Source organism: Bradyrhizobium sp. USDA 4516 (assembly GCF_054055915.1).
This window is the reverse complement of record NZ_JBSRXT010000001.1, coordinates 6,044,521-6,156,184: the sequence shown is the minus strand read 5'-3', so window position 1 is coordinate 6,156,184 and position 111,664 is coordinate 6,044,521. Positions and strand designations below refer to the sequence as shown.

The following is a 111,664-nucleotide window of genomic DNA, read 5'->3' as shown; positions in this document are numbered from 1 at the left end:
CCCGACGCGCCGAAGGCGACGAAGGTCTGCGGCTCGCGGTAGACATAAATGGTGTCGCCGGGATGGGCGTAGATATTGCTCTTGGGCTCGTAGACCAGCTGGCCGAACGGCACCGTAGTACGTTTGCCGTCGCGCTCGAGCATGACCCATGTGTCAAAACCCTGCCCTTTCGGGCCGCCGGCGCGCGTGATGGCGTCAAGCACGTGCTCACCCGCGGCATTGGCGGGGAAGCGGTTCGGCGAATTGACCTCGCCGAGCACGGAGATCAGCGAGGTGCGCTGCTCGATCAGGGCGACCACGGCCTGCGGCTCGATCGCGCGATTCTTCAACGCATCGACGATCGAGCGCTGCACTTCGGTCGGTGTGCGGTTCTTGGCGCGGATCGCGCCGGCATAGGGCACCGAGATATTGCCGTCGGTATCGACGTTCTGGTTCGGCAGCGTGATGTAGTTGCCGGGACGCACGCCGGCCTCGACCGGAATGAACAGACCGCCGGCCGCGGCCTCGAAGATCGTGACGCTGACGACGTCGCCGATGCCGAAGCGGATGTCCTTCGGCGGCGGGCCCTGAATGCCGCCGGCGAGTTGCGGCGCGAATGACGCCAGCACGTTCTCGATCTGCGGTGTGATCTTGACCATCGCATAGGGCAGGCTTTCAGGATCGCGCTGCCCGGCCACGACATCGGAGCTCGTCGGACCGTTGGTCGGCATGTAATGGCAACCGCTGACCCAACAGGCGGCCGCAAGCAATAACATTACCCGAATGAAATTCGCACGCGACATTCAAATACTCCGGCCGTGCCGTAACACGCCGACTATCACAATCACAAGTTTCCGCGATATATTGCGATGCAATTGATAAATAATGTTAGCGAAGTGAGGCAATTCGGCGACACCGGCGCACCGCCGTGAGACAAAGCCCCGCGCGCCGTCACTCCGGCTTTGCTTTCGTCCGATGTTCCCGTTATCTGTGAATGAGATGGTTTGAGTTAACCGATTGAGGGTTCGATGGCCCGCAGGAAGCTACCTGCGATCGCGTTGGGAATGGTCGCCTTGCCGCTGCTAGGCGCCCTCGGCGGCTCCGCCGTTTCTGCCGCAGAACTAAGCGTTTCCCCGGCCCCGCGCGCCGTGCAACGGGTCGGCGGCAACTGTCAGCGGCTGCAATATTGTCGTGGCGACGTCTGTCAGTGGAAACGGGTTTGCTGGCACGGCTGTCCCGATCGCTACTCCTGCGCGCCGCTTTACGGCGCCTATGGACCGTATGGCGGCCGCGATTATTGGGCTGCCTATAGTTACGGCGATCTGCGCCCGTTCTGAATGTTAATCGACTAACAAAACCACAGGCCATCGAGCTCGGCCGGCACCGCGCCGGCCCGCTGGCGACGCGCGGGTTAACCCCGGCTTAGGCCCGGCCCGATACCATGCGGGCGCAGGGTTTGGTTATGTTATTTGTTTTCCTTGGCAATTTGATCGGCGGCGCCGTTCTCGGGCTGCGCCAGCACTATCTGGTGCTGGCACCGGTGGCGCTCGCGGAACTCGCGCTGTTGGCCGCCATCGGAGTCGGGCGCCTGTCGTGGTCGGAAACCGCGCTGCTCATGATCGCTGCGATCGTAGCGCTGCAAATCGGATATCTGGCAGGCGCCTTCGCGCCGCTGTTCTGGTCTCGCACCTCGACGCCACGTCTCGCCCTGCGCCGTTCGCAATAGCAGGGCATGACACTGCCCGCTTTGGCGTGGCCGATTTCCGTTGACCTCGCGGCAAGCCCGGGGCATCCCGCTGCCTTGCGTCTCATCCTCTGCAGGACCTCCCCCTCTCGTGTGGAACGTCACGGCCTTCATCTGCATCTTGATCGGGGCGTCGATTCCGCTCGGTCTCATCGACGCATCGCTCGCGACGGGTCTCGTCGGCGCGGCGACGTCGCTCGGGCTGCTCGCAAGCCTCGCGGCGATCCGTCCAGGTGAGCTGTCGTTCCTGAAGTCGGTCGCCGGTGCCGCTGTGGCGGTGGCGCTTCTGCCGGTGCTCTGGATCGTCCTGCAGATGCTTCCCCTGGCGGTCCTGGCGCATCCGGTGTGGAAGTTCGCCGGCGAAACGCTGGGAGCACAGCTCAGCGGCAGCATCACGATCGACACCGGCGCAAGCTTCGGCGCGCTGCTGATCTGGCTGTCACTCATGTCAGCCATGATCACCGCCGCCGCTGTCGCGATCGACGCCCGCCGCGCCGATATGGTGGCCCGCACCGTTGCAGCAACCGCGGCCGTCGCGGCCCTGATCCTGCTGCTATCAAGCGATCCGGTCAAAGTCTGGTCTGGCGCTGCACGCGATGAGACGGCAAACGGATTCCTGGTCGTCGTTCTCGTTGGCGTTCCGCTCGGCCTTGCGCGCGCGCTCGACGTCGGCGGACACGCCGATGGCCGCACCGCCGCCCAATTGAGACGGCTGCGCTGGCTGCTCGCTGCCGGCGCGCTGCTCTGCGCCGCCAGCGCCTGCTGGGTTGGGCGGCGCGGCGCCGCGATCGCGATCGCCGCGGGCATCGCCCTCGTCCTGATGACCTTCGCCGCGCGGAAACTTCATCTGCACCGCAGGAGCAGCGCTGCTGCGGCGACAGCGATCGCGCTGATCGCCCTGGCGACGGCGATCGGCAATCGTCATCCCGACGTGCCGCTTGCGGTCGCCTTTGTTCATGCACCGTCCGAGTTCGTGCAATCGACCCACAATCTGCTCGCCGACCTGCCCGCGCTCGGCAGCGGCGCCGGCACCACGGCAACGCTGGCGTCGACCTATATGGACTGGCAGGGCGCCACCACGCGGCCCGTGGTTGCGACCAGCGCCGCGGCCTTGATCGCGCAATTCGGTTCCGCCATGTTCTGGACTTTAGTCGCGGCTATCATCGTCTGCATCGCAGCGTTCACGGCCGGTGCGCGCAATCGCGGCCGCGACTGGTCCTACCCTGCATCGGCCGCAGCCGTCCTGCTGACGCTGCTGCTGGCTAGCTTCACCTTGCCGGAATTGCCGGCGCTGCCCGGAGTGATCGTGTTGGGAGCCGTGATCGGAACAGGACTGGCACAGCGGATCAGCCGTTCACGGTCGCAGGCGGGCTAGACGCCAGATGCGCAGCTTCCTCCAGCGTCTTGTCGGCCAGACCGGCGATCTCGAACATGAGGGCGACGAGACCTGCATCTACGCCGTCGGCGATATCCACGGTCATGCCGACCTGCTGCACGAGATCTGCGCCCGCATCGATGCCGACATCCGTCGGTTCCGGCCGGCGCGACCGATCCAGGTGTTCCTCGGCGACTATATCGATCGCGGACCGGATTCGCGCGATGTCATCGCCATGCTCGAACAACGCCGCCGCACCCGCAGCATGGTCTGCCTGCTCGGCAATCACGAGGCCTGCCTGCTGGAATTTCTCGTCAATCCCGACATGCTCGCGCAATGGCGGCAGTTTGGCGGCTTGCAAACGCTGATGTCCTACGGCCTGACGCCCTCGCCCAATCCCGACGCTTCCGAACGCAGGGCGCTCGCCCGGCAATTGATCCGCCAGATGCCGCCGGCCCATCTCGCCTTCCTGCGCTCGCTGCCGCTCTGTTATGTGCACAAACGCTATTTCTTCGTCCATGCCGGCGTCAGGCCCGGCGTCGCGCTCAACCAGCAGCGCAAGGAGGATCTGCTCTGGATCCGCGACGACTTCCTGATCTCGGAAGATGACTTCGGCAAGGTCGTGGTCCACGGCCATACGCCGGTGCATGAGGCCGAGCTGCTGCGCAACCGCATCAATGTCGACACCGGTGCCTATGCGACCGGCCGCCTGACCTGCGTCAAGCTCGAGGGAGCCCGGCGAACCCTGCTGATGACCGGCAACCGGGCCGCGCGCCATGGCTAATGCGATGGCTGACGCGATCGGCCGGAATGCGAGGCGTCTCTCGCCGGCCTTCGTGCCGGCCGCCGCTGCGATCGGCGCGGCGACGCTGGCCTTGTCGGCCTGGTGGCTTGCCGCCGATGCATTGCGCGCCAAACCGGCGATCGCCGCAGAGGTCGGCATGGTCAGAGGCGAGCTGTGGCTGCGCGACGGCTGGAGCCAATTGCAGACGTCACCGGAGGCGGCCGAAGCCGCGTTCACGCGGGCGCTTCGCCTCTCGCCGATGGACGCCGGCGCCTGGTTCGGCCTCGCCTCGGCAACCGGACGGTTCGACTGGCTGAACCCGACCGCGTCGAAGGCGCTCAAGATGTCCTACTATACCGGCTTCAACCGCAGCGATCTGATCGCGCCGCGCCTGATCCTCCTGGCGCAAGTCGACACCACGCGCGATGTCGAATTGGTCGACCTGCTGCAGCGGCAGATCCGCCTGATCCTCACGCGGGCGCCGGAACTGAAGGGCGCGATCGGGCAGGCCTATCGCGTGGCTGGCGACGCCAACCGGCGCATCATCGAGGCGGAGTTCAAGGACGCCAACCAGAGCATTCCGCAGTAACGCGCGCCTGGCGCCCAGATGCCCAGCCGTCAGATACCCTTGTGACGCAACACCGCGCCGACCGTGCGCAGCAGGATGCGCAGGTCGAGCACGAAGCTCCAGCTCTTGATGTAGATGAGGTCATGCGCCACCCGCAGCTGCATGTCCTCGATCGCCGGCGTCGCGCCGCGCAGCCCTTGCACCTGCGCGAGACCGGTGATGCCGGGCTTGACGTGCTGGCGCTCTGCATAGCTCGCGATCAGCTTCGAATATTTGTCGTCATGCGCCAGCGCGTGCGGCCGCGGCCCGACCAGCGACATGTCGCCGCGCAATACGTTCACCAGCTGCGGCAGTTCGTCGATGCTGCGGCGGCGCAGGGTCGCGCCGATCCCGGTCAGCCGCGGATCGTTCGGGCGGGCCTGCGTGATGATATCGCCATCCTCGAGCACGTGCATCGAGCGGAATTTGAGAATGGTGAATTGCTTGCCGTCGAAGCCGTTGCGGCGCTGCCGGAACAGGACCGGCCCCCTGGAGTCGAGCTTGATCGCAATCGCCGTTCCGATCAGCAGCGGCGCGAACAGCACCAGGAGGCCGCTGGACGCCACGATGTCGAACAGTCGCTTGCCGGCGCGCTCGAGCGAAGTAAGCGGCGAGCGCTGCATTTCCAGCGTCGGGATCGGGCCGGTCGCCACCATCCGCAGCGCCAGGAACCGCTCCGCGGTCCGGTCCGGCAGCAGCCGCACCGGCAGCGGCGATGCCCGCAGCTGATCGCACACGAACTGGATGCGCGGCTCCTGCTGCCAGGGCATGGCCAGGATGATCTCGTCGGCGCCGCACTCGCGGGCTGCAAGAATGGCCGACGCGACGGCGGCCCGGTCGCCGGCGTCGTCGGACGATCCGAAGAGCTGGACCCGTCGCACCTCGCTGAGGCCGAAATCGCGCAGCAGGCTCGCTTGCCGCACCCGGGACAATTCGTCCGCCATCCCGACCACGACCGCGCGGCGCGTTGCCAGCATGCCGCGGTCGATCGCGCGTTGCAGCGGCGCCTGCAGCAGCATCCGTCCGCCGACCAGCCCGAGGCCGCCGATCAGGCCAAATGACAGCACCGACCCGCGCGAGACGCCGGAACCCACCTTCAAAAGGAAGATGATCAGGGTCATCAGCAGAACGACCAGCAGCCATCCGCCGAGCAGGCTGCTCCAGCGCCGGTCGAGACCGGCCAGCACCTGCGCATTGTAAAGGCCCTGCGACTTCGCCACGAACATGTGAAGGATGGCGGCGAGGACCCCGATCCCTAGAAAACCCTCGAAGCTGTTGCTATAAACCGTGTGGTAGTAAAAGAGGTGATAGGCCGCGCCGCCGACGATGCTGGACAGCACGACGATTATCATCTCGAACGCGACGGCAAACGCCTCGAGGGAGGCGAAAGCGAACGAGAAGGCGCCGAAGTTAACCGGTACCTTCGCCAATCGAGCGTCCGAAAGGTCGGTCATCGGGAATTAACATTCGTGTTAACAATTCATGTGTGTATTATCAGGCGGGTCGTGAGCTCGCAAGAGCTGCTGCGGATATCGGATAGAGAGCGCGCATGAGTTCATCGGCTGGCGAAACCGAGGCCGCGCTGGTGGCCCTCCTCCATCTCATCCGCCTGATGGGCGCCGAGCTCGTCGCGGGCCAGCACCGCGACGACGTCGAGGTGCTGGTCAAGGCGATCGAGACAAAGCTGCGCGCGGCCCGCTTCCCGGCCGACATGCCGAATCAGGACATCGTCAGGGGCCTGGACCTTGCGCAGGCCAGACTGCGTCCGATCTTCGAAGAGCTGCGCGCAAGGTCGGAGAAGGCACATCTGAGCGACCAGCTGCTGCTGGCTCCCAGGCCTTCACGCATCCACTAACGGATAGCTTACGTCAGCTTTGGGCTTCACCACGGCGGGGCAAGCCGCTCCCGCCGCCGGACCTGAGCGCAAGCTTTTCCTCGATCTTCATTTTCTCGAGCAGCAAGTCGGTCACGATCCGGCGCAGCCGTTCATTTTCCAGCCGTAATTCATCAATACGGTTATGGACAGGGGGGATCCCATCTCTATCATCGGTGCGAGCGGCGAATTCGGTAACAGTACCATTCGCCTGGTGGCCGCGTGCGGCCTCCTGCTTGCGCCAGCGATGAAACGTCATCACGCTAACGCCCAGCACCTTGCACGCTTGGGCCTGGGACTGCCCCCGCGCCATGAGTTCCTCGGCCTGTTTGACCTTGGAACTGATCTCCTCAGTAGAATGACGCCTCATTGGTCATCTCATTGCCCCCTAGATTAGCAATCATCGCATGGCCTATAAGCTATGTAAATGCAACAGGAAATTCAAATTGAGGGTTTCCCGGGGGCCTTTCGGGAGCCTCGAACTTGCCGGTCGGCAGCAACACATAGTGCGAAGAAACGCCGAAGCTGCAAGGTATTGAGCGGAATATACGGGGAATATTCCTCCGCTGAAAGGGCCCGATAAAAAAAGTTATACGACTTTCTGTGTATGAGAGTTTGATCGGGATAACTGGCGCACTGTTTGCATTCTCAAACGGGAAGCAAATGAGAATATTCAATCGGTCTCTCGACAGATTGTGAGTGCGCCATGCCTCGCCGCGATAATCGCCCCACCGGTCAAGCGCAACTTTCACAAATTTCTAACAAATTAATCCCGCGAGTTTCGCGTCCGGCCGCTTGCGGGCATACACGCCCAGCAGTAGTTACTAGGATGTTAGGTGTCACGAGGGTTTCAACATATTTGAGGATTATTTTCACGAAACCTAACGCTCATATCTCGATCCACGAATTATCAATTAAGCGCTTTCCCACCCGAGGCCATCAGGCGGAACCACGTCCGCCCGATAATCCGCGAACCATTCTGTGCTGACGCTTGTCAGAGCCAGCCTCTGATCAACATTTTTGCGAGGATCGACACCATGGCGCGTCTCAAGGTCTTCGAGGGGAACCAACCCGCGTCAAGCGAGGCGGCCGACATCCTGGAACGCCTCGTCGCGGAGAATTGCGAGCTCCGGCATACCGCGGTCGAACTGGTCTTGCAGAATTGGATCCTGCGCGAGCGTCTGTCCGATGTCGGGGCACGCAAGTCCGTGCCGCTGGAGCACTGACCGCCCCCACCCTCACGACCGCGATTATCCGCAGCAACGTCCGCCAGCTCGCCTAAACGAGCATCGGGCCAGCGCATCATTCAATTTAGAATTGAAATGTCCGCAACTGCAGGCGCGCGAGCATGCTCGCCGGATTGGCGAGGATGTGGCCGCATATTCTGCCGATGAGAAAGAGGCTGACGGACTTCAGCTGTGAACCCGGCGCAGCGCGACGCGCGGGGTGTTCTGCTCTCGAGACATGCCGAACGAACGCGACGAGCCCGGGCGTTCCTGGATTTCACGTAACTCAGCGATATCAAGCATCAACGCAACGACTTCGTTGCGCAGCGATTGATTGGTCGCGAGCAACGCCTCTTCGATCGGCTGATGCAAATGTTGAACTTTGTGCTGCTTCATGGCGCGCCCTCGCTCTGCGGTTAAGGGTATGAGCGATGTGATTGAAGTTTCGATGACAGGGTTATTCCGCGCACATGGAAGGCGGTTAATGGGGCAGGTTTGCGACCAACATGGCTCCGAGTTAAATTTTCTCAATCAGGTTCCACAACCTGATCGCGAAGCGCCCGATCGGCGGCCTTTGATGTGTCGTACAGATGAGTTGGCAGCGGCAGCTATGAGGCGCGCGGCTGGACAACGCGGCTCAATGTGGGTCGGAAGCTCTACCAAGCGCATGATATTGCTTAGTGATCATTGATGGCTGCCAAGTCGTTCAACCGAACGTGCATTGTCCGGCTATCACAATGTCGCCGTGTTACAGCGATCGCGCTTCAAGGGACGCGCTCAGCTGCACACAAGATATTCCACCAAAGCTGCTCCGTAGACGCAAAATCTGCTGCTGCCACGTCCATCAAGGATCGCAGAGTGTTTCGACCGGTTGCTAATATTGAAGCGGCTGACGGTGTCCTGAAGCGCTCGAGCAATCCAGCGAAATGAATTCAACGCTGAACATCGGACCAAACGCGATTTCGCCTCCGCCGGACCCAACCGCGCTAACGCTATTCTAATTAAAATGAGCGGGACCGAAGCGTCCGGCTTGAACAGTGGGAGTGAACGCCTTTCGCGCGCCTGTCGCTGCATTCGCACGCTTGCACAGTCCCCACGAACAGCAGCGACAGCGAAGATTCGCCATAAGCATCGCTAATTCGCCCCGCGTCGCGATCGCGCGCTATTTCGATTTAGGAGGCGTATCTTCGTCCATCTTGCCACCATTGGCGACGCACTTGTTGAAATAGTCCCGCTGGGCTTTGGCGCCTCCCCGCGCGCTCCCGGAAGCGGGATTGCCGGGCTGTAGCGGCGGAAATGCCTTCGCGACCAAGGCGTCGCAGGCGCGCGCCACCTGCACGTCGATCGCATGCGCGGGAACCATTGCGCTGGAGATCATGATCACGGCTGAGGCGATCGCAGAACCCGAGATAACTCGCATTGCCACACTCCGTTCCAAACTGAATCAGTTTTTTTCTCGAGCCCGGACTCGCAATGAGCGCACTAAAGCATGATCCGGAGAAGTGCGAAGCGGTCTTCCGTCGCAACAAAACGCGGATCGCGTTTGCGCGAAGATCAAGCTCTGACCGCGAGCTGGAACACGACGACGCTTCTCGCGGCGCCTAGGTCCGATCGACGTCGTGATAGGCCCGATACCAGGCGACAAACCTGGCAATGCCATCCTCGATCCGCGTCTGCGGGCGGAAGCCGATTTCACGCTCCAGGTCGGAGACGTCGGCGGACGTCTCCAGTACATCTCCCGGTTGCATCGGTATCAACTGCTTTTCGGCCTGCCGCCCCAAGCCCTGCTCGAGCAGCGCCACCACATGCATCAGTTCTTCCGGCCTGCTGTTGCCGATATTGTAGACCCGCCACGGCGCCCGGCTCGAGCCCGGATCGGGATGCGCTCCCGACCAGTTGACGTCGCCTTCCGGCGCGAGGCTGATCAACCGCACCATCGCCTCAACCACGTCGTCGACATAGGTGAAGTCGCGCCGCATGTTGCCGTTGTTGAACAGCTGGATCGGCTTGCCCTTGGTGATCGCGTCGGCGAACGCATAGAGCGCCATGTCCGGCCGATACCACGTCCCATACACGGTGAAAAACCGCAGCCCGGTTGCCGGTACGCGATACAGATGGCTATAGGAATGGGCGATCAGCTCGTTGGCCTTCTTGGTCGCGGCGTACAGGCTGACCGGATGGTCGACATTGTCGTGGACCGAAAACGGCAATTTGGTGTTGGCGCCATAGACCGACGATGAGGACGCAAACAACAGGTGCTTGCACGCGGTGTGTCGGCAGCCCTCGAGGACGTTGAGGAAGCCCTCCAGATTGGAATCCGCATAGGCGTGCGGGTTCTGCAGGGAATAGCGCACGCCGGCCTGCGCGGCGAGATGCACCACGACCTCGAAGCGATAACGCTCGAACAGCGCCTTCATGCCGGCTCGGTCGGCGAGGTCGAGCTCCACGAAGGTGAAGCCACGGTGCTGCTTGAGCAGATCGAGGCGCGCGCGCTTGAGCGCCGGGTCGTAATAGTCGTTCAGATTGTCGAGGCCGATGACCGGCTGCCCTGCCCGCAGCAGATGCTCCGCCAGATGGAAGCCGATGAAGCCGGCGCAGCCCGTGACGAGTAGATTGCCTGCGATCACCACGTCTTGCCCGTGCCTTTCGCCTTGCGCCGGACCATTCGAATAAGCCGTTACACGCGGCAGCCGCAGCTGTCTTCGCGTTGCGCGCCGCCAGGCGTCAGTTGCTGGCGGCCGGAGGCTTGTAGTCTGGAAAGCGGCTCAGGACCGCGGCCTTCATGAACTTGAAGTGCGCAATCTCGGTCGCCAATTCCTTCAGCCGGCGCTGGCCGTTGGAGATCTCGGCGTCAAACAGGTCTTGATGATAGTTGTCAAGCGCCTCGCGTTCCAGATATTCGTCAGTGCCGTTGCCGAGAGTCACCGCGGCACGGGCCAGAACATCATCGACGCGGCGGCCAAGACCGGATTGCTCGCTTTCGGCCGCCTGCAACGCGGCCTCGATCGCGGCCATGATCGATCCGATCCGGGCGCGATCGGTCTCGGCATCGCGCTCGGCCGAGCGTGCCTTGAAACCTTCCTCGCCGCGCCGCGATTTGATCAGGTCCTGCGCGCGAGACCGCAAAAACAGCTGAAACATCTGTCAGTATCCGGTTCGGGCCCATTGAGGCAGCACAGGTCAAAATCGCCCGGTCTTAGTTAAAAAAGGGTGAATTGCCCTCGTGCCCGGCCCTCAGGTCGGCTTTCCACTTGATCCAGGCCTTGTCGTGCTTGTCATAGAGCTCGAGCCACCGTCCCTCACCGGCTGACGGCACCAGGCCCGTCCCGTTATCGTGCCCGTCCGCCAGTCCCGGCAGCGAGGAGTCCAGATCCTCGAACTCCGACGTCTCCTCAAGCGTCAGCCCGACCAGCACACGCTTGCCACTGACATCGACGACATACCGCCTTGGCGAATGCCCCCTGAGATCACTCATGACGTGAAAGTTCCCTTGCGATCCGCGGGGCTGGCGACGAGATCAGGGGCACGCTGGCATGCAACCAACCCGCCTGCCGCGACGGACGCCGACATGATGACCGATTGCATGTTGCCAGCCAACCCCAACTCACCGCACACCGTCGCGCTACCTCGATCGAACTACTCCGCTAGAACGCGCGACGCATGTGGCCGAACGCACTGACCGGCTGTTCCCGCCTCGACGATTTCGCGGCTGATGGCGCCACATACGGTGCATAGATCCGATATTGCGCGCGGCGCTTGTGCGACCGCCACGAGCGCGCGGCGAAACCGGAGAAGAAGCCTGCGACGAACACCGCCGCGAGAATCAGAGCAGGAGAAACCATCACAACCGTCCACGTTCGCCCCGATGTTATTAACATTCGAAGTTGTGACGACATCATGATTGGACGCGCCGAAAGATTGTTCAGCCGCTGGAATTTTTGTGCAATCGAACGACGCATCAATGATCAGGCGTCGACAATAATTGTTCTCGCGAGAGAACGTCTCAGGAGAACCACCAGAGCATGAATTTCAGGAACATCGAGCTGAGAAGATAAATCCACCCCGCCATCGCCAGCACCGTCAGTCCGACGAAGACACCTGAAACGCTTTTCTCCTTGAAGCGCGCCAGCAACGAGTTTTTTTCTTCTTGCGAATAGAACATCTCAGGCTCAAGGCGTAACTGATTCAAATCAGCTAGCAGTCAATTTCGATGATCTCGTGACGCCTCGCAGCAGCCATTCGCATCGCGCATCACAGATCACCGCTGCAAAACGCCGCCAGGCCGCACGCCATCGCGCAGTGGAAATTCCGTTCGACACGATCAGGAATTTTACGTCGGCGATCGCGGCGGCCCGCGCGCCGGAATTTCCCTTCGGATCCTCGCCCGACGTCACATACGTCGATCAAGACGGTCGTGCAGCTTGACCAGGCGATGTGGCCGGCATGCAGGATAGCCGCGCGCCGGAGGCCGGCGCGACCGAACGGATTCTTCCCGGGAGCAATCTGCCCGCTTCGCCCTGCCTCTCAGTTTAACAATCAAGTCCTCGCACGCGGTCAACCAATGATAATCGCCTCACACGCGGAAAAAGGCGAACCAGACAATGCCGAGGATCAGGACGGCCAGCCCTGTCGAGGCCGTGAGCAGCGCGAGAACCGAAGGTCCAGGCTCGGCCTGCCGTGCCTCGGTCGGGGTTTCGACGATTTGACCGTGTCGTTCCGTTGCCATGGCAACCTCTTTGCTTAAGTGCCTGCAATTCCGGCGTTTGCCGCGCCCCTTCGACAGCCAACGCGTGATCGGGAGCGATGTTCCGAGAGCGTTGACGGCTGGGCCGACGGCAGTCCCGCCCGCCGCGTCAAACGGGCGCAGCGCGAGGACACGGTTAACGCCGTTGCGAGATTCACCGGGCCGTGTTGTTTCAAACTGGGGTTCCCGGTGTTATCCTTGACCGTTCCGTCGGTTGCGTAATCGGAGTTTCCCTGGAGTTTCCCCATGGCCCCTCGCGCCAATTGGAAGGGCTTTTTGCGCCTTTCGCTCGTGACTTGCCCGGTTGCCCTGTACCCGGCGACATCGGATACCGAAAAGGTCTCCTTCAACCAGATCAACCGCAAGACCGGCCACCGGATCAAATACGCCAAGGTCGACGCGGAGACCGGCGAGGAAGTCTCCACCGAAGACATCATGAAGGGCTACAAGGTCGACACCGACACCTATATCGAGGTCACCAAGGAAGAGCTCGACGACATCGCGCTGGATTCGACCCGCACCATCGAGATCGACGAATTCGTGCCGCGCAGCGAGATCGACAGCCGCTATCTGATCCGTCCCTACTACCTCGTTCCCGACGGCAAGGTCGGCCACGACGCCTTTGCGGTGATCCGCGAGACCATCCGCAGCCTGAACAAGGTCGCGATCGGCCGCGTGGTGTTGACCAATCGCGAGCACATCATCGCGCTCGAGCCGCTCGACAACGGGCTGATGGGCACACTGTTGCGCTACCCGTATGAAGTGCGCAGCGAGAAGGAGTATTTCGACGACATCCAGGATGTGAAGATCACCAAGGACATGCTCGATCTCGCCAGGCACATCGTCGAGCAGAAGTCCGCCGACTTCGATCCGGAGGAGTTCGAGGACCGCTACGAGCAGGCGCTGATCGACCTGATCAACCAGAAGCGCAACGGCATCAAGGTCGCCAAGCCCGCGGCGAAGACCAGCGGCAACGTCATCAACCTGATGGACGCGCTGAAGAAGAGCCTTGCCAACGAGAAGCAGGCCGCGCCCGCCAAGGCCGAGGCAAAGGCCGCGAAGGGCAAGAAGCCGAAGAAGCGCATCGAGGGCCAGCGCGAAATGCTGCTGCCGATCTCGGGCAGCGGCAAGCGCGAGCCCAAGGAGGCCGCCAAACCCGAGCCGAAGAAGGCCGAGAAGACAACGCGCGCCCAGGGCACCGCGGCGCGCAAGAAGGCAGGCTAGCGCAGCGACCGCAAGATGAGCCCGGTCCACAGCGCCTGAGATGTTCCGGTCGAGATGCCCTGGTCGACGCCGTTTGACGAACCGATCGCGCTGCATCGCGGCGGCACACTGGTGACGCTGCAGCACGCCGCCGACTACATCATGAAGCTATCGGAAGACACCCAGCAGGAAACGCGCTGGCAGATCGCGGTCGAGCATCTGATCAATGCGGCGGAACAAGGCGCCGGCTGGTTGATGTTCGCGCGCATCGCGATGCTGCGCGCGTTGAACGGGGACGACTGAATCCGGAAAATGCCGAGCTGCCGGCAGGGCTTACTTGAATGCCGAGCTGACGGCATTGAATTGGCCGCTCACGCTGGTGCCGATGCCCCTGACGCCGGCGACGATCACGATGCTGATGCCTCCGGCGATGATGGCGTATTCAATGGCCGTCGCCCCGACCTCATCACGCAGAAACCTTGCCATCAACGCGCGCATGAAAAGCTCCTGTCCGACGCTCGCGGCTTTTTCTCCCGCGCCGTAGTAATATGCCGGCCAAACTAGGCCACATTGGTTGACGGCCCATTGAGGGAAAGGATGAACGGTCGCTTAAAAGTTGCAGCGAATTTCCGTGCTAGTTCTGCCTGCATCGGGTTGCCGCCGGGCGAGGCACTTGGCCGCGGCCGGAGCGCTTTCCAGCGAAGTGGACACCGGCTCGCGCAAAGAAAACGCGTCAAAACAAGTATCTAGAGCTCCGTTCTGATCCTGTCTGACCGGAAACAGCTCCAGTCGTAAACGCATATCAGAACTACCTGATCCGGCCCCGGCCGCGCTTTACCGGTGCCGCGGAATCCTGTTCCTTTATCGGACAGGCGACAACGAGGCCGGAACGAACCGGCCGCATGCAAAGGGAGTGACCGTCATGAAGCTCGGCACCGCGATCGCGGAAATCATGAAGCGCGAGGGGATCGAGATCCTCACGGGCTACCCGGTCAACCACCTGATCGAATACGCCGCCAATGCCGACATCCGCCCGGTGATGGTGCGCCAGGAGCGCATCGGCGTGCACATGGCAGACGCGATCTCCCGCGTCACATCGGGCGAGAAGATCGGCGCCTTCTGCATGCAGCACGGCCCCGGCGCGGAGAACGCGATGGGCGGCGTCGCGCAATGCTACGGCGAATCCGTGCCCGTCCTTGTGCTGCCGATGGGCTATGCGCGTCGACTGGCGAATATCGACCCGAACTTCAATTCCAGCCAGGCGATGAAGGCGTTTTCAAAATCGTCGGAGCCGATCAACATCGCAGCCGAGGTCTGCAACATCTTTCGGCGGGCATTTACAAAATTGAAGAACGGCCGCGGCGGGCCGGTCATCGTCGAAATCCCCGCCGACATGTGGAACGAGGAGGTGCCGGAGCCCTTGAACTACACCCCGGTGCTGCGCACCCGCTACGGCGCCGACCCCGTCCATGTGAAGGAAGCGGCCGCCCTGCTCGTTGGCGCCAAGCGTCCGGTGATCTATGCCGGCCAGGGCGTGCACTATGCAAAGGCCTGGCCGCAGCTGAAGCGCCTCGCCGAACGGCTCGCGATCCCGGTCACCACCAGCCTCGGCGGCAAGTCGTCCTTCCCCGAGACGCACCCGCTCTCGCTCGGCTCCGGCGGCCTCGCGGTGCCGCGCGCGGTGCCGAAATTTCTTTCCGAAGCCGACGTGATCTTCGGCATCGGCTGCTCCTTCACCGAGACGTCATTCGGCATCGCGATGCCGAAGGGCAAGACCATCATCCATTCGACGCTCGATCCGAACCACATCAACAAGGATGTCGAGGCCAAGGTCGGCCTCGTCGGCGACGCCGGCCTGGTGCTCGACGCGCTGCTGGAGGAGATCGGCAAGACCGTGACCTCGGACCGCAACGCAAGCGCGGTCGCCGAGGAGATCGCCGCCTCCCACAAGGAGTGGCTCGCCAAGTGGATGCCGAAGCTGACGCACAACGACGCGCCGCTCAATCCCTACCGCGTGCTGTGGGACCTGCAGCACACCGTCGACATCCACAACACCGTCATCACCCACGACGCCGGCAGCCCGCGCGACCAGCTTTCGCCGTTCTGGAAGTCCGTCGAGCCGCTGTCCTATATCGGCTGGGGCAAGACCACGCAGCTCGGCTACGGCCTTGGTCTCGCGATGGGCGCCAAGCTCGCCAAGCCGGACAAGCTCTGCATCAATGTCTGGGGCGACGCCGCGATCGGCTTTACGGGGATGGACTTCGAGACCGCGGTGCGCGAGCGGATTCCGATCATGTCGATCCTGCTCAACAATTTCTCGATGGCGATCGAATTGAAGGTGATGCCGATCTCGACCGAGAAATACCGCTCGACCGACATCTCCGGCGATTACGCCGCGATGGCCCGCGCCTTCGGCGGCTACGGCGAACGGGTGACCAAGCCCGAGGACATCATCCCCGCGATCAAGCGCGGCATCCAGAAGACCAAGGAAGGCGTGCCGGTGCTGCTGGAATTCATCACCAGCAAGGAGACCGAGGTGTCGCGGCCGGGGACGTGACGGCACCTCACACGCCGCTCTGCCACTTGATTTGACCGCGCCAGCGCAGGCAAGCTCCCTCCGGTGCAACTTCGGAGGGAGAGATGGCGCGCATCCTGGTGCTGGGGGCCGGCTTTGCCGGGCTATGGGCCGCGCTCGGCGCAGCCCGCAAGCGCGACGAGATCGGTGCGCGGGCAGCAGACACCGAAATTCTCGTCGTCGATCGCAACGCCTATCACAACATCCGGGTGCGCAATTACGAGGTCGATCTCGGCGACGTCGCGCTGCCGCTCAAGGACCTGCTCGATCCGGTTGGCGTCGGCCACATGGTGGCCGAGGTCGCGGCGATCGATCCGGCGACGCGCGCCGTCACGGTGAGGACGGGCGCGGGCGCGGAGGTTGTGAGCTACGACCGGCTGGTGCTGACCACCGGCAGCGAGTTGGTCCGCCCCGCCATCCCGGGCCTTGCCGCCCACGGCTTCGATGTCGACACGTATGAAGCAGCGATGCGGCTCGACACGCATCTGGCGGCGCTCGGTAAAGAGCCGCCGTCAGAGGCACGCGCGAGCATCGCGGTCGTCGGCGCAGGGTTCACCGGGATCGAGGTCGCGACCGAGATGCCGGCCAAGCTGGCGCACGCCGGCATCGCCGGCGATCATCGGGTCATCCTGATCGATCCCAATCCCGTCGTCGGCGCGACCTTCGGCGCGCATGGCCGCCCGGTCATCAACGAGGCGCTGGCCGCGCTCGGCGTCGAGACGCGGCTGAATGTCCGGGTCAGTGCCGTCGGCGCCGACAGCATCACGCTCGATAGCGGCGAGATCATTCCGACCAAAACCGTGGTGTGGTGCGCCGGCATGCGCGCCAGCCCCCTCGCCGCCTCGCTGCCGGCCAGGCGCGACGCGCTCGGCCGCATCAAGGTCGACCATACCATGCGCGTCGAAGGCCTTGCGGACGTCTTCGCCGCCGGCGACGTCGCCGCCTGCCTGATCGACGGCGAGCACCCGACCGTGATGTCGTGCCAGTTCGCGCGGCCGATGGGCCGCTTCGCCGGCCACAATGTGGTGGCGGACCTGTTTGGCGAGAAGCTGCTGCAGCTCAATATCGACTGGTATGTGACGGTGCTCGATCTCGGCGCCTGGGGTGCGCTCTACACCACCGGCTGGGACCGCGAGGTGCACACCACAGGCGCCGCCGCCAAGCTCACCAAGCAGACCATCAACCAGCAGCGCATCTATCCGCCACGCAACGGCGACCGCGCCGCGCTGCTCGCCGCGGCCGCGCCGACGATCCAGACGGCGCCGCCGACGCGCAAGTAGTTTGGGACTCACATTCGCCGATCGTCATTGCGAGCCACCCGGTCGGCGCGAAGCGCCGCCGGATGACAGGCTCCGCGAAGCAATCCAGATGGATTGCTTCGTCGCTACAGCGCAAAATGGCTTCGCAATTTTGTCGCGAGCTCCTCGCAACGACGGCGAGTACGTCTGCTACTGCGACAGCTTCACGAAGTTCGGAAACTTCATCTGGCCCTCGGCGATCGCCTTCGGCCAGACCGTGATCTGCTTGCCGCCCTGCCACTGGAACACGAGGCCGGTCACCGCGCCCGGACCGGACTTGATGCCGTGGGTGAACTCGTCGTTCTTGCCGTAGAACTGGATCTTGCCGATCGTGCCCTCGAAGTCGGTCTTCTCGAGCTCGGTCACCATCTTGTCCGGATCGGTCGAGCCGGCGCGCTGGATCGCCTCGGCGATGATGTAGACCTCGTCATAGGCGGTGTAGCCGGTATAGGCCGGCGGCGTGCCGAACTTGGCCTTGAACGCCGCCGCAAACGGCTTGGTCTTCGGCGTTACCGCAACATCGGGCGTTGCCACCGCGAGCGAGGGCACGCCCTCGGCCGCGCCGTTGGTATCGCCCCAGAAGGTCGGGCTCAGCGCCTGCGCGCTGATGCCGAACATCGGGATCGGCACCTGCTGGTTCTTCCACTGCACGGTCGGCTGCACGCCGACATGGGAGATGCCGGTGACGATCACGTCGGGCTTGGCGGCTTCCATCTTGTTGAAGATCGGCGTGAAGTCGGTGGTGTCGGGCGAGAAGCGAATGTGCTCGACCACCTTCAGGCCCGCTTTCGGCAGGCAGGCCTCGTAGCCGACGTCGAGCGGCTTGGTCCAGGCCGCGTCCTCGCTCATGATCGCGACCGACTTGAACTTGAGCTGGTCGACCAACAGCTCCTTGGCCGCGTCGCAGACCAGCTGCGCCTGCGCGGCCGAGGTCAGGTAGCCGTGGAAGGTGTACTTGTTCTTCTCATAGTCGTTGTGCACCGCCTTGGTGATCTCGTTCGAGGCGGCGCCGGGCGTGATCAGCGGCATCTTCAGCCGCGCAGCCCACGGCTCGAGCGCCAGCACGACCTCGCTGATGTAACTCGCGATCACGGCCGAAACCTTGTCCTCGCTCACCGCGCGCTGGAAGGCGCGCACCGAGTCCGCCGACGAGCTCTTGTTGTCGTAGGTGACGATCTCGATCTTGCGGCCCATCACGCCGCCCTTGGCGTTGATCTCGTCGGCTGCGATCTGCGCGCCGCCCGGCGTCGCCGCGCCCGCGATCGACTGCACTTCGGCAATGATACCGATCTTGATCGGGTCCTTGGACTGCGCATAGGCCGGTGCCGCGAGGCAGAGCGCGAGCGCCGAGGCCAACAGGCTCACGCGGGTCGCGGTTGAATATGCTGTCATCATGATCTCCCTTGCTTTGCTTTCTTCTTTTCAAACTGCGAACGTCAGAGAAAGTCCTTGCCGGCCTCCGCGGCGAACCGGCCCGGATCGCCCTCCCAGACGATCCGCGCGTGCTCCAGCACATAGACGCGGTCGGCATGCGGAAGCGCAAACGTCACGTTCTGCTCGCCCAGCAGCACCGTGATCTTGGTGGTCTGGCGCAGCTTCTCCAGCGCCTTCGACAGCAGCTCGAGGATGACAGGCGCAAGCCCCAGCGTCGGCTCGTCCAGGATCAGGATCTGCGGCTGCATCATCAGCGCGCGGCCGATCGCCAGCATCTGCTGCTCGCCGCCGGACAGCGTCTGCGCCATCTGGCCCTGGCGTTCCTTCAGGATCGGGAACAGCTCGAACAGCCAGGCGAGTTGCTTGGCCCGCGCCGCGTCGTCGAGATGTTGGCCGCCGAGGTCGAGATTTTCCCGCACCGTCATCTCGCCGAACAATTCGCGCGATTCCGGACATTGCACGAGGCCGGAGCGAGCGATCTTCGCAGGTCCCGTGCCGCGCAGTGGCTGCCCGCCGCGCAGGATCTCGCCGGTATACGGCAGGAAACCCGAGATGGTGTTGAACAGCGTGGTCTTGCCGGCGCCGTTGAGGCCGACGACGGAGACGAACTCGCCCTCATGGACGTGGATCGAGACGTTTTCCAGCGCCTGCGCCTTGCCGTAATGCACGCTGATATTCTCGACCTGCAGCAGCGGCACCTTGTCCTTGAACGAGGTCTCGGGCCGCGCGTGCGTCTGGATCGCGCCGCCGAGATAGACCCGCCGCACGGTCTCGTTCTTCATCACGTCCTCGGCGCGGCCGGTCGTGATCTCCTCGCCGAGATACATCGCGAGCACGCGGTCGACCAGCGCCGCGACGCTCTTGACGTTGTGGTCGACCAGCATCACCGCGCGGCCCTCGTCGCGGAAGCTGCGGATCAATGCCGAGAAGGTGCCAACCTCGGCGCTGGTGAGACCAGCGAAGGGCTCGTCGACCAGCACGACCTTGGGGTCGCGCGCGATCGCTTTGGCCAATTCCAGCCGGCGCAGGTCGGCGAACGGCAGCGTCGGCGGGCGGCGGTCCATCACTGCCCCTAGCCCGACGCGCTCGGCGATCCACTTGGCGCGCTCGGTCAGCGCCTTGTCGGGAAACAGCATGAACAGGCTGTCGGGCAACAGCGCGACCATGATGTTCTCCAGCACGGTCTGCCGGTTCAGCGGCCGCGAGTGCTGGAACACCATGCCGAAGCCCTTGCGCGCGATCTTGTGCGCAGGCAGCCCGGCGACGTTCTCGCCTTCGAACAGCACCTCGCCCGCGGTCGGGCGCTCGATGCCCATCACGCTCTTCATCGCGGTCGACTTGCCCGAGCCGTTCGGTCCGATCAGGCCGAGGATCTCGCCGGGATGCAGATCGAACGAGAGGTTCTTCACGGCGGTCAGGCCGCCGAATCTTTTGGTCAATCCGCGGACGGTGAGCGTTGCGGTGGTCACAGTCTGATCCATTAAGAGCGGGCCTCGCGTGACAGGGCCGCTCCGAGGAAACCGCCGGGGAAGAACAGGACGACGAGCAGCGCCACCGCCGAGACGATGAAGGTCGCTAGCTCGCCGGTCGGACGCAGGAACTCGCCGGCCACGATCAGAAAGATCGCGCCCAGCGCGGCTCCCAGCACGGTGCGCCGGCCGCCGAGCACGGCGGAAACGATCACGTTCACGCCGACCGCAACGTCAACCACGGTGCCGACCGAGGCGGTGCCGAAGTAGAACACGAGCAGCGCGCCCGACAGTCCCGAGAAGAAGGCGCTGACGATGAAGGCCGCGAGCTTGTGCTTGACGATGTTGAAGCCGAGCGCACCGGCCTGCACCGGATCCTGCCCGCTCGCCTGCAGCACGAGACCGACCGGCGATTGCGACAGGCCGTAGAGGATGGCCGCGCTCACGGTCATGAAGCCGAGCGCGATCCAGTAATTGGCGCCGGCATTGATGGTGATGACGTCGGGGATGGTGAGCCCGATCTCGCCGCCGGTGAGATCGGCGAACACCACGACGAAGTTCTGCAGCATCAAGACCGCCACCAGCGTGGTCAGGCCGAAATACGGCCCCCTCACCCGCAGCGCCGGCAGCGCCAGCACGAAGCCCGCGACGACCGACGCCAGCGCGCCGAGCAGGATGCAGAGATAGACCGACCAGCCGAACTGGTTGTTGAGGATCCCGGCGGTGTAGGCGCCGGTGCCGATCAGGAAGGTCGGCCCGAAATTGACCTCGCCGGCGAAGCCGAACAGGAGGTCCCAGGCCATCGCGAACACGCCGAAATAGAACGCGACGGTCAGCAGCCCGAGGATGTAGCCCGAGACGTAGAACGGCAGCGTCGCGGCGACCACCACGCAGACCAGCGAAATGAAGAACAAGCGCGAGGAAAAGAAGCTGGCCATCTCAGCGCCTCCCGAGCAGGCCCTGAGGCCGGATATACATCACGAACACCAGAAGCAGCAGCGCCGGAATGGTGCGATAGGCCGGCGAGATCATGTAGGCCGTGATGGTCTCGAGATAGCCGACGACGAAGGCTGCGATCAGCGAGCCCGACACGCTGCCGAGGCCGCCGAGCACGACGATCGAGAACGCGCTCGCGGTCAGCGGCCCGACGCTGTAGGAGCTGACGCCGAGGAACATGCCGAGCAGCACGCCGGCGATGCCGGCGAGAATGCCGTAGATGCCCCACACCACGATGTAGATCTGGGTGAGCTCGAGCCCGAGCAGCGTGACGCCGCGCGGGTTCATCGAAGCCGCCAGTACCGCCTTGCCGGTCCTGGTGCGGTTCACCAGTAGCCACAGCAGGCCGATCACGAGGCAGCAGACCAGCGCGGTGAAGATATTGTTGCGCGGTGTGCGGTTGCCGAAGATATCGACGACACCCTCGACGATCGGCAGCACCGTCTTGGCGTTGTTGGTGAAGAAATAGGCGATCAGCTCCTGGATCATGATGCCCCACAGCAGGGTGCCGGTGAGGACGAAGATTTCCTTCTCCTCGTTGGGGATCCGCGTTGAATTCTGGATCGGCTTGACGACCGCAAAATAGGTCGCGAACGACACGATCAGCGCGACGCCGACACCGAACAGCGCGCCGGTGTAGATGTCGAGGTGCAGCACGCTGGCCGCGGCCCAGGCCGCGACCGCGGCGGCCACCATGATGGCACCGTGGGAGAGGTTGAGGACGCCGGAGACACCGAAGATCAGGGTGAAACCGGTGGCGCCGAGCGCATAGAGCGCGCTGATGGCAAAGCCATCGATCAGGATTTGTAAGGCAAGCATCTCAGATTGGCCGCGGCAGCAGGGCTGCCTGTTGTGGAGGACACAGAACCGAACAGGGATGCTCCCGGGTGGGGCCCGGGAGCATGATCATCAGTCAGTTCGTGGTGACCTTGATGAAGCTCGGGAACTTGAGATCGCTTTTGGCGACCTCCTTCGGCCAGACCGCGACCTGCTTGCCGCCCTGCCACTGCAGCATCAGTCCGGTGATCAGGCCCTTGCCGTATTTGATCGAATGGGTGAACGGATCGTCCTTGCCGTAGAACTGGACGCGTCCGATGGTGCCTTCCCAGTCGGTCTTCTCCAGCGCATCGACCATCTTGTCGGCCTCGACCGAGCCGGCGCGCTTCACCGCATCGGCGATGTAGTAGACCTCGTCATAGGCGGTGTAGCCCGCGTAGGACGGATAGTTGCCGTAGCGCTTCTTGAAGCCTTCCGCGAACGGCACCGACTTCGGCGTCACCGCGACGTTCGGGCCGGACACGCCCTGATACAGCACGCCTTCCGCCGCGTCGTTGGTGTCCTTGCCGAAGGTCTCATTGGTCGCCTGCGAGGAAATGCCGAACATCGGAATCGGCACCTGCTGGTTCTTCCACTGCACCGTCGGCTGCACGCCGACATGCGAGATGCCGGTGATGATCACGTCGGGCTTGGAGCCTTCGACCTTGTTGAAGATCGGCGTGAAGTCGGTGGTGTCGGGCGAGAAACGGATATGGTCGACGACCTTGAGCCCGATCTTCGGCAGGCACTCCTCGTAGCCGACATCGAGCGGCTTGGTCCACGCGGCATCCTCGCTCATGATGACCGCGGTCTTCATGTGCTTCTGATCGACCAGCAGCTCCTTGGCGGCGTCGCAGACCGACAGCGCCAGCGCGGCCGAGGTCAGGTAGCCGTGGAAGGTGTACTTGTTCTTCTCGTAATCGGCGTGGACGCTCTTGCTGATCTCGTTGGAGGCGGCGCCGGGCGTGACGAACGGCGTCTTCAGGCGCGAAGCCCAGGGCTCGAGCGCCAGCACCACTTCGCTGATGTAGCTCGAAATGACGACGTTGACCTTGTCTTCGTTGACCGCGCGCTGGAACGCGCGCACCGAATCCGCCGAGGACGAGTGGTTGTCGTAGCTGACGATCTCGATCTTGCGGCCGTCGATGCCGCCCTTGGCATTGATCTCGTCGGCGGCCAGCTGCGCCGCCTGCGGGATCGATGCACCGGCAATCGCCTGCGCTTCGGCGATCACGCCGATCTTGAGGGTGTCGGCAGCCAGCGCTCCGCTCGGCGCCGCAGCCAACAGGCCCAACACGGCCGCTCCTGCAAGTTTCTGCATCGCGTGCACGGGGAGTCGCAATGTTCTTGTCACCCTGTTTCTCTCCTCTTTTTCTTCGGCTGCTTCGAGCTCTTGGGGCGCGACTATAGCCGCGACAAAATGCGCAGCAAGTGAAACTGCGCGCAGATCGCCATGCAAGGACGGCGACTAAAGTAGTGGGTCGGCGCTCACCAAATGAACAAACATGAGGCAGCGGGGGAATAAACTGGTGGTGCACCGATCGCTCAGATCGTCATTCCCCGCTGCGCAAATTACGCGGGGCGAGCGAAGCGGAGAGAGCGGAACGAAAAGCACGGCTCGGGCAATTCATGTCGCGAGAACGCGGATTGTTGCCCGCTGGCCGTGCGACAAGCTCAGTGCCGTCCCTGCGAAAGCGGGGACCCACAACCACGGATGCTCATTGTTACGCGATTTGGAACGACGAGTCCGATTCACAACATCCGCCTCGGCGACGACAGCGGTGTATGAGGCGACTGCCTCTACTCCGCCATCTCCGCCGGCGGGCGGGCGGCGGGACCAGCGAGCGGGCGCTCTTCCATCGTGATCATGCAGATCGAGGCGGTGGTCAGCAGCACGGCGGCGGCGCCGAACACGTAGCGGAACGCATGGATCATGTCGGCCATCGGGATCGCGCTGACGGTGCCGGCGGAGGCGGCATGATGCTCGCCGGCGAGCGAGATGTCGGTCCCCAGCGTCATCAGCAGGATGGTAGTGAAGGCGGCGACCGTGAAGGAGGCCATCATCGCGCGGAAGAAGTTCATCGCGCCGGTCACGGTACCGACCTGCGGCCGCGCCACCGCGTTCTGCAACGACACCACGCTGATCGGGAATGTGGTGCCGAGGCCGAGCGCGAACACGCTCATCAACAGCAATAATCCCCACAGCGGCAGCGTCGTCACCGCCATGCCGACGGCACAGATCGCGGCCACCGAGGTGCCGACGATGGCGACGCGCTTGTAGTGCTTGGCCTTCGCCATGGTCCGGCCGGCGATCGCCGCACCGAAGGTCGAGATCGCCGCGAGCGGGATCAGCGCGAGGCCGGCCTCGCTGGCGGTGAGATGATAGACCACCTCGTAATAGAGCGGCAGATGCACGGTGAGGCCGACCATGGCGCCGAGCGCACAGCCGCCCGCCCCCATCGCGAACGGCACCACCGAGCCGCCGAGCAGCGACAGCGGCAGGAACGGCTCGTCGGCGCGGCGCGCGTGCCAGACGAAGGCGCCGGCGAGCGCGATCGAGGCGCCCACCATCGCGGTGATGGTCGGCGACAGCCAGGACAGACGGGTGCCGCCCCAGGTCAGCACCAGCATCAACACGACGGCCGAGGCCATCAGCAGGATGCCGCCGAGCCAGTCGACCTTGCGCTTGCGGTGGAACACCGGGATCTTGCCCATCTTCGGCAGCAGCAGCGCCAGCGCCGCCGCCGCGAGCGGCAGGTTGATCCAGAAGATCATCGACCAGTGCAGATGCTCGGCGAATACGCCGCCGACCACCGGGCCGAGGATGCCGCCGGCCATCCAGACGCTGGAGAAATAGGCCTGATAGCGGCCGCGCTCGCGCGGGCTCACCACGTCGGAGATCACGGTCTGGACCACCGGCATGATGCCGCCGCCGCCGAGCCCCTGCAGGCCGCGGGCGACGATCAGCATCGTCATGCTGGGCGCGATTGCGCACAGCACCGAGCCGACCACGAACAGGCTGAGCGAGGTGATGATCATGACGCGGCGGCCATAGATGTCGCTCAGCGTGCCGAACACCGGCGCCACCGCCGTCGAGGCCAAGAGATAGGCCGTGATCACCCAGGACAGATTGGTGACGTCGTGAAACTGGCGCCCGATCGTCGGCAGCGCGGTCGCGACGATGGTCTGGTCGAGCGCGGCCAGGAACATCGTCAGCATCAGGCTGATGACGATGGTGCGGACCTCGTCCGGATTGAGTGGTGCCGGCGGCGCCAGCGGCGGCGCTTCGCTGAGTTCGATCACCTCGCTCGGAAGGCGGGACAGCTCTTCGGCAATGTCGTCGGGCAATGTCTCTTGGTCGGCAGGAATCCGGCTCTGCCGTTCATACTTGTTCATTTGAGGCGTAATGCTGCTGCGCGGGCGCGTCCCGCGATGGAATCATTCTCTGCTTCGCAATTTATGCAGCGATTGAATGCTGAGGCAGGCACCCCAGCGCATGGGTGCATCCCGCCGCGATGTTCTCGCGGTGACGTGATCGCGGACGCGGCGACGACGTCACGCTTTGGTCGTCTTGCCCAGCGTTTTCGGCCGCTTCTTCAATTGTGCCCGTTTCGGCAGCAGAGCCGGCCATCGCACGATATGATCCTCGAGATCGGCGTCGTTGACATCGAGCTCGGTGCCCTCCACCCGCCCGCGCACCGAGACGCCGGCTTCATGGACGGTGTTGGGATCGCCCGAGATCAGGGGATGCCACCAATAGAGGTCCCGCCCCTCGGCCACCAGCCGGTAGCCGCAGCTCGGCGGCAGCCAGTTCAGCGTCCGGACGTTTTCGGGTGTCAGACGGACGCAATCCGGAACCTGGTCGGAACGGTTCGGGTAGTCCTTGCAGGTGCAGAGGCCGGAATCGAGCAGCTTGCAGGAGATATGGGTGAAATAGATCTTGCCGGTGTCCTCGTCCTCGAGCTTCTCCAGGCAGCACCGTGCGCAGCCGTCACACAGGCTCTCCCATTCGGCGTTGGACATCTCTTCCAACGTCTTGGTTTTCCAGAAGAATCCCTCCTGGTCCGACGGGCGCTTGGGCGATGCGGTCATGATATCCCTGAAATGGCGGTGCAACTCTTCTTGGGATGCCGGCAACGCTTGCGCAAGGGGGTGGTATTGCGGGGTCGAAAAAGCCGGTGGGCAGCGTTAGGGCTCCCATTAAATTCACAAGCCGCGCCATTGGTTTATGGCAGCCGCTCGGATAGAACAACGAACGAGTCCCCATCGACGCAAAAGCGCCTTGGGATTGCCGCAACATCGAAGCAAGACGCTGCCCTGTGCCCGGTTTGGGCGCCCACAGCGCAGTCGAACTGATCAAGGGTCCGGTCCTTTCAGATCATGCCGTCCCATTGGAAACAGAGGGTCCGGAACTTCTTCCTGGACCTCGATGCGCGTATCGACTCGACGCTGTTCTCGTCGGGCAAGGGCCTGCGCGAGCTCTACGAGCGCTATTCCACCTTCATGGACCGCTTCTATGTCGGCCGCTGGAAGCGCTGGGTGTTCATCGAGCCGCTGTCGGAGGCCGCAACCCTTGGGCTCGGCGGCATGATCCTGATGCTGACGCTCGCGATCCCCGCCTTCCGCGAGACCGCCGACGAGGACTGGCTGAAGAAGTCCGACCTCGCGGTGACGTTCCTCGACCGCTACGGCAACCCGATCGGCAGCCGCGGCATCAAGCACAATGACTCGATCCCGCTGGAAGATTTTCCGGACAATCTGATCAAGGCGACGCTCGCGACCGAGGACCGCCGCTTCTACGACCATTTCGGCATCGACGTGCCGGGCCTTGCCCGCGCGCTGGTCACCAACGCGCAGGCCGGCGGCGTCCGCCAGGGCGGTTCGTCGATCACCCAGCAGCTCGCCAAGAACCTGTTCCTGAACAACGAGCGCACCATCGAGCGCAAGGTGAAGGAAGCCTTCCTCGCGATCTGGCTGGAGACGCGGCTCACCAAGAACGAGATCCTGAAGCTCTATCTCGACCGCGCCTATATGGGCGGCGGCACCTTCGGCGTCGACGGCGCGGCGCATTTCTATTTCAACAAGTCGGTGCGCGACGTGAATCTCGCGGAGGCCGCGATGCTCGCCGGCCTGTTCAAGGCGCCGACCAAATACGCCCCGCACATCAACCTGCCCGCGGCCCGCGCCCGCGCCAATGTCGTGCTCGACAACCTCGTCGATGCCGGCTTCATGACCGAGGGCCAGGTGTTCGGCGCCCGCCGCAATCCGGCGGTCGCGGTCGACCGGCGCGACGAGAACTCGCCGAACTACTATCTCGACTACGCCTTCGACGAGATGCGCAAGCTGGTCGACACCTTCCCGAAATCCTACACCGAGCGCGTCTTCGTGGTCCGCACCGCGATCGACATGAACGTGCAGAAGGCGGCCGAGGAAGCGATCGAGAACCAGCTGCGACAGTTCGGGCGCGACTATCACGCGACGCAGGCCGCGACCGTGGTGTCCGATCTCGACGGCGGCATCCGCGCCATGGTCGGCGGACGCGACTACGGTGCGAGCCAGTTCAACCGCGCCACCGACGCCTATCGCCAGCCGGGCTCGTCGTTCAAACCCTATGTCTACACCACGGCGCTGCTGAACGGCTTCACGCCGAACTCGAAGATCGTCGACGGCCCGGTCTGCATCGGCAACTGGTGCCCGCAGAACTATGGCCATTCCTATTCGGGTCAGGTCACGCTGACGCAGGCGATCACCCGCTCGATCAACGTGGTGCCGGTCAAGCTCTCGATCATGATGGGCGGCAAGGAAGGGCCGAAGGCGGGCCGCGCCAAGATCGTCGAGGTCGCGCGCCGCTTCGGCCTCAAGGCGCCGCTGCCCGATACGCCGTCGTTGCCCATCGGCTCCGACGAAGTCACGGTGCTGGAGCACGCGGTCGCCTATGCGACCTTCCCGAATCGCGGCAAGGCGGTGACGCCGCATTCGGTGCTCGAGGTGCGCACCGGCGCCGGCGACCTGGTATGGCGCTGGGACCGCGACGGTCCGAAACCGCGGCAGGCGATTCCGCCGAACATCGCCGCCGATATGGCGGGCATGATGAGCCACGTGGTCAGCGAAGGCACCGCGCGCCGCGCCGCGCTCGACGGCATTCCGACCGCCGGCAAGACCGGCACCACCAACGCCTATCGCGACGCCTGGTTCGTCGGCTACACCGGCAACTTCACCTGCGCGGTCTGGTACGGCAATGACGACTATTCGCCGACCAACCGCATGACCGGCGGCTCGCTGCCGGCGCAGACCTGGCACGACATCATGGTCGCGGCGCATCAGGGCGTGGAGGTCAAGGAGCTCGTCGGCGTCGGCATGGGCCAGAAGCTGCCGCCGCAGCCGGCGCAGACCAATGCCCAGGCCAACGCGGCGCCGCGCGTATTGGAAACCAAGCCGGGTCCGCCGCCGGTCTTGACCAAGCGCGGCGCGGATATCCTGGTGCGGGTCGAGAAGATGCTCGACGACGCGGCCAGGACGGCTGAGAAGACCACCGGCAAGACCACGCTGAACGAGTCCTCGAAGACCGGCAAGGCCGAGTCCTCGAGCGCGCTGGCGTTCCCCGAAAACTACGTTGCCGCGGCCGGGCCGGACGGCGCGACACCGGCACCGCCACGCAAGAACTGACGTGCGGCTCCTCCTCACCACTTTGCTGGCACTCGTCATCGCCACCGCCGTCGGCCTCGGCCTGACCTACGCGACGGCGACCCGCGGCACCGATCTCGGCACGCTGAAGATCGGTGCCTGGACCGCGCGGCCGAAGAGCGGCACCTCCGATGTCGATCCCTACTCGCGCGCCACCATCGCGCGCAGCGGCGAGCTGCCGATCGGCACCGGCGACGGCATCGCGTTCTCGGCGACCACAGACGACAAGAACAAGCCGCTCGATGGCCGCTGCGACATCGTGGTCAGCGGCGTGACGCCGGCGGCGCGGTTCTGGACACTGACGCTGTTCGACCGCAAGGGGCACCTTGTCGCCAACACGCTGCAGCGCTACGGCTTCACCAGCCAGGAGATCATGCGCGCCTCCGACGGCACGTTCGAGATCCACATCGCCTCGCGCTCGCGCGCCGGCAACTGGCTGCCGACCGGCGGCATCGAGCGCTACGCCCTGATGCTGCGCCTCTACGACACGCCGGTCGGGGTCGCGACCCGCACCCAGCGCGACGCGCCGATGCCGTCGATCACAACGACGGGCTGCCCATGATCCGCGTGCTGCTCACCATCCTCGCAGGCGTGCTGCTCGGCGGCGTGGTGCATCTCGTCAGCGTGCTGGCGCTGCCGCGCATCGCCTCGCAGGACGCCTATTCGCGGCTGACGCCGATGACCAAGCTCAACGAGGTGACGCAGCTGCCGCTGGCCGACCCGAGCCACTCGCCGATGCCGCTGATGGATCCGGCCTTCGCGGTGGCGATCTGCCGCTACGATCTCTCGACCGGGCCGCTCAAGCTCACCGTGCCGGTCAGCCAGGCCTATACGTCGGTGTCGTTCTACACCCGCAACGAGGTCGCCTATTACGCGATCAACGACCGCTCGGCCGGCAAGAAGGTGATCGAGCTCGACCTGATGACGGAAGCGCAGCACAACGAGCTGCCGGAGGACGAGGAAATCACCGCTGCCGACCGGCTGATCATCGACTCGCCGACCTCAACCGGCCTGATCCTCCTGAAAGCGCTGGCGCCGGAGCCCGGCCTGATGCCGCAGGCGCAGGCCTCGCTCGCCGCCTCCTCCTGCAAGGTGCAGACCGAGCCGGTCGCGGCCAAGCAGGAGGCGCCGCCGCCGCTGCCTGTGCCGGCCCCGCCGCCTGCGGCACGCAAGCGCTAGCTCGCGGCGAGCGCGTGCCCGCCGCAGCGGCAGGTCTCGTAGTCGACGGGATCGTGGCTGTTGACGATCGTCACATCAGCGCCATGCGCCGCCTTCAATTGCCGCAGCCGCTCCTGGTTCTGGATGCGCATCGCGCGATCCATGTCCGCCCGGCGCTGGAACATGCCGAGCACCAGCGGGATCCGCGGCCTGGCATCGAGCTGCGCGTGGTGGAAATAGGCGTCGCCGGCGTGCAGCAGCCACCTGTCCTTGTCGCGCACCGCGATCCCGCAATGGCCGAGCGTGTGGCCCGGCAACGGGATCATCAGAATGTCCGGCTCGCGGTCGCCGAGCGCGCGCACGCTCTTGAAGCCGAACCAGTCCTCGCCGCCGGCACCATAGAACGTCCAGTCCGGCCCGTGCTGCCACTGCGCCGTGATGTAGCGCCCCTGCGGCGGCGTGACCTGATGCGTCACCGCCATGTCGTACTCCTTGCGATGGACGTGCACCCTGGCCTTCGGAAAGTCCGGCACGCCGCCGGCGTGATCGCGATCGAGATGCGTCAGCAGCACATGGCGCACATCGCCCGGCGAGAAGCCGAGCGCCTTGACCTGCCGCACCGCCGTCTCGGCCGGATCGAGCCGCGGCGTCGTCTGCCGCACCCATTTGCGTCCGAGCCGCGGCGGGTCGCCGATGTCGTCGAGCCCGATCCCGGTGTCGACCAGCACGAGGCCGTCATTGCTCTCGACCAGCAGGCAATGACAGACCATCCGCGCCCGCTGGAAGATGCTGCCGCTGCCGTTCACGAGCCGCTTTCCGATCGGGCACATCGTGCCGGTGTTGAGATGGTGGATGCGCATGACAGGTCCTCCGCTGTAACGGGCGCAGACTTGCCACTCGCGTTTCCATAGGTAAAATATTGTCTTTCTATCTCTGTGATAGGATATACCTATGGATATCCGCGAACTCCGCTACTTCGCCGCGGTCTACCGCCAGCGCAACCTGACCGCCGCGGCGAAGCGCTGCTTCATCTCGCAGCCGTCGATCTCGGCGGCGATCACCAATCTCGAAGCCGAGCTCGGCACCACGCTGTTCATCCGGCACAAGAAGGGCATGGCCCCGACCGCCTCAGCCGCGCAGTTTCACGGCATCGCCCGCAGGATCATCGACGAGGCGGACGCGGCGCGAAATCTCTTCCGCAAGCCCGCGACGCAGCAGGCGCTGACGCTCGGCCTGTTGCGGACGCTCGATCAGGCCCGGACCATCGCGTTGCTGAAGCCGTTGACCGGCAATACCGATCTTGCGCTCCGGCTGGTCGGCGCCAGCGAGAAGGCCGACGCGCGGATCGTCGCCAAGACCATGGTCGGCGCCGGCGAGCACTTCATCCCGCTGTGGAGCGAGCGCTATGTCGCGGCTCTGCCGCCCTCGCATCCCCTGACGCTGAAGGAGACGCTGCGGACCACCGACTTCGCCGGCGTTCCGATGATCGATCGCTGCCATTGCGAGCAGCAGGAATTCTTCAAGCGCACGTCACCGCCGCGCAAGCCGGTGGCGATCGCGGAATCCGAGGAATGGGCGATGGCGCTGGTCGCAGCTGGGGTCGGCGTCGCGATCGTCCCCGAGGGCGTGGCGCGCGGCAATCCTGATGTCGCAATGCGCGCGATCGATATCGACGTGACGCGCCAGGTCGGCCTCGCCTACCCCTCGGCCCACCCGCCCTCCGATGCGCTGAAGGCATTCATTGCGAGCTTGCCACGGCAAGCCAACAGTCGCCGGGTCAAATCGACGGCGAAGAAAACGAAGCGCGCCTAGACTAGCCCTTCGTCACCACGGCCTGGCCTGTCACCGGCGCGGATATGAGCGGCGCATTGGCGGTGAGCCGGGCGAGCTCGTTGATCTGGCGTTCGGCGTCGGCGGCCATGCCGTCGGGCGCCTGGATCACCAGTCGCTCCAGCGCCCAGCGATAGGACGAGATCCGCCGCTCCAGGGCCTGCTGGACCCATTGCACGATCAGCGTGTTCTCTTCCATCCGCGCCACCGCATCAGCCCGCTCGCGCGGCGACACGTCGGCGATCATGTGGAGGCTGGCATTGCGCTTGCGATCGAGCTCGATCACCTGGAGCGCGGTGGCGAAGAACGGCTCGAAGCGGGTGATGTCGTCGCGCACCTCGTCGATCAGCAGCGAATAGCGCGAGGCGAATGAGCGATGCGGCTCATCGATCAAATTGCGGCCATAGGCGGTGCGATCGAACACGACCCTCTGCCGCCACGGCGATGGCAGCGGCTGGTAGTCGCCGAATACGCTCTTCCATGCCGGACGCGACAGCGGCGGCTCGATGAACTGATAGGCGAGGTCGCGCAGCTGACGTTCGTGTTCGGTGAGCTGGAATTGCGAAGCGTTCTTGCCGATGCTGCCGGTCGCCTCGGCACCGATCCAGCGATGCATATCGTCGTTGCGGAAATCGGCGCGGGTGCGGCCGAAATCGCCGCCGCTGCAGCCGGCGAGCGCCGAGCCTGCCAGCAGCAGGATCAGCGCCGGGAGTGACCGCCGCGCGACGGTCCGCTGCACAAGCTCCGGCATTGCCCGATGTCCGCGATCAGGAGCGGCGTCGGCGACGGCGGCCCTGCGCAGTGCCCTGCTCCGGTCCGCGACCACCGCCGGTCTCCTCCGTCGTTCGCTCGATCCGGACGACGGGAAGGATCAGTACGGTCCCCATGCCTTCGCCGGCAGCACCGGCCATGCCCGGCCGCCGTGCAGCCGCATCCGCCGGAAACTCAACGATGGTGCCCATGTTCCGTTCTCTCTGGCCCCGCACGGACATGATTTGCCCCGCGCACGCCGAGTTAAGAACGCGCATGGTTAATGACATCTTAAGCCGCCGGTACGGACGGTTACGGATATGGCGCTGTGCCTTAATAGACACGCGCAAATTCGAGCATTCACCTTCACGGCTTGTTTTCCTTAACTGCCTCTTAAAACAGCCTGCGTAGGCTCGCTGCCACAAGGCTTTCAAACCGAAGTTCACTGGCAAGTCGCGTACGCCCGAGATGAGCGCAGCTCCGCTATTTCCTGGTTTCGATGGGCTGATGACGCTCTCCCGTCGCGAGGGCGTCGACATCCGCCCGACGCTGCTGCGCGTCCTGACCGACCTCTATGTGCAGGCGAGCGCCCACTCCGCCGATGAAGAGCGCCAGTTCGTCGAGTTGACGACGCGCCTGATCGACGAGGTCGACGACGCGACGCGTGCCGCGGTCCGCGCGCGGCTTGCGATCTATCCGGCGACGCCCGCGCGGATCGTGGACAAGCTCGGGCTGCGCCGCGTCGGTCCCGACCAGCCGATGCCGGCGGCCACGCCAATTCCCGCGCCCGCCCCGTCAGCGCTGCCGGCCAAGGTCCCGACCGAAGCCGAGCTGCGGATGGCCGCGAGCCTTGCCATGCGGCCAAACGATGCCGCCGAAATCTCCGACATGTTCTTTGCCGCCAGCACGAGGGAGCGCGCGCAGATCCTGCACAATCTGCAGGAGACGCCGCTGAAGGCCGCGGCGCGGATCCCGGCCGCGCGCGCCGCGCGCGCGATCCATATCCTGGAGATGGCAGCGTTTGCCGAGGACCTCGATAACTTCACGCTCGAACTCGGCGAGGCGCTGATCCTGCCGTCGCGGATCGCCGCGGACGTCGTCAACGATCCCGGCGGCGAGCCGCTCGCCTGCGCGATGCGGGCGCTTGACGTGTCGAGCGCCGCGTTCCAGCGGATCCTGATGTTCCTCAATCCGGAAGCCGGCTCCTCGGTCAACTACGTCTATCGGCTGTCGCGGCTCTACGATCGCCTGAGCGAGCGCTCGGCGTTGGTGATGCTGGCGGCGTGGCGCGGCTCGACCATGGCGGTGGCCCGCGCCAGGTATCGCTCGTCGCTCTATGACGATGAGCGTCATCGCGTGCGCGCGACGGCGTCGCAGACGCGCCCCGCGTTGCAGCCCGGCAGCGCGCCCGCCATTCGCAACCAGAAGTCCGGAAGCTAGTTTTTCGCCAGATCAAGAAAGTGCCGCCCGGCACGGTCCTCGGTCTCGACGATCCAGGCATCGGGATCAAAGCGGAGCTCCTTGGTCAAGCGCTCCTCGACAGACGGCTCGGATACCGGCTGTGGTGCCATCGGCACGAACAGCCGCTCGACCGGACGGCTGTCGTCATAGACCGTCTGCGGCGCCGGCGCATACAGCATCGCGTTGCCGTCCATCAACGCCACCTTGACGAACACGGCGCCGGCTTCCTCAGCGCCCTTCTTGCGGACTGCGCCGAACACGCCCTCGGTCTGGCAGCGGCGCAGATACGCCGCGACCCAAATGCTTGTTTTCAATCGCATGCGCCGAGCTATAGGCCAGCGGCGCGGTCACGTCCAATTGTCACAGATGTCGTCACGCCGCGGCGGGTTGACCGAACCAATCGTCACCAATATCCTTGCATCTGCGGTGCAAGCCGCGCCCGGGTCCACGGGAAGGGTTGAACCCACTTGCACCAATTGAGCGGCCAACCAAGCCTTTGTGCAGCCGGTTTTGTGGACCATCGGCGATGATGCACGGAGGTTTCCATGGACCGATCGCCCGGGCGATTGAATCTCGATCATCTGAAGAAGCAGGCCAAGGAGCTCATTCGCCTTTATCGGCGGCAGGCGCCAGAGGCCTACGCGCGTTTCCGGCATGCGCTTCCGGCTGCGGCCGGGCGCAGCGACGCTCAAATCGCCGCGCTCAATCTGCGGCTGCACGATGCGCAGTCCTGCGTGGCGCGCGATCTCGGCTTCGCCTCCTGGCCGGACCTGCGGCGCTATGTCGACGCACAATTGCCGTCCGGTAAAAGCAAGGCCGATCGCGTGCGGCGATGGCTGCAGCTGGTCTATGCCGCGGACGTCGCCGGCACCACCGACCGCGCCAATCCGCGCGTTGCGGCGCGGATGCTCACCGAGGATTCCAGTCTTGTCGCCGACGATCCCTATCTCGCCTGCGCCATCGGTGACGAGGAGACAGTGCAACGCACCGCCAACGACGATCCCACATGGGTCAACCGTGCCGGCGGTCCGTTCAAACTGCCGCCGCTGGTCGCCGTGACGCATTCCAGCCTGCTGCAGATTCCGGAATTTGAAGCGCGGCTGCATCGCTGCGCACGCCTGCTGCTGCAGGCCGGCGCCGATCCCGACCAGCACATCAGCAGCCGCTGGCCGCCCGGAACGCTCGACGCACCCGATGACAGCAATCCGCTGTCAGCGCTGTACGGCGCCGCCGGCCGCAACCACGATCTCGAACTGACCAAACTGTTGCTCGAAGCGGGCGCCAATCCGAACGACAATGAATCGCTCTACCACTCGCTCGAAGGCTCGGTGACGACTGGCCTGCTGCTCGAGCATGGCGCACGGATCGCCGGCACCAACGCGATGTACAAGGTGCTCGATGACGAGAACGTGGCGGCGCTCGACCTGCTGCTGCGGCACGGCGGCAATCCAAACGAACCCGCCGGCAACGCGCCGCTGACCGAATGCGGCTCGCCGTTGCTGTGGGCGATCCGCCGGCGGCGGTCGCGAACCTGCATCGCGATACTGCTCGACGCCGGCGCGGATCCGCGCATCACGACACCAGGCGGGCTCAGCGCCTACAGGTACGCGCTGCAATTCGGACTGACCGAGGTCGCCGAGTTGCTCCGCGAGCGTACCGGCGACGAGACGCTTGCCGATGATGAGCGGTTCGTCGCGGCGTGCAGCAGCGGTGACGAGAGCGAGGCGCGGCGAATCCAGGCCGGTCGGCCCGATCTTCCAGGTTCACTTTCACCGCGGCAATTGCGGTTGCTCCCGGAGCTCGCCGCGGCAGGCGGCGACGATGCGGTGCGGCTGATGGTCGAGCTCGGCTGGCCGATCACGGTGCGCGGCGGCGATTGGGATGCGTCGGCACTCAATCACGCGGTGTTCCGCGGCAATGCCGGCCTGACGCGATTCCTGCTCGAGCACGGCGCGGAGTGGACCGAGCAGCACGGCTTCGGCGACAACGTGTCCGGCTCCTTGTCATGGGCCTCCTGCAACGAGCCGGTCAGGGGCGGCGACTGGGTGGCCTGCGCGCAGGCCCTGCTCGATCACGGCATGCCGCGCGCTATTCCGGATCGCGACGATCCGGAATGGGTGCTGGTGGCCGGCCGCAGGAAGCTGTTCTCCGACGAGGTCAGGGACGTTCTGCTGGGCGATGCGCCTTAACTCGTCATGGCCGGGCTTGTCCCGGCCATCCACGTCTTGGCTGCAACAAGTCTCAAAGACGTCAATGCCCGGGACAAGCCCGGGCATGACGAATACATATTCAATGCCTTCGCAGAGAGACTACTCGATCGAATGGCCGATCATCGCGCCGAGCTCGCGCACCAAGCGATCGGACATCTGTCCGGTCACCGGCAGCTTGCGGGCGCGCTCGAACTTCGCGATCGCGTGCTGGGTGTCGGCGCCGATCGTGCCGGTCGGCTTGAGCTGGCCGTAGCCATACTCGGTCAGTGTACGCTGGACCGCGGCGATGCGTTTTCCGGCCGGGCTCAGATGCTGTGTCGGAATCGACGCCGGCGGACGAATGACGCTGGACGGCGCGGCGGCCGGGGACGGTGCTGCGGCCGGCGGCGCAGTGGTCGATTTCAGCACCAGATTGGCCATCGGATCGACCGGCTTGGCCTCGACCTTGGGTTCTGCCGGCTTGGCTTCGACGGACCTGGTCTCGGCCGGCTTGGTCTCCACCGGCTTCACGTCGACGGGCTCGGCCGATCGGGCAGCCGCCTCGGCCGGACGCGGGCGCGGTATCGGGCTGGTGGCCGCGGCAACCGGGGCCGGCGGCAGCGTCACAACCGAACCGCCGAACATCGGCGACGGATGACGGCCCGCCTGCAGGAACAGCGCATTGATCAGGATCGCAACGATGGCAGACGTCGCCAGCACGCCGGCGACCAGATCCTTCGGACTGTGCAGCAGCAGGCGCAGGACGAGGCCACGTTCCTCCTCGGCCGCGATGGCCACTGCCTTGGCGCCGCGGCGACGGCGCGGCGTTTCATCGTCATCCAAAGTCTGTCTAGGCACTCTTCTTCACCTGATGGGTTTGCTCTTGTAGTCCGGAACGCAGCGCGGGCTTCAGGGTCGAGACATTGCTGGACGGCTCGACGGCGGCGGGCGGGGGTGAACGCCAGCGGCAGCGCGACCGATACAATGGTGCCCTCGCCCACCTTGCTCTCCACATTGATTTCGCCGTGGTGCAGGCCGACCAGCCCCTTCACGATGGAAAGACCAAGACCGGTGCCCTCGTGGCGGCGCTGATAAGTCTTGCCGGCCTGGAAGAACGGATCGCCGATCCGCTTGAGATCATCGGCGGCGATGCCGACGCCAGTGTCCGAGACACGCAGCACCAGCCGCGATCCCTCGACACCGGCCGACACGGTGACCTTGCCGCCGCGCTCGGTGAACTTGATGGCGTTCGAGACCAGATTGAGCACGATCTGCTTGAACGCGCGCGGATCGCCGTTCACGATCGGCAGATCGTCGGGCACGCGGGTGACGAGATCGACGCCGCTCTCGCGCGCCTTCAACGCCACAAGATTGCAGCAATTGAGCAGCGCCGGCCGCGGCGCAAACGGCTCCGGCGAAATCTCGAAATTGCCGGACTCCATCTTCGACATGTCGAGGATGCCGTTGACGACCGACAGCAGATGCTGGCCGGAATCGTTGATCAGCTGCGCGTATTCCTTGCGGCGGGCCACGTCGAGGCCGAGCACGTCTTCCTGCGCGATCATCTCGGAGAAGCCGATGATGGCGTTGAGCGGGGTGCGCAGTTCGTGGCTCATGGTGGCCAGGAAGCGCGTCTTCGACGCATCGGCCTGCTCGGCCACATTGCGCGCCTGTTCGAGCGCCTGCTCCTGCACCTTGCGATCGGTCACGTCGCGGATCACGGCGACGACCTCGGCATCGGCGGCGGCCTGATCGAGCGGGCGGCAGCGCATCTCGGCCCAGATGAATTCGGCGACGGCTTCGCCCCGCGCACCGTCACGGCGCACGCGGAACTCGACGCTGCGGGAGTCACCGCGCGCGGCGTCCGACAGCGCCGTGAGATAGGCCGGGCGATCGGCGACATGAACGCGGTCGAACAGGCCATGGCCCAACAGCCGCGATGCCGGCACGCCGAGCATGTTCTCGGCCGCGGGCGAAATGAAGCGCACCGCGCCGTTGCGGCTGTGCCGCGACAGCACGTCGCTCATGTTATGCGCGAGCAGGCGGTAGCGCTCTTCCTCGACATAGAGCAGCGCCACGCTGGTGCGCGCCAGCGACTCCGCACCGAAGGCGAGCCCGGCGGCGTAGAAGATCGCCGACACGACGCCGAAACCGATCAGCATGCTGTTCGAAGCAACCGTGGGATCGACGACCGGCAGTACATGATAATGGCCGAGCACGCTCAGCAGCGCCGCGCAGATCATCGCCAGCGCGAACGCAAACGCCACCACACGCCGCGAGGCCGACAGCGCCGCCTCGATCGGAATCACGACGAGCCACACGGCGGCGAACGAGGCGATGCCGCCGGTCGTCGCCGCGATCATCATCACGAGACCGGCGAGCGCCAGCGACGACAGCACATGCGCGCCTTCATAGCGGCCGGTGCGCGACAGGAACCACGACAGCAGAATCGGCGCGATCAGCCAGGCGAATGCCGCGACCTCGATCGCCGTCGGCGCACCGCGCATCGCAAGAAAGGCAGGGAACGAGGCAAGCGCCGCCAGGCTGCCGAGCAGCCGCGGCGCCATGAAGGCACGATGGCGCGCACGCGTCAGCGCATCATATTGCGCCGACGGATGCAGCAGCGCATCCAGGCAATCGCGGATCAGACTCAAACTACTCACAGCACTCGCGCTTCGGCTCAATCGTCAACACAGACGCGCCGGAACGCCTCCTTCGTGATTGCAGGTCAACGTGTCAGAGCGAACTTAAGCGAACGCTAAGGCTGGGCGGCGTGCCGCCAAACACCGTGCATTGGAGCGGGTTTGACCCGCTATTCACCGGCCATTTGTCGGGGATGGTGAACGGCTGGTTTCCGGATGCGACATTCTATGGTTTCGAAATGGTGGACGCGGCGAATCCTGCGTATCCGGCGCGCGTCGGCCGCCATCAATCGAAAATTTACGGCGAATCAATTCAGGCGAATTTTCCGCGATTTTTCGGCGGATTTACTTCAATGCAGATACTTCCGATTTATCGACCGATGCTAACCCTCAAGGCCAATAGCGGCATCGACCGCTCAAGAAGCAAGACAAGATAGACGACCGGGATCGCGCCATGTTCTTCCTGCTGCGTTTGGCATTCTGGCTCGGGCTTGTGCTCGTGCTGCTGCCGAGAGACAAAACACCTGAAGCGGACAAGGCGCCGCAGATCAGCGCGTCGGACGCGGTGTCGGCCGCGACCGCGACGATCAACGACATGGGTCAGTTCTGCAAGCGCCAGCCGTCCGCCTGCGAGGTCGGCGGCCAGGCCGCGACCGCAATCGGCCAGCGCGCGACCGACGGGGCGCGCAAGCTCTACCAGATCATCACCGACAAGAAGCCACCCGATCACACCGGCTCGATCGGCCAGGACAATACCGATTCAGCCACCGCGTTCCGCGACACGCTGACCGCAGAGGATCAGTCGATCGAATTCCGCCTGCCGCCGACGCCGTGAGCGGAAACCAAGGCGCTGTCGAGCGAGGCAGGCACCGGTTCGCGTGAAGAAAACGCGTCAAAACAGCCGGGAACCGGTTCCATTTTCATCGCTTTCGCGGCCCGCCTTCCTATATAAGCCGTCAAGGACAGGACGCGAGCCACGATGACGACGATCGACGAAATCAGGGACAATTTTGCGCTGCTGGACGAGTGGGACGACCGTTACCGCTATGTCATCGAGCTCGGCCGCACGCTCGAACCGTTGTCGGAGGCGGAGCACTCGGCCGAGAACAAGGTGCAGGGCTGCGTCAGCCAGGTCTGGCTGTCGAAGCGGATCGAGCGCGATGCCAACGGCGAACCGCGCCTGATCTATATCGGCGACAGCGACGCCCACATCGTGCGCGGCCTGGTCGCGATCGTGCTAACGCTGTTTTCCGGGCAAACGCCCAAGGAAATCCTCGGCACCGACGCGCTCGCGCTGTTCGACGAATTCGGCTTCCGCGACCATCTGACGCCGCAGCGCTCCAACGGCCTGCGCTCGATGGTCGACCGCATCCGCAACGATGCGCGCGAGGCGCTGGCGTCCGCCGCGTAGATCTTTACTTCCGCTTCCGCGCCTGCTGGCCGAGGCCCATCTTCTTGGCGAGCTGCGAGCGCGCCACCGCATAGTTCGGCGCCACCATCGGATAGTCGGCCGGCAGGCCCCATTTGTCGCGATACTGTTCCGGGGTCATGTTGTACTGGGTGCGCAGATGGCGCTTCAGCGACTTGAAGCGCTTGCCGTCCTCGAGGCACACCAGATATTCGGGCGTGATCGACTTCTTCATCGACACCGCAGGCTTGGCCGGCTCGCTCGGCGTGTCGTTGCGTCCGCTCGACACCCGCAGCAAAGCGGAGTGGACCTGGCTGATCAGGTTCGGAATGTCCGAGGCCGGCGTCGGATTGTTGCTGAGATAGGCCGAAACGATGTTGGCGGTCAGCTCGACCGGCGTTTTGCCTGACGTATCGGACATGGCTCAATCTTCCCCGTGCTCTCGGCAGCCCGGCGCCCACCGGACAGTATCCATGCGCAGCAATACATTAATGGAATCGCGTACTACTTTGCGAATATGCACGAATTGCAGCAAATCTGACAACAACGGCCGCGTTTCCGGCTACGGGCCGGCCGCGCGCAAGTATTGGCCCGGATCTTAAGGCCGCTGCTCCAGATGCGACCTGAGCTCGTCGATCGAGGCAAATCGCATCATGCCCTCCGGCATCTGCGCCTCGATTGATCCGTCCGAATAGAGCGAATAGGCCATGCCGTCGACGACGCCGGATTTGAGCACGGTCACCGGCGGCTGCTCCTGCGGCGGCGGCGGATGGCCCGACGACGGCGAGGCGGCGGCGGCCGACTGGGCCTCGCTGAAGGTCGATGGCGTCCGGGGGCCGCGCCGCGGGGCGACGTCGACCGGCCGCGGCCGGTCGGCCTTCGGCCAGGCATCGTCGAAGGTTGCCGACGCCGGTTCGGCCGAACCACCCGGATTCGGACGCAGTTCCGGCGACAACAGATCCGGCGTGAGCGGCTCGGCGGCACGCCCCTGGCTCCGCTCGCGCTCCTTGCGCGAGGAGGAAAACAGCAGATTGCGCCGCTTGGGCGGCGCAGCGCCATCCGCGGGCGCGGCCGCCGGTGCGGGCGGCGGCACCTCGCCTGATGCGCCGCGCGAGGCGATCTCGTCGTGCCAGGGCGGCGCCGCGGGAGCGGATGGCGGGAACGCTGGAGCCAGCGGCGGAGGCGCCGAGACCTTCGGCTCAGGCGGCGGGAACACCGGATCGTCGGGAGTGCCGCGCGGGGAAGTTGCAGACGGCGACCCGGACCGCAGACCCACTGCCACGACGGCATCGAGCCGGTCGCCCATGGCCTGGAGTTCGCGAAGGATGGCGGCAAGGGCCAGAACAATCACGCCGGTACATGCGCCGGTCACGCCTGTTGCGATCAACGTGCCGCCGACGCTGAATTCCTTGTTTGGAATTCCGAGGCCGATCGCCGCCAAGCCCGCCACGACCAGGCCCGCGCCGACGACCAACAGACCAACCTTCATCGAACTAACCCCCGGGAGACCCGACCGAAAATCGGCGCGGGCCACCAACGCCACGATACCGTCATATTGCCCACACCGCCAACCGCCAATTGTAGACAGAGTTCCCTAAAATCCCGCTTAACCAAGCCGCGATGCGTTGCTTCACCGCAGCCGCAGTGGCTGTCGGGCAGCCAGCTCCCGTAGATTTACTGGCTACGAATTGCTGCCAATTTATTGCAACGCATCTGGGAAATTACGCCACAATTACCAATTACTCGGAAACGGAACTGCGCTATGGATGCCGGGGAATGAGGCCCTAAAGCGCCAATCTGGGCCACAGGCACGCCGGTATCACTAGCTATGTCATCGATTACGACGTCTGCCCTCGAGGCGCCTGCGCGGCGCTCGGTGGAGAAGACCTGCGACGATCTCGCTTGCCTCGTCCTCGGCGTGGTCGCCGTGGTCGCCGGCTTGACGTTCCGCGATTACGGTCTGGGCTGGGACGATTACACCCACGCTGAATATGCCGACCTCCTGCTGCGCATGTACGAGTCCGGGTTCAAGGATACCGGCGCGCTGTCGTTTGCCAATCTGTATATGTACGGCGGCGGCTTCGACATGGCCGCGGCCCTGCTGCACAAGATCATTCCGCTCGAACTGTTCGAGACGCGCCGCCTGCTCGGCGCGATCGTCGGCGTCATCGGCCTTGCCGTAACCTGGCGCCTGGCACGCCGCGTCGGCGGCCCGCTGGCGGGATTGGCGGCGCTGCTGCTGCTGGCGCTGTGCCCGACCTTCTACGGCCACATGTTCATGAATCCGAAGGATGCGCCGTTCGCCGTGGCGATGGTGGTCCTGATCATGGGCCTGGTCCGCCTGATCGAGGAATATCCGGCGCCCTCGCCGCGCACCATCCTGATCGTCGGCCTGGGCGCCGGCCTGTCGATCGGCTGCCGCGTGCTTGGCGGGCTCGCATTGATCTACGCCGTGGTCGGCTTCGTCCCGCTCCTGATCGAGGAATTCCGCAAGCAGGGCCCGCGCGAGGCGACCCACCGCTTTGCCCATGTCGTCTATGTGCTGCTGCCGGGACTTGTGCTGGGCTATCTCGTGATGGGCCTGATCTGGCCGTGGTCGATCATGGAGCCCGGACATCCGCTCGAAGCGGTGACCTATTTCTCGCACTTCTTCGAGAAACCGTGGAAGGAGATGTTCGACGGCGCGCTGGTGTCGGTGCCGGACATGCCGTGGTCCTATCTGCCCACCTTGTTCGCGCTGCAGCTTCCCGAAGTGCTGCTGGTGCTGCTGGCAGCCGCCGTCGTCATCACCCTGATGTCGCTGTCGCGCTACGACGTCACCGCGAAGCGCAAGTCGATCATGCTGATGCTGACGCTGGCGGCGACGCTGCCGCTGGTGATCGCGATGGTGAAGCGGCCGGCGCTCTATAACGGCATCCGCCACTTCATCTTCGTGATTCCGCCGATGACGGTGCTGGCCGGCGTCGCATTCGCGCGCGGCATGGACTGGCTCGGCGAGAACCGCCGCGCCTGGCAGCCCGCGGCGCTCGCCATGTTCGCATTCGGCCTCTTGCTGCCGCTCAGCGAAATGATCCGCCTGCATCCGTATCAGTACACGCACTTCAACCACATCGCCGGCACGGTGCGGACCGCGGACAACTTCTTCATGCTGGACTATTGGGGCCTGGCGCTGAAGCAGGCATCCGACGGACTGCGCGAACAGCTGGCGGAGCGGCAGGAAGTGCCGCCGCAGAACCGCAAGTGGAAGGTCGCGGTGTGCGGACCGCAGCGCCCCGCGCAGGTGGCGCTCGGCCCTGATTTCACGATCGGATGGGACAGCAATGCCGCCGACTTCGCGATGACGCTCGGCGAATTCTACTGCAAGGGCCTGGCCGCGCCTGTCATGGTCGAGATCAAGCGCGACGACGTCGTGTTCGCCCGCGTCTACGACATCCGCGGCCGCAGCATCTCGAGCCTGCTGGCGATCCCGGCGCCGTAGCGCATCACGCTGCCCACTGACGATTGCCGTTCGGATCGTGGGCCGCATGCCGACATGACTGTCACGCCGTTACCCTGCCTTGCTGCGGTCCGGCGGCGGCGCTACGCTTGGATCAAGCAATAACGCCATCAATGGAGCAATCGGCCATGTCGCCAGCGGAAGCGCGCCTGAAGGAAGTGCCGTCGGATATGAGTGCGGCGGAATGGGAGCAGCGGATCAATCTTGCTGCCTGCTACCGGCTGGTCGCGCTCTATGGCTGGGACGATCTGGTCGATACCCACATCTCCGCCCGCGTGCCGGGGCCCGAGCATCACTTCCTGATCAACCCCTACGGGCTGATGTTCGACGAGATCACCGCGTCGAGCCTCGTCAAGGTTGACCTCGACGGCAACCAGCTTTCGAAGAGCGACTACAGCATCAACCCGGCCGGCTTCACCATCCATTCGGCGATCCACGAGGTGCGCGAGGACGCCGGCTGCGTGCTCCATCTGCACACTGTCGACGGCACCGCGGTATCGAGCGGCCCCGACGGGCTGCTGCCGCTGAACCAGACCGCGCAGCTCGTCACCCACGACCTCGCCTATCACGACTATGAAGGCATCGCGCTCGATCATGACGAGCGCCCGCGCCTGCAGCGCGATCTCGGCAGCAAGAACCACATGCTGCTGCGCAATCACGGCACCCTGACGGTCGGCCGCTCGGTCGCCTCCGCGTTCGAGCGGATGTATCATCTGGAGCGCGCCTGCTCGATGCAGGTGGCGACCCGCGCGCTCGGACCGATCGCCTATCCGGTCGACCAGCATGCGATCGACAAGAACACCGAGCTGCTCTCCAACCCGGACCGCGCCGAGCTGCGCTCGACCCAGCTGGTCTGGCCGCCGCTGCTGCGCAAGCTCGACCGGGTCAATCCCGGCTACCGTGATTGAAATTTCACAATCTTCGGGTAGGCTATCGGCCAACATCCTCTGCACTACCGAATCAAACGCCGCCCAATTCCGGGCGGCGTTTTTACGTGAATTGCCGTTGCGCTATTTGGCGTCGCCGAACGCCGCCAGGATCCGCGCCCAGGAGCGGATGCCCTTGTGGTAGCTCTTGAGGTCGTACTTCTCGTTCGGCGAATGGATGTTGTCGTCGTCGAGCCCGAAGCCGATCAGCACGCTGTCGAGGCCGAGCGTGTGCTTGAAATCGGCAACGATCGGGATCGAGGCGCCGGAGCCGATCAGCAGCGCCTCCTTGCCCCATTCGTCGGTCAGCGCACGGCGCGCGGCTGCCAGCGGCTTCATGTTCCAGTCGAGCGCGATCGCCGGCGCGCTGGAATGGTCGGTGAACTCGGCCTTGCAGTCGGCCGGCAGGCGCGCCTTCACATAGTCGCGGAACGCCTTTCGGATCTTCTCGGGATCCTGTCCCTCGACCAGGCGGAACGAGACCTTCGCTGACGCCTCGGCCGCGATCACCGTCTTGGAGCCCTCGCCGGTATAGCCGCCGACGATGCCGTTGATGTCGCAGGTCGGGCGCGAGGAGACCTGCTCGATCAGGAGCCGGTCCTTTTCGCCGGCGGGCACCGAGAGGCCGATCGGCTTGAGAAAGCTCTCCGGCGTCAGATTGAGCTGCTTCCACTGGGCCAGAATATCCGGCGGCAAATCCTTCACGCCGTCATAGAAACCGGGGATGGTGATGTGGCCGTTCTCGTCATGCAGGCCGCCGAGGATCCGCGTCAGCACGCGGATCGGGTTCTGCGCGCCGCCGCCGAACACGCCGGAATGCAGGTCGCGATTGGCGGCCTTGATCTTGACCTCGTCATAGACCAGGCCGCGCAATGAGGTGGTGATCGCCGGCGTATTCGGGTCCCACATGCCGGTGTCGCAGACCAGCGCGAAGTCGGCCTTGAGGTCGTCCTTGTTCGCCTCGAGGAACGGCACGAAATTCTTCGAACCGATCTCCTCTTCACCCTCGATGACGATCGTGATGTCGACCGGCAGCGATCCCGTCACCGTCTTCCAGGCACGGCACGCCTCGACGAAGGTCATCAACTGTCCCTTGTCGTCCTCGGCGCCGCGCGCGACGATAATCTTGCGCCCGTCGGCATGGTCGGTCACGACAGGCTCGAACGGCGGACGGTGCCAGAGATTCAACGGATCGACCGGCTGCACGTCGTAGTGGCCGTAGAACAGCACATGCGGGCGTCCGTCGCTCGAGCCGTTCAGCTTGCCGACCACGGCCGGATGGCCGGCGGTTGGCCGCACTTCGGTCTTGAAGCCGAGGGTTGCGATGTCCTTGGCGAGATGATCGGCAGCCGCCTTGCAGTCATCAGCGAAGGCCGGATCGGCCGAGATCGATTTGATCCGCAGCAGCGTGAACAGCCGCTCGAGACTGTTGTCGAAATCGGCGTCGATGCGGTCGAGGACGGGCTGCAGCTTGGCGTTGGACATCGCGGATATCCTTTTTGTTGGACGTTGCGCCAGGTTGTAGCGCGCCGGCCGCGGGAGGCAAAGCCGGTCTCCCGCTTCGGCCGACCGGCGCGGTGCTATCTGCGCAGCAATCCGCCGAGCGCGCCGCGCACCAGCGCCCGGCCGATCGAGCCGCCAACCGAACCGCCGAGCGATTTGCCGAGATCGGCGGCCACGCCGCCGATCACCTTGTCGGTCACCGAGCGCGTGACGCTGCGCGCGATCACCTGTCCGGTCGACATGCGGCCGCGCTTGACGTTGGTGCCGAAGATCGTGGACGCGATCGAACCGAGCTGGCCGAGGATGCCGCCACCCTCGCCGCCAGCGCTGCCGTCCGCCGGCGCCGCCGTCCCGGCGAGCCGCTTCTGGATGATCTCGTAGGCGGATTCGGCATCGACCGCGGTGTCGTATTTGCCCTTGACCGGGCTCGCATCCATGATCGCCTTGCGCTCCTCCGGCGTGATCGGCCCGATCCGCGCCGACGGCGGGCGCACCATGACGCGCTCGACCATCGACGGCGTGCCGCCGCCCTCGAGGAACGACACCAGCGCCTCGCCCTTGCCGAGCTCCATGATCACCCGCGCGGTGTCGAGCTTCGGATTGGGCCGGAAGGTCTGTGCGGCCGCGGCAACCGCCTTCTGGTCGCGCGGCGTGAAGGCGCGCAGCGCGTGCTGCACGCGGTTGCCGAGCTGCGCCAGCACCTTGTCCGGCACGTCGATCGGATTCTGCGTAACGAAATAGACGCCGACGCCCTTGGAGCGGATCAGCCGCACCACCTGCTCGATCTTGTCCATCAGCGCCTTCGGCGCGTCGGTGAACAAGAGATGCGCCTCGTCGAAGAAGAACACCAGCTTCGGCTTCGGCAGGTCGCCGGCCTCCGGCAATTCCTCGAACAATTCCGAAAGCATCCAGAGCAGGAAGGTGGCGTAAAGCCGCGGGCTCTGCATCAGCTTGTCGGCGACCAGGATATTGACGATGCCGCGGCCGTCGCGGTCGGTCCGCATGAAATCCTTCAGCGTCAGCGCCGGCTCGCCAAAGAACTTGGCGCCGCCCTGGTTCTCGAGCACCAGGAGCTGACGCTGGATCGTTCCGACGGTCGCCTTGGACACATTGCCGTAGCCTTGCGCGGCCTTACGGATCGGCGCCAGCGGATCCTCCTCGTCGTCGGCAGCCTTCTTGCTGCCGTCCGGGGCGATCGCATCCAGCAGCGCCCGCAGGTCCTTCATGTCGATCAACGTGAGGCCGTTCTCATCGGCGACACGGAAGGCAACATTGAGCACGCCCTCCTGCACGTCGTTCAGATCGAGCATCCGCGAGAGCAACAGCGGTCCCATCTCGGTGACGGTGGCGCGCACCGGATGGCCCTGCTCGCCGAACACGTCCCAGAATACGGTCGAGAACTGATCCGGCTGGAAGGTCAGGCCCATCTCCTTGGCGCGCTTCAGGATAAAGTCCTTAGCCTCGCCGACTTCGGAGATACCGGAAAGATCGCCCTTGATGTCGGCTGCGAAAACCGGAACGCCGGCGCGCGCAAATCCTTCAGCCATGACCTGTAGCGTGACGGTCTTGCCGGTTCCGGTCGCACCGGTCACAAGGCCGTGGCGGTTGGCCAGTGCAAGCGTCAGCCAGGCTGTTTCCTCGCCCTTGCCGATAAAGATTTTCTCATCGGTATCGGCCAACTTGGTGTCGGACGTCGCCATCGCTTCGCCTCTTAACGCGATTTTAAATCGGCTCGATCCATTCGAACCGATGACATCATATTGCATCTTGCAGGTCGATTGAAACCATCGGCGCGCACTGATGTATATTGTCGCTGCACCAGTTCCTCATACTTTATTCCCGGCCAAGATTCCGGGCCAAGTGACGAAAGGCATTGCGCATTGCGACAAGATGGTGTGAATCCGCCGCTCAATCTTGCAGAGGTGCAACACTCCCGACGCGATCGAAAAAGAAAACGAACTGAAATGCGCGGATCGCTTGTATTTCGTGACACAGGCGCTCAAGATAAATCTTCAAGAATGATCCGGCAAAAACCGGTTGAGGCGGGGCAATATGGACGAATTGGTTGGGCAGCTGGCCGCGAAGGCCGGCATCGACGGTGCTGTCGCTGAAAAAACCATCGGCATCGTTCTGGGTTTCCTCCGTAACGAGGGACCTTCCGACAAAGTTCAGGCTCTGATCGACCAAATCCCCGGCGCCGAAGCGGCAATCGCCGCCTCCAACAACAGCGGTGGTCTATCGCGGTTGATGGGTGGCGGTCTGATGGCTGTCGGCACCCGGCTGATGGCGCTTGGATTGAGCATGAGTGAGATTCAGAACGTCGCGCGTGAACTTTTCAGGTTCGGCCGCGACAAAATCGGAGCGGATCAAATGGGCGAGATCATCTCGGGGACGCCGGGCCTCAGCCAGTTTGCCTGAAGCATTCTCCCAAAACGCATTGCACGTGCGCTCCCTTCTACCTGCATACGAGTATCATGACATACCCCCTCTCCGAGATCGAAGGCCTGTCCGCCTATTGCGCCACCAAACTGAAATCGCAGGGTATCCGCACGACCGACGCACTGCTTGAAGCCGCCCGCACCGTCAAGGGACGCAAGGCGCTCGCCGCCAAGACCGGGATCAGCGAACAACAATTGCTCGAATGGGCCAACATCTCCGACTACATGCGGATTCCCGGCATGGGCAAGGCGAAGGTCGGCCTGGTCCGCGCCGCCGGCGTCACCACCGTGCGCGAGCTCGCGCACCGCAACCCGTCGCGGCTCGCGCAGAGCATGAAGGACGCCAATGTGCGGCGTAAGCTCGTCCGCGTGATGCCGTCGGAGAAGTCGGTCGAGCTGCTGATCGAAGAGGCACGCAAGCTGCCTCCCAAGATCACCTATTAGCCTGTCTTAACGGCATTCGGCCGCCGGCCGCGTCACCCGCCATCGCCGCACCTTGACTTGCCGCTGCGGTCAGCGCAAAGCCACCGCATGATGGCGAGCAAGCCCATAGCATCGACGGTGACCGGCCCGGCCGTATCGGCGCTGCTGCCGGCGCTGTTGTCGCGGCCCTATCCGGCCGTGATGGGCATCCTGAACGTGACGCCGGACTCGTTCTCCGACGGCGGCCAGTTCGCCGCACCCGAAGAGGCGCTGGCGCAGGCCCGCAAACTGGTCGCCGAGGGCGCCGATATCATCGACATTGGCGCGGAATCCACCCGTCCCTACGGCTCGCAGCCGATCACCGCCGAGGCCGAGATGGCGCGGCTGAAGCCCGTGCTTGCCGACGTGATCGCGCTTGGCGTGCCGGTCTCGATCGACAGCATGAAATCGGAGGTCGTGGCCTGGGCGCTCGACCAGGGCGCTGTCATCGCCAACGACGTCTGGGGCCTGCAGCGCGATGCCGGCATGGCGCCGCTGGTCGCCGCACGCGGCGTGCCCGTGATTATCATGCACAATCGCGAGCAGGCCGATCCGGCGATCGACATCATGCAGGACATCGCCGCCTTCTTCGAGCGCTCACTCGCGATCGCCGCAACCGCCGGCATTTCGCCCGACCGGATCGTGCTCGATCCCGGCATCGGCTTCGGCAAGACCCCGGAGCAGAGCATGATCGCGCTGGCGCGGCTTGCCGAGCTCGACGCGTTCCACCTGCCGCTGCTGGTCGGCGCCTCGCGCAAGCGCTTCATCAGCACGGTCGCGCCGTCGGAGCCGCAACAGCGGATCGGCGGCTCGATCGCGGCGCATCTGATCGCCGCGCAGAATGGCGCCCGTATCATCCGCGCGCATGACGTCGCCGAAACCGTTCAGGCGCTGCGCGTGGCCGCAGCAATCGAGGGACAGCAATGACCGATACGATCTTCATCACCGGGATCGTCATCCATGCCCGTCATGGCGTGATGGAACATGAAACGGAGGTCGGGCAGCGCTTCGTCATCGATCTCGAGCTCTATACCGACCTCTCGGAATCCTCGCGCACCGACCGCCTTTCAGATACGGTCTCCTATTCCAACGTGGTGGCGACCGCGACATCGGCATTCAAGAACACCAACTACAAGCTGCTGGAGCGCGCCGCCGGCGCGGTGGCCGAGGACATCCTGGCGAGCTTCCCGCGCATCCGGGCGGTCAAGGTCACGGTGCACAAGCCGCACGCGCCGATCGCCGCGATCTTCGACGATGTCGGCGTCGTGCTGACCCGCTCGCGCCATCAACCGCCCCAGGGTTGAACGCAGATGGCTGACGTCCTGATCGCCCTCGGCGGCAATGTCGGCGACGTCCGCACCACGTTTCGCAAGGCGATCGCCAATATCTGCGGCATGACCCAGGCCGCGCTTATCGCACGCTCGTCGGATTATTCGACGCCGCCCTGGGGCGAGCAGCAGCAGGACAGCTTCATCAACGCCTGCATCGAGATCGAGACCAGTCTCGATCCGCATGCGCTGCTGTTCACGCTGCACAAGATCGAAGCCAAATTCGGCCGCGACCGTGCCAATGAGCAGCGCTGGGGGCCGCGCACCCTCGACCTCGACCTGATCGCCTATGACGACGTCACACTGAACAAGCCGGAACTGACGCTGCCGCACCCGCGTTTGTTCGAACGCGCCTTCGTCTTGGTGCCGCTCGCCGAGATCGTTCCTGACCGCGTCATCGCCGGGCGCCGCGTCGCCGATGCGCTGGCGAAGGTCTCTACAGACGGTATTTTCCGTCTAGCGGACCTCGATTAAAGCGAAACCACCGCAAACAACCGTTTGGCTTGGCCGCCCGCCCGTGGCAATTTCCGGCCAAATCAAGGGGCCCCGCGCGGGGCCGGTGAAGGACGATTTGGGCGGATGACGACCTCGACTGACGATTTGGCTCTGGCTTCGGATTTTCGACCTGCGACCTATGACGACTGGCGCAAGCTGGTCGACGGCGTGCTGAAGGGCGCCCCGTTCGAGAAGCTGGTCGGCAAGACCTATGACGGCCTGAAGATCGATCCGATCTACCGCCGCGCCGCCAATTCAAGCCCGCTTGCCGGCCGCGCCGCCGCTGCACCCTGGCAGATCCTGCAGCGGGTCGATCATCCCGATGCCGCACAGGCCAATGCGCAAGCGCTGCAGGATCTTGAGAACGGGGCGACCGGCCTCGAATTCGAGTTCGCCGGGGGTCCCGGTGCGCGCGGCTTCGGTCTTGCCGACGCCAGCAAGAAGACGCTGGCGCGCGCCTGCGGCGGCGTCCATCTCGATGCCGGCATCATGATCGCGCTCAATCCGGTGATCGGCCGCGAGAACGCCGGCGAGACCTTTGCCGACATGGTCGAGGCCCGCAAGCTCGACCCGGCCAAGCTCGATCTGCATTTCAATTACCAGGCGCTCAGCACCATGGCCGTGCGCGGTGCTGCGGCCATCGCCTGGCCCGACTACGAAAAGTCGTTCGGCCAGGTCGTCAATGGCCTCATCAAGCGCGGCTTCAAGGGGCCGTTCGTGCTGGCCGACGGCCGGCCGGTCCATGATGCCGGCGGCTCCGAGGTGCAGGAACTCGCGTTCACGCTCGCGCTTGGCCTCGCCTATCTGCGCATGCTGGAGGGCGCCGGCATCGAGCTCGACGCGGCGCGCGCGGCGATCTCGTTCCGCCTCAGCGCCGACGCCGACCAGTTCCTGACGATGGCGAAATTTCGCGCGCTGCGGCTGCTGTGGGCACGTGTCGAGCAAGCCTGCGGACTTGCGCCGAAGCCGATCTTCGTCAACGCGCAAACCGCCTGGCGGATGCTGACCCAGCGCGATCCCAATGTGAACATGCTGCGCGCGACGATCGCGACCTTTGCGGCCGGGCTCGGCGGCGCCAATGCGATCACAGTGCTGCCGCACACGCTGGCGCTCGGCCTGCCTGATGACTTCGCCCGGCGCGTGGCGCGCAACACGCAACTCGTGCTGCTCGATGAGTCCAACCTCGCCAAGGTCTCCGATCCCGCGGCCGGCGCCGGCGGCATCGAGACGCTGACCTCGCAGCTCTGCGAGGCGGCGTGGACGCTGTTCCAGGAGATCGAGAAGGCCGGCGGCATCTTCGCCGCACTCGAGCAGGGACTGCTGCAAAACAAGGTCACCGCGACGCGATTGCTGCGCGAGACCAATGTGGCGAAGCGCCGCGACGTGCTGACCGGCGCCAGCGAATTTCCGGATCTGCGCGAGGCCGCCCCCGCGGTGCTGGATGTGAAACCATCAGCGCCGGCGTCCCTCGCCGGCGCCAAGGTGAAGTTCGACGCCCTCGCGCCGATGCGGCTTGCCGAACCGTTCGAGGCGCTGCGCGACAAGTCGGATGCCGCGCTGAAGGCGCATGGCGCACGGCCGAAGATATTCCTGGCCAATCTCGGCACCGCCGCGGACTTCACGGCCCGCGCGACCTTCGCCAAGAGTTTCTTCGAAACCGGCGGGATCGAGGCTATCGACAGCGAGGGTTTTGCCGACGCGGCGGCGCTGGCCGCGGCCTACAAGGCCTCGGGCGCTACGCTGGCGTGCATTTGTTCCTCAGATAAGGTCTATGCCGCCAGCGCCAGTGAGGCCGCCAGGGCCCTTCAAGGCGCCGGTGCAAGGCATATCTATCTGGCAGGGCGGCCCGGCGACCAGGAAGCGGCGCTGCGGGCGGCCGGCATCGGCGAGTTCGTCTTCGCCGGCGGTGATGCGCTGGCGACATTGCGCGACGCCTATCGGCGGATGGAGCAGACATGAGCGCAGAGGCACCATCGACACCCGTTCTGACCGGCGGCTGCCAGTGCGGCGCCGTCCGATTTGCCGTCTCGGCGGCACCGACCCGGATCAGCATCTGCCACTGCCGGATGTGCCAGAAAGCGTCCGGGGCGCCATTTGCCTCTTTCGCCGACATCGATCGCAACGACTTCAGATGGACCCGCGGCAAGCCCGCCGCGTTCAGATCCTCCTCGATCGCCGAGCGCGACTTCTGCGCCGCCTGCGGAACGCCCCTGAGCTTCCGCCGCATCGACGGGCCCCGCATCGAGATCATGACCGGCGCCTTCGACCGGCCCGACCGGGTGATACCGACGCAACAATTCGGAACCGAGTCCCGCCACGGCTGGGTGGTCGGCATCGCCAACCTGCCGAGCCAGACCACGATGCAGAATTACGGACCGGACAAGATGGCGACCATCGTCAGCCATCAGCATCCGGACCACGATTGAGTTAGAAGCTACAGCGATTGATCGAACGCAATCGCCAGTTTGAGGAAGCCCAGGGATGACCCGCATTCCCAATTTCGCCGATGTCGCCTTCCAGCCCGTGGCCAGTACGGCCCCGGCTGCGAGCGCCGAGCCGTGGCTGACGCCCGAGGGCATCCCGGTGAAATCCGTCTACGGCGAGGCCGATCTCGAAGGCATCGACTTCCTCGAGACCTGGCCGGGCATCGCGCCCTATCTGCGCGGCCCCTACCCGACCATGTATGTCAACCAGCCCTGGACCATCCGGCAATATGCCGGCTTCTCCACGGCAGAGGACTCCAACGCGTTCTATCGCCGTAACCTCGCGGCCGGACAGAAGGGCCTGTCGGTCGCCTTCGACCTCGCCACCCATCGCGGCTATGACTCGGATCATCCGCGCGTCTCCGGCGACGTCGGCATGGCCGGCGTTGCGATCGATTCCATCTACGACATGCGCACGCTGTTCGCCGGCATCCCGCTCGACCAGATGAGCGTGTCGATGACCATGAACGGCGCGGTGCTGCCGATCCTCGCGCTGTTCGTCGCGGCTGCCGAGGAACAGGGCGTGCCGCCGGAGAAACTGTCGGGCACCATTCAGAACGACATTCTGAAAGAGTTCATGGTGCGCAACACCTACATCTATCCACCTAGCCCCTCGATGCGGATCATCTCCGACATCTTCGCCTACACCTCGCAGCGGATGCCGAAATACAATTCCATTTCCATTTCCGGCTACCACATGCAGGAAGCCGGCGCGACGCAGGACCTCGAGCTCGCCTATACCTTGGCCGACGGCGTCGAATATCTGCGCGCCGGGCTTGCCGCGGGCCTCGACGTCGATCGTTTTGCCCCCCGCCTCTCTTTCTTCTGGGCGATCGGCATGAACTTCTTCATGGAAGTCGCCAAGATGCGCGCCGCGCGGCTGTTATGGGCCAAGCTGCTCCAGCAGTTCAACCCGAAGGATCCGCGCTCGCTGTCGCTGCGCACGCATTGTCAGACCTCGGGCTGGTCGCTGACCGCGCAGGACGTCTTCAACAACGTGATGCGCACCACGATCGAAGCGATGGCGGCGACGCAAGGCCACACCCAGTCGCTGCACACCAACGCGCTCGACGAGGCCCTGGCGCTGCCGACCGACTTCTCCGCGCGCATCGCCCGCAACACCCAGCTGTTCCTGCAGCAGGAGAGCGGCACCAACCGCATCATCGATCCCTGGGGCGGCTCCTATTATGTCGAGCGGCTGACCCGCGATCTCGCGCAGAAGGCCTGGGGGCACATCCAGGAGGTCGAGGCACTCGGCGGCATGGCCAAGGCGATCGAGGCCGGCGTGCCGAAGCTCAGGATCGAGGAAGCCTCCGCCAAGACCCAGGCGCGGATCGATGCCGGCCGCCAGGCGGTGATCGGCGTCAACAAGTTCAAGCCCGAGAACGAGAAGCCGATCGACGTCTTGAAGGTGGAGAACTCCACCGTGCGTCGGCTGCAGATCGACAAGCTGGCGCGGCTCAAGAAGGAGCGCAACCAGAAGGACGTCGATGCGGCGCTCGCCGCGCTTACCCGCTCGGCGGGCGAAGGCAACGGCAATTTGCTGGCGCTGGCGATCGACGCCGCTCGCGCCAAAGCCACCGTCGGCGAAATTTCGGACGCCATGGAAAAGGTGTTCGGCCGCCACCGCGCCGAGATCAAGTCCATCACCGGCGTCTACAAGCGAGAGGCAGCGGCGATGTCCAACAAGGTCGAAAAAGTGCAGGCCCTGATCGATGCGTTCGAGGAGGCCGAAGGCCGCCGCCCGCGCATCCTGGTGGCGAAAATCGGCCAGGACGGCCATGACCGCGGCCAGAAGGTGATCGCATCGGCGTTCGCCGATGTCGGCTTCGACGTCGATATCGGACCGCTGTTCGCAACCGCCGACGAAGCTGCGCGGCAAGCGGTCGAGAACGACGTCCACATTCTCGGCGTCTCCTCGCTCGCCGCGGCACATCTCACCGCGGTGCCCGAACTGAAGGCCGCGCTGAAGAAACACGGCCGCGACGACATCATGATCATCATCGGCGGCGTGGTGCCGCCGCAGGATTACGACGCGCTGTATGCCGCCGGCGCCGAGGCGATCTTCCCGCCGGGCACGGTGATCTCGGATGCCGCCGAGGAGCTGATCCACAAGCTCAACGCCCGGCTCGGCCATAGCGCGGCGGCGGAATGAGCGAGTACGGCCGCCCGTGGAATTCCCGCGAGACGACCGAGCACTATCGGAGATGGTTTCCGGTTTTTGTCAACCATCCAGTCTTTGACACGGTTGGATTCAAGGAAGAAGCAATCGGACTTTCCAAGCACGCTACCTTGAGCTTGAAGAAGAAGGTCCTTGCGGCAGCTATTGCGGACAAACTCGGGATTTCGCTGAACTATGCCGAGAAGCGGTACGTGGGCGACAAAGAGATCGCACCGCCTCGCGAGGTTGGATTGAGCCACAGGATCGATCGGACCTTCGAGAGGGGGTATTCGAACTTCTGCCTGTATATCGAAGCTCTCATGGAGAATTTCGATTCTTCATCATCCACGTTGGATGATCTTGCCAACCAATTTTTTTATCGCAACGTTGCTGGCTTCGATGCAGCAAAGACGCTTGCAGAACTCGGATATGTGAGCGTGCTGCGCGATGACTACATGGACACCCACGGCGCGCATCCGAACTCCGACGTCAACACCATCCTGTGGGACACCACCGCGAAGAAGCGCATCAGCATCCGCCCGTTCTTCACCGAGACCGCAGACAACGGCCCAACCCTGACGGCGATGCGCAAGGCGGTCATCGCCGCGCTCAACGCCGAGAAGAAGCGGCGCGATGCCGGCGAGACCGCAACCGCCGAGTGGTACAAGGAGATGAAGCCGACCCTGCTCAAGATCGGCGCCGTGACGCTGGCGCCGTCGACCGAAGCGGGCAAGAGCTCCGGCCTCACCTTCCACTACCCGCCCTATGCCGTCGGCCCCTACGCCGAGGGCCAATACGTGATCTTCGTGCCGTGGGAGACGCTGAAACCCTATCTGACACCGGAAGGCGCAAAGATCTTCGCCGGCGCACGGCCGAAGGGCGATGCGGACGAGCAGCAATAGTTCGTAGCCCGCATGAGCGAAGCGATATGCGGGGCCGGTTTCCCCTGACATCGCGGAGCCTGTCATCGGGCGCGCGTTCGCGCGACCCGTTGGCTCACCCGGGCTACGGGTGTCTGCACGATTTCTGGATAATGGAAGAATGCCGCTGAGTTGCCCGACGTGTCAAGTAGCCTTGTCGCACGTTGTCAGTAGCTCGTGATCTGTCGCCTGTTTGTAGCTCGTGAAGTGTCGTGTTTTCGGTGCTCCGGAACAAGGGGGGCGCGATGGGCACGGCATCCATTCACGAGGGTGTACGACGGATGCGGTTTTCAGATTTGCTGGATCGGACGGAGGCGAAGGAACTGACGCAGGAGGCAGCATCGGAGGTTCTTGGGATCAGTGTTCGGACGTTTCAACGCTGGGCGGAGCGCTATGAGGCGGAGGGCGACGACGGGCTTGTCGACCGCCGGCTGGGGCGTCGTTCGCCACGGCGGGCGCCGGAGGAGGAGCTGGAACGGATGCTTGCGCTGTACCGGGACAAGTACGCGGACTTCACGGTGAAGCACTTCCACGAGCAGATGCAAAAGCGGCACGACTATGTGCTGGGCTATACGGTGACGAAGCTGGCGCTGCACGCGGCGGGGCTGGTGCGGAAGGCTCCGAAGCGTTCGGCGCACCGCAAGAAGCGGCCGCGGCGGCCGCTTCGGGGCATGCTGCTGCACCAGGACGGATCGCGCCACGTTTGGATCGAAGGCCTGCCCGCGAGGGACCTGATCGTCACGATGGACGATGCGACCAGCGAGATCTACTCGATGGTGCTGGTCGAGGAAGAAGGAACGGCCTCGACCTTCCAGGCCTTGCGCGAAGTGATTGGCGAGCATGGCCTGTTCTGCGCGCTCTACACCGACCGCGGCAGCCATTATTTCCTGACCCCAAAAGCTGGCGAGAAGATCTCGAAGACGCAACAAACCCAGGTGGGACGGGCTTTGTCGCATCTTGGGATCGAGCATATCGCAGCCTATTCGCCGCAGGCGCGCGGGTGCTCCGAGCGGGTGTTCGGCACCTTGCAGGATCGGCTGCCGAAGGAGCTGCGGCTTGCCGGGATCACGACGGTTGAGGCTGCCAACGCGTGGCTGAAGGCGCATTACATCCCCCGGCACAACGCCGCGTTTGCGATCAAGCCCGAACAGGAAGGCACGGCATTCGTGGCCGATCGGCATGAGGCCTGGCGCGAGGCGCTGTGCGTGATCGAGGAGCGAACCGTCGCCAACGACAATACCGTTGCATGGAACGGTCGGCGGCTGCAATTGCCGGAGAGCCGGCTCAGACCTCACTTCGTCAAGGCCTTGGTGCGGCTCCATGAGTATCCCGATGGCACCGTCAGCGTGTTCCTTGGACCGCATCGATTGGCGAGGTTTGCGCCTGACGGACAGCAGATCAGCCCCGACGCGCTTCAGCCTGGCGGCGTGCTCGGAGCCATCAAGGACAAGCCCTGGCGGGCGCGCAAGCGCGCGTCCTTGACCGCTCCTGCGCGCGCCGCCGTCGAGAAAGCGCGGGTCGGGACGGAGAAACGGGCTTCAAGTCGAACAAAGAAACTCACCTACAGGGCTAAAACCGCCACAACAGCCGTGGCATGATCAATCAGGGAAAGCCGTCCCCGCCTTCCGGCTCCCCTGCAAATCAGAAACGAAGGCGACAGATCACGAGCTACAAAAACACGACATCTTCACCCGCTACGGACAGTAGCCTTGTCGCACGTGCCTTGTCGCACGCCGGCTGCCAGCCGCCGGCTCCTTTGCATGGGGTTGTTTTCGACATTTTGGCAGTGCGCCCCTGCGACGTGCCGATCCGCGTTCCCCTCGCCTGCCATGGCCAGCCGTTGTAAACCAACACCATGACCTCACCGAAGCCTGCCGCTCCCGACATCCGCGCCCTCGCCAAGGACCTCCGTGCCGGCCACCGTGCCGCGCTGGCGCGGGCGATCACACTGGTCGAGAGCCGGCGCAGCGACCACCAGGCGGCGGCGCGCGAGCTGGTGCAGGCGCTATTGCCCGACACCGGCAAGGCGGTGCGGGTCGGCATCACCGGCTCGCCCGGCGTCGGCAAATCGACCACCATCGATGCGCTCGGCATGTTCCTGATCGAGCGCGGCCACAAGGTCGCGGTGCTGGCGGTCGATCCCTCCTCGGCGCGCACCGGCGGCTCGATCCTCGGCGATAAGACCCGGATGGCGCGGCTCGCCGTCTCCGACCAGGCCTTTATCCGTCCCTCGCCCTCCTCGGGTACGCTCGGCGGTGTCGCGGCGAAGACCCGCGAGGCGATGCTGCTGTGCGAGGCGGCCGGCTTCGACGTCGTGCTGGTCGAGACCGTCGGCATCGGCCAGTCCGAGACCGCGGTCTGCGATATGACCGATTTCTTCTTGGCCTTGATGCTGCCCGGTGCCGGCGACGAGCTGCAGGGCATAAAAAAGGGCCTTGTTGAGCTCGCCGACATGATCGCGATCAACAAGGCCGACGGCGACAACCTCAAGCGCGCCAACCTCGCCGCCGCCGACTATCGCAGCGCGCTGCACATCCTGGCGCCGCGCTCCGAGCATTGGCATCCGCCGGTGGAGACCTATTCCGCGCTGACCGGCGCCGGGCTCGACCGGCTCTGGCAGAAGATCCTCGACCACCGTACCGCGATGAACGCCTCGGGCGAGTTCGCCGGCCGCCGCCGGGAGCAGCAGGTGAAGTGGATGTGGTCGATGCTGGAGAGCCGGATGATGGCGCGGCTGCGCTCGGATGCCGCGATCCGCGCCAAAGTGAAGAAGATGGAGGCCGAGGTCGCCGGTGGCCGCATCTCGCCCGCGGTCGCCGCCGAACAGATCGCGGAGATCCTGCATTGAGCGGCAGGCTGCGCATCCTCGTCACCGGCTTCGGGCCGTTTCCGGGTGCGCCGTTCAACCCGACCATGCCGTTGGTGAAGCGGCTGACCGCCCTGCGCCGCCCGGCCTTCGACGACGTCGCGCTGTCGAGCCACATCTTCGACGTCACCTACGCGGCCGTCGATCGCGAATTGCCGGAGCTGATCGCAGAACACCGCCCGCAGGCGCTCTTGATGTTCGGCCTCGCCGGCCGCACCGACTATCTGCGGATCGAAAGCCGTGCCCGCAACGCGGTGACCACGCGCTTCCCCGACGCCGGCCGCCAGCATGCACGCAAGGGATCGATTGAGGGCGGCGCCGATGCGCGCATGTTCGGGCCTCATACTGAAAAATTACTGCGCGCCGCGCTGGCGACCGGGATCGACGCGCGAGCCTCGCGCGACGCCGGCAGCTATCTCTGCAACTATCTGAGCTGGCGCGCGATCGAGGCCGTCAACGGCGACAATGACTTGCGCCTCGCGCAATTCGTCCACGTCCCGCCGCTCGCCCATGACGGCACGGCTGCACCCGGCAAATCATCGATCACGCTGGAAGCGCTCGTCGATGCCGGCGAGGCCATGCTGATGGAACTGGTGAAACTGACCCGGCAGGCCTCGCGCGCGTGAGCGCGCGGATCGGGCGGTGTAAGTACACGTCCCTAGTTGGCATCCTCCAACTCACGCGTACGCAAGCTGCGCATCATTTCAATGAACTCAGGCTCCGCAGGATCGATCTTGCGGAATCTGTAAGGCTCGAACCCAATCATCGGAGGAGGTAGCGCGACGCCCGCTAGCCCGACGGTCAGACTCCCCGTCCAGGTCGTCCCGATGAAATTGACACGGTAGATGCGCCCCTTGTGCAGCAGATGATGGATGGGCACTACCGGCCCAATGGCTCCTTTCTTCGGGCCATTGTCGATGCAGACAACCAGGTCTCCTACGTCAAACACCGGTCTCTCCTCTCAAGCCAGCGGGCGAGCAATACTCCAGACGCGTCAACCGTAGACCCCGGCAAATACTAAAATTGGATCGAATGACGAGGTCTGCAACGGGTTGAATTCAGTGTCGTCGGCCGGGACCCATAACCACGAAAGATCATCGTCGCTGCGATGATGAGTCGCGTTCACAACACAAGCCGCGGCGTATGGGTCCCGGTCTTCGCCGGGGCGGCCTGGGAAGGAGTCGTGGGCCCGCATTCTCCCCGGTGTCAGGCCCGCGAAGGCGGGGCATCCAGTACGCCGCGGCCTCTCGATTCAAGCACCGGCGGCTCTGGAATTCTAGATTACCCGCATGCGCGGGTGACGACACCGAGGAACGCCTGTTTGACACGTGAATCGGTTGCACCCGCGATTAACCCTACCGCCAACAATCGCCCCGCTGCGTCGGCGTGTTCACCATGCCGCGCCGCCTTTCGCGCTACCACTCGACCCGCGAACGTCACCGCTCGCGAATGTTGCGAGGGCCTTGCCCATGGACGTCAACCGCCGCCATCTGATCGGAGTAACCGCCGCCGGCGCAGCCGGCGCGCTTGCGATGTCGCCGGACGCCGCGCGTGCCGCCGCGCCATCGACCGGCTCGCTCGGCCGCGACGTCACGCAATATGGCGTGCACCCCGGCAGCCCGGACGACCAGACCCGCAATCTGCAGCGCGCGATCGACGACGCCGCGCGGGCGCAGGTGCCGCTGGCGTTCCCGCCCGGCGTCTACCGCACCGGCCTGTTGCGGCTTGCGCCCGGCAGCCAGCTAATCGGCGTGCGCGGCGCCAGCCGGCTGGTGTTCAACGGCGGCGCCTCGCTGCTGGAGGGCGAAGGCGCCGGCGGCGTCGTCCTGATGGGCCTCACCTTCGACGGCGGCAACGTCCCGCTGCCGAACCGGCGCGGCCTCGTGCACTGCCTATCGGGCCGCGACATCCGCATCACCGATTGCCGGTTCACCGGCAGCGGCGGCAACGGCATCTGGTTCGAGCAGATGTCGGGCGACGTCAGCAACAACGTCTTCACCGAGATCGCGACCACGGCGCTGGTGTCGTTCGACGCGCTGGGCCTGATGGTGTCGCGCAACACCATTAAGGGCACCAACGACAACGGCATCGAGATCCTGCGCACCGCGATCGGCGACGACGGCTCGATCGTCGCAGACAACCGCATCGAGGACATCAAGGCCGGCCCCGGGGGCTCCGGGCAGTACGGCAACGCCATCAACGCCTTCCGCGCCGGCAACGTGATCGTGCGCGGCAACCGCATCAAGAACTGCGACTTCTCGGCGGTGCGCGGCAATTCGGCCTCCAACATCCACATCACCGACAACAGCGTCAGCAATGTCCGCGAGGTCGCGCTCTATTCGGAGTTCTCGTTCGAGGCCGCGGTGATCGCCAACAACACCGTCGACGGCGCGGCGATCGGCGTCTCCGTGTGCAATTTCAACGAGGGCGGCCGCATTGCGGTGGTCCAGGGCAACATCATCCGCAACCTGCTGCCGAAGCGCCCTGCAGGCACCGACCCGAACGACGGCGCCGGCATCGGCATCTATGTCGAGGCCGACAGCACCGTGACCGGCAATGTGATCGAGAACGCGCCGACCTTCGGCATCGCCGCCGGCTGGGGCAAGTACCTGCGCGATGTCGCAATATCAGGCAACGTGGTCCGCAACGCCTTCGTCGGCATCGGCGTCTCGGTAGTGCCGGGCGCCGGCACCGCGCTGATCAACAACAACATGATCTCGGAAACCCCGCGCGGCGCGGTGGTCGGGCTCGACCATGCCCGCCCAATCACGCCGGATCTGTCGGCAGGCGGCGCCCAGCAATATGCGCAGCTCGTGGTCGGCGCGAACGCGGTGCGGCGCTAGATCCGGAAAAGGGCGAAGCGGTTTTTCCTCGCGACAAGCACGGAGATCACGCTCAAAAAATAAGCGAGAGCGGTCGCCTACAGCGTGTTGCGCAGCAGTGGATAGCGCCGCTGGATGGTGTCGAGATCGAGCACCGGCGGCGGCATGACCGGCGGCATCTCCAGCGGCGGCGCGTCGGCGACCGTGGGCGGCTGCTCCAGCACCTCGGCCGCCGTTTCCAGCGCGGCCGCGACCGCTTTCATCGCCGCCTCGGCCTGGACCGCAGCCTCCGGCCGGCGCGCGGGCGGCGGCGAGATGGCGGCCGGCGGCAGTTTCGACCTGCCGCGACCGAGCCAGGACAGATCGATCGGCGAATTGTCGAGCGAGGCTTCGCGGGTCAGCAATTCGCGCCAGATGTCGACCGCGGCGCGGGCTTCCCTGATGTTCTCGAGAAAGGCCTGCTCGCTGTGATAGCGCCGCCAGCGCCCGGTATCGAACAGTTCGGTAAGGTGCTCCAGCCTTTGCTCGGCGAGGTTGCACCAGCGTGCAACGATCTCCTGGCCTCTGGCCACGTCGGTCCGATGTGTCATTCAAATTGCCCGCAGGAAAAGAAACGGACGCAGACGCAACCGAACGAACCGAACCGAATCAACTGGACGCGACGCCGATATTCTGTGGAAAAGGTAAATAAAGTCTAACTAAATTCTTAGTCGCGAACGGGCGATCGAAGAAGTCCGCTCTACTACGGAGTTTCTCGCTCGAACTGCCTCAAGTCATCGACTTGCCGTGGTGGCGATGCGCACCGCTCCTGGGGCGGAATGATCCACAGCAAACCGTCGCAGCCGTCGCGCGTTTGCCCATCCCGTTGCGATCGGTCGGCGCCATCGCGCCGCGCACCGTCGAGTCCGTCACACAAGGGACCCCCAAAATGAAAGACCCGTCCGGGGGGACAACCGGACGGGTCAAAGCCATATGGGCGCTTGGGGTGGATGGGCGCTCGCGCCTGATATAGCCGGGGAGGGATAAACCGCTCCCACACACATAAGTCGTGAGAGGAAGGCGGACGTTCAAATCGCCGGCGATTTTTTTAACCTTCTCGCGCCGCGGTTCCATCGCACCGTTGCCGGCGTTCGGCGTCGAAAATCACTGCGCAGCACGGCGATTTGCAGCGGAATCCTCCGATGCGATCGACGGCGCGGGTTCATTCGACGTGCGGCTCACGGAAGTGTTATTGCTGTCGGCCTGCTGTGCAGGCTGCGACGGTTTGTCCGCGGCAGAGGCACCGGGCGCACTGGTCGCCGCCATCACCGCGGCAAGCGCGTCCGCCTCCCCTGCACCGAACAGATCGTCACGTCCAGGTGTCCCGAGATCGCGCGCCGTGCTGGCCAGGACCCGTCGCACCTCGGCGGGCTTCAATGCCGGATTGCGTTCCAGCACCAAGGCCGCGATGCCGCTGACGAACGCGGCCGAAAACGAGGTGCCCGACATCAGCTGGTATTTGCCATCGGGCACCGGCGCGAGGAGGTCGGCGCCCGGGGCCGCCAGCGCGATATGGCTGCCGCGGTTCGAGGCCGCCATCAGCCGGTCGCCGGCATCGGTGCCACTCACCGCGATCACATCGGGATGGGCGGCCGGATACAGCGGCGGCGATGTCGCGCCGGCATTGCCGGCCGCGGCGACCAGCACGACGTCCCGCATCACGGCAGCGGCCACCGCGCGCTCGACCAGGGCGTCCTTCGGTCCGGCGAAGCTCATGTTCACGATCTGCGCGCCATGCGCCACCGCGTAGTCGAGGCTCCTGAGGATCACATAGGAGGTGCTCCCGGCGCCGCCCGCGACCGCACCGAAGGCGCAGATCGCCAGGATCCGCACTTCCGGCGCGCTCCCCGTGAGCCTGACACGCGCCGCAATCGCGCCGGCAATGGCGGTGCCGTGGGCGTTTGGAGCATCCTTGCTGCCGAGCGCATCGAACGTATCGGCGACCGTGTTCGCCAATTCCGGATGGGCGGCGTCGACGCCGGAGTCGATCACGGCAATGGTGACATTCATCCCGCGCGCCAGCTTGTGAGCCGCGGGCAGATGCAGCTGTGTCTGGGCATATTGCGCCGGATCGCTGCCGCCCGACGCCTTCTGGTCCTGCAGCGCGTAACGGTAGTTGGGCTGTACGGAGCGGACGCCGGCATCGCTTGCGAGCTCGCGGCTCGCCGTTTCGGCCGAACGATTGCCCAGGATGCGGAACAGGCCGATCGTCGCATCCAGCAGCGCGACATTCTGCGAGGCGATCCGCCTCAACCCATGACGGCGTGCGAGTGCATCTGCTTCCGCCTCCGTCAATGCACCGTCGATTTCGGCCACGAGCTCATTCGGCAGGGTTCGCACGCTCGACGCATCCTGTGCACGCAAACTGCCGCCACCGCCGGCCCTGCCCTTCCGCGTTGCGCCCTTGCCGCCGTTGCCGGCGACCGGCCGGTCGGAACATTGGCCTCGATCGCCGTCATCGCAATTAGCGGAGAGACGGGGCGCGGGGCGCACAGGGGGCGGCACGCGCGGTCGCGGCCCATCGTCGGTCCACGACGAGGCCGGGCCACGGTCCACCGATAGCGGCGGCATGCGGCCAACTGGGCCGCCGAACCCGCCGGCGGGATTGCCACCAAGCTTTCCGATGCCGGGATTGGCCCGCAACCCGGGCGAGACCTGTGGCGCGCCGCCACCGGTCGGCGATCGCATGAAATTCTGGGCGGAGGCGGAGCCGGCAACACAGACCAGCAACAATGCTGCGGCTGCGGCGATCGCGTGGTTCGTCGATCTGGTCCGGCCGTTGGCGGCCATGGTGACCTCAACTCGGCGCAGAACCGTCAGCCGCCGATTACGGCGTTTCGACCGCGAGGCTGACGATCTTCTCCTTCTGCAAACGCGCAATCAGCGCAGCGACGCTGCTCTTGTCCATTGCGCGGAACTGCAGCCGGAACATCCCGCCCTTCCCGTCGAGGATCGAGGCCTGGTAATTGTCGAGCAGCGACGTGATGTCGGCGACCCTGGCATCGGGTATGAAGCGCACCAGCAGCCGGGTCGGCGTCGCCGCCACGCTGGCGCCGAGGTCGCGCGTGATCGGCGCACTGGGCGCGACCGGCGCACTGCGCTCGGCGACATCGAGCGACGCCGTCTGGAACAAGGCCGGCTGGCTGCGCATCAGCACCGCGCCGATCACGCCCGCCTGCAACAACACCACGACCGCACCGAGGCCGGACGACCACGCCAGCGTCCGCGGCGACAATTTCGAAAAGAACTCCGAGACGGAGGCCGACATGCGCGAGCGCATCGACGGCTTGTGCTCCGGCTCGGCATCGATCGCGGCGAACAGCTTCTGCATCGCGCGCGCCGAGGGCGCACCGAGGCTCTCGTTGAGGCCGATGGTCTCGGCATATTCCTCGCGAATGACGGCATACTGCCGGGCGAGCTCCGGATCGCTCGCAAGCGCGTCCTCGACGCGGCGCGTGTCACGCGCGTTCAGCGTGCCGGCCGCGTGCCAGGGCAGCAGCATCTCGATATCGTCAGGCTCTTGCACCTTTGTTCTCGCAGCCATCATGGCCAACCTCGCTCGACACCGGCTGCCTTCAGCAACTCGGCAAGTTTCTTGCGCGCATAGAACAGGCGCGTCTTCACGGTATTCTCCGGAATCCCCACGATCTCAGCGACGTCTTCCACGGATTTCTCGTGATAGTAGACAAGATCGACAATTTCCCGATGTTCCGCCGATAGTCCCGTCAGGCACCTACGCAGCGTGTCACCGGTGTCCTTCTTCTGCACCACCGTTTCCGGATCGTCGGACGTGTCCTCGATCGCGTTCGCGGCCTCATCGTCCAGCTCGGCGTCCTTCCTTCGCCGCAGCGAAGACAACGCCTTGAACCGGGTAATCGCCAGAAGCCAGGTCGAAACGGCGGATCGTCCCTCAAACTTGCCCGCCTGACGCCACACGTCCAGGAAGACCTCGCTGATGAGATCTTCCGCCACCTGTTCGTCCCGCACGAGCCGAAGCCCGAAGCGGTACACCCTGACATGGTGCCGCCCGTACAGCACCTGCATGGCAAGCCGGTCGCCTTGAGCGATCCGAGCGATCAGAACGTCGTCTGAAGCCGCCTGTGTCGCGCTCAATGCCCGTCTCGCAAAGTTGGTCTGAAGGGGGCGGTGCGTGGTTCGACGCGAGAGCCAAGATTCTTCACATTACGGCAATGTCCGCACTGCATGTGTGATCTATGCCACAGTCGGCGCTTCCAATGAGAAAAAATCAGCCGAGACTCGATAAACGGTATCATAATAGTGGAAACTCTCGCGGACAGGCACCATCCGGCGCGACCATACCAAGGCTTTATCGGCACGCCAGCACCGTCACAGCGCAGGCTTGCCGCACATCGCTCCCGTCTCGCCTCTGCGAGCGGATTCCCCTTACGAAACAAGGGCGATGACCGGGCTACACCGGGGTAGATTCGGTTCCAAAAGATACCAAACCTAAAGGCTTTCCCACGTAGATTTTCGCCGGACTTCACCAATGGCGAGACCATGGGCAGCGCTGCGTCGTCACTTCCCAGTCCGATCGCGGGCGCATCGGAAAGCGGCCGTCCCAGGCTGACGGCCGAGCGCCTGGCGCGCCGGGCCAAGCAGCGCCGCCAGATCCAGTCGATGATCGCGGCCTGCTTCGTGCTCGACGCCGTCGTGCTGCTGATCTACGCGCATGGCGGCACCACGTCGGCTTGGGTGGCGGCCGCCTACGCGCTGACCGGTCTGTCTTTGGTCGCCGTCTATGTGGTGCTCTCCGAGCGCGGCTTTCACGAGCGCTTCCGCGACCACTATCTGGTCGCGCCGCAATCGGCGATCAACATGGTGAACCTGCTGGTGTTCACCTACATCGCGCCGGAAGTCGGCGTGCTGTTTCTCTGCAACCTGTTCGTGGTGTTCGGCTTCGGCGCGCTGCGCACCTCGGCGCGGCAGACTGCGATCGTCTGGACCGTCATGGTGCTGGGCCTCGCCGCGCTGTTCCTCGGCACCGACAAGGCGATCGGGATGCCGACCGCGACCCGGATCGATCGCCTCGCCACCATGCTGGTGTTCGCGCTGACGATCGGGCGCTGCATGTGCCTCGGCATCTTCTCCAGTTCGATGCAGCAATCGCTGTACCAGAGCGGGCTGAAGCTGAAGGAGGCCTACCGGCGCATCGAGGAGCTCGCGGAGCTCGATGAACTGACCGGCGCCTCCAATCGCCGCAGCATCATGCGCACTCTCGAAGAGGAGATCGCGCGCTGCGCGCGCAACGGCAGCTCCTGCGCGGTCGCGCTGATCGACCTCGACCATTTCAAGCGCATCAACGACGTCTACGGCCATCCGATCGGCGACGAGGCGCTGCGCACCTTCGCCATCGGCATGTTCGCCAACCTCCGCAGCGTCGATCGCTTCGGCCGTTACGGCGGCGAGGAATTTTTGCTGGTGCTGCCCGACCTGTCGCAGGATCAGGCGATGCGCGCGCTCGAGCGGCTGCGCGCGATCATCGCCGATCTCGACTGGAGCGCATTCTCGCCCGGCATGCGGGTGACGATCTCCGCGGGCGTCACGACGCTCAAGCCGCGCGAAAACTCCGATACGTTGCTCGCCCGCGCCGATGGCGCGCTTTACGCAGCCAAGGCCAGGGGACGCAACCGCATCGCCAGCGGCTGAAATCCTTTTCCTCTTCGGCGCCGGAGAAGCCGTCGCCGCCGCTCCAGGACAGAGTCATGAGTTTGAAGCCCGAGACCGCTCCCGAAAGTCTGCTCGATGAGCTGCAGACGACGCTCGCACACGGCACCGTCGCACGCCGCGTCGAGACGCTGCGCCGCGTGACCGACCTATTCATCAACGGCTCGGTGAACTATTCCAACGAGCAGATCGTGCTGTTCGATGATGTTTTCCAATGCCTGCTCGAGCACATCGAAAACTCGGCCAAGGCGCTGCTCGCCGACCGCCTCGCCCCGATCGATACCGCACCGCCGCAGACCATCCGCACCCTTGCCTTCGACGACCTGATCGAGGTCGCGGGCCCCGTGCTGACGCTGTCGCCGCGGCTCGACGACGACACCCTGATCGAAACGGCGCGCAGCAAGAGCCAGGCGCATCTGCTCGCGATCTCGAACCGCAAGACGCTGAGCGGCGCCGTCACCGACGTGCTGGTGCTGCGCGGCAATGACGAGGTGATCCAGAGCGCGGTCAACAATCCCGGCGCGGAATTCACCGAGCGCGGCTTCACCCGCCTGGTCAGCCGCGCCGAGGGCGACGACAATCTGTCGACCTGCGTCGGGCTGCGCCCGAACATCCCGCGGCATCTCTATCTCAAGCTGGTCGCCAAGGCCTCGGACGCGGTCAGGCAGCGGCTCGAGGCTGCCAATCCGCAGCAGGCCAAGGAGATTCCGATCGCGGTGAAGGAAGCGACGCGACGCGCGCGCTCGGCGCCGGCCGCCGTGACGCCGGACACCACGATCGCGCATGCGCTGGTCAAGTCGCTCTACCAGGACGGCCGGCTCGACGAATTCCAGCTCGCGGCCTTCGCCGAGGCCGGCAAGTTCGACGAGACCAATGCCTCGCTCGCCGCGCTCGCCAACGTCTCGGTCAGCGTCGCCGAGAACATGATGATCGAAACCCGCGCCGAGGGCGTCATGATCCTGGCCAAGGTCTCGGGCCTGTCATGGTCGACGGTGCGGGCGATCATCAACCTGCGCGACGACATCTCGGGCGGCGAGCCGACCGATCTGCAGGCCTGCAAGGACACCTATGAGCGGCTGCGGCCGTCGACCGCGCAGCAGGTGCTGCGCTTCCATCGCATGCAGCAGTCCGCGCCAGCGGCCTAGTAGCGTAGCGCCCGGTTTCCCATCAGTGCGCCGACGCTCGCGACGATCGCGGTCGCCAGCGTGTACCAGGTGGCGACGAACAGCGGCGAGTCATCCGTGCAGTGCGACGCGTAGACGGTTGCCGCCAGCCCTGCCGAGAGCAGGCCGGCTATCGCACCGGCGACCGCCGGCCGCGCCGGCGCGCCCTGCCGCAGCCCGTACAACGCGCCGACCAGCAGCGGCAGCGACATCGCGGGGATCGCGGTCATGCAGGCCATCGAATTCTTGCCGATCAGCCGCGTCATCATCGGCGTCCGCTGCGGCATCATCATCTCGCCGCTGATGGCGGCGACGAGGATGCCGGCGGGAATCAGCAGCCACCAGCCGAAGCCGCGCAGCGAAGCCTCCGGGCGCGACAGATGCAGGCTGACCGCGATCGCCGAGGCGGCAAGCGCCAGCGTCACGGCGAATTTCAGGTCGAAGAACGGATTGTGCATCGCGATCATCACGTCGGGCCGCACGCCGAGTTCGGCGAAGAAGATCAGAAGCGAGACCGGCGCCGCCGCTAGTAGTGCCAGCATCAGCGCAAGACCGATCGGACGCGAGCGATAGGCATTGTCGGCGGCCAGGGTTCGAATGAGTTGATCGGTGTCCATGCTCATCGATCCCGTAATTTCGCAGTGAGGCTCGCAAGCCCGCGATGCAGCGCGACTCGCACCGCGCCCTCGGTCATCGAGAATTTCGCCGCGGTGTCCTTGATCGAGGCGCTGTCGACCGCAATCGATCGCAGCACCTCGCGCTGCCGCGCGGGCAAAGCCTGCAACTGGGCGCTCACCTCGCCCGGTGAGGCCGTCGGTTCCGGTGTTTCCCCGGGCAGCGTCTCGGCGAAATCATCGATGTTGACGAAGATCCGCTTGCCGCGGCGGCGCAGCGCGTCGATCAGCTTGTTGCGCGCGATCGCGAACAGCCACGGCGCGAACGCCGCGCTGGTGTCCCAGGTCTGTCGCTTCAAATGTACCGCCAACAAGATGTCCTGCACGATGTCCTCGGACTGATCGACCGGTTGTCCCGCGCGCGCCAGGCCGCGGCGCGCCGTAGCACGGAGTACCGGCGTGATGGCCTTGAGCAGGCGATGGTACGCCGCATCATCGCCTGAAATGGCCGACCGCATCAGGCCGGTCCATTCATCCTCACGTTCGCGCACGCAGGCTCCTGAATTGCAATTCGGCCGATCTTTCAGTTCGTTACGCGGCATGCCAGACGATCACGAATTCGTGATCTCTATCCTCCAGCAAGACCGCGCCGAGGATCGGCCTCAAAGAATCGCTCCGGCGGGTTTCCAGACGTCACGGCTCATAACACCGATCGGTCCGACAAGCATCGGTGCTGCTGCCGTCGATGGGCCACTGGGAAGAAATTGCCCAGCTTTTGCCCCCGGATGCCCGAAGATTCCCTTTTTCTGCCCCGGTGCGGACACGCAGCGGGGTCTCTTTTCGCCCTTGGGCGGGCGACATGGGGAGATCATCAAAATGAAGATCAAAGCCAGCGGGCGCTTGGCATTGATGGTTGCGACAGGACTGACAGGGCTTCTTGTGTGTCTCGCGGCTCCGTTGCCGGCGCATGCGGCCGGATCGGACGCATCGGCATCGAAATCCGACAGCGCAACGACCGACAAGTCTGCCGAGCAGAGTTCGCGGCATGGCCGGCGCTCGGCACGCCACCGGTCCTCCAGGACCGCTGACAAGACCGCCGACAAATCCGACAGCAAGAAGGCCACCAATAACGACGCCGGCAGGGTCACCTCGGCAGGCATTCCCGCCACCGTCGCCAACGCCAATGCGGAGCTGACCTCCGGCGACGACAATGCAGCGGCGACGCCGGTGAAAGCCAATGTGTTGATTGCCGCGGCCGACAAGCCCGCAGACCAGTCCGACGGTAATGTGGTCGCATCCGACCAGCTCAACGAGGTCGACCGAGCCCTGCAGCAGGAGCAGCCGGCGGAACAGCCGCAGCCGGCCCAGCCGCAGACCGCTCAGGAGGCATCGCCGGCGCCGCCGCCGACGGTTGCCGTGGCTGCACCCAAGCCGGCCCCGGTTCTGGCGAGCAGCGACAGCGCGAGCTGGGACCAGACCTCGCTGATCGGGAAGATCTTCATCGGGTTCGGCGCTTTGCTCACGGTGGCCTCCGCCGCGCGCATGTTCATGGCCTAGCGGAGGCACCTGCGGTGCGGCGCGGGGGGCGCCGCACCGCAGCCCAAAGCCTCGTTTCAGCCACTTGAAGCGCATCCCGTCAGCGGGCACATTGCCCGGCAAATCAGGCACGGGGTTTGCGTCCATGGCTACGTTCGAATTCATCATTGTCGAAAGCAAGGGACCGGTCGGCGTCATCACGCTGAACCGGCCGAAAATGCTGAATGCGCTCTCGTTCGGCGTGTTCCGCGAGATCGCCGCGGCGGTCGACGATCTCGAGGCCGACGACAAGATCGGCTGTATCCTGATCACCGGCAGCGAGAAGGCCTTCGCGGCCGGCGCCGACATCAAGGAGATGCAGCCGAAAGGCTTCATCGACATGTTCAACAGCGATTTCACCGCCATCGGCGGCGACCGCGTCGCCCGTTGCCGCAAGCCGACCATTGCCGCGGTCGCGGGTTATGCGCTCGGCGGCGGCTGCGAGCTCGCGATGATGTGCGACATCATCATCGCCGCCGACACCGCCAAGTTCGGCCAGCCGGAAATCACCCTCGGCACCATTCCCGGCATCGGCGGCACGCAGCGCCTGACCCGTGCGATCGGCAAGTCGAAGGCGATGGACCTCTGCCTGACCGGGCGGATGATGGATGCGGCGGAAGCCGAGCGCTCGGGCCTCGTGTCGCGGATCGTGCCGGCCGACAAGCTGCTCGAGGAGGCGCTCGCGGCAGCCGAGAAGATCGCCTCGATGTCGCGCCCGGCGGTCGCGATGGCCAAGGAAGCCGTCAACCGCGCGTTCGAGACGCCGCTCGCAGAGGGCATGAATGTCGAGCGCAATCTGTTCCACTCGACCTTCGCGCTCGAGGATCGCTCCGAGGGCATGGCGGCGTTCATCGAGAAGCGCAAGCCGGTCAACAAGAACCGCTAAAGCATGATCCGGAAAAGTGCGAAGCGGTTTTCCGGACAAGATCATGCTCAGACAACAGGCTAAGGCGCGATGATCTCATCGCGCTTTAGCCATTCGGCTCCGTTGCAATGCCGCGGTGACGAGCGCGCGATAGGCGCGCTCGGCGAAATGCGTCGGCTTGTCGAGACCGAGCCGCGCCAGGCATTCGCGGTCGGCGGCATCGGGCGGATGTCGCATGCCCTGCCACAGCAGGCCGGCGAGTTGCAGCGGCGTGTGCTGCGCCTGCTGCAAGATCTGCAAGGCCGGAATCAACCGCTGCTCGACATCGGTGAAGTCGCTGCCGAACGGGAATGACGGCAGCAGCCCGGCATCGCGCGCGGGCCTCAGCGCATCGCCGATGCGCTCGGGATAATTTTCGCGATGCGCCGCAGGAATCTCGTAGCTGCGTTGCAGCTTGCCGGCATCCTTTGCCCGCCGCATCAATTCGCCCTGGAAGCGGGAGTCCGAGACCTGCAGCATCGCGGCGATCACGTCGGCATCGGATTTCCCCCTGACGTCGGCAACGCCATATTCCGTGACAAAGACATCGCGCAGATGCCGCGGGATGGTCTCATGTCCATAGGACCAGCGGATGTTCGACTGCGCTTGCTTGCCGGACTGACGGGTCGCCTCCAGCGCCAGCACAGAACGTGCGCCCTCGAGCGCGAATGCCTGCGCCACAAAATTGTACTGGCCGCCGACCCCGCTCACGACCTGGCCGTTCTCGAGACCGTCCGAGATCGCAGCGCCGAGCAGCGTCGCCATCATCGCATTGTTGACGAAGCGCGCATCGACCCGGGCGCGACGCTTGTCGTCCTCGTCGCCGAAGATCTCGTTGGTGAAGGAAACCGGCATCATCTGGATTCGCGCCAGCTGCTCCGGTGCCATCTCGCGCAGCGCCCGGTAGAATGATGGCGGGCCCAGGAAGAATGCGCCGTGCAGGATCACGCCGCCGACCTCGCGCTTGAGGATGCCGGCGTCGATCAACCCGAGGAACGCCTCGAACAGCATCTCGCTGACGCCGTAGAGACCCTTTTCGAACGACCCGGTCTCGGCCGCGGCGGGTTGCCTGGTACCGGGCGCAAGGCGCTGCATGATGCCGTGGAATTGGGCGTTGTCGCGATGGCGGACCACGAGCCCCTGTGCCAGCGCGTCGCCGACCTGCCCGATGCCGATCTGCAACGTGCCGCCGTCGCGGACCAGACCGGCGGCGTGCAAGCCGATCGCATATTTGGTGTCGCTGATCGGCTCGGACGGCGGCGCGAACAGCGGGAAATCGGTCTCGGGACTGTCGAGCACCGCGGCGAATTCATCCGCCGGCAGGTCGCCGGCGCCGGGCATGAAGGGCAGCTCGGAATTGACCTGGCCGATCAGCTTGAACGACGCCCGCCCCTGCGCACGGGCGCGCAGCACGTCGAGCGTGGTGTCGGTGTTGCAGCTCAGGCTGTAGCGCGGCACGCCGTCGACCATGCGCTTGGCAACGAGCTGAAGCACGACATTCAGTCCGCGCGACAACAAATATGACGCCGCATGGGTATAGTTGGCGGAAATGTAGTGCTGTTGCGCGAATGGCTGGTGCAGCCACTGCCCCGCGAGGAAGAAGAACTCGATCACCTTGATGTTGGGCGGAAGTGCGCCGTGATGCAGCGCATCCGCGTAGGCGAGATCTGGATAGCCGCCGAACAGGCGATCGATCACCGGTCCGATGAAGCGCCGTTCGAGCAGGCTCTTCGGCTTCGGCTTTTCCAGCGTCAGCGCGGAGAACAGCGTCAGGTTGATGGAGCGGTCGGCCACTGCTCGCGCATACAGCGCGTTGACGATGTGGTTGGCCTTGCCGAGGCCGAGCGGCAGCCCGACCACCAGTTCGGTTCCGACGTCACGAATGATGTGCTCCGCGATCGCCTCGGGGTCGGAGAAGAATATCGGCATCAGCAATGGACCCGGAAGAGACGGTGGATAACCGGCATCGTTGAATCGACGGCCGGCGGTTCAAACTTATACTTCATATGACCGATACGTGCGCCTGTGACGAACCGGCAACAGACAAGAACTGAAATGATGTGCAGATGTCGCGCGGCGGTTTGTCTGTGGCGGCACCGCCCCGTAAACAGGTAGATGTGTCGGCGGCGTCGGCGGGGGCGCACTGCCGGAGTTTTGGTTTGCGGGATCACATGGTTGAGCGTGCCGCGAGGGTCGGCGACGTAGCGAGGCGCGTGCTTTTGTCGGGCATCGGCCTTGGCGCGCTGGCATGTGCGCTGCTGACGGAGACCGCGGCACGCGCCGAGAGCCTGCCGGACGCCCTGGTCAAGGCGTATCAGACCAATCCGCAACTCAACGCCGAACGGGCGCGCCAGCGTGCGACCGACGAGAACGTGCCGCAGGCGCTGGCCGGCTACCGTCCCCAGATCATCGCCGGCCTGTCGGTTGGTCTGCAAGCGGTGCGCGACCAGCTGCCCGGCAATGTGATCCAGACCGCAACGCTGAAGCCGTGGCAGATCGGCGTCACGGTGACGCAGACCCTGTTCAACGGCTTCAAGACCGCCAACAGCGTCCGCGTCGCCGAGTTGCAGGTGCAGTCCGGCCGCGAGGCGTTGCGCAATGTCGGCCAGGGTGTGCTGCTCGACGCGGTCACCGCCTACACCAACGTCCTGGCCAACCAGACCCTGGTCGAGGCGCAGCGCGCCAACGTCGCCTTCCTGAAGGAGACCCGGGCAATCACCGAACGGCGCCTTAATGCCGGCGACGTGACGCCGACCGATACCGCCCAGGCCGAGGCGCGGCTCAACCGCGGCCTTGCCGATCTCAACGCCGCCGAGGTCAATTACGCGATCAGCCAGGCCACCTATGCGCAGGTGGTCGGCAACGCACCATCCCAGTTGCGCCCGGCCGAGACCATCGACCGGCTGTTGCCGCGCAGCCGCGAGGATGCGATCGCGCTCTCGCTCCGCGAGCATCCCGCCGTCACCGCGGCAGGCTTCGACGTCGACGTCGCCTCGACCTCGATTCGCGTCGCCGAGAGCAGCCTGATGCCGAATGTCTCCGTGCAGGGCAGCGTCAGCCGCAGCCGCGACACCGACACCACGCTCGGCAGCTTCGGCACCGATCAAGCCTCGGTGATCGGTCAGGTGACGCAGCCGATCTATGACGGCGGCACCGCCGCATCGCAGACCCGGCAGACCAAGGAGGTCGCGGCGCAGAGCCGGCTGGTGCTGGATCAGGTCCGCAATCAGGCCAAGACCGCCGTGGTCAGCGCGTGGGTCGCCAATGAGGGCGCCAAGATCGCGGTGTCGGCTTCCGAGTCCGAGATGAAGGCCGCGGAGGTTGCGCTGGCTGGCGTGCAGAAAGAAGCCGCGGGCGGCCAGCGCACCACGGTCGACGTGCTCAACGCGCAGCAGGATCTGATCACCGCGCGAGCACGGCTGATCGGTGCGCAGCGCGACCGCGTGATCGCCTCCTACACGCTGCTCAGCGCGACCGGGCGCCTCGACGTCAAGACGCTGAACCTGAAGACGCCGGACTATCTGCCCGAGGTGCACTACCATCAGGTGCGCGACGCCTGGCACGGCCTGCGCACGCCGTCGGGACAATAGGCATCGTGGAACCGTTCGCACCGCGAACGGGCCCTTCCCGCCCGCTCTCTCCGCCGATAACCTCCGCCCCCGCCGGCAACCCATAATGCCGGCGCGCGTATGACGCGCATAACAGCCGAGCACGCAGGGAGACGTCCAATGCTGACGCGACGCGATATGATGCTGGCTTCCATCGCAGCCGGAGTGACCATGACCAGCAGCAACGCATTTTCCAAGGCAGCGCAGCCATCGACCGCGGTGAATTTCGACATGCCCGCCGGGGCGTGCGACTGCCACACCCACATCCATGGCGACCCCGAGAAATTCCCGTTCTTCGCCGGCCGCGTCTACACGCCGGAACCGGCCTCGCCGGAGGAGATGAGCGCGCTGCACAAGGCGCTCCATGTCGAGCGCGTGGTGATCGTGACGCCGAGCGTCTATGGCCCCGACAATTCGTCGACCCTGTTCGGCATCACGGCCCGCGGGCCGACCGCGCGCGGCGTCGCCGTGATCGACGACAAGACCAGCGAGAGCGATCTCGATGCCATGAACAAGGCCGGCTTCCGCGGCATCCGCCTCAACCTCGCGACCGGCGGCGTCAACGATCCCAATGTCGGCCGGCAGCGCTTCTCGGCCGCGATCGAGCGGATGAAGGCGCGCGGCTGGCATGTGCAGCTGTTCACCAGCCTCGCCATGATCTCCGCAATCAAGGACCTTGTCGCTACAGCGCCGGTGCCGGTCGTGTTCGACCATTTCGGCGGCGCCGAGGCCGCGCTCGGCACAGGCCAGCCGGGATTTGCCGACCTGCTCGCGCTGGTCAAGTCCGGCAAGGCCTATGTCAAGATTTCCGGCGCCTACCGCGCCTCCAAGCTTGCGCCCGATTATGCCGACGCCACGCCGCTGGCACAGGCACTGATCGCAGCCAATGCCGAGCGCATCGTCTGGGGCACCGACTGGCCGCACCCGGATTCGGTGACGCCGCAAGGCAAGAAGGTCACCGACGTGACGCCGCTGTTTCAGATCGACGACGGCCGCCTCCTCAACCAGCTTCCGGTCTGGGCGCCGGACGCCGCGGTCCGCAAGGCGATCCTGGTCGACAATCCGGCGCGGCTCTACGGCTTCACCTGAGGCCGTCCTTCGGCCGGCGCGAGAAGTAGGAGATCAAGACCGGCAGCGTGATCAGGATCACCAGCGGCGCCAGCATCATGCCGGTGACGACGACGATGGCGAGCGGCTTCTGCACCTGCGAGCCGATGCCTTCCGAAATCGCCGCCGGCAACAGGCCGACGCCCGCCACCACGCAGGTCATCAGCACCGGACGCAGCTGCAGCTCGCCGGTGCGGATCACCGCGCGCATCCGGTCGTAGCCTTCGTCGATCAGCTGGTTGAACTGCGACAGGATGATGATGCCGTCCATCACCGCGATGCCGAACAACGCGATGAAGCCGATCGCCGCCGAGACGCTGAACGGAATCCCCGAGATCAGGAGCCCGAGCACGCCGCCGAAGATCGCCATCGGGATCACGCTCATCGCGAGCATGGTGTCGACCATCGAGCCGAAATTGAAGAACAGCAGCACCGCGATCAGCGCGAGGCTGATCGGCACCACGATCGACAGCCGCCTGATCGCGTCCTGCAGATTGCCGAACTCGCCGACCCACTCGACACGCGATCCCGGCGGCAGTTGCACCTGCTCGTCGATCTTCTGCTGCGCCTCCCGGATCGCGCTGCCGAGGTCACGCTCGCGGACCGAGAACTTGATCGGCAAATAGCGCTCCTGCTGCTCGCGGTAGATATAGGCCGCGCCGGAGATCAGGTTGATCGAGGCCACTTCGGAGAGCGGTATCTGCGTGATGCCGCCGTTGGCGTTCGCCACCCCGATCCGCAAGTTCTGGATCGCCTCCGCGCTCTTGCGATATTCCGGCGCAAGGCGGACGATAATCGGAAAGTGCCGGTCGCTGCCGGGCTCATAGAGGTCGCCGGCGCTGTCGCCGCCGACCGCAACCCGGATCGTGGCGTTGATGTCGCCCGGCGACAGGCCATAGCGCGCGGCGCGCGCGCGATCGACGTCGATCTGGATGGTCGGCTGGCCGAGCGAGGTGAACACCGCAAGATCGGTGACGCCCTGCACCGTCGAGAGCACCGACTTGATCTTGTTGGCGGTGTCGGTCAGCGCCTGCAGATCATTGCCGTAGAGCTTGATCGAGTTCTCGCCCTTTACGCCGGACACCGCTTCCGACACGTTGTCCTGCAGATACTGCGAGAAATTGAATTCGACGCCCGGGAATTTCTCCTGCAACTGCGCCAGCAATTGCGCGGTCAGCACGTCCTTGTCGTGAGTATTTGGCCATTCGCTGGCCGGCTTCAGCGGCGCGAAGAATTCGGCGTTGAACAGGCCGGCCGCATCGGTGCCGTCGTCGGGACGGCCGTGCTGCGACACCACCGACACCACCTCGGGACGGCTGCGGATCAGCTTCCGCATCTCGTTGACATAGGCATTGCCCTCCTGCAGCGAGATCGTCGGCGGCAGCGTGGCGCGGATCCACAGATTGCCCTCTTCCAGCTTGGGCAGGAATTCGAGGCCGAGGAAGCGCGCGAAGATGATGGTCATGACCACGAGGCCGGCCGCGCCGGCCATCACCAGCTTGCGGTTGGCGATCGCCCAGTTCAGCACCGGCAGGTAGATCGCGTCGAGCTTCTTGACGATCCAGGTCTCGGTCTCGTGGATATGCGCCGGCAGGATGATCGCGCTGAACGCCGGAGTGACCGTGAACGTCGCCAGCAGCCCGCCGGCCAGCGCGTAAGCATAGGTGCGCGCCATCGGGCCGAAGATGTTGCCTTCGACGCCGGACAGCGTGAACAGCGGCAGGAACGCCGCGATGATGATCGCCGCGGCAAAGAAGATCGAGCGCGACACATCGGCGGCCGCCGACAGGATCGCGTGGCTCTTCATCCCCATCACCGTGTCCTCGGAGATGTGGCTTCGCTCGTGTTCCGACAGCGCGGTGGTCTGCGACAGCCGGCGGAAGATCGCCTCCACCATGATCACGGTGGCATCGACGATCAGGCCGAAATCGATCGCGCCGACCGACAGCAGATTGGCGGATTCGCCGCGCAGCACCAGGATGATCACGGCGAAGAACAGCGCGAACGGGATCGTCGCGCCGACGATCAGCGCGCTGCGGAGGTCGCCGAGGAATATCCACTGCAACAGCACGATCAGGAGGATGCCGACCACCATGTTGTGCAGCACGGTGTGGGTGGTGAGCTCGATCAGGTCCTTGCGGTCGTAGATCCGCTCGATCTTCACGCCGGGCGGCAGGATCGAGGAATGGTTGATGTCGTGGACCAGCTGCTCGACGCGGGTAATCGTCGGCGAGCTCTGCTCGCCGCGGCGCATCAGGACGATGCCCTGCACGATGTCGTCGTCATTGTCGAGGCCGGCGATGCCGAGCCGCGGCTTCTCGCCGATCGTGACATGGGCGATGTCGCGCACCAGCACCGGATTGCCGCCGGACTGCGAGACCATGGTGTTGGCGAGGTCGTCGATCGAGCGGATCAGGCCGACGCCGCGCACCACGGCCGATTGCGAGCCGATGTTCACGGTGTTGCCGCCGACATTGATGTTGGCGTTGGACACCGCCTGCAGCACCTGCGGCAGCGTCAGTCCGTTGGCGACCAGCTTGTTGAAGTCGACCTGGATCTCGTAGGTCTTGGTCTTGCCGCCCCAGCCGGTGACGTCGATCACGCCGGGCACCGCGCGGAAGCGGCGCTGCAGCACCCAGTCCTGCAGCGTCTTGAGGTCGAGCACGCTGTAGTTAGGCGGTCCCTTCAGGCGGTAGCGGAAGATTTCGCCGATCGGGCTGAGCGGCGAGATGCCGGGCAGCACGTTGCCCGGCAGCGGCGCGAGCTGCGACAGGCGGTTGAGCACCTGTTGCAGCGCCTCGTCATAGGTGTAGTCGAAGGAGAACTGCAGCTTGACGTCGGAAAGGCCGTACAGCGAGATGGTACGGATGGTCTTGAGGTTCTTGATGCCGGCGACCTGGGTCTCGATCGGGATCGTGATGTAGCGTTCGATCTCCTCGGCCGAGAGGCCCGGGCTCTGCGTTACGATATCGACCATCGGCGGGGTCGGATCGGGATAGGCCTCGATGTTGAGCTGCTTGAACGCGAGCAGGCCGCCGATCAAGACGGCCACGAACATGGCCACCATCAAGTAGCGGCGATTGACGGCAAGGGCGACGAGGCGATCCATTCAGATCGGCGCTTTCAACTGGAAGGGAATTTTCTTGTTGAGCGTGATCTCCGCGCAAACGCGCTCTGCGTTTGTCGCGAGGGAAAACCGCTTCCCACTTTTCCGGATCATGCGCTTAGGTGCCTGATGCGGCGCGGTCGATGAAGAGGCTTCCCTTCGTCACGATCTGCTCGCCCGGCTTGAGGTTGCCGGCCACCTCGACGAGGTCGCCATTGATGAGGCCGGGCTTGATCTGACGCAGCTCGATGGTCTTGTCGTCGGCCCTCGCGACCCAGAGCCGAACCTGATCGCCCTCGTAGATCAGCGCCTGCTTCGGCACGCCGACTGCCGGGTGATCGCCCTTCGAATACAGCGTCACATTGGCGAACATCTCGGGCTTCAGCCGCTTGTCCGCGTTGTCGATGGTGGCGCGAACCAGGAGCCGGCGCGAGGTCGCGTCGATCGCCGCGGCGACATAGTTGACCCGGGCGTTCAGCGTCTTGCCCGGCAGCGCCATCACGCTGAAGGTGAGGTCCTGGCCGACCGCGACATTGTCTGCGTCGGATTCGCGGACAAAGGCGATCAGCCAGACCGTCGACAGATCGCCGATCACGTAGACCGGGTCGCTGGCGCCGGTCGAGACATACTGGCCGGGACCGGCCTTGCGCTGGACCACGGTGCCGCCGATCGGCGCGAACACCGTCGTCTCCGGATTGAGGCGGCCCTTCTGCCGCAGCGTCGTGATGTCGTCGTCGCCGAAGCCGAGAATGTGCAGCTTGTTCTGCGCCGCTTCCAAAAGCGTCTGCGCCGAGCGCGCATCGTTCTGCGCTTGCACCAGCGCGGTCTGGGCCTGCTGATAATCCTTCAGCGGGATCGCCTTGCCCTCGGACAGATCCTTGGCGCGCTTCTCCTGGATCTGCGCCAGGTCGAGCGCCGACTGCGCCTTGTTGAGGCCGGTCATCGCCGCGATGTAATCGTTCTGCGCCTGCACGGTGTCGGCCGCCTCGATCACGAACAGCGGCTGGCCCTTCACAACGGCATCGCCCGGCCGCACCATGAGGCGGGTGACGCGCCCGGTATAGGGCGAGTAGACCGGGGTGGAGCGGTCCTCATCGATGCCGATCTTGCCCTCGGTCACCAGCTCGGAGCGGAAGGTGTGCTCGCTCACGGTCTGGAAGGTCAGGCTGGCCCACTCGGCCGCCGACGGCGCATAGCGCGCGCCGCCCTTGCGGGACTGGCTGGAGACTTCCGAAGATGTCTGCTTTTCCGAGCCGAAACGCGTGTAGCCATAGGCACCCGCGCAGGCAACCGCCAGCAGCGCCGCGGCCACGACCAGGCGCGGACGGCTAAAGCTCTGCATTCTCTTGGTAAACTCTTTCACCATGCGGTCCGCGGGGTCGATCGTTGCAGCATCCGGCGGGACGGCCCCAGCGGTGCGCTAATAGTGCTGAATTGGCGTATCAAACAACCTAAAAATCGCCATTCGGCGACGCCTGTCGTTAAAGTTTGCATAGCCTGAACGGCAGCTGAATGTCTCATCCGGGAAACTCCGGGGCAGGAAACTCCGGAGGGTGACTGCCGAGCGGCATGGCCGGACGGGACCAATGGGCCGGTGTGCTGGACAGCACTGCGGCATGCCGGACCGAGCTCAGCGTACCAAAGCCGGACGGCAGCCGTTCGATGAAGGGCTGCACCGCATCCGCCTTCAGGTCCTCGGTCGCAAGGCCTCCTTCGAGGCGGCCGAGATTCCACAGCCAGCGTCCGGTCTGCGCCAGCGATACTCGGACGTGCCAGCTGCCGCCTTCGCGGGCCTGGCGGGCCTTCGCCATCATGGCACCGAACGCCATGAAATATCCGGTGGCGTGGTCGAGCATCTGGGCCGGCAATTCCTTCGGCCCATCTGTGCCGGCCGCCTGTCCTTCGGCATGATTGAAGCCGGTCGTGGTCTGCACCAGCGAGTCGAAGCCGCGGCGCCCGGCCCATGGTCCGGCATGGCCATAGGCCGACAGCGTCACATAGACGATCCCGGGATTGATCCGCGCCGCTTCCTCCGGCGAGAAGCCGAGCCGCGCGATCGCCTGCGGCCGATAGCCCTGCGAGAGAATATCGGCCTGCGCCACCAGACCCTGCATCACGCCCCGCCCCTCTTCGCTCCGCAGCTCGAGGAAGCTCGTGAGCTTGCCGCGGCCGGTGTCGATGGTGAGCCAGGGGATCGCCGGCAGATCGGGACCGGAAATCAGCAGCACCTCGGCACCATGCGCCGCGAGCGTGCGGCCAGCGACGGGACCGGCGATCACGCGCGACAGATCGAGCACACGGATGCCGGCCAGCGGCCGGCTGCCGGCGGGCCACGGCTTCGGCGCGGCTTCGCCGATCTTCTCGATCGAGATCAACGGCAGTTTGGCCAGTTCTTTGGCATGCGGCGTCGCCGACCATTCGTCGTGCGAGCGCATCAAGGCGACGACGCCGCCGGCGGCGTAGGCCGCTGTCTCGAACGCCTCGCCGTCCCATTGCAGCAGCGCGGCCTGGACCTCGTCGCGCTCAGCGTTGCAGCCGAGCACCCTGCAGACGGCGTCGCGATGATGCGGGAAATTGGTGTGCAGGCGGACGAAGCGGTTGTCTTTGACACGATAGACGCCGGCGATCTTGTCCCAGGCCGGCGGCGGCGGCTTGTCGTCGACGCGCAAATAGCGCTCGCTGCGGCATTCGACGACGGCATGGCGGATGTCGACCGCGACCTCTTGCTGCTCGCCGCTGCGGGCCTTCCAGATCTCGGCCGCGGCAAGGCCGGCTGCTGCGATCGGCGCCTGCGCTGCCGCCGCGACCCGAAACGACGACGGCAGCTGCGGCTCGCTGCCGGTCAATGTGACCGCATCGAGCGCGGCCGGCGCGCCGCCGGCGCCGGTCCAGACATCGGAAAGGATTTCACGAATGTCCTGCATGCGCATACCCGTTTGCGATTATTCTATGCCCGAGCATGATGACAAAAAGGCGGTGCCCGATCCCAACAATCATTTCCGGCCCTGCCCTATATCCAGCTCTGCCTGACCACACAGGAGTTGCAATGGCTGCCATCGATCCTCTCACCGCCGGCGCTGTCTTCCTCGCGACCGCAGCGACCGACGCGGTCTATGTCATGTTCACCTCGGCGGTCGTGGCGCGCAAGCGCGTGCCGGCGGCGACCTGGAGCAGCGTCTGGTATGTGCTGTCCTCCTATGCGGTGATCAGCTACACCGAAAACTGGCTCTACGTCGCCTTCGCCGCCCTCGGCTCGTGGGTCGGCGCCTACGCATCGATCACCTTCCTGCACCGCCCGCCGGGCGGACCGCCGGTCGGCGCCGCGGTGGAGTAGCATGCAGCGGCTGAGGAAGTCATCCGCCATCGATGCGACGGTGAGACCCGCCCGACAGGGACCAGCTGTAAGCTACGTGTCAGCATTGGCGTGTAGGCTACACGTTCGCATTCGCGCGACATCAGTCGATGAACCGACTGGATGGACACTGGCGTTCACGCCGTGGTCTCAGACAACCCATACGCCGCAGCGCACGTTGTAGCGGGGCTCGCCGTTGCAAGAGTGCATAGCAATTTGCTTCGGTGGTTAAGTCCCAGGCGTCGTCCCGGCGAAGGCAGGGACCCATACGCCGCAGCGGATGTTGTGGATGGCACTCGTCGTTCCAGCATCGCGTAACCATTTGCAACGGTGGTTATAGGTCCCGGCCTTCGCCGGGACGACGATGAGTGTGTGGCGTGGCTTCTGAGTCAAACTTCCGCATTCTCGCGACATGATTTGTCCGAGCTTTGCATCTCGTTCTGCCCTCTCATCATAGAGGGCGCAGGGAAAGCCGGGTGCCGATCGCACCCATGGGCCCCGAGCAATGGGTAGAAAGCTCGGGGGTAGGACCACAGGTGTCCTCAGGGTGACGGTGAGAGAGCCGTCGCACGCGGTTCACACGCGGTTCAATGAAAATCGCGGGACGGCGGCAGGATGCGGACGTTGCGTGGGTGGCGGATCTTTTGCGGCGAGTTGTCGCCGTGATCGCGGCGGTCGTCGTTGAGCGGCTCGATCAGCGCGGGGCCCGCCGGCACCGGATGCTTGCGGCTCAAGGATTCGTTGGCGAGGCCGATCAGATCGTGGGAGCGATCGGTCATGCGCTGCGCCACCAGATGCGTCACGCCCTCCGGGCTGCTCTGGATATAGCCCTCGACCAGGATCAGGCGCGCGCCCATCACCTCCTTGCGGTACTGCTCCATCACCTTCGGCCACACCACGATGTTGGCGATGCCGGTCTCGTCCTCCAGTGTCATGAACACGACGCCCTTGGCGCTGCCCGGCCGCTGCCGCACCAGCACGACGCCGGCACAGCGGACGCGGCGGCGGTCGTTGCTCCGGTTGATGGTGTGACAGGCGACGACGCGCTCCTTTGTAAAGGTGTCGCGCAAAAACTCCATCGGATGGCCCTTCAGTGACAGGCGGATGGTCTGATAGTCGGCGACCACCTGCTCCGGACGCGGCATCTCCGGCAGCGGCTTGGCGCCCTCATCCGGCTGCTCGCGTGCGGTGGCGGCCTCGAACAACGGCAGCGGCACGTCGTCGGGCAGCCGGCGCACCGCCCACAGCGCCTCGCGGCGGTCGAGCCCGAGCGAGCGGAACGCATCGGCGTCGGCGAGCAGGATCAGCGCGCGCTTGGGCAGGCCGGTGTCGCGCGCGAAGTCTTCCAGCGAGGTGAACGGCCGGCGGTTGCGCGCGGCAACGATGCGGTCGGCCCAGTCTGTCTCACCACCGTCATTCCGGGGATCGCGAAGCGAGAACCCGGAATCTCGAGATTCCGGGTCTGGTGCTAGCGCACCATCCCGGAATGACAGTTGAAGCTGTTTCAGCCTCTCCTCGTCCTCATCCAGCCAGTGAAATCCGTCGATCTGGCGAAAGCCGAGCCGCACCGCGCAATGATCGCCGACCTTCTCCTCGAGCGTGTTCTGCGCAAAGCTGAAGGAGACATCGACTTCGCGCACCGTGACGCCGTTCTTGCGGGCGTCGCCGACGATCTGGGCCGGTGCATAGAAGCCCATCGGCTGCGAGTTGAGCAGGCCGCAGCAGAACGCATCGGGATGATGGTGCTTCAGCCATGAGGAGATGTAGACGAGCTGCGCAAAACTCGCGGCGTGGCTTTCCGGGAAGCCGTAGGAGCCGAAACCCTTGATCTGGTCGAAGCAGCTGCGGGCGAAGTCGGGTGAATATCCGCGCGCCACCATGTTGCCGACCAGCTTCTCCTCGTAGCTGCCGATGGTACCGAGATTGCGGAAGGTCGCCATCGAGCGGCGCAGGCCGTTGGCTTCCTCCGAGGTGAAATGGGCCGCCTCGATCGCGATCCGCATCGCCTGCTCCTGGAACAGCGGCACGCCGAGCGTCTTGTGCAGCACGTTGTAGAGCTCGTCCTTGTCGCCCTGGTCGGGCGCTGGCGATGGATAGCTGACCTTTTCCTGGCCGTTCCGCCGGCGCAGATAAGGATGCACCATGTCGCCCTGGATCGGCCCCGGGCGCACGATCGCGACCTCGATGACGAGATCGTAGAAGGTGCGCGGCTTCAGCCGCGGCAGCATGTTCATTTGCGCCCGGCTCTCGACCTGGAACACGCCGAGCGATTCACCGCGGCACAGCATGTCGTAAACTTTCTTGTCGTCCTGCGGGACCGAAGCTAGCTCCCAGTGCTCGCCCTTGTGGTCGGCGATCAGGTCAAAACATTTGCGGATGCAGGTCAGCATGCCCAGCGCCAGCACGTCGACCTTCATCATGCTAAGGGCGTCGACGTCGTCCTTGTCCCATTCGATGAAAGTGCGGTCGTCCATCGCGGCGTTGCCGATCGGCACATAGGTGTCGAGCCGGTCCTGGGTCAGTACATAGCCGCCGACATGCTGCGAGAGATGACGCGGAAACTCGATCAGCTCGGTGGCGAGCTCGACCGCGAGGTTGATCATCGCATTTTTGGGATCGAGCCCGGCCTGTCGCACCTGCATGTCGTTGAGGCCCTTGCCCCAGCTGCCCCACACGGTGTCGGCGAGCGCCGCGGTGACGTCCTCGGTCAGCCCGAGCGCCTTGCCGACGTCACGGATCGCGCTGCGCGGGCGATAATGGATCACGGTGGCGATGATCGCGGCGCGGTGGCGGCCGTAGCGGCGGTAGACATATTGCATCACCTCCTCGCGCCGCGAATGCTCGAAATCGACGTCGATGTCGGGCGGCTCCAGCCGCTCCTTGGAGATGAAGCGCTCGAACAACAGATCGACCTTGGTCGGATCGACCGAGGTGACGCCAAGCACGAAGCAGACCGCGGAATTGGCTGCCGAGCCGCGTCCCTGGCACAGGATGTTCTGGCTGCGCGCATAGTGCACGATGTCGTGCACGGTGAGGAAGTAATGCGCGTATTTCAGCTCGGCGATCAGCGCGAGCTCCTTGTTCAGGGTGGTGCGAAGCTTTTCGTCGATCTCGCCGCCGAAATATTTGTCGACACCGGCCCAGGTCAAATCTTCCAGATGCTGCTGCGCGGTCTTGCCCGGCGGCACCGGCTCGTCGGGATACTGATATTTGAGCTGGTCGAGCGAGAAAGAGATGCGTGCAGCAAAGCGCATGGTTTCCGCGATCGCGTCCGGCAGATCGCGAAACAGCCTGATCATTTCATGCGCCGGCTTGAGATGCCGCTCGGCATTGGCCTCGAGCCTGCGGCCGACCGCCTCGATCGTGGTCTTTTCGCGGATGCAGGTCAGCACGTCCTGCAGCGGGCGGCGCGCCGGATGGTGATAGAGCACCTCGTTGGTGGCGATGAGCGGCACACCGGCGTCGGTGGCGAGGCCATGCAGCCGCGCGAGGCGGCGCCTGTCGTCGCCGCGATAGAGCAGGCTTGCGGCGAGCCAGACGCCGTCGGCGGCGCTTGCCTTCAGCTTTGCAAGCAGATCGAGCGTGCCTGCCTCCTCAAAGCGATGCGGCAGCGCCAGCACCAGGAGCTGCCCCTCGACGAAGTCGAGGAGGTCGGCGAGCTTCAGATGGCACTCGCCTTTCTCGATCCGCACGATGTCGTCGCCGCGCTTGCCGCGGGTCAGGAGCTGGCACAGCCGGCCATAGGCGGCGCGATCGCGCGGATAGACCAGGATGTCGGGCGTAGAGTCGATGAAGACGATGCGGGCGCCGATCAAAAGCTTTGGCGGATGGGCAACCTTCTCGCTGTCGAGCTCCTTCCAGGCGCGCACCACGCCGGCCAGCGTGTTGTGATCGGCGAGCCCGATCACGGGAATCCCGAGTTCGCTCGCCTGATGCACATAGGCGCGCGGATCGGAACCGCCGCGCAGGAAGGAGAAATTGCTGGTAATGCCGATCTCGGCATAATCAGGTGGAGGTGCGCTCATGCGAACAGCCCATGCACATACCAATTGGCCGGAACGGGCTTGCCCTCCTCGTCGCGCAGCTCGCTCTCGTAGAGACCGTCGCGAAAGATCCAGAAGCGCTGGCCTTCGGCATCCTCGACGCGGAAATAATCGCGCGTCAGCGACGCGCCGTCCTGCTTCCACCATTCCATCGCGATGCGCTCGGGGCCCTCGACCCGCACCACCTCGTGCTGCGCGCGCCGCCAGGTGAATTGATGCGGCGGACCGTCGGGCACGGTCGCGAACGGCACCTTGATCGGTTCGGGCTGCTCGAATAGCCGCAAGGGACGCAGCGGTGGTTCGCTCGCAACGTGCTCCGGCCAGGCGGCGGCGCTGGCCGCGGCCAGATGATGCTGCGCCGGCAGCGCGAGCGCCGATCGTTCGGGGATGTGGCTCTCCAGCGGCAGATGCACGACGACGCGTTTTCCGCCGATGCGGGCGGCGATGCGGTCGATCAGCGCCGAGAGCTCGTCATTGTCGTGTATGGTGGCGTCGAGATCGCGCTGCTGCTGTACCACGATCTCGGTACGCCCTGCGGCGAGGCGAATGAGATCGAAGCCGAAGCCGGGATCGAGCGGATCATTCAGCGCATCGAGCCGCTCGCGGAATAGGCGATCGATCATCTCGGGCCGCGTCACCGGACGCCCGGTCTCGACCATGATCGCGCGCACCGCACCGTCAGTGCGGAAGAAGCTCGCTTCCAGCTGCCGCGCACCTTTGCCCTGCTTGTCCATCGCCGCAACCAGCATCTTGGCAAGGCTTGAGAGCGTCAGCGCGATCACGGTGTCGGTCGCGATCGGCTCGGGGAAACGCTTCTCGACGATGTAATCGGGCAGCGGCTTGCGCGGGCTGATCGGGGCATCGCCCTGCCCGAGCGCGTGGCTGAGCAAGGTGGTGAAGGCCGCACCGAACCGCGCCGAGATTTCATGCGGCGCGCGCGAGGCGACATCGCCGATGGTCTTCAAGCCGGCGCGGCGCAGGCCGGTGGTGACAGCGGCATCGGCACCGAGCGCCGACACCGGCAGCGGGCCGACCGCCGCCGCTTCCTCGCTATCGGGGACAATCTTGCCCGAGGCGGTGCGCGTCAGCGTACGCGCCGCGATCGAGGTGCCGGCAATCGCCGCGCTGACGGCAAAGCCTCGCCGGCTCAGCGCCCCCGTCACGGTCTGCAGCAGCGCGCGCTCGCCGCCGAACAGATGCGCGCAGCCGGTGATGTCGAGAAACAGACCGTAAGGCAGATCGAGCGCGACCAGCGGCGTGAAGCGATCGCACCAGTCGGCGATGTCGTTCAGCGTCTTCAGATCGGCGGCGGGATCGGCATCATAGACCGTGAGCTCCGGACAGATCGCCCGCGCATTGGCGAGCGGCAGCCCGATCGACAGCCCGGCGCGCACCGCGGCCTCGTCGATCGCGTGCAGCAGGATGGCGTTGTGGTCTTTTGCGACGACGACGCTGGGGAGTTCTGCTTTCTTCGCCTCTCCCGCTTGCGGGAGAGGGAGCCCTGCCACCTCCCGTGCATCAGCTTGCGAGGCGATGTCCTGCGCGAGCTTGCGCTTGATGCGGTCGATGGGCAGGCGTGGCAGCCACAGGCTGAGGATACGCCGACGGTTCACTGAATTGGCACTCATCACATTTCCATTCCATGATCCATCGCCCGACAGGGCCATGACGATTGCGCACGAGTTCGGCCTCGAAGCGCGGCGCGCCCCACACGCTCGCGGCATTGCCCGGCGGCGAATGCGCCGCGCGCACGATCCAGCGCGTCTCCGCGGTCGAGGGGATCGGGGTTGCCGCGATCCGCAGCACCAGCGCGGTGACGCCGGAGGCCTGCGCGGCCAGGGTCAATTTGCGGCTGGCGACGAGATCGAGCTGGCGCGCCTGGCCCCAGACCTCGAGCACGACCGCGCCGAGCGCATCGCAGGCGAGCGCGTCGGCCGCGGCGCGCAGGCCGCTATCGACATCGGCAGCGCGCACCGTGACCAAGAGGCGCGGATCGAGGCCGAGCTCGGCAAGCCCGCGCATCGATAGCGCGCCGTTTTCGCGATCGGAAAAATCCTGCCGCACCCAGACCAGCGGCTTGCGTGCCGACAGCCGTCCGGCGAGCCCCGCAATGAAGCCGGTCGCCGCGCCGCCTTGATGGCCGGCCGCGAACACCTCGTGCAATGCCGCCGGCGCAAGCCCGCCGCGCAGCATCGCATCCGCGCCGGCATGGCCGAGCGCGACGCGGTTCGGCATCGCCGCATCCGATGACGCCTCGATACGCGCGATGCTGCCGCGCAGAGACGCAAGCGTACCTATGCGTGCGGCGGCGCATGATCCGCCAAAGTGTGAGCGGTTTGGCGACAAGATCATGCGCCTTTCTTAAAAAAGAGGAGCGCGATCGGACGCAAAACCGGCGACCACTTTTGCTGATCGCGCTCCGGCATATGCGCCGCTCCTTCCAACCAAAATTTGAGGCCGTCACTGGTCTGAACAGAGAACCAGGGACTGGCTCATTTGTTCATGATATGTTCTAATATAAAGCTAACAGGGCCCACGGAGTCAATCGGATTGGTGAGATCATCGATTCATGAGTGGAATCAATGGGATTCAGCAGCCGCCGAACCGGACAGGCCCTGATCTTCCGCAAGTCAGGCACGCAGGCCCCGAAAATGACGGCGTGACGGAAACGGAGCAATCGCATGCGCATCATCGTGCTCGACAACGACACCGATTTCGAGGGCTGGCGCAAGGCCGCGCGGCGATTGGCGCTGAACGATGTGAAGCCCGCGGAGATCACATGGACCGTACGCAGCGACGACGAATTGTCGTCGGCATCCTGCGTGAATGAATTGCCGGATACGCCGCAGGCGCGGTTCAATGTGTCGGCCAAATTCGTCGAGCTCGCAAAGGCCGCGATCCTGCATCGCAGTGACGAACGCTTTGCCCTGCTCTATCGCCTGCTGTGGCGGCTGCGCAGCCGTCACGATCTGCTCAGTGCGACCGATGATCCCGATATCGCCGAGGTCCACGCGATGGCGCGCGCGATCTATGTCGATATCGACAGGATGCATGCGCATCTGCGCTTCCGCGAGATCGGCCGCGAGCGGACGGCTCATTACGTCGCCTGGTTCGAGCCGGAGCATCACATCGTCGAGCTTGCCGCGCCGTTCTTCGCCGGCCGCTTCGCCGACATGCCGTGGTCGATCCTGACCCCCGACGTCTGCGCACATTGGGACGGGCACGCGATCTCGATCACGCCGGGCGTCGCCAAATCCGAAGTGCCGACCGAGGACCGGCTCGAGGAGGCCTGGCGGCGTCACGACAACGGCCGCTTCAATCCCGCACGGCTGAAAGTGATGGAGATGCCGCAAGCCTATTGGAGGAACCTGCCCGAGGACTCGATCATTAAGCCTCTGATCGAAGACGCAATGCGCATGACCAGCGGCCCCTTCATCGCACGCAAGGCGGCCGAGCCGCAGAAGCGGCAGGATACGCCGATGCCCCGCAAGCAAGTTCAAGGCAAGCAAGTTCAAGGCAGGCAAGCTCACGACATCATCGCGGCCTTGCGCGAGGAGGCCGCCGATTGCCGCGCCTGCCCGCTGTGGAAAGACGCAACCCAGACCGTGTTCGGCGAGGGACCGCAAAGCGCAACGCTGATGCTGGTCGGCGAGCAGCCCGGCGACAAGGAAGATCTCGCAGGCCACCCCTTCGTCGGACCGGCCGGCCAGATGCTCGATCGAGCGCTGCAGGAAGCCGGCATCGATCGCCGCAAGGTCTATGTCACCAATGCAGTGAAGCACTTCAAATTCGTGCCGCGCGGCAAGATCCGGCTGCACCAGAAGCCGAGCACACCGGAGATCCGCGCCTGCCGCCAGTGGTATGAGCGCGAGCTCGCCACCATCAAGCCGGACCTCGTGATGGCGCTCGGCGCCACCGCGGCGCAGAGCGTGCTCGGCAAGATCACGCCGATCAACAAGAACCGCGGCCATCTGATCGACCGCGACGGAACCAAGGTGCTCGTCACCGTGCACCCGTCCTATCTGTTGCGGCTGCCGGATGAAAAAGCCAAGGCGCTGGAATATCAGCGCTTTGTCGACGATCTGAAAATCGCCGCACACCAGTTGCGCAGATCAGCCGATGCGGCCTGAGTTCCGCAAAACCGACGGAACCTGAGGAACCACATCGCAACGAGAAATTGTTCTAAACGCGGACAAATACCTACAACCTTGAATTGATCCGTGGTAAGGTAGCGTGTTCCGCAGGTATCGGGCGTCATGTTCACGCCATGACGTACCCTGAGGCGGGCGCGCTGCACGGTTTGCTAGCCCCGATCGTGCGGCGCGCCACCTCATCTCTCAATCCCCCTCCCTCATTTCGCAACCTTCCACTCGCAGGCGTCCGCCGAATTCTCCGGCTGCCCGGCCGGCCGGATGCCAGTGTGATGTCCTCCGCACATTGTCTCGTCCTGCGAAACGCAGGCAGCTTTCCGTCGCGATCCGCGATCCTTGTTGCTGAAGATTGCCACGAGGCCGCGAAGCCACGTGCGCGCTCAATGCGTTGCACAAAACTTCGGCTCGATGTCCACCGCCACGGGAGACCGGCGCGGCTCGCGGGCCGGATTCAATTGCTTGTCATATGCATCGATCAAAATCGGGAGCATTGGGACAGGAGTTTACCATGAGCGATATGGCGTTACCCGGCTCGATCGAGCCCGCCCTGAAAAAGGGTCCGGACCTCGACGAGGGCTTTCATCCTCTCACCGGGGTTATCTATTTGGGCGTGGTTGCGGCCGCGCTGCTGTTCGTTGCCTACAGCATCTATGCCGATGTCGACGCCACCGGCACGCGCATCACCTCGTTCCTGCCGTATATCCTGCTGTTCGTCGCGCTGCTGATCGCGCTCGGCTTCGAATTCGTCAACGGCTTCCATGACACCGCGAACGCGGTCGCCACCGTGATCTACACCCGCTCGCTGCCGGCGCATGTCGCCGTGGTGTGGTCGGGCATGTTCAACCTGATCGGCGTGCTGCTCTCCAGCGGCGCCGTCGCGTTCGGCATCGTCTCGCTGCTTCCGGTCGAACTGATCCTGCAGGTCGGCAGCAGTGCCGGCTTTGCCATGGTGTTCGCGCTCTTGATCGCCGCCATCATCTGGAATCTCGGCACCTGGTGGCTCGGCCTGCCGGCCTCGAGCTCGCACACCCTGATCGGTTCGATCATGGGCGTCGGCATCACCAACGCGCTGCTGCGCGGCCGTGACGGCACCTCGGGCGTCGACTGGTCGCAGGCGACCAACATCGCGAAGGCGCTGCTGCTGTCGCCGCTGTTCGGCTTCGCGCTCGCCGCCGGCCTGCTCTACCTCCTCAAGATCGCGCTGCAGCGCGCGACGCCGGCGCTGTTCGGCGAACCGGTCGGCGACCAGCCGCCGCCGTGGTGGATCCGCGGCATCCTGATCCTGACCTGCACACTGGTCAGCTTCTTCCACGGCTCCAATGACGGTCAGAAGGGCATGGGCCTGATCATGCTGATCCTGATCGGCACCGTGCCGACCGCCTATGCGCTGAACCGCGCAATGCCCTCGAGCCAGATCGAGCTGTTCACGGCGCACTCGACCGCGGCCAGCAAGGTCATCGAAGGCAAGGCCGCCGGTTACAACGTGATCGGCAACCCGCGCCCGGCTGTGACCAACTATGTCGCGCAGCACCAGATCAACGAAGGCACCTTTCCGTCGCTTGCGGTGCTGGTGCGCGACATCGGCCAGCAGGTTGCCCAGTATGGATCGCTGGCCAAGTTCCCGGCTGACGCGGTCGGCAACACCCGTAACGACATGTACCTGGCGTCCGAGGCGATCCGTTTCCTGATGAAGGACAAGGAAGCCGAGCTGACCGCTGCCGACATCGCCACGCTGAACCAGTACAAGGGCTCGCTCGATGCCGCGACGAAGTTCATCCCGAGCTGGGTGAAGTTCGCCGTCGCCATCGCGCTCGGCCTCGGCACCATGGTCGGCTGGAAGCGCATCGTCGTCACCGTCGGCGAGAAGATCGGCAAGACCCACCTGACCTACGCGCAGGGCGCCTGCGCCGAGATCACGGCGGCCGCGACGATCGCGGCGGCCGACGGCTACGGCCTGCCGGTCTCGACCACGCACGTGCTGTCGTCAGGCATCGCCGGCACCATGGCCGCCAACGGCTCCGGCCTGCAATGGGCCACGATCCGCAACATCGCGATGGCCTGGGTGCTGACGCTGCCGGCCGCGATGATCATCTCGGGCGTTCTGTACTACGTGTTCTACCACCTGTTCTGACGCCCCACGCTTTCGGCGCAGCAACGCGCCGGACAAAGGCCCGCACTCCGGTGCGGGCCTTTTGCTTTGGACCTGCAGCCCGGCTCCTTGCTCAGGCGGCGCAGGCCTTCGCAACCTCGGCCAGCAGGCCGCGCGCCCATTTGTGCAAGCCGGATTTGGCCGTCCTGGCGCCCCAGTGCATGTCGATCGAGATCGGCACGCGGAACGGCAGCGCAGCGACATGGAGGCCGCCGCGCATCGCCCGCGCCAGATGATGCGGGATAGTCGCGACGAGCCTGGTGCCTGTGATGATGCGCTCCAGACTGTCGTGGTTGGGCAGGCTGACCACTGGCTCGATCTCGATCTTCCTCGCCCTCAGCGCCGCGAGATAGAGCGGCTGCCACTCACCGCTGTGGGTGATGAAGACATGCTCGGCCCTGGCATAGGCCGACAGCGCGATCCGGCCGCGCGCCAGCGGATTGGCCCGATCCATCACGCAGACGTAGTGGTCGGTGAGGATATGGCGCCGGAAGAAGCCTTCGCCGGCGATGCCGACCGGACCAAGCACGATGTCGCACTGGTTCTGCTTGAGATGGACATCGCCGTGGCCCGCGGCATCGAGCAGGACGAGACGGACTTGCGGCGCGCCGGCGCGCAGCCGCGTGCTGAACTGCGGGATCATGGTCTGGCGTTCGTGATAGTTGCAGGAGATCGTCACGCAGCCCTGCGCCGTCGCCGGATCGAACTCCGCCGGTGAGGCAAGCCCGTCGATCTCGCCGATCATGTCCCGCGCCCAGGTAACCAGCGTCGCGCAGCGCTTGGTCGCCGTCACGCCATTGCCGCTGCGAACGAACAGCGGGTCATGCAGCGCGCCGCGCAGCCGCTCGATCGCATAGCTGATGGTGGACTGGTTGACGTCGAGCCGTTTGGCCGCGGCGGAGAACGACTGCAGGTCATAGACCAGCACAAGGGTCCGCAGAGTCCCGATGTCGATCGGATCGATCGAGGAATTGGCCGCCACCCTGCACCTCCCGCATTGCTGGCGGCCCAGCCTAGCACAAGGCCATGGAATATTTCGATGGTCCAGATCAATCCCATCGAATTGAGCGATCGTGCACCCGGAGCTAGCCTTGGCGAAAAATCGCTTCCGGGAGGACCAATGACCAGCGCCGTGCCTGTCGTCACCGATATCGCGTATCAGGATCTGCTCGACCCATATCCGATCTTCCGCCGGCTGCGCGAGATCGCGCCGGCGGTCTTCGTCGCGCCCGCGAAGCTGACGCTGGTGACGCGCTTCGACGACATCATGCGGATCGAGCGCGATCCCGCGACCTACTCGGCCGATAATCCGCCCTCGCTGGTCAACAAGGTGATGGGGCCGACCTTCATGCGCAAGGACGGCGCCGAGCATGCGATCGGCCGCAAGGCGATCGAGCCCTCGTTCCGTCCGGCCACAATCAAGGAGCATTGGGCGCCGCAATTCACCGCGATCGCAGAAAAACTGATCGATGATCTGTTGGCGACCGAAGAGGCCGATCTGTTCTCCGCCCTTGCCGCGCCGATGGCCTCGCTCAGCCTGATGGCAATGATCGGGTTTCGCAAGATGCCGTGGCAAACCCTCGCCGAGTGGTCGCAGGCGCTGATCGACGGCGCGGGCAATTACGCCGCCGACGCCGAGATCGAGCGCAAGGCGATGCAGGCGAGCGCCGAGGTCGATGCCGCGATCGACGCGGTGCTCGACGATCACCGCCGCCAGCCGAATCCTTCGGTCCTGTCCTCGATGATCAATGCCGATCCGCCGATGCCGATCGAGGGCATCCGCGCCAACATCAAGGTGATCATCGGCGGCGGCCTGAACGAGCCGCGCGACGCGATCCTGACGCTCGTGCTCGGCCTCCTGGAAAACCCGCCGCAGAAGAACAGCGTGCTGGCAAAGCCGGATCTGTGGCCGGCCGCGCTCGAGGAAGCGGTGCGCTGGATCTCGCCGATCGGCATGTATCCGCGCCGCGTCACCCGCGACGTCGATCTCTCCGGCACCACGCTGCCGCAAGACCTTCAGATCGGCCTCTGCGTCGGCGCCGCCAACCGCGACGGCAGCCGCTTCGTCGAGCCCGATCGCTTCGACGTGACGCGGCCCAAGCAATCGCATCTGGCATTCGGCGCCGGACCGCATTTCTGCGCCGGCACCTGGGTGTCACGGCTCACCGTCGGCAAGATCGTGGCGCCGATGCTGTTCGCGCGCCTGCGCAATCTGCGCCTCCGCGCGGAGGCGCCGCCGGTCGTGCGCGGCTGGGTGTTCCGCGGACCGGTGACGCTGCCGGTGCGATGGGACGCGTGAGCCTCACGCCGCCAATGCGTTCTCGACGATCTTCACGAAATACGACGTGCCGAAGACGATCGCCTCGTCGTTGAAATTGTAGGCGGGGTGATGCAGGCCGGCGCTGTCGCCATTGCCGCAGAAGATGAAGGCGCCGGGTCGCGCCTCCAGCATGTAGGAAAAATCCTCGGCGCCCATCAGCGGCGGCATCTCGTGCACGTTGGATGCGCCCGCGACCTCGCGCGCGATGCGGCTCGCGAATTCGGTCTGCGCCTCATGGTTGACGGTGACCGGGTAGCCGCGCTCATAGGTCAGATCGATCTTGGCGCCGGTCATCTTGGCAACGCCATCCACCACCTCGCGCACGCGCTTCTCGATGAGGTCGCGCACCTCGCGGGTCAGCGTGCGCACGGTGCCGCGCAACTCCGCGGTCTGCGGGATCACGTTGCGGGCGTTGCCGGCGTGGAATTCGCACATCGAGATCACGGCGGAGTCGAGCGGATCGACGGTGCGCGCGACGATCTGCTGCAAGGCGGTGACGAGCTGCGCGCCGACCAGCACGGAATCGATGCATTTGTGCGGACGCGCGGCGTGACCGCCGAGCCCTTCGATCTTGATGTCGATCGCATCGGTCGCGGCCATGATCGGGCCGGTGCGGATCGCGAACGAGCCGATCGGAATCCCCGGACCGTTGTGCATGCCGTAGACCTGCTCGATGCCGAAGCGGTCCATCAGGCCGTCCTTGATCATCGCGGCGGCACCCGCTCCGCCCTCCTCGGCCGGCTGGAAGATCACGACCGCCTCGCCGGCGAAATTGCGCGTCTCGGCGAGATAGCGCGCCGCCCCCAGCAGCATCGCGGTGTGGCCGTCATGGCCGCAGGCGTGCATCTTGCCCGGCGTCTTCGAGGCGTAGGGCAAATTGGTCTGTTCGTGAATCGGCAGCGCATCCATGTCGGCGCGCAGGCCGATCACCTTGACGTCGCCCTTCGCCGGCCCCTTCTTGCCCTTGATGACCCCGACCACGCCGGTCTTGCCGAGCCCGGTCGCGACCTCGTCGCAACCGAACTCGCGCAACCGGTCGGCGACGAATGATGCAGTGCGGTGCACATCGTAGAGCAGCTCGGGGTTTTCATGGATGTCGCGGCGCCAGGCCTGGATATCGGGTTGCAGATCGGCGACGCGGTTCACGATGGGCATGAGAATTCTGGCCTCAGAGGTTGGACGTAAGCCATCTCTAGCATGCAAGAGCCGGTCCACCCAAACAGATGTGGCATGCTCGCGGCTGGAGCCTGCATTCGCAATCGGGATGCGGGCCGTCCCTCGCTGGACTTTGCGCAGACCTCGGGTCTGATATCATCGCATCCGACCAAAGCCTAATAGTGCGGCACATATCCCGCACGGATACTACCCCAGGTTTCCCGCACCGAAATCCTCTCGCCTTCCAACACGGAGCGGCTGCATGACGCCGGATCAGGCGGTGTTGTTTTCCACCATCATCCTGCTGGTGCCGATGGGATACTTCCTGCTGGCGGCGCCGGCGTTCCTGCTCGTGAAGCTCGACGTCCCGCCGGTCACACGGCTGCTGCGTGGCATGTTCAATGCCTACTTCCTGGTGCTCGCTGTTTCGGGCGTGATCGGCACGCTCGCCTTTGCCACGGCCGGCCGGTTCGCCGTTGCGCTTGGCATCGCCTTGATCGCGGCGTTCGCGGTGCTGGCGCGCCGATGGTTCTTGCGGCGGCTCGATGCTGAGGCGGACGCGCGAGACTCGGGTGATCCTACCGCGGTGCGGCGGCTGCGCCAGCTGCATTGGGGCGGCATGCTGTGCAACGCGGTGCAGGTGTTCGCTCTGGTCGGCAGCATTCCCTACATGGCGCCGCTGCCCTGATCGCGGTTTGCTCGCTCGTCCGGATGCGGTTCCCGGCTGTCCGCTATGCGTCACGTTTCCGATGCGGATCGTACTTCGAAAGCACGTCCTTGAGATAATCCCGGCTTTTCCATTCCGGGGCGGGCGGCTCGTACCCGGGCCGAGGCACGTACAGATTCGCCGGTACGTCCGCTGAGGCGCCCATCAGGTCCGGAACGTAGCGCGGGCAATTTGGAAAGATCTCGCATTTGACGCGCACGACGACCTTCGCGCCGTGATGCCCGGCAAGCACTTCGGCGCTGTCGTGGATCGTTGCCTTGCCTCGGATGCGCGTGCGAAACGTCTTGCCGTCGAGCCGTACAAACAACAATCCGACGTTCGGGTTGCGGTGAATATTGCCGAGCGTGCGGTACATGTTGTTGCCGTCGTACTCAGGGAACTCAAGCGTATCAGGCCCGGTGATCTTCACGAAGCCGGGATCGCCGGAACGCATCGAGCAATCGACGTTGTCCTGGTAGCTGGTCGCGATGAAAAAGAAGCGCGTCTCCTCGATGAGCTTGCGGTCCTGTTCCCAGAATTCGAAGTGGAGGCGATGCTTCTCGAGGCCGTCGGCGACACGCCTACCGTCGAAGCGGTCCTGCAACTCACGCATTCCGTCGTGATAGAAAGGGGCGCGGACTGGGTCGGCCACAGCAATCCTCCGGCAAGTTGAGCAATCGATCTGCACTTTGACGTGGCCGCAATTTTCCTTGGCAGTTCACCCGGCCAGCAAGGCGAAAGACTATTCATTCGGCATGGGCGTGGAAAGCCATCCAGGTCCGGAGCGGGCGAAAAGGCGTCGATAACGGCCGTCCCCTACCCTGATGTCAGCATCTGGCTGCGGATCTCCTGCGCGGTGCGGCGCAGCGGCAGCAGGAACTTCTTGCGCGCGCCGGCTTCGCTCACCGTTCCCGAGATCGTGTTGACGCTGAGCGCGGCGACCACCGCGCCCGCGGGATCGCGCAACGGCACCGCGATGCCGCAGATCGCCGGATCGAGCTCGCCGTCGACCCAGGCATAGCCGTCGCTCTCGACCCGCGCGAGCAACTCGCCGAGACGCTCCGGATCGGTGACCGTGCGCGGCGTGACCTGCCTGAAGCCCCCGGTCGCGAGATAAGCCTCGCGGGTGCCGGGCGGCAGCGCCGCGAGCATGACGCGGCCGAGCGAGACCAGATGCGCGGGCAGCCGGCTGCCGACGCCAAGATTGGCGGAAAGAATCCGCCGCGCCGGCAGGCGCAGCGCATAGACGATCTCATCCTCGTCGAGTACCGCCATCGCGCAGGATTCGCCGATCTCGTTGCGCAGGTTTTCCAGCGCACGCTGCGCATGACCCCAGTATGGCAAGGCGTTGAGATAGGACAGGCCGAGCCCGAGCGCGCGCGGCCGCAGGCTGAAATAGCGTCCGTCGGAGGCGCAATATTTCAGCGCGATCAGGGTCGCGAGGATACGCCGCGCGGTGGCGCGGTTGAGGCCGGCAGTATCGGCGGCCTCCGCCAGCGTGTGCCGCCCCGGCGGCTTGCCGAGTGCCTCGATGATCGAGAAGCCGCGCGCAATCGCGCGCACGAAGCCGTCACTCTCTTTGCTCATGGCGGGCGCCCAGCTGGTTCCGTCATCGCGCTCATGACATCGCAGCCCGCATGGCTGCCTGCACATGACGCGGCCCTGCCCGCTTGTCAGGGGCTCCCGACCGCGCTAGCGTGAATTCATACAGCGAATGAATTGTTCGCCTGGCGAACTCAGTAGCAGGAGGATGCACGATGGCGCAAGCAGAAAGTTCTGCGGCCACCCCGTTCGAAACCGATTTCTGGAAAGACGCGAAGCTGCGCAAGGTGTGGGACGACATCGTCCCCGGCGAGCCGCGCAAGACGCTGCCCTACAAGCTCACGCAGGAAGCGATCGCGCTGTACTGCCGCGCAGTCGGCGAGACCAATCCGCTCTATCTTGACGAAGCAGCCGCCAAGGCCGGGCCCTATGGCGGGCTGATCGCGCCGCCCGCGATCCATATCCTGCTGATGTTCGCCTGCACGCCGGCCGACGACTGGATGCGCTCGCCGGGCACCGTCAATGCCGGGCAGTCGTGGAGCTACAACATCCCGGCACGCCCCGGTGACACCATCACCCTGCAGGCGCGCGCGCTCGACAAGTTCATCAAGCGTGAGCGGTTGTTCGTGGTGCACGACAATGTCTTCTTCAACCAGCATGGCGACGTGATCTGCTCGGGTCGCGGCCAGACCATCCGTCCGATGTAAGGAGGATCACCATGACCACGGCGAATTTCGAATCTCTCAAGGCCGGCGACACCATCGACGGCCCGGCATTTGCGGTTTCGCGCGAATCGATCCGCCTGTTCTGCGACGCGTCGCTCGACTACAACCCGCTGCATCTCGACGACAACTACATGAAGGGCGATTTCGGCAAGACCAATTTCGGCGGCATCATCATGCACGGCATGAACAATTTCGGCCTGATCTCGCGCATGCTGACCGACTGGGCAACGCCTGCCGGCGCGATCCATCGCAGGCTCGAGACGCGCTGGCTGAAGCCGGTGAAGCCCGGCGACACCATCCGCCCGGCCGGCACCATCAAAGCCAAGCAAACGACCGCGAAGTCGCGCTGGGTGCTGGTCGACGTCGCCGTACAGAACCAACGCGGCGAGACGGTCGCGGCCGGCGAAGCGATGCTGGAGTTTCCGCCGAACGCGAAGGCAGGCTAGCCGCGCGCACTCGATCGGAGCAACGGGCTCTTTCGCCCCGCCTGCGGGGAGAGGTCGGAAATGCATCGCTAGATGCATTCCGGGTGAGGGCGAGCCTCCGCGAGGGTTGCTGTCACCGTCTATGGGGAGACGGTCCCTCACCCCAACCCTCTCCCCCTGAGAACGGGGCGAGGGAGCCAACCGCCGTCGCGGCACCAACAAACAATCAAATAATCACTTGAGGAGACTTTCATGCAGGATGCGGCCCATTCGCGGCTCTATGGACGGATCGCCTGGCGCCTGATCCCGTTCCTGCTGACGTGCTACACGGTTGCGATCATCGACCGCTTCAACATCGGCTTTGCCAAGCTGCAGTTCCTGCACGACCTGCAGATCGACGACGCGGTGTTCGGGCTTGCCGCCGGCATCTTCTCGGTCGGCTATGTCGCGCTCGAAGTGCCGAGCAATCTCCTGCTGGTCAAGGTCGGTGTCCGCAAGACGCTGCTGCGGATCATGGTACTGTGGGGCGCAGTCACCGTGCTACTCGCGCTGGTGCAGAACCAGTATCACCTCTATCTGCTGCGCTTCCTGCTCGGCGCCGCCGAGGGCGGCTTCTTCCCCGGCATCCTGTATTACATCCTGTATTATCCTGTATTATCTGACGCTGTGGTTCCCGGATCGCGTACGCGGCCGCATGACGAGCCTGTTCGTGATGGCGGTGCCGCTCGGCGGCGTCATCGCGGGTCCCGTGTCGGGCCTGATCATGGATCACATGCAGGGCGTCCATGGCCTGCATGGCTGGCAGTGGCTGTTCATCCTCGAAGGCGGCCCGGCCGTGCTGCTCGGCATCGCCGCCTATTTCTACCTCGCCGACGGACCGCAGGTCGCGAGCTGGCTGAGCGCCGACGAGCGGCGGCAGGTCGCAAGCGATCTCGCCCGCGACCGCGCCGCCGTTCCCGGCACCACGCGGAGCTTCGCGGCGGCGCTGCGCGAGCCGCCCGTCTATCTGCTCTCCTTCATCTACTTCGCGTTCTTCTGCTCGCTCAACACCATCCTGCTGTGGACTCCGACGCTGCTGAAACGCGTCGGCGTGGCGACCACCACCGAGATCGGCTGGCTGAGCGGCGCGATCTCGGTTGCGTCCGCGATCGGCATGGTGCTGATCGGCTACAGCTCCGACCGCACACGGGAACGGCGCTGGCACGTGGTCTGCTGCGGCCTCGTCGCAGCGGCCTGCTTCATCGCCTTGCAGGCCGCGCAAGACAGCGTGCTCCTGACCGTCACGCTGCTTGCCGTCGCCTCGATCGGCATCTTCGCGATCCTGTCGCTGTTCTGGACGATTCCGAACGCGATGCTGGAGGGCAGCGCCGCGGCCGGCGGCATCGCGCTGATCTCGGCGATCGGCTCGTTCGGCGGCGCGGTCTGCCCTGCCCTGATCGGCTGGATGACTGCCGCAACCGGGAGCATCTACGCACCGCTCGCCCTCGTCGGCGCCGTGCTCGGCATCGGCATGCTGACGCTGATCGTCTGTGTTCCCCGCGCGAGCCATGAGGTCACACTGGCCGAACCGAGCCGCCCCTGATCATCCAGCGCACGCCCGGCATCCACTGCCGGGCTTGTGTCGGCCCGCTGCGTCTGGATAGAACTCGGTCCTGACTCTGTCAGAACCGAGTTCTATTTTCTTGTGTTGACGCGTTTTCTTCACGCGAACCGGGCTCCACTTCGCTCGAAAACGCTATAGAAGGGGCCCAACAAAAGACGCTTGCCGGGAACGAGGACATGCCGCGAAGGCTCGAGGGTGATTTCGACTACATTATCGTCGGCGCAGGCACGGCGGGCTGCATCATGGCCAACCGCCTGTCGGCCGATCCGAAGAAGCGCGTGCTGCTGCTGGAAGCCGGCGGCAAGGACAACTGGATCTGGTTTCATATCCCGGTCGGCTATCTCTTCGCGATCGGCAATCCGCGATCGGACTGGATGTTCAAGACCGAGGCCGAGCCCGGCCTCAACGGCCGCGCGCTCGCCTACCCGCGCGGCAAGGTGATAGGCGGCTCCTCCGCCATCAACGCCATGATCTCGATGCGTGGCCAGGCCGAGGATTACGACCACTGGCGGCAGCTCGGCCTCACCGGCTGGAGCTACAGCGACGTGCTGCCGGCGTTCAAGCGGCTCGAGGATCACTTCCTCGGCGAAAGCGAGCATCATGGTGTCGGCGGCGGCTGGCGCATCGAGGCGCCGCGGCTGTCCTGGCAGATCCTCGATGCGGTCGGCGATGCCGCCGAGGAGATGGGCATCAAGCGCATCCCGGATTTCAACACCGGCGACAACGAGGGCACCAGCTACTTCCACGTCAACCAGAAGCGCGGCCGGCGCTGGTCGTCGGCGCGCGGCTTCCTCAAGCCGGTGCTGAACCGCAGCAATCTCAGGCTCGAAACCGACGTGCTGGTTGACCGCCTGGTCATCGAGAGCGGCCGTGCCGCCGGCGTGCTGTTCCGCCAGGGCAATGAGACCGTGGAGGCGCGCGCCAGGGGTGAAGTGATCCTTTGCGCCGGCTCGATCGGAACCACGCAGGTGCTGCAGCGCTCCGGCATCGGTCCGTCCGAATGGCTGTCGCCGCTCGGCATCGACATCGTGCTCGACGTGCAGGGCATCGGCCATAATCTGCAGGACCATCTGCAGCAGCGCGCGATCTACAAGGTCTCCGGCGTGCGTACGCTGAACGAAACTTACTACAATCTCGTGCGCCGCGGCCTGATGGGCCTCGACTACGCATTCCGCCGCCGTGGTCCCCTGACCATGGCGCCGTCGCAGCTCGGCATCTTCACGCGCTCGGACGCGACGCGCTCGCGCGCCAATATCCAGTTCCACGTGCAGCCGCTGTCGCTCGACAAGTTCGGCGATCCGCTGCACCGCTTCCCCGCGATCACGGTGAGCGCCTGCAATCTGCAGCCGAGCTCGCGCGGCACCGTGCGCATCAAATCGTCCGTTCCCGACGACAAGCCGTCGATCGCGCCGAATTATCTGTCGACCGACGACGACCGCCAGGTCGCGGCCGACGCAATCCGCACCACGCGCAGGCTGATGAAGCAGAAGGCGCTGGAGAAATATCATCCCGAGGAATTCCTGCCCGGCCCCTCGGTCGGCGACGACGATGCTTCGCTCGCCAAGGCTGCCGGCGACATCGGCACCACGATCTTCCACCCCGTCGGCACCGCGAAGATGGGAACGGCCAATGATCCGATGGCCGTGGTCGACGAGCGGCTGCGCTTCTACGGCCTGCACGGCCTGCGCATCGCGGATGCCTCGGTGATGCCGACCATCACCTCGGGCAACACCAATACGCCGACGGCGATGATCGCCGAAAAGGCCGCGGCGATGATCCTGCAGGATGCACGATAAAACAACGATGAACGCCCCGAAGCGCTTTCTGGTCGGCGATACCGGTGCACAGGTTGCGGTGGCGCAATGGGGCGAGCCGGCCTCGGACAAGCCGCCGGCGCTGCTGCTGCACGGCACAGGCTTTGTCGCGGAGGTATGGACCGAGGTCGCGGAGGCGCTTGCTGCCGATCACGCCGTCTATGCGCTCGACCGCCGCGGCCATGGCTTGAGCCACAAGCCGCCGGCCGATCGCTATCACTTCCAGGATTTTGCCGAAGACGTCCGCATGGTGGTGGAGCGCCTCGACCTCCATGACATCTACGCCATCGGTCACAGTGCCGGCGCAACCGACCTGCTGCTCGCAGCCAGACTGATGCCCGGTCGCTTCGCGCGCCTGCATGTCACGGAGCCGACCGCGATGGATCCGCGCGCGCCGCGCGCCGGAGACCTCAGCGACATCGCGAACGGCTCGGTGCAGGGCGTGCTGCGCCGCCGGGCCGAGTTCGACAGCGCCGACGATCTGTTCCAGCGGCTGCGCGCCGCGCCGGCCTTCGCACCATGGACCGAACGGTCGCTGTGGGCCTATGTCCATCACGGCTTTGCGCGGCTCGACGACGGCCGCATGCGGCTGCTTTGTACGCCGGAAATCGAGTCGGCCCTGCTCGGGCCGATCTTCCAGGCCATGGAGCAGATCTACACCGGCGACGCCCGCGGTAATCCGTTCCCCTGGTTCTCCGGCATTGCCTGCCCGGTCTGCATCGCGACCACCGAGCAGTCATGGCCGATCTACAAGGAAATGGCCGACCGCGCCGCGGCGCTGATCCCGCATGCGAGCCGCTGGACGTTCGACGGTGTCGGACATTGCGTCGCGCAGGAAGCGCCGGAGTTGATGGTGGCAGCGCTCACGACATTTGCCGCGCGTGCGCGTTAAGGCGTGCACGTATCAATGCGTTGCGTCTAGCCGTAGTGATCGAACTCGCTCAGGGCAATTCGGACCTCTCGCGCGAAATCGACTAACGACACGATGAAAGCCACAACGGCAACAATGAAGAGAATGGCAACGCCCCGCTCGTGCTGGATGTGAAGGAACGCACTCACAAAGCCGACGACGATGACAACGCTGATCGAAATGCTTCCCATGATGGACCAGAAGATCGCGCGATTGATCATGGTGGCGCGCCGAGCAAGACGCGGCAGGTCTGCCTTGAGCCGGCATCTCGCCTGATCCTGATCCGAAATTTGGTTCAGGTAAATCGATCTGTCGATGATCCGGTTCAGGCGGGAAATCAGCACCGCGATAAAGGCCGCCAATGCGCCAAGCAGAAATGCGGGCGCGGCCGCTTGAGAAATCACTTGAGAGAGCTGACTGACCGACGGCGTATCCGGTAACATCGACTCCACTTTCGGGTTGGCGCGGCTGAAACCAATCGGCCGAGCATTGGCAGCGTGGACCCTGCTGACAATCACGACGCCCGCGTATCGAACCGGCGTCGGCTAATTGCCGGGCGGCGTCCGAACGGCGGGCATCGACACGGTTGCGGCCCATAGTGGCGTGATCTCGGCACAATCGAAGGCGCCAGCAGCGCTGCTATTTTGTCACGACCCGTCGGGCCGGCGTCACGGTGCTGGTCGGCGCCATCGGAGAGATCGAGAACGTCAACCAGGTATTCCAGCCGGCCGGGCGATTCTCTGCTGCAAATTCTCCATACCCTTTGAGATTCAGATAACCCTGCATGTCGCCTACGGGAAACAGGAAGCCGATCTGCGGACCAACGCCAAGCACGCGGGACCGGAAGCCTCCCAGGACAGGGTGCTGGCCGAAATCGTCGGTGACCTGCTGATAGGTATATCCAACCAGGCCAACGAAAACCTGCTTTGACAGGAATTGGGAGGCGCCCCAATCCAGATGGAAGTCGACCCCGCTCTGGTACTGGGTATCCGGATTCTTGAAATTGTAGGTGAAGCCCGCGACCGCGGAAAATTCGTGGCCCGCCTGCTGGTTGAAGTAGGTGTAGCCGCCGCCGGCATCGATGGCCGCGTGACCGATGCCGAGATTGGCAAGGCTGCTCGGGCTGTATGCTCCGACCGGGATGTCTCCCGTTACATAGCTCATGAAATTGTGCACCCCGGCGTTCCACTTCAGCGTCGCCTGCGGGTAGAGGTCGCCGACCGATGTGATCGAATCGCCGAAGCTGCCGGTGCGGGTTGTCGCCAGCGGACCGACGGCCGCCGTCAGCGTCCCCGCAAGATCCGCGCTCGACCGTCCGAACAGCCCGGTCACGCCGATGGCAAGTTGGCCACCCAGCACCGGCGTTGCGAACGTATAAGTGGGATTGAGAAGGATGAGATCCGCCTGCGCGTTGAGATGCAGGTTTAGGTTGACGTTAGCCGCGGCGGGGATTCTGCCGACCTGGATCTCCCTGGCGGCTGCGGCATTGCCGAATGCACTTACGCTGGTGTGATAGTAGACCTCCGCCATCGACCAGCCAGGGACCTGCGGGGTCGCAGCGAGGCTGCCGAAGCGGCCGGGAAGCCAGTATGAGACGCCGGCCTCGTCGGCACGCGCGGTCTCAGACGAAACTGACGCCATGACCAGTATCATGGCGATGCCGACATCCCTGAGTGTCTTGCCTCGCCCGTTTGGTCGCCGCCTCATCGAAAGACCGCGAAGCCGCATGTCACGCCCCCTTTGGTGCGGTGCGACCTGTACGGCTCGCTCAAGCGCACGATTCGCCCCAAAATTGTAGCACATTGATTCATGCCGGCCCGGTTGGAGCCGGCATGAATCCAGTTTCTCAGGCCCCGATCTTCTTGGCGGCCGGAATCGTCCAAGTGCCGTTGATGATCGAGGGGTCGGTTTCCTGCGGCCAATACATCCGCAGCATGAGTATGAAATCTCCCTCGGGCGCAGGAAGCCAGTTCGATTCCTTGTCTTTACCGGGCGAGTCTTTCTGAATATAGAGATCGGTCGAGCCGTCCGGATTTTCCTTCAGATTTTCCCGCGCGCTGATCGAATATCGGTTGAGCGGATTGTTCACAAAGAAGTAGCTGCTGTCGTACATGGTGAGCGACCAGAATCCCTCGACCGGAGGCAAGTGGCCTTTGGGAAACCGCATGACGTATTTGTTCGCACCATTGTACTTGCGGCCATCCGCATCCTTTTGCGAGGTCGGATAGACGGCATCCTGCGGGCGGTTGGCGCCGAGTCCGATCGCGGTTACCAGGGCCCGCATCGGGTAGTCCGTCCCGTAGATGCCGGTTTTCGTCGTGAACGCAAAGCCGTTCTCATCCGTGATGGCCTTGTTGACCTTGAACTGAAGCATGATCCTGTCGAATGACACCTCGGGCACACGCTTCAGGAAGTCCGCCTTCAGCTTGGTCTCATCAAAGTCCCGCCCGGGTACGATGCCGATGCGGGCAAATTTGGCGAGCTGGGCCGCGTCTGCCGCGTTCGGCGGGTTGCTTTTCATGAGCTCGCATAGCAGCTTGAAATACGACACCGCGTCCATGCGATTGACCTGTTCGCGGACGGCCGTCTTCATGTCGATCGAAGGATCGACCTTTCCTGGAGGCGGTGTGTACGGCTTGCCGTAAGCACTGAGCGGAACGAGCTTGCACTCATCCTGCAGCTTGTGGACGGCGGCGTAGTCCTCCGGCGTTCCGGTGCAATAGATGCGGCCGAGCAGCCACACGATATTGGTGGGCGATTTGTACTCCTTCACGCCGTCCGGCAGCGTGCCCTTCCAGCCGGGCCCGGTGATGGCATAGGTTTGGGCACCGGTGCCGGTGGTGCGCTTCCCCGGCACCTGGAACACCGTCGTCCAGCCATCAAGCATGGGCATCAGGAAATAGCGCCCCTTCATGTCCGGGATGCTGAGGACCCACGGTTCTTTCCCGACGTCGAAGAAGGACGTGGTGTAGAGCGTGTCCGCGTTGGGCGCAGTAACATCACGGAACGACGCGTCCGGATATTGGCGCAGCTTGATGATATGGCCCATCGGCCCTCGCGTGCCCACGGGCTCCGCGACGTTGGTGATGATCCTCCGCGTCATCTCCATCGTCACCAACGGATAGCCGAATATGTAGGCGTCGCTCGCGAGCCAGAAGTCCTCCAAGCCCTGACCGACACCCGCGAAAGCTCCCTCCTCGGCGACGGCTGGTCGACCTATCGCCGCTCCGGTGAGCAGACCCATTCCGCCGAGCGCAAGATTGCGACGCGTGATCTCCATTGTTCTCTCCTTTGCAAATCGAATGGTCTTCAAACAATCGTCAGGCTGCTCCGACTGTCGGCCTGCCGTAAAAGGTGTCCGATCCCGCGGGTCAGGGCTGCATCCTGATCCCGAGCGCCGCTCTCATATCCTTGAAGACCGCCGCGATCGCCTCGATGATGAGTTGATCAGGATGCGCCTTGCAATGTTGGATTACTTCGTGCTCGGCCTCGCGGGACTTCTTGATGTCGAGGTAGTGCTTGCGCGCAAGCCCGTTGTACCAACCGCTGTACCAGGCAGTGAGAAGGTCGGCGTCTCCCTGCCATGTTCCGGCGAGTTGCGCGCAGGTCAGCTTCTGAACGTCCAGATAGCCTTCGGCGTTGGCGTAGGCGCTGAGGTCTGTCTGCGCGTGCGCCGACTGAATGCCGGCGACGATCAGCGATGCTGCGATCATAGCGGTTCGTCTCATGATGCTCTCCTGTGAGCTCGCGTGCCCGGCTTAGATCGCGGCCGATCTTCCACCTGTCGGCCCAGCGGCTTCGACGCGACGGTCGCGTTGCTCAGTAACAAGGCGGATAAGGATAGTATCCGCATCGGGGGGCGTAGTACGGATAGGCTGCCGCAGCTCCAAGCGCGGCCGCACCCGCGACTGCAGCGCCGCGGTAGTAAGCACCTCGCCAGGCGGTGCGGCGGGCAACGCCGGCAAAAGACAGCGGCGTGAATGGACGACCGATGATGTCGATAAAGATCGACGCCGGTCCATCAGCCCCCGCAAGGTCGCCTTCGAGCATATCGACATCGAAAGTCAGCCTGTCGCCTTCGAGCTTGGGCGATTTCAAGACGACGACGGCGTCCGCTACCGATGATCCGTCTTTCCTGAACCCGGACACCGTGGCGTTTGGAGGGTCCTTTGCGAAATTGTCACTGCCATTGCCCCAATCCTCGACAATGCGCGATGTGAGATCATGACCGGCTGCCCTCACGGGCCGATCGGCGAACACGATCGCATTCGGTGAAACCCCCGTCAGCACAAGCTTCCCGTCCTTCAAGCTCGCACCGCGCGAGTTGAGGACGAAGAGCGATGGCACGACTTCCGGCTTTGCCTGACCTATCGACTTCTCGAGCGGTACGTGTGGTTTGTTCTCGGGTGCAGTTTGGGAAAGCGCCTTATGGGGAGCGGCAATCAATCCGGCGACGCAAAATACCAACAGAGCTGAGCGAAGGGTCATGTTTGTTATTCCTTTGGGGAGCGCTATCTCGGCAATCAGCTTCGCTAAGCATTTCGCGCCAATTCAAATCGCGCGTCTTGCCATTTCGCGCCAATGATCGGAATTGTCATGGCCCAGCGGTGTGGGATCTCTTGCGATGGCCCGCTTTGCCCTGCCGATCGGCAAGTTGCCGCTGCCTGTAAACGATAGGTTGGATTTTCATCAAACGCACGAACCTGCGGCTGAAGCTGCTGGCGTTGCTGTAGCCGACGAATTTCGCGATTTCCGACAGCCGCTTGCTTGAGTCTACGAGCAAGCGGCAAGCGATGTTCAAGCGAACCTCCGCGAGTATGTCGCTGTGGCTGGTGCCCAGGCGACCAAGGTGTCGCTGCAACGTGCGCGAGCTGATCTTGAGGGCGCGAGCGGTGCTATCAAGAGTTGCGTCACCGTGTCGCAGCGACGCGACAATGACTGCGCGGACCGCCTGGGCTGAAGGCAATCGGACAGCTCTCATCGGTTGGTTTGAGGCGTGAAGCCCGTGCTCCTGCAAGAAAAACGACGCTTCAAGATAAAGCAGCTTCGTCCACCGATCTGGCCATCGGCCGCCAAAACTTTCGCGAACCGGAATTCGTCGAACGCGTCGTCGCAGCTGGTTTCGCGATAAAGACAACGCAAGACGAGTTCCGGCCTGCTAAGCTGCGATCGCGGCAAAACTTCTTGGGTAGGTAGTAATGACCGTCATTCCATTGACCCGTTGTCAATTTCTGATCCCGTTCGCTGAGCTCCATTCTGAAATAGGCGGCCCGACGGCAGCACTTCTCGCCAGATTTCAACTCCCGACGTCCTTTGAAGAAAAAGCGGATCATTACGTGCCTTTGCTGCCGGCGGTTCGGTTCGCGACGGCCGCTCAGCAAAAGCAGGGCCTATCGGAAATCGCCTTTCGCGCAGCCCAGCGGCTATCGTTCGAACATTTGAGCGAAGCCATGCGGGCGCGGGTGCGCCATGCGCCAACGCTTCTGGTTGCCCTGCAGCAAATTTGCCGGTGGGCGCCGTGCGAAGATACGATCCTCCAGCTATGGCTCGAGCCAAGCGGCGAGAGCTTGAAGATTTGCAGCAAGCTTACTGGAACGGAGGGCATTTCCCATCTTGAGATATCCCAGTGGCTTCAGAACATATTCGTCCTGCGCATCGTCCGTCAGTTCGCCGGGATCAGTTGGTCTCCGAGAGTGATTGCGTTTGAAGCACTCTATACGCCGAGCCCGGAGGTCCAGTCGCATTGGCCGAACACGCGCTTCATGTCGGGTCAAAAGGCGTCATGGATCGAAGTGCCGGCAGAACTCCTCAGTCTTGCAAATCCCGCAAACGACGTTCGGCCGACGCCCGCCGATCACGAGCCGCAGTCATTCGGAAAGGACGTCGTCAGCGCACTGAAGCTAAGCTTGCCCTCCTACCTTGATCAAGGAGGCCTCACGATCATGCAGGCCGCCGAGATGATGGGCGTGAGCACCAGGAGTCTGCAGCGGAGGCTTTCGCTCGCTGGTCTGACATATTCGGGTCTGCTTGAGCAGGCTCGCTTCAACAATGCGGCCAAGCTTCTGGGCAGCACAGAAATCAAGATCATCGACGTTGCATTCTCGTCGGGCTATGCCGACCCTGCCCACTTCACGCGGGCTTTCCGCCGGATTTCCGGCTGCACCCCACGGGAGTTTCGGCAAAGGTCGAGCAACGGACAAGCCACGATCGATCGGCCTGCCTCCCGATCCAATGGCAATCGCCGCGCCTAGGGAAGGTTCTCGCCTTGAACGCGCCGCCACGTAACAACGCGGGGCTCCTGGCTCCCGGATCGATCTTGAGCGCGGCATTGTGCGCGCTGCTTATCGCCGTCCCGGTTGCGCAGGCCTTTGCCGCAAACGATGATGGCCTTGCCAATGCTTCGGTGCCGACGATCTATCTCGACCTCAGGACGATCTACGCACAGGTTCCGGCAGGATCGCTCGCGTTCGGCTTTGGCCATCCGACGCTGTTCAATACGCAGACGCTTGCGACATCAGGCGGCGCGGCATTTCCGGTCGGCCTGCCAGCAGCGAAATCCCTCAATATGGATTTTCCGCTGACGGTCGATGTCACCGAGAGCGCCTCGCTCTATGCCGGCGTCTCCGGCAGTTCGACGAGCTTTGGAAGCTCCGGCTTTTCGTCCCTTCAAATCACAAGCTGGAACATCGGCTTCCAGGCCGACCTTTTCGAGCAGAACGTGGAACCTTTCCTACCGTGACGCTGCAGTCGACTATCACAAAGTCGATTCCCGATGGTCCTCTGAGCACAACCTCCTTCAACAACATTCTCGAATTTGACTATG

108 protein-coding genes and 2 pseudogenes (2 of these 110 running past the window's edge) are annotated in these 111,664 nt (G+C 64.7%); 56 read left to right on the top strand and 54 right to left on the bottom strand.

Features of this window, described 5'->3' with window-relative positions; genetic code table 11:
• A protein-coding gene (locus ACVI1L_RS28050; RefSeq protein ID WP_082654016.1) for a polysaccharide biosynthesis/export family protein crosses the window boundary here: on the bottom strand, window positions 1-710 show its 5' portion. Its footprint begins 403 nt before the window's first position; the window shows 710 of its 1,113 coding nt (coding positions 1-710); it begins with the start codon at window positions 708-710; its stop codon lies off the left edge, out of view.
• Window positions 711-1,007: 297 nt separating this feature from the next.
• Here ACVI1L_RS28050 and ACVI1L_RS28045 point away from each other — a divergent pair, with 297 nt between their 5' ends.
• The 5 genes from ACVI1L_RS28045 (at window position 1,008) to ACVI1L_RS28025 (ending at window position 4,471) form a co-directional block, all read left to right on the top strand.
• Window positions 1,008-1,316 (top strand): hypothetical protein, encoded by a 309-nt coding sequence (locus tag ACVI1L_RS28045; protein ID WP_156436515.1) that lies wholly within the window; start codon window positions 1,008-1,010, stop codon window positions 1,314-1,316.
• 104 nt (window positions 1,317-1,420) lie between these two features.
• Window positions 1,421-1,705, top strand: a complete 285-nt coding sequence (locus tag ACVI1L_RS28040) for a hypothetical protein (RefSeq protein ID WP_156436514.1) — start codon at window positions 1,421-1,423, stop codon at window positions 1,703-1,705.
• A gap of 109 nt (window positions 1,706-1,814) precedes the next feature.
• Window positions 1,815-3,098, top strand: a complete 1,284-nt coding sequence (locus ACVI1L_RS28035; RefSeq protein WP_456784358.1) for a hypothetical protein — start codon at window positions 1,815-1,817, stop codon at window positions 3,096-3,098.
• A gap of 7 nt (window positions 3,099-3,105) precedes the next feature.
• Entirely contained in the window at window positions 3,106-3,882 is a 777-nt protein-coding gene (locus tag ACVI1L_RS28030) for a metallophosphoesterase family protein (protein ID WP_082654012.1), read from the top strand.
• A gap of 4 nt (window positions 3,883-3,886) precedes the next feature.
• Window positions 3,887-4,471: a hypothetical protein gene (locus ACVI1L_RS28025; protein WP_057020211.1), complete on the top strand. Its 585-nt coding sequence runs from the start codon at window positions 3,887-3,889 to the stop codon at window positions 4,469-4,471.
• 29 nt (window positions 4,472-4,500) lie between these two features.
• Here ACVI1L_RS28025 and ACVI1L_RS28020 read toward each other — a convergent pair whose 3' ends face one another.
• Window positions 4,501-5,919: an undecaprenyl-phosphate glucose phosphotransferase gene (locus tag ACVI1L_RS28020; protein ID WP_456784357.1), complete on the bottom strand. Its 1,419-nt coding sequence runs from the start codon at window positions 5,917-5,919 to the stop codon at window positions 4,501-4,503.
• 119 nt (window positions 5,920-6,038) lie between these two features.
• On the opposite strand from ACVI1L_RS28020, the gene ACVI1L_RS28015 reads away from it, so the two are divergent.
• The gene (locus ACVI1L_RS28015) at window positions 6,039-6,344 is read left to right on the top strand and encodes a hypothetical protein (RefSeq protein ID WP_016841787.1); all 306 of its coding nucleotides are present in this window, start codon (window positions 6,039-6,041) and stop codon (window positions 6,342-6,344) included.
• Between the two features lie 13 nt (window positions 6,345-6,357).
• Here ACVI1L_RS28015 and ACVI1L_RS28010 read toward each other — a convergent pair whose 3' ends face one another.
• Window positions 6,358-6,732 carry a helix-turn-helix domain-containing protein gene (locus tag ACVI1L_RS28010; RefSeq protein ID WP_018270679.1) on the bottom strand — a complete coding sequence of 125 codons (375 nt, stop codon included), beginning with the start codon at window positions 6,730-6,732 and terminating at the stop codon, window positions 6,358-6,360.
• A 667-nt stretch (window positions 6,733-7,399) separates the two neighbouring features.
• Here ACVI1L_RS28010 and ACVI1L_RS28005 point away from each other — a divergent pair.
• Window positions 7,400-7,588: a hypothetical protein gene (locus ACVI1L_RS28005; protein WP_028331611.1), complete on the top strand. Its 189-nt coding sequence runs from the start codon at window positions 7,400-7,402 to the stop codon at window positions 7,586-7,588.
• A gap of 186 nt (window positions 7,589-7,774) precedes the next feature.
• Here ACVI1L_RS28005 and ACVI1L_RS28000 read toward each other — a convergent pair whose 3' ends face one another.
• From ACVI1L_RS28000 to ACVI1L_RS27970, 7 genes are all read right to left on the bottom strand, one after another.
• Entirely contained in the window at window positions 7,775-7,984 is a 210-nt protein-coding gene (locus ACVI1L_RS28000; RefSeq protein WP_016841790.1) for a hypothetical protein, read from the bottom strand.
• Window positions 7,985-8,750: 766 nt separating this feature from the next.
• Complete coding sequence (locus ACVI1L_RS27995; protein ID WP_456785617.1) at window positions 8,751-8,966, bottom strand: hypothetical protein; 216 nt, start codon at window positions 8,964-8,966, stop codon at window positions 8,751-8,753.
• A gap of 223 nt (window positions 8,967-9,189) precedes the next feature.
• Window positions 9,190-10,218, bottom strand: coding sequence for an NAD-dependent epimerase (locus ACVI1L_RS27990; protein WP_456784356.1), 1,029 nt, complete (start codon window positions 10,216-10,218; stop codon window positions 9,190-9,192).
• 94 nt (window positions 10,219-10,312) lie between these two features.
• Window positions 10,313-10,729, bottom strand: coding sequence for a hypothetical protein (locus tag ACVI1L_RS27985; RefSeq protein WP_057020208.1), 417 nt, complete (start codon window positions 10,727-10,729; stop codon window positions 10,313-10,315).
• A 55-nt stretch (window positions 10,730-10,784) separates the two neighbouring features.
• Window positions 10,785-11,063, bottom strand: coding sequence for a hypothetical protein (locus ACVI1L_RS27980; RefSeq protein ID WP_057020207.1), 279 nt, complete (start codon window positions 11,061-11,063; stop codon window positions 10,785-10,787).
• Window positions 11,064-11,232: 169 nt separating this feature from the next.
• The gene (locus ACVI1L_RS27975) at window positions 11,233-11,547 is read right to left on the bottom strand and encodes a hypothetical protein (protein ID WP_141342555.1); all 315 of its coding nucleotides are present in this window, start codon (window positions 11,545-11,547) and stop codon (window positions 11,233-11,235) included.
• A 44-nt stretch (window positions 11,548-11,591) separates the two neighbouring features.
• Window positions 11,592-11,750 carry a hypothetical protein gene (locus tag ACVI1L_RS27970; protein ID WP_168856472.1) on the bottom strand — a complete coding sequence of 53 codons (159 nt, stop codon included), beginning with the start codon at window positions 11,748-11,750 and terminating at the stop codon, window positions 11,592-11,594.
• Window positions 11,751-11,806: 56 nt separating this feature from the next.
• On the opposite strand from ACVI1L_RS27970, the gene ACVI1L_RS27965 reads away from it, so the two are divergent.
• A complete protein-coding gene (locus tag ACVI1L_RS27965; protein WP_456784355.1) occupies window positions 11,807-12,013 on the top strand; it encodes a hypothetical protein in 207 nt (68 codons plus the stop codon).
• 148 nt (window positions 12,014-12,161) lie between these two features.
• Here the strand turns inward: ACVI1L_RS27965 and ACVI1L_RS27960 are convergent, their stop codons facing one another.
• Window positions 12,162-12,314, bottom strand: a complete 153-nt coding sequence (locus tag ACVI1L_RS27960; RefSeq protein ID WP_016841798.1) for a hypothetical protein — start codon at window positions 12,312-12,314, stop codon at window positions 12,162-12,164.
• Window positions 12,315-12,578: 264 nt separating this feature from the next.
• On the opposite strand from ACVI1L_RS27960, the gene ku reads away from it, so the two are divergent.
• Window positions 12,579-13,556, top strand: a complete 978-nt coding sequence (gene ku / locus ACVI1L_RS27955) for a non-homologous end joining protein Ku (RefSeq protein ID WP_057020206.1) — start codon at window positions 12,579-12,581, stop codon at window positions 13,554-13,556.
• Between the two features lie 54 nt (window positions 13,557-13,610).
• Complete coding sequence (locus ACVI1L_RS27950) at window positions 13,611-13,838, top strand: hypothetical protein (RefSeq protein WP_016841800.1); 228 nt, start codon at window positions 13,611-13,613, stop codon at window positions 13,836-13,838.
• Window positions 13,839-13,868: 30 nt separating this feature from the next.
• Here ACVI1L_RS27950 and ACVI1L_RS27945 read toward each other — a convergent pair whose 3' ends face one another.
• A complete protein-coding gene (locus ACVI1L_RS27945; RefSeq protein ID WP_016841801.1) occupies window positions 13,869-14,033 on the bottom strand; it encodes a Flp family type IVb pilin in 165 nt (54 codons plus the stop codon).
• Window positions 14,034-14,457: 424 nt separating this feature from the next.
• Here ACVI1L_RS27945 and ACVI1L_RS27940 point away from each other — a divergent pair, with 424 nt between their 5' ends.
• The gene (locus tag ACVI1L_RS27940; RefSeq protein ID WP_283062661.1) at window positions 14,458-16,092 is read left to right on the top strand and encodes a thiamine pyrophosphate-requiring protein; all 1,635 of its coding nucleotides are present in this window, start codon (window positions 14,458-14,460) and stop codon (window positions 16,090-16,092) included.
• An 83-nt stretch (window positions 16,093-16,175) separates the two neighbouring features.
• Complete coding sequence (locus tag ACVI1L_RS27935) at window positions 16,176-17,390, top strand: NAD(P)/FAD-dependent oxidoreductase (protein WP_456784354.1); 1,215 nt, start codon at window positions 16,176-16,178, stop codon at window positions 17,388-17,390.
• A gap of 168 nt (window positions 17,391-17,558) precedes the next feature.
• On the opposite strand, the gene ACVI1L_RS27930 is transcribed toward ACVI1L_RS27935, so the two are convergent.
• The 7 genes from ACVI1L_RS27930 to ACVI1L_RS27900 form a co-directional block, all read right to left on the bottom strand.
• Window positions 17,559-18,803 carry an ABC transporter substrate-binding protein gene (locus ACVI1L_RS27930; protein WP_076833195.1) on the bottom strand — a complete coding sequence of 415 codons (1,245 nt, stop codon included), beginning with the start codon at window positions 18,801-18,803 and terminating at the stop codon, window positions 17,559-17,561.
• A 41-nt stretch (window positions 18,804-18,844) separates the two neighbouring features.
• Complete coding sequence (locus ACVI1L_RS27925; protein WP_141342550.1) at window positions 18,845-20,323, bottom strand: ATP-binding cassette domain-containing protein; 1,479 nt, start codon at window positions 20,321-20,323, stop codon at window positions 18,845-18,847.
• Window positions 20,323-21,249 (bottom strand): branched-chain amino acid ABC transporter permease, encoded by a 927-nt coding sequence (locus ACVI1L_RS27920; protein ID WP_057020202.1) that lies wholly within the window; start codon window positions 21,247-21,249, stop codon window positions 20,323-20,325. The genes ACVI1L_RS27925 and ACVI1L_RS27920 overlap by 1 nt, the downstream gene beginning before the upstream one ends.
• Before the next feature lies 1 nt (window position 21,250).
• Entirely contained in the window at window positions 21,251-22,126 is an 876-nt protein-coding gene (locus ACVI1L_RS27915) for a branched-chain amino acid ABC transporter permease (RefSeq protein ID WP_050424320.1), read from the bottom strand.
• Window positions 22,127-22,220: 94 nt separating this feature from the next.
• Window positions 22,221-23,444 (bottom strand): ABC transporter substrate-binding protein, encoded by a 1,224-nt coding sequence (locus ACVI1L_RS27910; protein WP_076833190.1) that lies wholly within the window; start codon window positions 23,442-23,444, stop codon window positions 22,221-22,223.
• Between the two features lie 479 nt (window positions 23,445-23,923).
• Window positions 23,924-25,519, bottom strand: coding sequence for an MDR family MFS transporter (locus tag ACVI1L_RS27905; RefSeq protein WP_057020200.1), 1,596 nt, complete (start codon window positions 25,517-25,519; stop codon window positions 23,924-23,926).
• Between the two features lie 159 nt (window positions 25,520-25,678).
• Window positions 25,679-26,215, bottom strand: a complete 537-nt coding sequence (locus ACVI1L_RS27900) for a YcgN family cysteine cluster protein (RefSeq protein ID WP_057020199.1) — start codon at window positions 26,213-26,215, stop codon at window positions 25,679-25,681.
• Window positions 26,216-26,503: 288 nt separating this feature from the next.
• Between ACVI1L_RS27900 and ACVI1L_RS27895 the strand changes: the two genes are divergently transcribed.
• Genes ACVI1L_RS27895 through ACVI1L_RS27885 form a run of 3 tightly spaced genes read left to right on the top strand, consistent with a single transcriptional unit; the run spans window position 26,504 to window position 29,986 of the window.
• Window positions 26,504-28,789: a transglycosylase domain-containing protein gene (locus ACVI1L_RS27895; protein ID WP_456784353.1), complete on the top strand. Its 2,286-nt coding sequence runs from the start codon at window positions 26,504-26,506 to the stop codon at window positions 28,787-28,789.
• Window position 28,790: 1 nt separating this feature from the next.
• Window positions 28,791-29,369 carry a DUF1214 domain-containing protein gene (locus ACVI1L_RS27890; RefSeq protein WP_057020198.1) on the top strand — a complete coding sequence of 193 codons (579 nt, stop codon included), beginning with the start codon at window positions 28,791-28,793 and terminating at the stop codon, window positions 29,367-29,369.
• Window positions 29,366-29,986 (top strand): DUF1254 domain-containing protein, encoded by a 621-nt coding sequence (locus ACVI1L_RS27885; protein ID WP_057020197.1) that lies wholly within the window; start codon window positions 29,366-29,368, stop codon window positions 29,984-29,986. Before ACVI1L_RS27890 ends, ACVI1L_RS27885 begins: the two co-directional genes overlap by 4 nt.
• Here the strand turns inward: ACVI1L_RS27885 and ACVI1L_RS27880 are convergent.
• Window positions 29,983-30,825, bottom strand: a complete 843-nt coding sequence (locus ACVI1L_RS27880) for an MBL fold metallo-hydrolase (protein ID WP_456784352.1) — start codon at window positions 30,823-30,825, stop codon at window positions 29,983-29,985. The genes ACVI1L_RS27885 and ACVI1L_RS27880 overlap by 4 nt on opposite strands.
• 91 nt (window positions 30,826-30,916) lie before the next feature.
• Between ACVI1L_RS27880 and ACVI1L_RS27875 the strand changes: the two genes are divergently transcribed.
• The gene (locus ACVI1L_RS27875) at window positions 30,917-31,777 is read left to right on the top strand and encodes a LysR family transcriptional regulator (protein WP_456784351.1); all 861 of its coding nucleotides are present in this window, start codon (window positions 30,917-30,919) and stop codon (window positions 31,775-31,777) included.
• Window position 31,778: 1 nt separating this feature from the next.
• Here ACVI1L_RS27875 and ACVI1L_RS27870 read toward each other — a convergent pair whose 3' ends face one another.
• Both ACVI1L_RS27870 and ACVI1L_RS27865 read right to left on the bottom strand, forming a co-directional pair.
• A complete protein-coding gene (locus ACVI1L_RS27870) occupies window positions 31,779-32,546 on the bottom strand; it encodes a hypothetical protein (RefSeq protein WP_076833173.1) in 768 nt (255 codons plus the stop codon).
• A 16-nt stretch (window positions 32,547-32,562) separates the two neighbouring features.
• A complete protein-coding gene (locus ACVI1L_RS27865; RefSeq protein ID WP_026192521.1) occupies window positions 32,563-32,757 on the bottom strand; it encodes a hypothetical protein in 195 nt (64 codons plus the stop codon).
• 295 nt (window positions 32,758-33,052) lie between these two features.
• Between ACVI1L_RS27865 and ACVI1L_RS27860 the strand changes: the two genes are divergently transcribed.
• Window positions 33,053-33,985, top strand: a complete 933-nt coding sequence (locus tag ACVI1L_RS27860) for a DUF2336 domain-containing protein (RefSeq protein ID WP_143271184.1) — start codon at window positions 33,053-33,055, stop codon at window positions 33,983-33,985.
• Here the strand turns inward: ACVI1L_RS27860 and ACVI1L_RS27855 are convergent.
• The gene (locus ACVI1L_RS27855; RefSeq protein WP_456784350.1) at window positions 33,982-34,326 is read right to left on the bottom strand and encodes a DUF1491 family protein; all 345 of its coding nucleotides are present in this window, start codon (window positions 34,324-34,326) and stop codon (window positions 33,982-33,984) included. The genes ACVI1L_RS27860 and ACVI1L_RS27855 overlap by 4 nt on opposite strands.
• Window positions 34,327-34,551: 225 nt before the next feature.
• Here ACVI1L_RS27855 and ACVI1L_RS27850 point away from each other — a divergent pair, with 225 nt between their 5' ends.
• On the top strand, window positions 34,552-36,195 hold the full coding sequence (locus tag ACVI1L_RS27850) for an ankyrin repeat domain-containing protein (protein ID WP_310885003.1): 1,644 nt from the start codon (window positions 34,552-34,554) through the stop codon (window positions 36,193-36,195).
• Between the two features lie 120 nt (window positions 36,196-36,315).
• On the opposite strand, the gene ACVI1L_RS27845 is transcribed toward ACVI1L_RS27850, so the two are convergent.
• Window positions 36,316-37,038 carry a peptidoglycan-binding domain-containing protein gene (locus ACVI1L_RS27845; RefSeq protein ID WP_456785616.1) on the bottom strand — a complete coding sequence of 241 codons (723 nt, stop codon included), beginning with the start codon at window positions 37,036-37,038 and terminating at the stop codon, window positions 36,316-36,318.
• A 7-nt stretch (window positions 37,039-37,045) separates the two neighbouring features.
• A pseudogene (locus tag ACVI1L_RS27840) lies at window positions 37,046-38,858 on the bottom strand (PAS domain-containing sensor histidine kinase).
• Between the two features lie 110 nt (window positions 38,859-38,968).
• Here ACVI1L_RS27840 and ACVI1L_RS27835 point away from each other — a divergent pair.
• From ACVI1L_RS27835 to ACVI1L_RS27825, 3 genes are all read left to right on the top strand, one after another.
• Complete coding sequence (locus tag ACVI1L_RS27835) at window positions 38,969-39,274, top strand: hypothetical protein (protein WP_316394539.1); 306 nt, start codon at window positions 38,969-38,971, stop codon at window positions 39,272-39,274.
• Between the two features lie 17 nt (window positions 39,275-39,291).
• Entirely contained in the window at window positions 39,292-39,672 is a 381-nt protein-coding gene (locus ACVI1L_RS27830) for a DUF5330 domain-containing protein (RefSeq protein ID WP_057015747.1), read from the top strand.
• Window positions 39,673-39,816: 144 nt separating this feature from the next.
• Window positions 39,817-40,248 carry a SufE family protein gene (locus ACVI1L_RS27825; RefSeq protein WP_141343262.1) on the top strand — a complete coding sequence of 144 codons (432 nt, stop codon included), beginning with the start codon at window positions 39,817-39,819 and terminating at the stop codon, window positions 40,246-40,248.
• 4 nt (window positions 40,249-40,252) lie between these two features.
• On the opposite strand, the gene ACVI1L_RS27820 is transcribed toward ACVI1L_RS27825, so the two are convergent.
• Both ACVI1L_RS27820 and ACVI1L_RS27815 read right to left on the bottom strand, forming a co-directional pair.
• Window positions 40,253-40,666 (bottom strand): MucR family transcriptional regulator, encoded by a 414-nt coding sequence (locus ACVI1L_RS27820; protein ID WP_057015640.1) that lies wholly within the window; start codon window positions 40,664-40,666, stop codon window positions 40,253-40,255.
• Between the two features lie 177 nt (window positions 40,667-40,843).
• On the bottom strand, window positions 40,844-41,734 hold the full coding sequence (locus tag ACVI1L_RS27815; RefSeq protein ID WP_456784349.1) for a DUF308 domain-containing protein: 891 nt from the start codon (window positions 41,732-41,734) through the stop codon (window positions 40,844-40,846).
• A 339-nt stretch (window positions 41,735-42,073) separates the two neighbouring features.
• On the opposite strand from ACVI1L_RS27815, the gene ACVI1L_RS27810 reads away from it, so the two are divergent.
• Window positions 42,074-43,723 carry a glycosyltransferase family 39 protein gene (locus tag ACVI1L_RS27810; RefSeq protein WP_229192056.1) on the top strand — a complete coding sequence of 550 codons (1,650 nt, stop codon included), beginning with the start codon at window positions 42,074-42,076 and terminating at the stop codon, window positions 43,721-43,723.
• 146 nt (window positions 43,724-43,869) lie between these two features.
• Entirely contained in the window at window positions 43,870-44,649 is a 780-nt protein-coding gene (locus tag ACVI1L_RS27805; RefSeq protein ID WP_028331642.1) for a class II aldolase/adducin family protein, read from the top strand.
• 102 nt (window positions 44,650-44,751) lie between these two features.
• On the opposite strand, the gene ACVI1L_RS27800 is transcribed toward ACVI1L_RS27805, so the two are convergent.
• Both ACVI1L_RS27800 and ACVI1L_RS27795 read right to left on the bottom strand, forming a co-directional pair.
• Entirely contained in the window at window positions 44,752-46,152 is a 1,401-nt protein-coding gene (locus tag ACVI1L_RS27800) for a M20/M25/M40 family metallo-hydrolase (protein ID WP_456784348.1), read from the bottom strand.
• Window positions 46,153-46,247: 95 nt separating this feature from the next.
• Window positions 46,248-47,870 (bottom strand): helicase HerA-like domain-containing protein, encoded by a 1,623-nt coding sequence (locus ACVI1L_RS27795; RefSeq protein WP_076833148.1) that lies wholly within the window; start codon window positions 47,868-47,870, stop codon window positions 46,248-46,250.
• A gap of 352 nt (window positions 47,871-48,222) precedes the next feature.
• Between ACVI1L_RS27795 and ACVI1L_RS27790 the strand changes: the two genes are divergently transcribed.
• The 12 genes from ACVI1L_RS27790 to ACVI1L_RS27735 all read left to right on the top strand — a co-directional run bounded on the left by ACVI1L_RS27790 (window position 48,223) and on the right by ACVI1L_RS27735 (window position 59,949).
• Entirely contained in the window at window positions 48,223-48,588 is a 366-nt protein-coding gene (locus tag ACVI1L_RS27790) for a hypothetical protein (protein ID WP_016841849.1), read from the top strand.
• Window positions 48,589-48,644: 56 nt separating this feature from the next.
• Window positions 48,645-49,052 carry a DUF4332 domain-containing protein gene (locus tag ACVI1L_RS27785; protein ID WP_018270650.1) on the top strand — a complete coding sequence of 136 codons (408 nt, stop codon included), beginning with the start codon at window positions 48,645-48,647 and terminating at the stop codon, window positions 49,050-49,052.
• Window positions 49,053-49,142: 90 nt separating this feature from the next.
• Window positions 49,143-49,997: a dihydropteroate synthase gene (folP, locus tag ACVI1L_RS27780; protein ID WP_433994787.1), complete on the top strand. Its 855-nt coding sequence runs from the start codon at window positions 49,143-49,145 to the stop codon at window positions 49,995-49,997.
• Complete coding sequence (gene folB / locus ACVI1L_RS27775; RefSeq protein WP_016842351.1) at window positions 49,994-50,374, top strand: dihydroneopterin aldolase; 381 nt, start codon at window positions 49,994-49,996, stop codon at window positions 50,372-50,374. Before folP ends, folB begins: the two co-directional genes overlap by 4 nt.
• A 6-nt stretch (window positions 50,375-50,380) precedes the next feature.
• The gene (gene folK, locus ACVI1L_RS27770) at window positions 50,381-50,872 is read left to right on the top strand and encodes a 2-amino-4-hydroxy-6-hydroxymethyldihydropteridine diphosphokinase (RefSeq protein WP_028331647.1); all 492 of its coding nucleotides are present in this window, start codon (window positions 50,381-50,383) and stop codon (window positions 50,870-50,872) included.
• A gap of 105 nt (window positions 50,873-50,977) precedes the next feature.
• Entirely contained in the window at window positions 50,978-52,852 is a 1,875-nt protein-coding gene (locus ACVI1L_RS27765; protein ID WP_316394567.1) for a methylmalonyl-CoA mutase family protein, read from the top strand.
• Window positions 52,849-53,319, top strand: a complete 471-nt coding sequence (locus tag ACVI1L_RS27760) for a GFA family protein (RefSeq protein WP_057015646.1) — start codon at window positions 52,849-52,851, stop codon at window positions 53,317-53,319. Before ACVI1L_RS27765 ends, ACVI1L_RS27760 begins: the two co-directional genes overlap by 4 nt.
• 55 nt (window positions 53,320-53,374) lie before the next feature.
• Entirely contained in the window at window positions 53,375-55,531 is a 2,157-nt protein-coding gene (scpA, locus tag ACVI1L_RS27755) for a methylmalonyl-CoA mutase (protein ID WP_057015647.1), read from the top strand.
• Window positions 55,528-56,439 carry an RsiV family protein gene (locus ACVI1L_RS27750; protein ID WP_456784347.1) on the top strand — a complete coding sequence of 304 codons (912 nt, stop codon included), beginning with the start codon at window positions 55,528-55,530 and terminating at the stop codon, window positions 56,437-56,439. Before scpA ends, ACVI1L_RS27750 begins: the two co-directional genes overlap by 4 nt.
• 299 nt (window positions 56,440-56,738) lie before the next feature.
• The gene (locus tag ACVI1L_RS27745) at window positions 56,739-58,055 is read left to right on the top strand and encodes an ISNCY family transposase (protein ID WP_456784346.1); all 1,317 of its coding nucleotides are present in this window, start codon (window positions 56,739-56,741) and stop codon (window positions 58,053-58,055) included.
• Window positions 58,056-58,312: 257 nt separating this feature from the next.
• Window positions 58,313-59,305, top strand: coding sequence for a methylmalonyl Co-A mutase-associated GTPase MeaB (meaB, locus tag ACVI1L_RS27740; protein ID WP_057015650.1), 993 nt, complete (start codon window positions 58,313-58,315; stop codon window positions 59,303-59,305).
• Window positions 59,302-59,949, top strand: a complete 648-nt coding sequence (locus tag ACVI1L_RS27735; RefSeq protein WP_229192050.1) for a pyroglutamyl-peptidase I — start codon at window positions 59,302-59,304, stop codon at window positions 59,947-59,949. Before meaB ends, ACVI1L_RS27735 begins: the two co-directional genes overlap by 4 nt.
• A gap of 32 nt (window positions 59,950-59,981) precedes the next feature.
• Here ACVI1L_RS27735 and ACVI1L_RS27730 read toward each other — a convergent pair whose 3' ends face one another.
• Complete coding sequence (locus ACVI1L_RS27730) at window positions 59,982-60,272, bottom strand: hypothetical protein (RefSeq protein WP_057015652.1); 291 nt, start codon at window positions 60,270-60,272, stop codon at window positions 59,982-59,984.
• Between the two features lie 520 nt (window positions 60,273-60,792).
• On the opposite strand from ACVI1L_RS27730, the gene ACVI1L_RS27725 reads away from it, so the two are divergent.
• Window positions 60,793-62,166: a TIGR03808 family TAT-translocated repetitive protein gene (locus tag ACVI1L_RS27725; RefSeq protein ID WP_141339551.1), complete on the top strand. Its 1,374-nt coding sequence runs from the start codon at window positions 60,793-60,795 to the stop codon at window positions 62,164-62,166.
• A 77-nt stretch (window positions 62,167-62,243) separates the two neighbouring features.
• Here ACVI1L_RS27725 and ACVI1L_RS27720 read toward each other — a convergent pair whose 3' ends face one another.
• The 4 genes from ACVI1L_RS27720 to ACVI1L_RS27705 all read right to left on the bottom strand — a co-directional run bounded on the left by ACVI1L_RS27720 (window position 62,244) and on the right by ACVI1L_RS27705 (window position 66,297).
• Entirely contained in the window at window positions 62,244-62,735 is a 492-nt protein-coding gene (locus tag ACVI1L_RS27720; protein ID WP_456784345.1) for a TIGR03809 family protein, read from the bottom strand.
• A gap of 553 nt (window positions 62,736-63,288) precedes the next feature.
• A complete protein-coding gene (locus ACVI1L_RS27715) occupies window positions 63,289-64,974 on the bottom strand; it encodes a S8 family serine peptidase (protein ID WP_456784344.1) in 1,686 nt (561 codons plus the stop codon).
• A 37-nt stretch (window positions 64,975-65,011) separates the two neighbouring features.
• On the bottom strand, window positions 65,012-65,731 hold the full coding sequence (locus tag ACVI1L_RS27710) for a hypothetical protein (RefSeq protein ID WP_168856449.1): 720 nt from the start codon (window positions 65,729-65,731) through the stop codon (window positions 65,012-65,014).
• Window positions 65,728-66,297: a sigma-70 family RNA polymerase sigma factor gene (locus ACVI1L_RS27705; protein ID WP_016843228.1), complete on the bottom strand. Its 570-nt coding sequence runs from the start codon at window positions 66,295-66,297 to the stop codon at window positions 65,728-65,730. Before ACVI1L_RS27705 ends, ACVI1L_RS27710 begins: the two co-directional genes overlap by 4 nt.
• 405 nt (window positions 66,298-66,702) lie before the next feature.
• On the opposite strand from ACVI1L_RS27705, the gene ACVI1L_RS27700 reads away from it, so the two are divergent.
• Both ACVI1L_RS27700 and ACVI1L_RS27695 read left to right on the top strand, forming a co-directional pair.
• Complete coding sequence (locus ACVI1L_RS27700) at window positions 66,703-67,851, top strand: GGDEF domain-containing protein (protein ID WP_456784343.1); 1,149 nt, start codon at window positions 66,703-66,705, stop codon at window positions 67,849-67,851.
• A 56-nt stretch (window positions 67,852-67,907) separates the two neighbouring features.
• Window positions 67,908-69,014 carry a DUF2336 domain-containing protein gene (locus ACVI1L_RS27695; RefSeq protein ID WP_028331661.1) on the top strand — a complete coding sequence of 369 codons (1,107 nt, stop codon included), beginning with the start codon at window positions 67,908-67,910 and terminating at the stop codon, window positions 69,012-69,014.
• Here the strand turns inward: ACVI1L_RS27695 and ACVI1L_RS27690 are convergent.
• Window positions 69,011-69,649: an NrsF family protein gene (locus tag ACVI1L_RS27690; RefSeq protein ID WP_141339541.1), complete on the bottom strand. Its 639-nt coding sequence runs from the start codon at window positions 69,647-69,649 to the stop codon at window positions 69,011-69,013. The genes ACVI1L_RS27695 and ACVI1L_RS27690 overlap by 4 nt on opposite strands.
• A gap of 2 nt (window positions 69,650-69,651) precedes the next feature.
• Complete coding sequence (locus ACVI1L_RS27685) at window positions 69,652-70,197, bottom strand: sigma-70 family RNA polymerase sigma factor (RefSeq protein WP_456784342.1); 546 nt, start codon at window positions 70,195-70,197, stop codon at window positions 69,652-69,654.
• A 49-nt stretch (window positions 70,198-70,246) separates the two neighbouring features.
• Here ACVI1L_RS27685 and ACVI1L_RS27680 point away from each other — a divergent pair, with 49 nt between their 5' ends.
• Entirely contained in the window at window positions 70,247-71,203 is a 957-nt protein-coding gene (locus tag ACVI1L_RS27680) for a hypothetical protein (protein WP_456784341.1), read from the top strand.
• Window positions 71,204-71,327: 124 nt separating this feature from the next.
• Window positions 71,328-72,107, top strand: a complete 780-nt coding sequence (locus ACVI1L_RS27675; RefSeq protein WP_016843234.1) for an enoyl-CoA hydratase — start codon at window positions 71,328-71,330, stop codon at window positions 72,105-72,107.
• A 75-nt stretch (window positions 72,108-72,182) separates the two neighbouring features.
• On the opposite strand, the gene ACVI1L_RS27670 is transcribed toward ACVI1L_RS27675, so the two are convergent.
• Complete coding sequence (locus tag ACVI1L_RS27670; RefSeq protein ID WP_456784340.1) at window positions 72,183-74,054, bottom strand: acetyl-CoA hydrolase/transferase C-terminal domain-containing protein; 1,872 nt, start codon at window positions 74,052-74,054, stop codon at window positions 72,183-72,185.
• Between the two features lie 242 nt (window positions 74,055-74,296).
• On the opposite strand from ACVI1L_RS27670, the gene ACVI1L_RS27665 reads away from it, so the two are divergent.
• Both ACVI1L_RS27665 and ACVI1L_RS27660 read left to right on the top strand, forming a co-directional pair.
• Window positions 74,297-75,715: a TolC family outer membrane protein gene (locus tag ACVI1L_RS27665; RefSeq protein ID WP_143271176.1), complete on the top strand. Its 1,419-nt coding sequence runs from the start codon at window positions 74,297-74,299 to the stop codon at window positions 75,713-75,715.
• A 138-nt stretch (window positions 75,716-75,853) separates the two neighbouring features.
• Window positions 75,854-76,822 carry an amidohydrolase family protein gene (locus ACVI1L_RS27660; protein ID WP_076833103.1) on the top strand — a complete coding sequence of 323 codons (969 nt, stop codon included), beginning with the start codon at window positions 75,854-75,856 and terminating at the stop codon, window positions 76,820-76,822.
• On the opposite strand, the gene ACVI1L_RS27655 is transcribed toward ACVI1L_RS27660, so the two are convergent.
• From ACVI1L_RS27655 to ACVI1L_RS27645, 3 genes are all read right to left on the bottom strand, one after another.
• A complete protein-coding gene (locus ACVI1L_RS27655) occupies window positions 76,815-79,949 on the bottom strand; it encodes an efflux RND transporter permease subunit (RefSeq protein WP_076833100.1) in 3,135 nt (1,044 codons plus the stop codon). The genes ACVI1L_RS27660 and ACVI1L_RS27655 overlap by 8 nt on opposite strands.
• Window positions 79,950-80,064: 115 nt before the next feature.
• Window positions 80,065-81,312 (bottom strand): efflux RND transporter periplasmic adaptor subunit, encoded by a 1,248-nt coding sequence (locus ACVI1L_RS27650; RefSeq protein ID WP_057015665.1) that lies wholly within the window; start codon window positions 81,310-81,312, stop codon window positions 80,065-80,067.
• Between the two features lie 151 nt (window positions 81,313-81,463).
• Entirely contained in the window at window positions 81,464-82,870 is a 1,407-nt protein-coding gene (locus ACVI1L_RS27645) for a CoA transferase (protein ID WP_456784339.1), read from the bottom strand.
• 122 nt (window positions 82,871-82,992) lie between these two features.
• Between ACVI1L_RS27645 and ACVI1L_RS27640 the strand changes: the two genes are divergently transcribed.
• Entirely contained in the window at window positions 82,993-83,280 is a 288-nt protein-coding gene (locus ACVI1L_RS27640; RefSeq protein WP_018270628.1) for a hypothetical protein, read from the top strand.
• Window positions 83,281-83,885: 605 nt separating this feature from the next.
• Here the strand turns inward: ACVI1L_RS27640 and ACVI1L_RS27635 are convergent.
• The 3 genes from ACVI1L_RS27635 to ACVI1L_RS27625 are packed head-to-tail and all read right to left on the bottom strand — an operon-like array spanning window position 83,886 to window position 89,693.
• Window positions 83,886-87,323: an error-prone DNA polymerase gene (locus ACVI1L_RS27635; protein WP_253640289.1), complete on the bottom strand. Its 3,438-nt coding sequence runs from the start codon at window positions 87,321-87,323 to the stop codon at window positions 83,886-83,888.
• Window positions 87,320-88,969 (bottom strand): Y-family DNA polymerase, encoded by a 1,650-nt coding sequence (locus tag ACVI1L_RS27630; RefSeq protein WP_057015666.1) that lies wholly within the window; start codon window positions 88,967-88,969, stop codon window positions 87,320-87,322. Before ACVI1L_RS27630 ends, ACVI1L_RS27635 begins: the two co-directional genes overlap by 4 nt.
• Entirely contained in the window at window positions 88,860-89,693 is an 834-nt protein-coding gene (locus ACVI1L_RS27625) for an ImuA family protein (protein ID WP_057015667.1), read from the bottom strand. The genes ACVI1L_RS27630 and ACVI1L_RS27625 overlap by 110 nt, the downstream gene beginning before the upstream one ends.
• A gap of 329 nt (window positions 89,694-90,022) precedes the next feature.
• Here ACVI1L_RS27625 and ACVI1L_RS27620 point away from each other — a divergent pair, with 329 nt between their 5' ends.
• A complete protein-coding gene (locus ACVI1L_RS27620) occupies window positions 90,023-91,471 on the top strand; it encodes a UdgX family uracil-DNA binding protein (RefSeq protein WP_168856438.1) in 1,449 nt (482 codons plus the stop codon).
• A 529-nt stretch (window positions 91,472-92,000) separates the two neighbouring features.
• Window positions 92,001-93,623, top strand: coding sequence for an inorganic phosphate transporter (locus ACVI1L_RS27615; protein WP_456784338.1), 1,623 nt, complete (start codon window positions 92,001-92,003; stop codon window positions 93,621-93,623).
• Between the two features lie 91 nt (window positions 93,624-93,714).
• On the opposite strand, the gene ACVI1L_RS27610 is transcribed toward ACVI1L_RS27615, so the two are convergent.
• On the bottom strand, window positions 93,715-94,623 hold the full coding sequence (locus ACVI1L_RS27610; protein ID WP_456784337.1) for a LysR family transcriptional regulator: 909 nt from the start codon (window positions 94,621-94,623) through the stop codon (window positions 93,715-93,717).
• A gap of 138 nt (window positions 94,624-94,761) precedes the next feature.
• Here ACVI1L_RS27610 and ACVI1L_RS27605 point away from each other — a divergent pair, with 138 nt between their 5' ends.
• Complete coding sequence (locus ACVI1L_RS27605) at window positions 94,762-95,940, top strand: cytochrome P450 (protein WP_456784336.1); 1,179 nt, start codon at window positions 94,762-94,764, stop codon at window positions 95,938-95,940.
• 3 nt (window positions 95,941-95,943) lie between these two features.
• On the opposite strand, the gene ACVI1L_RS27600 is transcribed toward ACVI1L_RS27605, so the two are convergent.
• The gene (locus ACVI1L_RS27600; RefSeq protein WP_057015671.1) at window positions 95,944-97,116 is read right to left on the bottom strand and encodes a M20 aminoacylase family protein; all 1,173 of its coding nucleotides are present in this window, start codon (window positions 97,114-97,116) and stop codon (window positions 95,944-95,946) included.
• Between the two features lie 262 nt (window positions 97,117-97,378).
• Between ACVI1L_RS27600 and ACVI1L_RS27595 the strand changes: the two genes are divergently transcribed.
• On the top strand, window positions 97,379-97,804 hold the full coding sequence (locus ACVI1L_RS27595) for a hypothetical protein (protein WP_456784335.1): 426 nt from the start codon (window positions 97,379-97,381) through the stop codon (window positions 97,802-97,804).
• Window positions 97,805-97,847: 43 nt separating this feature from the next.
• On the opposite strand, the gene ACVI1L_RS27590 is transcribed toward ACVI1L_RS27595, so the two are convergent.
• Window positions 97,848-98,474: a pyridoxamine 5'-phosphate oxidase family protein gene (locus ACVI1L_RS27590; protein ID WP_253587398.1), complete on the bottom strand. Its 627-nt coding sequence runs from the start codon at window positions 98,472-98,474 to the stop codon at window positions 97,848-97,850.
• 164 nt (window positions 98,475-98,638) lie between these two features.
• Window positions 98,639-99,409, bottom strand: coding sequence for an IclR family transcriptional regulator domain-containing protein (locus ACVI1L_RS27585; RefSeq protein ID WP_076833082.1), 771 nt, complete (start codon window positions 99,407-99,409; stop codon window positions 98,639-98,641).
• 170 nt (window positions 99,410-99,579) lie between these two features.
• Here ACVI1L_RS27585 and ACVI1L_RS27580 point away from each other — a divergent pair, with 170 nt between their 5' ends.
• Complete coding sequence (locus tag ACVI1L_RS27580) at window positions 99,580-100,071, top strand: MaoC family dehydratase (RefSeq protein ID WP_028331684.1); 492 nt, start codon at window positions 99,580-99,582, stop codon at window positions 100,069-100,071.
• 11 nt (window positions 100,072-100,082) lie between these two features.
• Entirely contained in the window at window positions 100,083-100,535 is a 453-nt protein-coding gene (locus ACVI1L_RS27575; protein WP_057015675.1) for a MaoC family dehydratase, read from the top strand.
• A 213-nt stretch (window positions 100,536-100,748) separates the two neighbouring features.
• Here ACVI1L_RS27575 and ACVI1L_RS27570 read toward each other — a convergent pair whose 3' ends face one another.
• A complete protein-coding gene (locus ACVI1L_RS27570) occupies window positions 100,749-100,898 on the bottom strand; it encodes a hypothetical protein (protein WP_456784334.1) in 150 nt (49 codons plus the stop codon).
• On the opposite strand from ACVI1L_RS27570, the pseudogene ACVI1L_RS27565 reads away from it, so the two are divergent.
• From ACVI1L_RS27565 to ACVI1L_RS27550, 4 genes and pseudogenes are all read left to right on the top strand, one after another.
• Window positions 100,827-101,093, top strand: a pseudogene (locus ACVI1L_RS27565) (MFS transporter); the annotation flags it as partial. The gene ACVI1L_RS27570 and the pseudogene ACVI1L_RS27565 sit on opposite strands and share 72 nt — an antisense overlap.
• Window positions 101,094-101,208: 115 nt before the next feature.
• The gene (locus ACVI1L_RS27560; RefSeq protein WP_456784333.1) at window positions 101,209-102,096 is read left to right on the top strand and encodes an MFS transporter; all 888 of its coding nucleotides are present in this window, start codon (window positions 101,209-101,211) and stop codon (window positions 102,094-102,096) included.
• 197 nt (window positions 102,097-102,293) lie between these two features.
• Complete coding sequence (locus ACVI1L_RS27555; RefSeq protein WP_456781159.1) at window positions 102,294-103,913, top strand: GMC family oxidoreductase; 1,620 nt, start codon at window positions 102,294-102,296, stop codon at window positions 103,911-103,913.
• Between the two features lie 7 nt (window positions 103,914-103,920).
• On the top strand, window positions 103,921-104,823 hold the full coding sequence (locus tag ACVI1L_RS27550) for an alpha/beta fold hydrolase (RefSeq protein ID WP_456784332.1): 903 nt from the start codon (window positions 103,921-103,923) through the stop codon (window positions 104,821-104,823).
• Window positions 104,824-104,849: 26 nt separating this feature from the next.
• Here ACVI1L_RS27550 and ACVI1L_RS27545 read toward each other — a convergent pair whose 3' ends face one another.
• The 6 genes from ACVI1L_RS27545 to ACVI1L_RS27520 all read right to left on the bottom strand — a co-directional run bounded on the left by ACVI1L_RS27545 (window position 104,850) and on the right by ACVI1L_RS27520 (window position 109,822).
• Window positions 104,850-105,359, bottom strand: coding sequence for a DUF2721 domain-containing protein (locus ACVI1L_RS27545; protein WP_229190019.1), 510 nt, complete (start codon window positions 105,357-105,359; stop codon window positions 104,850-104,852).
• Between the two features lie 121 nt (window positions 105,360-105,480).
• Window positions 105,481-106,482 (bottom strand): SphA family protein, encoded by a 1,002-nt coding sequence (locus ACVI1L_RS27540; protein WP_456784331.1) that lies wholly within the window; start codon window positions 106,480-106,482, stop codon window positions 105,481-105,483.
• Between the two features lie 205 nt (window positions 106,483-106,687).
• Window positions 106,688-108,121, bottom strand: a complete 1,434-nt coding sequence (locus tag ACVI1L_RS27535; protein WP_141339518.1) for a DUF1254 domain-containing protein — start codon at window positions 108,119-108,121, stop codon at window positions 106,688-106,690.
• A gap of 91 nt (window positions 108,122-108,212) precedes the next feature.
• The gene (locus ACVI1L_RS27530; RefSeq protein WP_057015680.1) at window positions 108,213-108,554 is read right to left on the bottom strand and encodes an HdeA/HdeB family chaperone; all 342 of its coding nucleotides are present in this window, start codon (window positions 108,552-108,554) and stop codon (window positions 108,213-108,215) included.
• A 106-nt stretch (window positions 108,555-108,660) separates the two neighbouring features.
• On the bottom strand, window positions 108,661-109,329 hold the full coding sequence (locus tag ACVI1L_RS27525) for a hypothetical protein (RefSeq protein WP_244558961.1): 669 nt from the start codon (window positions 109,327-109,329) through the stop codon (window positions 108,661-108,663).
• A 106-nt stretch (window positions 109,330-109,435) separates the two neighbouring features.
• A complete protein-coding gene (locus tag ACVI1L_RS27520) occupies window positions 109,436-109,822 on the bottom strand; it encodes a helix-turn-helix domain-containing protein (protein ID WP_456784330.1) in 387 nt (128 codons plus the stop codon).
• A gap of 217 nt (window positions 109,823-110,039) precedes the next feature.
• Here ACVI1L_RS27520 and ACVI1L_RS27515 point away from each other — a divergent pair, with 217 nt between their 5' ends.
• From ACVI1L_RS27515 to ACVI1L_RS27505, 3 genes are all read left to right on the top strand, one after another.
• Window positions 110,040-111,092 carry a helix-turn-helix domain-containing protein gene (locus ACVI1L_RS27515; RefSeq protein WP_456784329.1) on the top strand — a complete coding sequence of 351 codons (1,053 nt, stop codon included), beginning with the start codon at window positions 110,040-110,042 and terminating at the stop codon, window positions 111,090-111,092.
• Between the two features lie 65 nt (window positions 111,093-111,157).
• Window positions 111,158-111,580 carry a hypothetical protein gene (locus tag ACVI1L_RS27510; protein ID WP_456784328.1) on the top strand — a complete coding sequence of 141 codons (423 nt, stop codon included), beginning with the start codon at window positions 111,158-111,160 and terminating at the stop codon, window positions 111,578-111,580.
• On the top strand, window positions 111,577-111,664 hold the 5' portion of the coding sequence (locus ACVI1L_RS27505) for a hypothetical protein (RefSeq protein WP_456784327.1). 320 nt of this gene lie beyond the right edge of the window; the window shows 88 of its 408 coding nt (coding positions 1-88); it begins with the start codon at window positions 111,577-111,579; its stop codon lies beyond the right edge, outside the window. Before ACVI1L_RS27510 ends, ACVI1L_RS27505 begins: the two co-directional genes overlap by 4 nt.

What these genes read in the sequence shown, in the direction of transcription:
- ACVI1L_RS28045 (WP_156436515.1), top strand. Translation starts at nt 1,008, where the DNA reads ATGGCCCGCAGGAAGCTACCTGCGATCGCGTTGGGAATGGTCGCCTTG.
- ACVI1L_RS28040 (WP_156436514.1), top strand. Translation starts at nt 1,421, where the DNA reads ATGCGGGCGCAGGGTTTGGTTATGTTATTTGTTTTCCTTGGCAATTTG.
- ACVI1L_RS28030 (WP_082654012.1), top strand. Translation starts at nt 3,106, where the DNA reads ATGCGCAGCTTCCTCCAGCGTCTTGTCGGCCAGACCGGCGATCTCGAA.
- ACVI1L_RS28025 (WP_057020211.1), top strand. Translation starts at nt 3,887, where the DNA reads ATGGCTGACGCGATCGGCCGGAATGCGAGGCGTCTCTCGCCGGCCTTC.
- ACVI1L_RS28015 (WP_016841787.1), top strand. Translation starts at nt 6,039, where the DNA reads ATGAGTTCATCGGCTGGCGAAACCGAGGCCGCGCTGGTGGCCCTCCTC.
- ACVI1L_RS28010 (WP_018270679.1), bottom strand. Translation starts at nt 6,732, where the DNA reads ATGAGGCGTCATTCTACTGAGGAGATCAGTTCCAAGGTCAAACAGGCC.
- ACVI1L_RS28005 (WP_028331611.1), top strand. Translation starts at nt 7,400, where the DNA reads ATGGCGCGTCTCAAGGTCTTCGAGGGGAACCAACCCGCGTCAAGCGAG.
- ACVI1L_RS28000 (WP_016841790.1), bottom strand. Translation starts at nt 7,984, where the DNA reads ATGAAGCAGCACAAAGTTCAACATTTGCATCAGCCGATCGAAGAGGCG.
- ACVI1L_RS27995 (WP_456785617.1), bottom strand. Translation starts at nt 8,966, where the DNA reads ATGATCTCCAGCGCAATGGTTCCCGCGCATGCGATCGACGTGCAGGTG.
- ACVI1L_RS27985 (WP_057020208.1), bottom strand. Translation starts at nt 10,729, where the DNA reads ATGTTTCAGCTGTTTTTGCGGTCTCGCGCGCAGGACCTGATCAAATCG.
- ACVI1L_RS27980 (WP_057020207.1), bottom strand. Translation starts at nt 11,063, where the DNA reads ATGAGTGATCTCAGGGGGCATTCGCCAAGGCGGTATGTCGTCGATGTC.
- ACVI1L_RS27975 (WP_141342555.1), bottom strand. Translation starts at nt 11,547, where the DNA reads ATGCGTCGTTCGATTGCACAAAAATTCCAGCGGCTGAACAATCTTTCG.
- ACVI1L_RS27970 (WP_168856472.1), bottom strand. Translation starts at nt 11,750, where the DNA reads ATGTTCTATTCGCAAGAAGAAAAAAACTCGTTGCTGGCGCGCTTCAAG.
- ACVI1L_RS27960 (WP_016841798.1), bottom strand. Translation starts at nt 12,314, where the DNA reads ATGGCAACGGAACGACACGGTCAAATCGTCGAAACCCCGACCGAGGCA.
- ku (WP_057020206.1), top strand. Translation starts at nt 12,579, where the DNA reads ATGGCCCCTCGCGCCAATTGGAAGGGCTTTTTGCGCCTTTCGCTCGTG.
- ACVI1L_RS27950 (WP_016841800.1), top strand. Translation starts at nt 13,611, where the DNA reads ATGCCCTGGTCGACGCCGTTTGACGAACCGATCGCGCTGCATCGCGGC.
- ACVI1L_RS27945 (WP_016841801.1), bottom strand. Translation starts at nt 14,033, where the DNA reads ATGCGCGCGTTGATGGCAAGGTTTCTGCGTGATGAGGTCGGGGCGACG.
- ACVI1L_RS27940 (WP_283062661.1), top strand. Translation starts at nt 14,458, where the DNA reads ATGAAGCTCGGCACCGCGATCGCGGAAATCATGAAGCGCGAGGGGATC.
- ACVI1L_RS27935 (WP_456784354.1), top strand. Translation starts at nt 16,176, where the DNA reads ATGGCGCGCATCCTGGTGCTGGGGGCCGGCTTTGCCGGGCTATGGGCC.
- ACVI1L_RS27930 (WP_076833195.1), bottom strand. Translation starts at nt 18,803, where the DNA reads ATGATGACAGCATATTCAACCGCGACCCGCGTGAGCCTGTTGGCCTCG.
- ACVI1L_RS27925 (WP_141342550.1), bottom strand. Translation starts at nt 20,323, where the DNA reads ATGGATCAGACTGTGACCACCGCAACGCTCACCGTCCGCGGATTGACC.
- ACVI1L_RS27920 (WP_057020202.1), bottom strand. Translation starts at nt 21,249, where the DNA reads ATGGCCAGCTTCTTTTCCTCGCGCTTGTTCTTCATTTCGCTGGTCTGC.
- ACVI1L_RS27915 (WP_050424320.1), bottom strand. Translation starts at nt 22,126, where the DNA reads ATGCTTGCCTTACAAATCCTGATCGATGGCTTTGCCATCAGCGCGCTC.
- ACVI1L_RS27910 (WP_076833190.1), bottom strand. Translation starts at nt 23,444, where the DNA reads ATGCAGAAACTTGCAGGAGCGGCCGTGTTGGGCCTGTTGGCTGCGGCG.
- ACVI1L_RS27905 (WP_057020200.1), bottom strand. Translation starts at nt 25,519, where the DNA reads ATGAACAAGTATGAACGGCAGAGCCGGATTCCTGCCGACCAAGAGACA.
- ACVI1L_RS27900 (WP_057020199.1), bottom strand. Translation starts at nt 26,215, where the DNA reads ATGACCGCATCGCCCAAGCGCCCGTCGGACCAGGAGGGATTCTTCTGG.
- ACVI1L_RS27895 (WP_456784353.1), top strand. Translation starts at nt 26,504, where the DNA reads ATGCCGTCCCATTGGAAACAGAGGGTCCGGAACTTCTTCCTGGACCTC.
- ACVI1L_RS27885 (WP_057020197.1), top strand. Translation starts at nt 29,366, where the DNA reads ATGATCCGCGTGCTGCTCACCATCCTCGCAGGCGTGCTGCTCGGCGGC.
- ACVI1L_RS27880 (WP_456784352.1), bottom strand. Translation starts at nt 30,825, where the DNA reads ATGCGCATCCACCATCTCAACACCGGCACGATGTGCCCGATCGGAAAG.
- ACVI1L_RS27875 (WP_456784351.1), top strand. Translation starts at nt 30,917, where the DNA reads ATGGATATCCGCGAACTCCGCTACTTCGCCGCGGTCTACCGCCAGCGC.
- ACVI1L_RS27870 (WP_076833173.1), bottom strand. Translation starts at nt 32,546, where the DNA reads ATGCCGGAGCTTGTGCAGCGGACCGTCGCGCGGCGGTCACTCCCGGCG.
- ACVI1L_RS27865 (WP_026192521.1), bottom strand. Translation starts at nt 32,757, where the DNA reads ATGGGCACCATCGTTGAGTTTCCGGCGGATGCGGCTGCACGGCGGCCG.
- ACVI1L_RS27860 (WP_143271184.1), top strand. Translation starts at nt 33,053, where the DNA reads ATGACGCTCTCCCGTCGCGAGGGCGTCGACATCCGCCCGACGCTGCTG.
- ACVI1L_RS27855 (WP_456784350.1), bottom strand. Translation starts at nt 34,326, where the DNA reads ATGCGATTGAAAACAAGCATTTGGGTCGCGGCGTATCTGCGCCGCTGC.
- ACVI1L_RS27850 (WP_310885003.1), top strand. Translation starts at nt 34,552, where the DNA reads ATGGACCGATCGCCCGGGCGATTGAATCTCGATCATCTGAAGAAGCAG.
- ACVI1L_RS27830 (WP_057015747.1), top strand. Translation starts at nt 39,292, where the DNA reads ATGTTCTTCCTGCTGCGTTTGGCATTCTGGCTCGGGCTTGTGCTCGTG.
- ACVI1L_RS27825 (WP_141343262.1), top strand. Translation starts at nt 39,817, where the DNA reads ATGACGACGATCGACGAAATCAGGGACAATTTTGCGCTGCTGGACGAG.
- ACVI1L_RS27820 (WP_057015640.1), bottom strand. Translation starts at nt 40,666, where the DNA reads ATGTCCGATACGTCAGGCAAAACGCCGGTCGAGCTGACCGCCAACATC.
- ACVI1L_RS27815 (WP_456784349.1), bottom strand. Translation starts at nt 41,734, where the DNA reads ATGAAGGTTGGTCTGTTGGTCGTCGGCGCGGGCCTGGTCGTGGCGGGC.
- ACVI1L_RS27810 (WP_229192056.1), top strand. Translation starts at nt 42,074, where the DNA reads ATGTCATCGATTACGACGTCTGCCCTCGAGGCGCCTGCGCGGCGCTCG.
- ACVI1L_RS27805 (WP_028331642.1), top strand. Translation starts at nt 43,870, where the DNA reads ATGTCGCCAGCGGAAGCGCGCCTGAAGGAAGTGCCGTCGGATATGAGT.
- ACVI1L_RS27800 (WP_456784348.1), bottom strand. Translation starts at nt 46,152, where the DNA reads ATGTCCAACGCCAAGCTGCAGCCCGTCCTCGACCGCATCGACGCCGAT.
- ACVI1L_RS27795 (WP_076833148.1), bottom strand. Translation starts at nt 47,870, where the DNA reads ATGGCGACGTCCGACACCAAGTTGGCCGATACCGATGAGAAAATCTTT.
- ACVI1L_RS27790 (WP_016841849.1), top strand. Translation starts at nt 48,223, where the DNA reads ATGGACGAATTGGTTGGGCAGCTGGCCGCGAAGGCCGGCATCGACGGT.
- ACVI1L_RS27785 (WP_018270650.1), top strand. Translation starts at nt 48,645, where the DNA reads ATGACATACCCCCTCTCCGAGATCGAAGGCCTGTCCGCCTATTGCGCC.
- folP (WP_433994787.1), top strand. Translation starts at nt 49,143, where the DNA reads ATGGCGAGCAAGCCCATAGCATCGACGGTGACCGGCCCGGCCGTATCG.
- folB (WP_016842351.1), top strand. Translation starts at nt 49,994, where the DNA reads ATGACCGATACGATCTTCATCACCGGGATCGTCATCCATGCCCGTCAT.
- folK (WP_028331647.1), top strand. Translation starts at nt 50,381, where the DNA reads ATGGCTGACGTCCTGATCGCCCTCGGCGGCAATGTCGGCGACGTCCGC.
- ACVI1L_RS27765 (WP_316394567.1), top strand. Translation starts at nt 50,978, where the DNA reads ATGACGACCTCGACTGACGATTTGGCTCTGGCTTCGGATTTTCGACCT.
- ACVI1L_RS27760 (WP_057015646.1), top strand. Translation starts at nt 52,849, where the DNA reads ATGAGCGCAGAGGCACCATCGACACCCGTTCTGACCGGCGGCTGCCAG.
- scpA (WP_057015647.1), top strand. Translation starts at nt 53,375, where the DNA reads ATGACCCGCATTCCCAATTTCGCCGATGTCGCCTTCCAGCCCGTGGCC.
- ACVI1L_RS27750 (WP_456784347.1), top strand. Translation starts at nt 55,528, where the DNA reads ATGAGCGAGTACGGCCGCCCGTGGAATTCCCGCGAGACGACCGAGCAC.
- ACVI1L_RS27745 (WP_456784346.1), top strand. Translation starts at nt 56,739, where the DNA reads ATGCGGTTTTCAGATTTGCTGGATCGGACGGAGGCGAAGGAACTGACG.
- meaB (WP_057015650.1), top strand. Translation starts at nt 58,313, where the DNA reads ATGACCTCACCGAAGCCTGCCGCTCCCGACATCCGCGCCCTCGCCAAG.
- ACVI1L_RS27725 (WP_141339551.1), top strand. Translation starts at nt 60,793, where the DNA reads ATGGACGTCAACCGCCGCCATCTGATCGGAGTAACCGCCGCCGGCGCA.
- ACVI1L_RS27720 (WP_456784345.1), bottom strand. Translation starts at nt 62,735, where the DNA reads ATGACACATCGGACCGACGTGGCCAGAGGCCAGGAGATCGTTGCACGC.
- ACVI1L_RS27715 (WP_456784344.1), bottom strand. Translation starts at nt 64,974, where the DNA reads ATGGCCGCCAACGGCCGGACCAGATCGACGAACCACGCGATCGCCGCA.
- ACVI1L_RS27710 (WP_168856449.1), bottom strand. Translation starts at nt 65,731, where the DNA reads ATGATGGCTGCGAGAACAAAGGTGCAAGAGCCTGACGATATCGAGATG.
- ACVI1L_RS27700 (WP_456784343.1), top strand. Translation starts at nt 66,703, where the DNA reads ATGGGCAGCGCTGCGTCGTCACTTCCCAGTCCGATCGCGGGCGCATCG.
- ACVI1L_RS27695 (WP_028331661.1), top strand. Translation starts at nt 67,908, where the DNA reads ATGAGTTTGAAGCCCGAGACCGCTCCCGAAAGTCTGCTCGATGAGCTG.
- ACVI1L_RS27690 (WP_141339541.1), bottom strand. Translation starts at nt 69,649, where the DNA reads ATGGACACCGATCAACTCATTCGAACCCTGGCCGCCGACAATGCCTAT.
- ACVI1L_RS27680 (WP_456784341.1), top strand. Translation starts at nt 70,247, where the DNA reads ATGCCAGACGATCACGAATTCGTGATCTCTATCCTCCAGCAAGACCGC.
- ACVI1L_RS27675 (WP_016843234.1), top strand. Translation starts at nt 71,328, where the DNA reads ATGGCTACGTTCGAATTCATCATTGTCGAAAGCAAGGGACCGGTCGGC.
- ACVI1L_RS27670 (WP_456784340.1), bottom strand. Translation starts at nt 74,054, where the DNA reads ATGCCGATATTCTTCTCCGACCCCGAGGCGATCGCGGAGCACATCATT.
- ACVI1L_RS27665 (WP_143271176.1), top strand. Translation starts at nt 74,297, where the DNA reads ATGGTTGAGCGTGCCGCGAGGGTCGGCGACGTAGCGAGGCGCGTGCTT.
- ACVI1L_RS27660 (WP_076833103.1), top strand. Translation starts at nt 75,854, where the DNA reads ATGCTGACGCGACGCGATATGATGCTGGCTTCCATCGCAGCCGGAGTG.
- ACVI1L_RS27655 (WP_076833100.1), bottom strand. Translation starts at nt 79,949, where the DNA reads ATGGATCGCCTCGTCGCCCTTGCCGTCAATCGCCGCTACTTGATGGTG.
- ACVI1L_RS27650 (WP_057015665.1), bottom strand. Translation starts at nt 81,312, where the DNA reads ATGGTGAAAGAGTTTACCAAGAGAATGCAGAGCTTTAGCCGTCCGCGC.
- ACVI1L_RS27645 (WP_456784339.1), bottom strand. Translation starts at nt 82,870, where the DNA reads ATGCAGGACATTCGTGAAATCCTTTCCGATGTCTGGACCGGCGCCGGC.
- ACVI1L_RS27640 (WP_018270628.1), top strand. Translation starts at nt 82,993, where the DNA reads ATGGCTGCCATCGATCCTCTCACCGCCGGCGCTGTCTTCCTCGCGACC.
- ACVI1L_RS27635 (WP_253640289.1), bottom strand. Translation starts at nt 87,323, where the DNA reads ATGAGCGCACCTCCACCTGATTATGCCGAGATCGGCATTACCAGCAAT.
- ACVI1L_RS27630 (WP_057015666.1), bottom strand. Translation starts at nt 88,969, where the DNA reads ATGAGTGCCAATTCAGTGAACCGTCGGCGTATCCTCAGCCTGTGGCTG.
- ACVI1L_RS27625 (WP_057015667.1), bottom strand. Translation starts at nt 89,693, where the DNA reads ATGATCTTGTCGCCAAACCGCTCACACTTTGGCGGATCATGCGCCGCC.
- ACVI1L_RS27620 (WP_168856438.1), top strand. Translation starts at nt 90,023, where the DNA reads ATGCGCATCATCGTGCTCGACAACGACACCGATTTCGAGGGCTGGCGC.
- ACVI1L_RS27615 (WP_456784338.1), top strand. Translation starts at nt 92,001, where the DNA reads ATGAGCGATATGGCGTTACCCGGCTCGATCGAGCCCGCCCTGAAAAAG.
- ACVI1L_RS27605 (WP_456784336.1), top strand. Translation starts at nt 94,762, where the DNA reads ATGACCAGCGCCGTGCCTGTCGTCACCGATATCGCGTATCAGGATCTG.
- ACVI1L_RS27600 (WP_057015671.1), bottom strand. Translation starts at nt 97,116, where the DNA reads ATGCCCATCGTGAACCGCGTCGCCGATCTGCAACCCGATATCCAGGCC.
- ACVI1L_RS27595 (WP_456784335.1), top strand. Translation starts at nt 97,379, where the DNA reads ATGACGCCGGATCAGGCGGTGTTGTTTTCCACCATCATCCTGCTGGTG.
- ACVI1L_RS27585 (WP_076833082.1), bottom strand. Translation starts at nt 99,409, where the DNA reads ATGAGCAAAGAGAGTGACGGCTTCGTGCGCGCGATTGCGCGCGGCTTC.
- ACVI1L_RS27580 (WP_028331684.1), top strand. Translation starts at nt 99,580, where the DNA reads ATGGCGCAAGCAGAAAGTTCTGCGGCCACCCCGTTCGAAACCGATTTC.
- ACVI1L_RS27575 (WP_057015675.1), top strand. Translation starts at nt 100,083, where the DNA reads ATGACCACGGCGAATTTCGAATCTCTCAAGGCCGGCGACACCATCGAC.
- ACVI1L_RS27560 (WP_456784333.1), top strand. Translation starts at nt 101,209, where the DNA reads ATGACGAGCCTGTTCGTGATGGCGGTGCCGCTCGGCGGCGTCATCGCG.
- ACVI1L_RS27555 (WP_456781159.1), top strand. Translation starts at nt 102,294, where the DNA reads ATGCCGCGAAGGCTCGAGGGTGATTTCGACTACATTATCGTCGGCGCA.
- ACVI1L_RS27550 (WP_456784332.1), top strand. Translation starts at nt 103,921, where the DNA reads ATGAACGCCCCGAAGCGCTTTCTGGTCGGCGATACCGGTGCACAGGTT.
- ACVI1L_RS27540 (WP_456784331.1), bottom strand. Translation starts at nt 106,482, where the DNA reads ATGGCGTCAGTTTCGTCTGAGACCGCGCGTGCCGACGAGGCCGGCGTC.
- ACVI1L_RS27535 (WP_141339518.1), bottom strand. Translation starts at nt 108,121, where the DNA reads ATGGAGATCACGCGTCGCAATCTTGCGCTCGGCGGAATGGGTCTGCTC.
- ACVI1L_RS27530 (WP_057015680.1), bottom strand. Translation starts at nt 108,554, where the DNA reads ATGATCGCAGCATCGCTGATCGTCGCCGGCATTCAGTCGGCGCACGCG.
- ACVI1L_RS27525 (WP_244558961.1), bottom strand. Translation starts at nt 109,329, where the DNA reads ATGACCCTTCGCTCAGCTCTGTTGGTATTTTGCGTCGCCGGATTGATT.
- ACVI1L_RS27520 (WP_456784330.1), bottom strand. Translation starts at nt 109,822, where the DNA reads ATGAGAGCTGTCCGATTGCCTTCAGCCCAGGCGGTCCGCGCAGTCATT.
- ACVI1L_RS27515 (WP_456784329.1), top strand. Translation starts at nt 110,040, where the DNA reads ATGACCGTCATTCCATTGACCCGTTGTCAATTTCTGATCCCGTTCGCT.